At 67.0% G+C, this 115,343-nt stretch carries 105 protein-coding genes (2 of these 105 cut by a window edge); 74 read left to right on the top strand and 31 right to left on the bottom strand.

Annotated features, from left to right (window positions below; genetic code table 11):
- Positions 1-273, bottom strand: the start of a protein-coding gene (locus IFT58_RS00515; protein ID WP_188324048.1) for a zinc-dependent alcohol dehydrogenase. The gene continues 891 nt to the left of window position 1, outside the view; only the first 273 of its 1,164 coding nucleotides appear in the window; it begins with the start codon at positions 271-273; the stop codon falls past the left edge of the window.
- A 182-nt stretch (positions 274-455) separates the two neighbouring features.
- Positions 456-941 (bottom strand): hypothetical protein, encoded by a 486-nt coding sequence (locus IFT58_RS00520; RefSeq protein WP_192093640.1) that lies wholly within the window; start codon positions 939-941, stop codon positions 456-458.
- A gap of 265 nt (positions 942-1,206) precedes the next feature.
- Between IFT58_RS00520 and IFT58_RS00525 the strand changes: the two genes are divergently transcribed.
- Genes IFT58_RS00525 through IFT58_RS00535 form a run of 3 tightly spaced genes read left to right on the top strand, consistent with a single transcriptional unit; the run spans position 1,207 to position 5,449 of the window.
- Positions 1,207-2,931, top strand: a complete 1,725-nt coding sequence (locus IFT58_RS00525; RefSeq protein WP_192093641.1) for a phosphoethanolamine--lipid A transferase — start codon at positions 1,207-1,209, stop codon at positions 2,929-2,931.
- Between the two features lie 12 nt (positions 2,932-2,943).
- Positions 2,944-4,692 (top strand): glycosyltransferase family 39 protein, encoded by a 1,749-nt coding sequence (locus IFT58_RS00530; protein ID WP_342029515.1) that lies wholly within the window; start codon positions 2,944-2,946, stop codon positions 4,690-4,692.
- Positions 4,685-5,449 (top strand): phosphatase PAP2 family protein, encoded by a 765-nt coding sequence (locus IFT58_RS00535; protein WP_192093642.1) that lies wholly within the window; start codon positions 4,685-4,687, stop codon positions 5,447-5,449. The genes IFT58_RS00530 and IFT58_RS00535 overlap by 8 nt, the downstream gene beginning before the upstream one ends.
- On the opposite strand, the gene IFT58_RS00540 is transcribed toward IFT58_RS00535, so the two are convergent.
- The 7 genes from IFT58_RS00540 to IFT58_RS00570 all read right to left on the bottom strand — a co-directional run bounded on the left by IFT58_RS00540 (position 5,391) and on the right by IFT58_RS00570 (position 13,819).
- On the bottom strand, positions 5,391-6,020 hold the full coding sequence (locus IFT58_RS00540) for a pentapeptide repeat-containing protein (protein ID WP_197974518.1): 630 nt from the start codon (positions 6,018-6,020) through the stop codon (positions 5,391-5,393). The genes IFT58_RS00535 and IFT58_RS00540 overlap by 59 nt on opposite strands.
- A gap of 119 nt (positions 6,021-6,139) precedes the next feature.
- On the bottom strand, positions 6,140-8,185 hold the full coding sequence (locus IFT58_RS00545) for a TonB-dependent receptor (RefSeq protein ID WP_192093643.1): 2,046 nt from the start codon (positions 8,183-8,185) through the stop codon (positions 6,140-6,142).
- Between the two features lie 61 nt (positions 8,186-8,246).
- Positions 8,247-9,503 carry a DUF3526 domain-containing protein gene (locus IFT58_RS00550; RefSeq protein ID WP_192079417.1) on the bottom strand — a complete coding sequence of 419 codons (1,257 nt, stop codon included), beginning with the start codon at positions 9,501-9,503 and terminating at the stop codon, positions 8,247-8,249.
- Positions 9,500-10,939 carry a DUF3526 domain-containing protein gene (locus IFT58_RS00555; protein ID WP_192079415.1) on the bottom strand — a complete coding sequence of 480 codons (1,440 nt, stop codon included), beginning with the start codon at positions 10,937-10,939 and terminating at the stop codon, positions 9,500-9,502. The genes IFT58_RS00550 and IFT58_RS00555 overlap by 4 nt, the downstream gene beginning before the upstream one ends.
- Positions 10,936-11,658, bottom strand: coding sequence for an ATP-binding cassette domain-containing protein (locus IFT58_RS00560; RefSeq protein WP_192093644.1), 723 nt, complete (start codon positions 11,656-11,658; stop codon positions 10,936-10,938). Before IFT58_RS00560 ends, IFT58_RS00555 begins: the two co-directional genes overlap by 4 nt.
- A 102-nt stretch (positions 11,659-11,760) precedes the next feature.
- Complete coding sequence (locus IFT58_RS00565) at positions 11,761-12,312, bottom strand: TetR/AcrR family transcriptional regulator (protein ID WP_192079411.1); 552 nt, start codon at positions 12,310-12,312, stop codon at positions 11,761-11,763.
- 4 nt (positions 12,313-12,316) lie between these two features.
- Positions 12,317-13,819, bottom strand: a complete 1,503-nt coding sequence (locus tag IFT58_RS00570; RefSeq protein WP_192093645.1) for an MFS transporter — start codon at positions 13,817-13,819, stop codon at positions 12,317-12,319.
- Between the two features lie 155 nt (positions 13,820-13,974).
- On the opposite strand from IFT58_RS00570, the gene IFT58_RS00575 reads away from it, so the two are divergent.
- From IFT58_RS00575 to IFT58_RS00590, 4 genes are read left to right on the top strand one after another with little or no spacing between them, the layout of a single operon-like run.
- Positions 13,975-14,688 (top strand): DUF3348 family protein, encoded by a 714-nt coding sequence (locus IFT58_RS00575; protein ID WP_192093646.1) that lies wholly within the window; start codon positions 13,975-13,977, stop codon positions 14,686-14,688.
- Complete coding sequence (locus tag IFT58_RS00580) at positions 14,678-16,888, top strand: hypothetical protein (RefSeq protein ID WP_192093647.1); 2,211 nt, start codon at positions 14,678-14,680, stop codon at positions 16,886-16,888. The genes IFT58_RS00575 and IFT58_RS00580 overlap by 11 nt, the downstream gene beginning before the upstream one ends.
- A 2-nt stretch (positions 16,889-16,890) precedes the next feature.
- A complete protein-coding gene (locus IFT58_RS00585) occupies positions 16,891-17,523 on the top strand; it encodes an OmpA family protein (RefSeq protein WP_192093904.1) in 633 nt (210 codons plus the stop codon).
- Positions 17,513-17,875 carry a DUF2894 domain-containing protein gene (locus IFT58_RS00590; protein ID WP_192093648.1) on the top strand — a complete coding sequence of 121 codons (363 nt, stop codon included), beginning with the start codon at positions 17,513-17,515 and terminating at the stop codon, positions 17,873-17,875. The genes IFT58_RS00585 and IFT58_RS00590 overlap by 11 nt, the downstream gene beginning before the upstream one ends.
- Before the next feature lie 481 nt (positions 17,876-18,356).
- On the opposite strand, the gene IFT58_RS00595 is transcribed toward IFT58_RS00590, so the two are convergent.
- Both IFT58_RS00595 and IFT58_RS00600 read right to left on the bottom strand, forming a co-directional pair.
- Positions 18,357-19,103, bottom strand: a complete 747-nt coding sequence (locus IFT58_RS00595; RefSeq protein ID WP_188324061.1) for a SapC family protein — start codon at positions 19,101-19,103, stop codon at positions 18,357-18,359.
- Positions 19,104-19,218: 115 nt separating this feature from the next.
- On the bottom strand, positions 19,219-19,491 hold the full coding sequence (locus IFT58_RS00600) for a hypothetical protein (protein WP_188324062.1): 273 nt from the start codon (positions 19,489-19,491) through the stop codon (positions 19,219-19,221).
- A 275-nt stretch (positions 19,492-19,766) separates the two neighbouring features.
- Here IFT58_RS00600 and IFT58_RS00605 point away from each other — a divergent pair, with 275 nt between their 5' ends.
- On the top strand, positions 19,767-21,971 hold the full coding sequence (locus tag IFT58_RS00605; RefSeq protein WP_192093649.1) for a TonB-dependent siderophore receptor: 2,205 nt from the start codon (positions 19,767-19,769) through the stop codon (positions 21,969-21,971).
- Between the two features lie 298 nt (positions 21,972-22,269).
- On the opposite strand, the gene fusA is transcribed toward IFT58_RS00605, so the two are convergent.
- From fusA to IFT58_RS00660, 11 genes are all read right to left on the bottom strand, one after another.
- Positions 22,270-24,297 carry an elongation factor G gene (fusA, locus tag IFT58_RS00610; RefSeq protein ID WP_192093650.1) on the bottom strand — a complete coding sequence of 676 codons (2,028 nt, stop codon included), beginning with the start codon at positions 24,295-24,297 and terminating at the stop codon, positions 22,270-22,272.
- Between the two features lie 402 nt (positions 24,298-24,699).
- Positions 24,700-25,461 (bottom strand): heme ABC transporter ATP-binding protein, encoded by a 762-nt coding sequence (locus tag IFT58_RS00615; protein ID WP_192093651.1) that lies wholly within the window; start codon positions 25,459-25,461, stop codon positions 24,700-24,702.
- Positions 25,458-26,462 carry an iron ABC transporter permease gene (locus IFT58_RS00620; RefSeq protein ID WP_192093905.1) on the bottom strand — a complete coding sequence of 335 codons (1,005 nt, stop codon included), beginning with the start codon at positions 26,460-26,462 and terminating at the stop codon, positions 25,458-25,460. Before IFT58_RS00620 ends, IFT58_RS00615 begins: the two co-directional genes overlap by 4 nt.
- 53 nt (positions 26,463-26,515) lie before the next feature.
- Positions 26,516-27,589, bottom strand: coding sequence for an ABC transporter substrate-binding protein (locus IFT58_RS00625; RefSeq protein ID WP_192093652.1), 1,074 nt, complete (start codon positions 27,587-27,589; stop codon positions 26,516-26,518).
- 54 nt (positions 27,590-27,643) lie between these two features.
- Complete coding sequence (locus tag IFT58_RS00630) at positions 27,644-29,020, bottom strand: ATP-binding protein (protein WP_192093653.1); 1,377 nt, start codon at positions 29,018-29,020, stop codon at positions 27,644-27,646.
- 121 nt (positions 29,021-29,141) lie between these two features.
- Positions 29,142-30,137, bottom strand: coding sequence for an alpha/beta hydrolase-fold protein (locus IFT58_RS00635; RefSeq protein ID WP_192093654.1), 996 nt, complete (start codon positions 30,135-30,137; stop codon positions 29,142-29,144).
- Between the two features lie 288 nt (positions 30,138-30,425).
- The gene (crcB, locus tag IFT58_RS00640) at positions 30,426-30,827 is read right to left on the bottom strand and encodes a fluoride efflux transporter CrcB (RefSeq protein ID WP_192093655.1); all 402 of its coding nucleotides are present in this window, start codon (positions 30,825-30,827) and stop codon (positions 30,426-30,428) included.
- On the bottom strand, positions 30,827-32,122 hold the full coding sequence (locus IFT58_RS00645) for a replication-associated recombination protein A (protein ID WP_249405008.1): 1,296 nt from the start codon (positions 32,120-32,122) through the stop codon (positions 30,827-30,829). The genes crcB and IFT58_RS00645 overlap by 1 nt, the downstream gene beginning before the upstream one ends.
- 144 nt (positions 32,123-32,266) lie before the next feature.
- Entirely contained in the window at positions 32,267-32,905 is a 639-nt protein-coding gene (lolA, locus tag IFT58_RS00650; protein WP_192079384.1) for an outer membrane lipoprotein chaperone LolA, read from the bottom strand.
- 79 nt (positions 32,906-32,984) lie between these two features.
- Positions 32,985-34,928, bottom strand: coding sequence for a DUF3857 domain-containing protein (locus IFT58_RS00655; RefSeq protein WP_192093656.1), 1,944 nt, complete (start codon positions 34,926-34,928; stop codon positions 32,985-32,987).
- 70 nt (positions 34,929-34,998) lie between these two features.
- Positions 34,999-37,356: a DNA translocase FtsK gene (locus IFT58_RS00660; RefSeq protein WP_188324073.1), complete on the bottom strand. Its 2,358-nt coding sequence runs from the start codon at positions 37,354-37,356 to the stop codon at positions 34,999-35,001.
- A gap of 254 nt (positions 37,357-37,610) precedes the next feature.
- On the opposite strand from IFT58_RS00660, the gene trxB reads away from it, so the two are divergent.
- Positions 37,611-38,582: a thioredoxin-disulfide reductase gene (gene trxB / locus IFT58_RS00665; RefSeq protein ID WP_188324074.1), complete on the top strand. Its 972-nt coding sequence runs from the start codon at positions 37,611-37,613 to the stop codon at positions 38,580-38,582.
- Positions 38,583-38,627: 45 nt separating this feature from the next.
- On the opposite strand, the gene IFT58_RS00670 is transcribed toward trxB, so the two are convergent.
- Together IFT58_RS00670 and IFT58_RS00675 are read right to left on the bottom strand one after the other, a co-directional pair.
- Positions 38,628-39,020 carry a hypothetical protein gene (locus tag IFT58_RS00670; protein WP_192093657.1) on the bottom strand — a complete coding sequence of 131 codons (393 nt, stop codon included), beginning with the start codon at positions 39,018-39,020 and terminating at the stop codon, positions 38,628-38,630.
- 144 nt (positions 39,021-39,164) lie between these two features.
- On the bottom strand, positions 39,165-40,031 hold the full coding sequence (locus IFT58_RS00675; RefSeq protein ID WP_192093658.1) for a hypothetical protein: 867 nt from the start codon (positions 40,029-40,031) through the stop codon (positions 39,165-39,167).
- Between the two features lie 287 nt (positions 40,032-40,318).
- Here IFT58_RS00675 and IFT58_RS00680 point away from each other — a divergent pair, with 287 nt between their 5' ends.
- From IFT58_RS00680 to IFT58_RS00695, 4 genes are all read left to right on the top strand, one after another.
- On the top strand, positions 40,319-41,452 hold the full coding sequence (locus IFT58_RS00680) for a GNAT family N-acetyltransferase (protein WP_192093659.1): 1,134 nt from the start codon (positions 40,319-40,321) through the stop codon (positions 41,450-41,452).
- 168 nt (positions 41,453-41,620) lie between these two features.
- Complete coding sequence (aat, locus tag IFT58_RS00685) at positions 41,621-42,364, top strand: leucyl/phenylalanyl-tRNA--protein transferase (RefSeq protein ID WP_192093660.1); 744 nt, start codon at positions 41,621-41,623, stop codon at positions 42,362-42,364.
- 144 nt (positions 42,365-42,508) lie between these two features.
- A complete protein-coding gene (gene infA / locus IFT58_RS00690) occupies positions 42,509-42,727 on the top strand; it encodes a translation initiation factor IF-1 (RefSeq protein ID WP_005409596.1) in 219 nt (72 codons plus the stop codon).
- Between the two features lie 131 nt (positions 42,728-42,858).
- A complete protein-coding gene (locus IFT58_RS00695) occupies positions 42,859-43,767 on the top strand; it encodes a hypothetical protein (RefSeq protein WP_192093661.1) in 909 nt (302 codons plus the stop codon).
- 62 nt (positions 43,768-43,829) lie between these two features.
- Here IFT58_RS00695 and clpA read toward each other — a convergent pair whose 3' ends face one another.
- Together clpA and clpS are read right to left on the bottom strand one after the other, a co-directional pair.
- Positions 43,830-46,109: an ATP-dependent Clp protease ATP-binding subunit ClpA gene (clpA, locus tag IFT58_RS00700; protein ID WP_192093662.1), complete on the bottom strand. Its 2,280-nt coding sequence runs from the start codon at positions 46,107-46,109 to the stop codon at positions 43,830-43,832.
- A gap of 327 nt (positions 46,110-46,436) precedes the next feature.
- The gene (gene clpS, locus IFT58_RS00705; protein ID WP_188324080.1) at positions 46,437-46,763 is read right to left on the bottom strand and encodes an ATP-dependent Clp protease adapter ClpS; all 327 of its coding nucleotides are present in this window, start codon (positions 46,761-46,763) and stop codon (positions 46,437-46,439) included.
- 97 nt (positions 46,764-46,860) lie between these two features.
- Between clpS and IFT58_RS00710 the strand changes: the two genes are divergently transcribed.
- The 6 genes from IFT58_RS00710 to IFT58_RS00735 all read left to right on the top strand — a co-directional run bounded on the left by IFT58_RS00710 (position 46,861) and on the right by IFT58_RS00735 (position 51,229).
- Positions 46,861-47,331, top strand: a complete 471-nt coding sequence (locus IFT58_RS00710) for a hypothetical protein (RefSeq protein WP_192093663.1) — start codon at positions 46,861-46,863, stop codon at positions 47,329-47,331.
- Between the two features lies 1 nt (position 47,332).
- Positions 47,333-47,794, top strand: coding sequence for an NUDIX domain-containing protein (locus IFT58_RS00715; RefSeq protein ID WP_192079370.1), 462 nt, complete (start codon positions 47,333-47,335; stop codon positions 47,792-47,794).
- Positions 47,791-48,930, top strand: a complete 1,140-nt coding sequence (gene mnmA / locus IFT58_RS00720) for a tRNA 2-thiouridine(34) synthase MnmA (RefSeq protein WP_192079368.1) — start codon at positions 47,791-47,793, stop codon at positions 48,928-48,930. The genes IFT58_RS00715 and mnmA overlap by 4 nt, the downstream gene beginning before the upstream one ends.
- Positions 48,927-49,541: a high frequency lysogenization protein HflD gene (gene hflD / locus IFT58_RS00725; RefSeq protein ID WP_188324084.1), complete on the top strand. Its 615-nt coding sequence runs from the start codon at positions 48,927-48,929 to the stop codon at positions 49,539-49,541. The genes mnmA and hflD overlap by 4 nt, the downstream gene beginning before the upstream one ends.
- Positions 49,542-49,792: 251 nt before the next feature.
- Positions 49,793-50,983, top strand: coding sequence for a methyl-accepting chemotaxis protein (locus IFT58_RS00730; RefSeq protein WP_188324085.1), 1,191 nt, complete (start codon positions 49,793-49,795; stop codon positions 50,981-50,983).
- Between the two features lie 6 nt (positions 50,984-50,989).
- Positions 50,990-51,229, top strand: coding sequence for a hypothetical protein (locus IFT58_RS00735; protein ID WP_192093664.1), 240 nt, complete (start codon positions 50,990-50,992; stop codon positions 51,227-51,229).
- A 1,112-nt stretch (positions 51,230-52,341) separates the two neighbouring features.
- Here IFT58_RS00735 and IFT58_RS00740 read toward each other — a convergent pair.
- The gene (locus tag IFT58_RS00740; RefSeq protein WP_192093665.1) at positions 52,342-55,113 is read right to left on the bottom strand and encodes an EAL domain-containing protein; all 2,772 of its coding nucleotides are present in this window, start codon (positions 55,111-55,113) and stop codon (positions 52,342-52,344) included.
- A 160-nt stretch (positions 55,114-55,273) separates the two neighbouring features.
- On the opposite strand from IFT58_RS00740, the gene IFT58_RS00745 reads away from it, so the two are divergent.
- Together IFT58_RS00745 and IFT58_RS00750 are read left to right on the top strand one after the other, a co-directional pair.
- Positions 55,274-57,385, top strand: a complete 2,112-nt coding sequence (locus tag IFT58_RS00745; protein ID WP_192093666.1) for a PAS domain S-box protein — start codon at positions 55,274-55,276, stop codon at positions 57,383-57,385.
- Positions 57,385-59,160: an EAL domain-containing protein gene (locus IFT58_RS00750; protein ID WP_249404969.1), complete on the top strand. Its 1,776-nt coding sequence runs from the start codon at positions 57,385-57,387 to the stop codon at positions 59,158-59,160. Before IFT58_RS00745 ends, IFT58_RS00750 begins: the two co-directional genes overlap by 1 nt.
- Positions 59,161-60,022: 862 nt before the next feature.
- Here the strand turns inward: IFT58_RS00750 and IFT58_RS00755 are convergent.
- The 4 genes from IFT58_RS00755 to flgA form a co-directional block, all read right to left on the bottom strand.
- Complete coding sequence (locus tag IFT58_RS00755; RefSeq protein ID WP_192093667.1) at positions 60,023-61,243, bottom strand: ATP-binding protein; 1,221 nt, start codon at positions 61,241-61,243, stop codon at positions 60,023-60,025.
- Positions 61,244-61,343: 100 nt separating this feature from the next.
- A complete protein-coding gene (locus IFT58_RS00760; protein WP_188324088.1) occupies positions 61,344-61,682 on the bottom strand; it encodes a flagellar protein FlgN in 339 nt (112 codons plus the stop codon).
- The gene (flgM, locus tag IFT58_RS00765; protein WP_188324089.1) at positions 61,679-61,981 is read right to left on the bottom strand and encodes a flagellar biosynthesis anti-sigma factor FlgM; all 303 of its coding nucleotides are present in this window, start codon (positions 61,979-61,981) and stop codon (positions 61,679-61,681) included. Before flgM ends, IFT58_RS00760 begins: the two co-directional genes overlap by 4 nt.
- Positions 61,982-62,056: 75 nt before the next feature.
- Positions 62,057-62,713, bottom strand: a complete 657-nt coding sequence (gene flgA, locus IFT58_RS00770) for a flagellar basal body P-ring formation chaperone FlgA (protein WP_188324090.1) — start codon at positions 62,711-62,713, stop codon at positions 62,057-62,059.
- 102 nt (positions 62,714-62,815) lie between these two features.
- Here flgA and IFT58_RS00775 point away from each other — a divergent pair, with 102 nt between their 5' ends.
- The 53 genes from IFT58_RS00775 to IFT58_RS01035 form a co-directional block, all read left to right on the top strand.
- Entirely contained in the window at positions 62,816-63,754 is a 939-nt protein-coding gene (locus IFT58_RS00775; protein WP_192079358.1) for a chemotaxis protein, read from the top strand.
- A 259-nt stretch (positions 63,755-64,013) separates the two neighbouring features.
- Entirely contained in the window at positions 64,014-64,409 is a 396-nt protein-coding gene (flgB, locus tag IFT58_RS00780; RefSeq protein ID WP_192093668.1) for a flagellar basal body rod protein FlgB, read from the top strand.
- 3 nt (positions 64,410-64,412) lie between these two features.
- A complete protein-coding gene (gene flgC, locus IFT58_RS00785; protein ID WP_192093669.1) occupies positions 64,413-64,820 on the top strand; it encodes a flagellar basal body rod protein FlgC in 408 nt (135 codons plus the stop codon).
- A 23-nt stretch (positions 64,821-64,843) separates the two neighbouring features.
- A complete protein-coding gene (locus IFT58_RS00790; RefSeq protein ID WP_192093670.1) occupies positions 64,844-65,527 on the top strand; it encodes a flagellar hook capping FlgD N-terminal domain-containing protein in 684 nt (227 codons plus the stop codon).
- Between the two features lie 31 nt (positions 65,528-65,558).
- Positions 65,559-66,782 (top strand): flagellar hook protein FlgE, encoded by a 1,224-nt coding sequence (gene flgE / locus IFT58_RS00795; RefSeq protein WP_192079355.1) that lies wholly within the window; start codon positions 65,559-65,561, stop codon positions 66,780-66,782.
- A 35-nt stretch (positions 66,783-66,817) separates the two neighbouring features.
- Positions 66,818-67,567 (top strand): flagellar basal body rod protein FlgF, encoded by a 750-nt coding sequence (locus IFT58_RS00800; protein ID WP_192079354.1) that lies wholly within the window; start codon positions 66,818-66,820, stop codon positions 67,565-67,567.
- 135 nt (positions 67,568-67,702) lie between these two features.
- On the top strand, positions 67,703-68,488 hold the full coding sequence (flgG, locus tag IFT58_RS00805) for a flagellar basal-body rod protein FlgG (protein ID WP_188324097.1): 786 nt from the start codon (positions 67,703-67,705) through the stop codon (positions 68,486-68,488).
- A 10-nt stretch (positions 68,489-68,498) separates the two neighbouring features.
- Complete coding sequence (gene flgH / locus IFT58_RS00810) at positions 68,499-69,194, top strand: flagellar basal body L-ring protein FlgH (protein ID WP_192080066.1); 696 nt, start codon at positions 68,499-68,501, stop codon at positions 69,192-69,194.
- Positions 69,195-69,205: 11 nt separating this feature from the next.
- Positions 69,206-70,324, top strand: a complete 1,119-nt coding sequence (locus tag IFT58_RS00815; RefSeq protein WP_188324098.1) for a flagellar basal body P-ring protein FlgI — start codon at positions 69,206-69,208, stop codon at positions 70,322-70,324.
- Position 70,325: 1 nt separating this feature from the next.
- Positions 70,326-71,519 carry a flagellar assembly peptidoglycan hydrolase FlgJ gene (gene flgJ, locus IFT58_RS00820; RefSeq protein ID WP_192093671.1) on the top strand — a complete coding sequence of 398 codons (1,194 nt, stop codon included), beginning with the start codon at positions 70,326-70,328 and terminating at the stop codon, positions 71,517-71,519.
- Between the two features lie 8 nt (positions 71,520-71,527).
- Entirely contained in the window at positions 71,528-73,408 is a 1,881-nt protein-coding gene (gene flgK / locus IFT58_RS00825) for a flagellar hook-associated protein FlgK (RefSeq protein ID WP_192093672.1), read from the top strand.
- The gene (flgL, locus tag IFT58_RS00830) at positions 73,405-74,613 is read left to right on the top strand and encodes a flagellar hook-associated protein FlgL (protein ID WP_192093673.1); all 1,209 of its coding nucleotides are present in this window, start codon (positions 73,405-73,407) and stop codon (positions 74,611-74,613) included. Before flgK ends, flgL begins: the two co-directional genes overlap by 4 nt.
- Before the next feature lie 64 nt (positions 74,614-74,677).
- Positions 74,678-76,171: a flagellin gene (locus IFT58_RS18885; RefSeq protein ID WP_192093674.1), complete on the top strand. Its 1,494-nt coding sequence runs from the start codon at positions 74,678-74,680 to the stop codon at positions 76,169-76,171.
- A gap of 295 nt (positions 76,172-76,466) precedes the next feature.
- Positions 76,467-77,975, top strand: coding sequence for a flagellin (locus IFT58_RS18985; RefSeq protein ID WP_192093675.1), 1,509 nt, complete (start codon positions 76,467-76,469; stop codon positions 77,973-77,975).
- Between the two features lie 197 nt (positions 77,976-78,172).
- Positions 78,173-79,519, top strand: a complete 1,347-nt coding sequence (gene fliD, locus IFT58_RS00845) for a flagellar filament capping protein FliD (protein ID WP_192093676.1) — start codon at positions 78,173-78,175, stop codon at positions 79,517-79,519.
- A gap of 112 nt (positions 79,520-79,631) precedes the next feature.
- Positions 79,632-80,051, top strand: coding sequence for a flagellar export chaperone FliS (gene fliS, locus IFT58_RS00850; protein WP_188324105.1), 420 nt, complete (start codon positions 79,632-79,634; stop codon positions 80,049-80,051).
- Positions 80,048-80,347, top strand: coding sequence for a hypothetical protein (locus tag IFT58_RS00855; protein WP_188324106.1), 300 nt, complete (start codon positions 80,048-80,050; stop codon positions 80,345-80,347). The genes fliS and IFT58_RS00855 overlap by 4 nt, the downstream gene beginning before the upstream one ends.
- Positions 80,344-80,922, top strand: a complete 579-nt coding sequence (locus tag IFT58_RS00860) for a PilZ domain-containing protein (RefSeq protein WP_192093677.1) — start codon at positions 80,344-80,346, stop codon at positions 80,920-80,922. Before IFT58_RS00855 ends, IFT58_RS00860 begins: the two co-directional genes overlap by 4 nt.
- 505 nt (positions 80,923-81,427) lie before the next feature.
- On the top strand, positions 81,428-82,063 hold the full coding sequence (locus IFT58_RS00865; RefSeq protein ID WP_188324108.1) for a response regulator transcription factor: 636 nt from the start codon (positions 81,428-81,430) through the stop codon (positions 82,061-82,063).
- A 250-nt stretch (positions 82,064-82,313) separates the two neighbouring features.
- Positions 82,314-83,723: an RNA polymerase factor sigma-54 gene (gene rpoN, locus IFT58_RS00870; RefSeq protein ID WP_192093678.1), complete on the top strand. Its 1,410-nt coding sequence runs from the start codon at positions 82,314-82,316 to the stop codon at positions 83,721-83,723.
- A gap of 12 nt (positions 83,724-83,735) precedes the next feature.
- The gene (locus IFT58_RS00875) at positions 83,736-84,110 is read left to right on the top strand and encodes a response regulator transcription factor (RefSeq protein WP_188324109.1); all 375 of its coding nucleotides are present in this window, start codon (positions 83,736-83,738) and stop codon (positions 84,108-84,110) included.
- Position 84,111: 1 nt separating this feature from the next.
- On the top strand, positions 84,112-85,593 hold the full coding sequence (locus IFT58_RS00880; protein WP_192079335.1) for a sigma-54 dependent transcriptional regulator: 1,482 nt from the start codon (positions 84,112-84,114) through the stop codon (positions 85,591-85,593).
- A gap of 324 nt (positions 85,594-85,917) precedes the next feature.
- On the top strand, positions 85,918-86,355 hold the full coding sequence (locus IFT58_RS00885) for a hypothetical protein (protein WP_192079333.1): 438 nt from the start codon (positions 85,918-85,920) through the stop codon (positions 86,353-86,355).
- Between the two features lie 183 nt (positions 86,356-86,538).
- Complete coding sequence (gene fliE, locus IFT58_RS00890; protein ID WP_188324112.1) at positions 86,539-86,901, top strand: flagellar hook-basal body complex protein FliE; 363 nt, start codon at positions 86,539-86,541, stop codon at positions 86,899-86,901.
- Between the two features lie 12 nt (positions 86,902-86,913).
- Positions 86,914-88,554 (top strand): flagellar basal-body MS-ring/collar protein FliF, encoded by a 1,641-nt coding sequence (gene fliF / locus IFT58_RS00895; RefSeq protein ID WP_188324113.1) that lies wholly within the window; start codon positions 86,914-86,916, stop codon positions 88,552-88,554.
- A 7-nt stretch (positions 88,555-88,561) separates the two neighbouring features.
- On the top strand, positions 88,562-89,548 hold the full coding sequence (gene fliG, locus IFT58_RS00900) for a flagellar motor switch protein FliG (RefSeq protein WP_188327283.1): 987 nt from the start codon (positions 88,562-88,564) through the stop codon (positions 89,546-89,548).
- The gene (locus IFT58_RS00905; RefSeq protein WP_192079331.1) at positions 89,545-90,174 is read left to right on the top strand and encodes a FliH/SctL family protein; all 630 of its coding nucleotides are present in this window, start codon (positions 89,545-89,547) and stop codon (positions 90,172-90,174) included. The genes fliG and IFT58_RS00905 overlap by 4 nt, the downstream gene beginning before the upstream one ends.
- Positions 90,171-91,556 carry a FliI/YscN family ATPase gene (locus tag IFT58_RS00910; protein ID WP_188324114.1) on the top strand — a complete coding sequence of 462 codons (1,386 nt, stop codon included), beginning with the start codon at positions 90,171-90,173 and terminating at the stop codon, positions 91,554-91,556. The genes IFT58_RS00905 and IFT58_RS00910 overlap by 4 nt, the downstream gene beginning before the upstream one ends.
- Positions 91,553-92,011, top strand: a complete 459-nt coding sequence (fliJ, locus tag IFT58_RS00915; RefSeq protein ID WP_188324115.1) for a flagellar export protein FliJ — start codon at positions 91,553-91,555, stop codon at positions 92,009-92,011. Before IFT58_RS00910 ends, fliJ begins: the two co-directional genes overlap by 4 nt.
- A gap of 38 nt (positions 92,012-92,049) precedes the next feature.
- Positions 92,050-93,129, top strand: a complete 1,080-nt coding sequence (locus IFT58_RS00920; RefSeq protein WP_342029516.1) for a flagellar hook-length control protein FliK — start codon at positions 92,050-92,052, stop codon at positions 93,127-93,129.
- 612 nt (positions 93,130-93,741) lie between these two features.
- Positions 93,742-94,263, top strand: coding sequence for a flagellar basal body-associated FliL family protein (locus IFT58_RS00925; RefSeq protein ID WP_223202847.1), 522 nt, complete (start codon positions 93,742-93,744; stop codon positions 94,261-94,263).
- Between the two features lie 9 nt (positions 94,264-94,272).
- On the top strand, positions 94,273-95,280 hold the full coding sequence (fliM, locus tag IFT58_RS00930; RefSeq protein ID WP_188324117.1) for a flagellar motor switch protein FliM: 1,008 nt from the start codon (positions 94,273-94,275) through the stop codon (positions 95,278-95,280).
- Positions 95,277-95,612, top strand: a complete 336-nt coding sequence (gene fliN / locus IFT58_RS00935) for a flagellar motor switch protein FliN (RefSeq protein ID WP_188324118.1) — start codon at positions 95,277-95,279, stop codon at positions 95,610-95,612. The genes fliM and fliN overlap by 4 nt, the downstream gene beginning before the upstream one ends.
- A 2-nt stretch (positions 95,613-95,614) precedes the next feature.
- Complete coding sequence (gene fliO / locus IFT58_RS00940) at positions 95,615-96,025, top strand: flagellar biosynthetic protein FliO (RefSeq protein WP_192080064.1); 411 nt, start codon at positions 95,615-95,617, stop codon at positions 96,023-96,025.
- Positions 96,026-96,104: 79 nt separating this feature from the next.
- Positions 96,105-96,827, top strand: a complete 723-nt coding sequence (gene fliP, locus IFT58_RS00945) for a flagellar type III secretion system pore protein FliP (protein ID WP_188327286.1) — start codon at positions 96,105-96,107, stop codon at positions 96,825-96,827.
- A gap of 31 nt (positions 96,828-96,858) precedes the next feature.
- Positions 96,859-97,128: a flagellar biosynthetic protein FliQ gene (locus tag IFT58_RS00950; protein WP_188324119.1), complete on the top strand. Its 270-nt coding sequence runs from the start codon at positions 96,859-96,861 to the stop codon at positions 97,126-97,128.
- 107 nt (positions 97,129-97,235) lie between these two features.
- Positions 97,236-98,027 (top strand): flagellar biosynthetic protein FliR, encoded by a 792-nt coding sequence (gene fliR, locus IFT58_RS00955; protein WP_192093680.1) that lies wholly within the window; start codon positions 97,236-97,238, stop codon positions 98,025-98,027.
- Between the two features lie 135 nt (positions 98,028-98,162).
- On the top strand, positions 98,163-100,268 hold the full coding sequence (locus IFT58_RS00960; RefSeq protein ID WP_192093681.1) for an EAL domain-containing protein: 2,106 nt from the start codon (positions 98,163-98,165) through the stop codon (positions 100,266-100,268).
- Positions 100,269-100,401: 133 nt separating this feature from the next.
- The gene (gene flhB / locus IFT58_RS00965; RefSeq protein WP_188324122.1) at positions 100,402-101,547 is read left to right on the top strand and encodes a flagellar biosynthesis protein FlhB; all 1,146 of its coding nucleotides are present in this window, start codon (positions 100,402-100,404) and stop codon (positions 101,545-101,547) included.
- Entirely contained in the window at positions 101,544-103,646 is a 2,103-nt protein-coding gene (gene flhA / locus IFT58_RS00970; protein WP_192093682.1) for a flagellar biosynthesis protein FlhA, read from the top strand. The genes flhB and flhA overlap by 4 nt, the downstream gene beginning before the upstream one ends.
- Before the next feature lie 150 nt (positions 103,647-103,796).
- Positions 103,797-105,665, top strand: coding sequence for a flagellar biosynthesis protein FlhF (gene flhF, locus IFT58_RS00975; protein ID WP_192079319.1), 1,869 nt, complete (start codon positions 103,797-103,799; stop codon positions 105,663-105,665).
- Complete coding sequence (locus IFT58_RS00980) at positions 105,652-106,539, top strand: MinD/ParA family protein (RefSeq protein ID WP_192079317.1); 888 nt, start codon at positions 105,652-105,654, stop codon at positions 106,537-106,539. The genes flhF and IFT58_RS00980 overlap by 14 nt, the downstream gene beginning before the upstream one ends.
- The gene (locus tag IFT58_RS00985) at positions 106,536-107,279 is read left to right on the top strand and encodes an RNA polymerase sigma factor FliA (RefSeq protein WP_188324125.1); all 744 of its coding nucleotides are present in this window, start codon (positions 106,536-106,538) and stop codon (positions 107,277-107,279) included. Before IFT58_RS00980 ends, IFT58_RS00985 begins: the two co-directional genes overlap by 4 nt.
- 21 nt (positions 107,280-107,300) lie before the next feature.
- Complete coding sequence (gene cheY / locus IFT58_RS00990; protein WP_188324126.1) at positions 107,301-107,693, top strand: chemotaxis response regulator CheY; 393 nt, start codon at positions 107,301-107,303, stop codon at positions 107,691-107,693.
- Positions 107,693-108,325, top strand: a complete 633-nt coding sequence (locus IFT58_RS00995; protein WP_192079315.1) for a protein phosphatase CheZ — start codon at positions 107,693-107,695, stop codon at positions 108,323-108,325. Before cheY ends, IFT58_RS00995 begins: the two co-directional genes overlap by 1 nt.
- A 2-nt stretch (positions 108,326-108,327) precedes the next feature.
- Entirely contained in the window at positions 108,328-110,172 is a 1,845-nt protein-coding gene (locus tag IFT58_RS01000; protein ID WP_192093683.1) for a chemotaxis protein CheA, read from the top strand.
- Between the two features lie 72 nt (positions 110,173-110,244).
- A complete protein-coding gene (locus IFT58_RS01005) occupies positions 110,245-110,985 on the top strand; it encodes a flagellar motor protein (protein ID WP_188324129.1) in 741 nt (246 codons plus the stop codon).
- Between the two features lies 1 nt (position 110,986).
- Entirely contained in the window at positions 110,987-111,979 is a 993-nt protein-coding gene (motD, locus tag IFT58_RS01010) for a flagellar motor protein MotD (RefSeq protein ID WP_192093684.1), read from the top strand.
- Positions 111,980-111,983: 4 nt separating this feature from the next.
- Entirely contained in the window at positions 111,984-112,766 is a 783-nt protein-coding gene (locus IFT58_RS01015; RefSeq protein WP_188324131.1) for a ParA family protein, read from the top strand.
- On the top strand, positions 112,763-113,803 hold the full coding sequence (locus IFT58_RS01020) for a chemotaxis protein CheW (protein ID WP_192093685.1): 1,041 nt from the start codon (positions 112,763-112,765) through the stop codon (positions 113,801-113,803). The genes IFT58_RS01015 and IFT58_RS01020 overlap by 4 nt, the downstream gene beginning before the upstream one ends.
- Positions 113,804-114,057: 254 nt before the next feature.
- Positions 114,058-114,366 (top strand): STAS domain-containing protein, encoded by a 309-nt coding sequence (locus tag IFT58_RS01025; RefSeq protein WP_188324133.1) that lies wholly within the window; start codon positions 114,058-114,060, stop codon positions 114,364-114,366.
- Positions 114,363-114,728: a response regulator gene (locus IFT58_RS01030; RefSeq protein ID WP_192079307.1), complete on the top strand. Its 366-nt coding sequence runs from the start codon at positions 114,363-114,365 to the stop codon at positions 114,726-114,728. The genes IFT58_RS01025 and IFT58_RS01030 overlap by 4 nt, the downstream gene beginning before the upstream one ends.
- A 46-nt stretch (positions 114,729-114,774) precedes the next feature.
- Positions 114,775-115,343 carry the 5' end (the start) of a chemotaxis protein CheA gene (locus IFT58_RS01035; RefSeq protein WP_192093686.1) on the top strand. 1,417 nt of this gene lie beyond the right edge of the window, so only the first 569 of its 1,986 coding nucleotides appear in the window; it begins with the start codon at positions 114,775-114,777; its stop codon lies beyond the right edge, outside the window.

The raw sequence follows: 115,343 nt of genomic DNA on the forward strand, positions 1-115,343 counted from the left end.
CCCGCACGCAATCACGAAAGGCACCACCACGCGGTCACCCGGTCGCAGGTCGGTCACCTCGCTGCCCACCGCTTCGACAATGCCCATGAACTCATGGCCCAGGACGTCGCCGGCGTGCAGGTCAGGAATCTTGCCGCGGTACAGATGCAGGTCCGAGCCGCAGATCGCGGTCGCCGTCACCCGTAGGATGAGGTCATCGGGCGCTGCGATGGTCGGATCGGGTACGGTCTCTACCCGTACATCCTTGCTGCCGTGGTAGGTCAATGCACGCATGGTCCGGCTCCTTGAAGATCGTAGCACCCAGTGATACCTGCCAACCCATGGGTGAACGGTGACCAAGATGTGCGTGCGGCGTGCATGCGCGCGGTTCAGGCCCTCGCCCGTTGCGGGCCAAGGTCGCGGATGCCCCCCGGGAACGCCCGCCGCAGCTCGCAGCAGGCGTTTCAACTCTGGGATCAGGGCCAGCTGATCCCCACTTCCGGCGTTGTCTCAAGGATGCCGTCGATCCCGCAGGCCAGGCCCACATTGGACTCCAATGTCCCCGTCAGGCTGAGCCGCCCGCCGATCAACGTGCCGTCAAGCGTCCCGTAGCAGTGGACCCCAAACGGCCCGTTCACCCTGACATCGCGGATCTCGAGGGTTGTGGCTGAGGTTGGCCGCACAGCCCAGCTTCCGCTGCCCCTTATTGCCGCGCACCCCCGTGATGTGCCGGAGAACTCGGAGACATCTCCGTCGATCTTCCCGGCTCCTGCCGGATCGATGTCACCAAACAAGGTGACAGAACAGGTGCCGGAATACGGTCCTGCCGAGAGCTTGATGGCGCCCATTCCTTCAAAAACCGAATCAACCGGCGTCAGTCCGCTGGCGTGCGCGGTACCGCTGGCCAGCAGCCCAACGGCGATCAGCGACATGCCGAGGTGATGCATTCCCATGACTTTCATATGCGTGCGTCCTGCCCGGTGCGCCGGGCCTGCGTACAGACGGTGCGTCTGCAGCAGCGCCATCGCGTGGATGACGCTGCCAAAGACGTTTTCACACGCTTCGCCTCCGCTGCACTTTGATCCGCGTCGCATTGAGTCGACGGAGGGCGTAAGCCTCACCCTGCTTCGGGCAATTCCCGCAAGCGACCCGACCGGCTTAACGAAAAGATTGCCCGGCTCCGACCGAAATCCGACCTGTGCCCCCCCAAGATCGCCGCCATCCTTCATGCCGGCGTTCTACTTCGTGGCCCCTCCTTCCCCCTCGCCTGTCGCCGCAGGTCCTGCTGCCCTCCCCTACCGTGCCCTGGCCCGTGGTGCCGTGCTGGATCGCCTTGGAAGCTGGCATCCGGCGGTAAGCCAGGAGCGGCTGATCCTGCTGGCCAGCGTGTTCTTCGCGCTGGTCAGCAATGGGCCGTTCTGGCGCGCCTCCTACGCCCTGCATCCCGGCAATCTGCTGTTCGGCCTCGCACTGAGCGGCCTGCTGATCACTGCAAACGCGGTTGTGCTGTCGTTGCTGGTGTGGCGCTGGAGCGCAAAGCCGCTGCTTACCGTGCTGTTCTTCAGTACGGCGCTGGCCGTGCATTACATGTCGACCTATGGCGTGTACATGGACGCGGACATGGTCCGCAACGTGCTGCAGACCGATGCAAGGGAGTCGCGTGAGCTCATCACGCCGGGGCTGATCCTGCCGCTGCTGGTCCATGCCGTGCTGCCGACACTGGCGGTATGGCGCGTGCGCATCGTGCCGCGCCGGATGATCCGCACCGCGTGGGTACGCCCCCTCTTCATCGTCGGCCTGCTGGTCGTGGGTGCCGGCTCGGTCCTGCTGGCCTCTGCCGACGTAGCATCGATGCTGCGCAACCATCGCGAGATCAAGTATCTGGCGACGCCACTTAACTACCTTGTCGGCCTTGAGCAGAACCTGCGTTCGAACTCGCCGATCAAGAGAGCCCCCAAGACGCCCATCGCACAGGATGCCAAGGCGGCGCCACGCGCGCCAGGCGCCAGGCCGCGCCTGTTGGTGCTGGTAGTCGGCGAGACCGTTCGCGCGCAGAACTGGGGCCTCAATGGCTATCGCCGGCATACCACGCCGGAGCTCGCGCAGATCGGCGTGGTCAACTTCCCGGACATGCATTCCTGCGGCACCAGCACCGAAGTATCGGTGCCGTGCATGTTCTCCCGGCTGGGTCGGCGCCACTACGACGAGAAGGAGATCCGGTCGGAACAGTCGCTGCTCAACGTGCTGGATGGGGTGGGCATCAGGACGCTATGGCGCGACAACCAGTCCGGCTGCAAGGGCGTCTGCGAGGGCACGGCGTTCGAATCACTGGCAGATGCGAAGGACCCCGGCTTGTGCGCGGACGGCCGCTGCATGGATGAGGTGCTGCTGAAGGGACTTGCCGAGCAGGTGCGTCTCACCCCGGGCGATCGTGTCGTCGTGCTGCACCAGCTGGGCAACCATGGCCCAAGCTACTTCCAGCGCTACCCGGGCAACTTCCGCACCTTCACCCCGCCCTGCGAGAACCCCGAACTGGGCAACTGCCCGCGCGAGCAAATCGTCAATGCCTACGACAATGCCGTGCTTTACACCGATCATTTCCTGGCGCGTGCGGTCCATGAACTGCAGGCCATGGATGACTACGACACCGCCCTGATCTATGTGTCCGACCATGGCGAGTCGCTGGGTGAAAAGGGCCTCTACCTGCACGGGGTGCCGTATGCCATCGCACCGGCTGAGCAGACGTCGGTGCCGATGGTGATGTGGTTCTCACGCCACTTCGCCCTCGACCGCGGCCTGGATACGCGCTGTCTGGCAGAGCGGGCGCGGCAGCGCACCGACCACGACGTGCTGTTCTCTTCGGTACTGGGTCTGTTGCAGGTGGCCACGTCAGCGTACGACCCCGCACAGGATGTGTTCGCATCGTGCGTCACGCCGAAGGCCAGGGCCTGACGCATGCCGTCCGTGCACTCCCCCGCCGGGCCAACTAACCGCATCGCGACCGGCAGCGTGTCGACCCCGTTCCTGACGACGGTCATCGCGCGCTGCTGGCAGCCGCTCCTGATGCTGATGATCGCGCTGAGCCTGGCGGCCGGGCTTGGCCTGCGCGCCCCGTCGCCCCCCGACGAGCCCCGTTTCGTGCTGGCCGCCAAGGCGATGATCCGCACCGGCGAGTGGCTGATACCGCACCGGGGCACGGAGATCTACGCGGAGAAGCCACCGCTCTTCATGTGGCTGCAGGCCACGGCGTACCGGCTGATACACGACTGGGACATCGCCTTCCTGCTGCCGTCCCTGCTCTGCGCCTTGCTTACCCTGTGGATGACATCGCGCATCGGCCGCATGCTGTGGAACCGACGCGTGGGGCACCATGCCGCCCTGGCCGTGTTCGCCACCCTGCAGTTCGGGCTGATGGCCAAGCGCGGTCAGATCGACATGGTGCTGGTGGCCATGACCACTGCCTCGCTGTGGGGGCTGCTTGCGCATCTGCTGCGCGGCCCACACCGCGCGGCGCTGTTCTGGGGTGCCGCAGCGGCCGGGCTCGGCACGGTGACCAAAGGCGTCGGCTTCCTGCCTCTGCTGATCCTGCTCCCGTGGGTGATCCTGCGTCTCGGCCATCGGGTTCCCGCGCTGCCCGGCAGCGCGTGGCAGTGGCTGCTGGTCCCTGCGGGCTTCGCCACCGGGCTGGCAGTGTGGCTGGTGCCGCTGGGCATCGCAGTGCTGCAGCCCCACGCCGCCGAGGTCGATGCCTATGTGCGGGAGATCCTGTTCCGGCAGACGGCTACCCGCTATGTAGGTGCATGGCATCACCTCCAGCCGGCTTGGTACTACCTGCAGGTCATCGCCACCCTGTGGCTGCCCGGTTGCCTGCTGCTGCCCCGGCTGGTGCCGGCGTGGGCACGACGGGTCGCGCGCGGTGACACCCGGCAGATACTGCTGATCAGCTGGGTGGTACTCGTCCTGCTGTTCTTCAGCGCCAGCCCGGGCAAACGCGAGGTCTACCTTTTTCCTGCCCTGCCCCTGCTCTGCCTGGCCGCTGCGCCGTTGCTGCCTGGTTTGCTGCGCCAGCGCTTCGCGCGCATCGTGCTGCCCGGCTTCACCGCGCTGATCGGCGCAGCGTCGCTGGTGCTGGCAATGGCCACCCTGATGCAGGCCAGCTGGATTCAACCTGCGCTGACCGGGCGCGATCTGGACCCCGACGCCACCGCGGCGATCGGGTACTGGGCCGGTGCACTGGGTGCGGCAGTGTTGGCGCTGGCCGCCGTGTTGCGCGGACGCCGGCCGGGCCTGTTGGCAGTGCTTACGATGGCGTGTGTCTGGACGGCGTACGGGGTGGGTTTCATGCCCGCGCTGGACGAGGCCGCATCCGCCCGACAGCTGATGCAACGCGTACTGCAGACCATTGGCCCAACGGCCGAGCTGGGCTTGGTGGACTTTCGGGAACAGAACTACCTGCAGGCTGATGGCCGGGCAACCGACTTCGGCTACCGGCAGCCCTGGGATGTGCAATGGCGCCGCGCGCGCAGGTGGGTGGACGACGCACCGTCCCGGCGCTGGATCCTGGTCACCGACAAGGCGCTGGGACCCTGCGTGGACACTCGCCAGGTCCGCGCCATCGGCCAGTCCAACCGCAACGCGTGGCAGCTGGTCCCCGCTACGGCGCTCGTCCACGGATGCGAAAGCACGATCAACAGGGGTGATATCGATGAATGACAACGCAGGTGTCTGGCCGATCGCGGGTCGTGGGCGTTCGCTGCTCGGCGCGCTGGGTATCGCCAGGCATGTCGTGCTGCCGCTGTCTGGCCTGCTGCTCGGTTCACAGGCGCTGATGCAGTGGCACGGCGACCAGGCGGTGGCGTCGGCGCTGTATGCGATGCAGGGCCATCAGTGGGCCTGGAAAGACCAATGGCTGACCGAACAGATCATCCATACGGCGGGCCGCGACCTGTCCATCACCGCAGGCCTGCTGGTGCTGCTGCTGGCCATCATCGCGGAGTGGTGGACGCCACTTGCCGGGTGGCGCCGGCCGCTGCTGCGGCTGTTCGCCTCGGTGGTGCTGTCCACGGTGGTTGTCTCGTTGCTGAAGAAATCCACGGGGATGGATTGTCCGTGGGACCTCATCGACTACGGTGGCACCCGCCCTTTCCATGGACTCTTCGCGTCACGCTCGGCCGCTGCGGTGTCCAGCGGCTGCTTCCCGGCGGGCCATGCCAGTGCAGGTTACGCTTGGATGGCGCTGTACTTTCTTGCGCTGGAGGTTCGTCCTCGCCTACGCCACCTTGCACTGGGGCTGGGCGCGGGGCTGGGCCTGCTGTTCGGCCTCTCCCAACAGCTTCGCGGCGCGCATTTCATGTCGCATGATCTGTGGACTGCAGGCCTGTGCTGGTTCATTGCGCTGGGCCTCTATCTGCTCAGTCCACCACTTCGATATCCAACCCCTGCAGCAGTCGTACCGCTTCAAAGCGGCTGAACTTCGCGGGGCGCACGACATTGTTCAGCACATCGATGTCGTAGTTCGTGGCTTCGCTGAAGTCCGCTTCGCTGAGGTCGGTGCGGCCGAACAGTGCACTGCTGAAATCGCTGAAGGTGAGGTCCGCCGCACGCAGCCGGGCCTCACGGAAGTCCACCGCGTGCGCCTTGCAGCTCTGCAGCACCAGTGCGTCCAGGGCCAGCCCGAAGAAACTCGATTCGTTGAGCACGCAGTCACGGAAACCGACCTGGGCATCACGCGTGAGCCGCGACCAGTCCACGGCCGTCCAGTTGATGCCGACCAGACGGCACCGCTCGAACACCGTGCTGGTGAAGCGCGTCGAGGACAGCTGTGCGTGGTTGAGGGTGCTGCCCTGGAAGCTGCAGTCGATGAAGCGGCAGCGACGAAGCGTTGCGCTGGACAGATCGCAGTCGACGAACGTGCAGGATTCGAATTCGATGCCGTCGAGACGTGCATCGGCAAGCGCCAATGCCGTGAAGGTTTTCAGGTAGTACGCCGTTTCACCGTCCACCAGCGCGCTTGCTGCGCTGCCCTGCGTCTGCATGCTCATTCTCTCTTCCGTGCGGCGGCGCACAGCATACGTCAGCACGGCGGAAGGCGCGGCGCATCCTGCCCGCGCGCTTCCGATCCCCTTCAGCCGCGCTGTGTACAGCGCAGCCTGCCCCGCGCTCAGAGCTTCATGTTCAGGCCGACGAACACCGATCGCCCCGCGGCCGGCGAGAACATCGGCTGGGCCTGCTCCCAGAAGAAGCTGTCGTACCACGCGTAGGCATACGCGCGACCGGTGGCGTTCTTCACCTGCAGATCGACGCTCCATCGCGGATTGATGTCATAGCGCGCGCTGAGATCCAGCACGGCGAACCCACCGAACTTCCCGGCGACGTTGCGCTCTTCGAGGTAGTAGTCGCCCTGCGCCCTCCCCTGCATGCCCAGCTGCAAGGCCTCGGTCGCCTGATAATCGATGCCGATGGTGCTGATGTGACGCGGAACCGCTGCCACCTCGCGCCCCTGCAATGACAGCGCGGGGCCACGGCCATCCCGCTTGATCTTCGCTTCCTGGTACGCGTGCGAGGCCCACACGGTCCACGCATCCGCGATCTGCGCACTGATCTGCGCATCCACGCCCCGCCGCTGCGTCTTGCCGAGCGTGATGGTGGTGCCCGTGGCCGGCATGTTGGACGTTTCGTTTTCCGCATCCTGCTGCCACACCGCCACGCGGGCCTGCGAGCGGGCGAAGGGGCTGAACTTCAGACCCAGCTCCATCCCCGTATTGGTGGACGGCTCCACCGCGGCCTGTCCTGGCGTCAGGTAGGCCGGCGCGGTCGGCCCGGTCAGCACCTGGAAGGTACGGCCCCAGTTGGCATAGAGGTTGGTGTCCGCGCCGAGGGCGTAGACAACGCTCAGCTTGGGCTGGTTGATGATGCCGTAACGCTGCAGCTCACCGGTGATGCCGCCCGGCAGGCGTGTGTTTCCGTCGAAGCGGTCCACGCGGAAGGCCGGTACGATCTTCAGCGCGTCGGTCGGCTGGTAGATGGCCTGTACATAGGCGCCCCAGTTGTCCAGCGTATGCCGGTCGTCGCTCTGCACGCGTGCCGGCGGGGCGTCGAAATCGGTGGGCTCGCTGTAATTGAAACGCTGGCGCAGGTAAGCGTTGTCCTGGTGCTCGTAGTTGATGCCACCTTCCACGGTCAGGTTGCTGCGTGCCTGCCACGTCAGCGTGCTGAGCATGCCCACCTGTGTTTCGTTCCATACCCGTCGCTGGCGTGGCGCGTTGCCGGTGGGCAGGTCGCTGAAAGTCACCTTGCGGTCGTCTTCATACCGGTTGTAATACAGCTTCGTGCTGGCCAGCAGATCGTCCGCGAGTTTCAGGTCCACGTGCACACCGAGCGTCCGCATGTCACGGTCATCGCCGTCGTTGGCATTGCGGCGCTGCGAGGATCTGCGGTCTGCCCTGAGCTCTTCGGCCGTCATGAAGCCGGGCTCGTCCGCCTCGTGGTGGTAGGCCCTGGCCGTCAGCCCGATGCGCATGCCCTCATCCAGGCTTCCGTAGAACCACTTGCCGCCGAGCGAATACTTCTGCGAGGTATCGTGGTCGCGGTAGCCGTCCGAGGCCTGCGTGCCGATGAAATAGTTCTGCGCGAAGCCATTCGACTCACGCCCCACGGCCAGCTGGGCATCGCGGGTGTCGTAGCTGCCATAGGACAGCCGACCGTCCGTGTAGTTGCCGCCCTGGCGCGTGCCGAAATTGACGTTGCCGCCGATGTTGTGCAGGCCATAGCGCGGATCGTTGGTCCCCCTGACGACTTCGATGTAGCTGATCTCAAGGGGAAACAGCATGTCGATGAAGCGCTGGTTGCCGCTGTTGACGTTGCTCGGCATGCCGTCGATGAGCGTTTTGATGGCGTTGAGATAGCCCTCGCCGTTGAACGCACGGAAGCTGACCTTGCCTGATTCGGCGCCCTGGCGCGTCTCGGTGAGCTGTATCCCGGGCATCTGGCCCAGCAGCTCCCAGCTGTGCTGGACGTTCTTGTCTTCGATCTGGTCAGCGCCCAGCACGTCCACCGAGGTCAGCACCTGGTGCGCCGTCAGCTGCGCTTCGCCGTGTTGATGGACATCGACCTTGCCCAGGGTCAGGGCGGAGCCAGCAGATTGCGCGTGCGCGTCCGGCGTGCACACCACCGCGGTGATCGCGGCGGCCAGGACGTGGATCTTCATCAGGGAACTCATCGGGCAACTCATCGGTGAAGGGAAAGGGGGTGAACAGGCAAGAGAACGATCAGCGATCCGCGTCGAAGCGCGGCGCCTTGTCGTAGTCCGGTTCATGGAATGGGGTATCGGTGAACAGGAAACCGTAGAAATAGCGACGCAGCTGCGCGTGGTAGTCGCGCACGCGATCCTGGTAGGCCAGGTGCGCCTGCATGTCCGTGTCGGCCATGCGGGTCAAGGCCACCTGCAGCCCCACCGGCGGCAACAGCCACCCTAAAGTGGATGCCGCGGCGGTCCGCTGCTCGATGCCCTGCCGGTAACCGGCAACCAGGGGTGCCACCGCATCGTCGCCATTCTGGTGGAACGCCAGATACCACTTGTAATGAAAGTCGGTGCCCAATGGCGGCGAGTCGCGCCATTCGGGATACGCCGCGTAGAAGCGACGCATGGTGTCCTCGCGCGGAATATCCCACGCGCCATTGACCGCCTCGCGCTGCGCGCGGGCGATGCCGGCGCCCTGCTCCACCGGAATGGCCCGCTCAATGCCCACGTTCGCCAAGGCAGGCCCGACCAGCGCGACCACCACCCACAGCGAGGCCAAGGTGGCCGCATTGACCCCGGAGTTCCAGCCGCGCCACGCCACCAGCAGGCACAGTCCGGCCCAGAACAGCAGGTAGCCCGCCGCCAGCGCCAGCACGGCCAGTATCTGGCTGGCCGCCACCTGCTGCTGCAGTGCCACGACCAGGAAAGGCAACCCTGCGCAGATCCACAGCGCGGCCATCCGCACCGTCGCCCGGCGCGCGTAGAGCCGGCCCATCCGCAGTGGCAGGCTGCGCAGCATGCGTTCGCGACCGGTCTCGGTTTCGGCCGAGCGGATGTCGTGCATCAGGGCGATCACGAACAGCGGCAGCAGGAAGGTCAACAGGAAGGCGAAGTCGAAGCGACCGGCCAGTGCAAGCTCTGGATTGAACGTATCGCCATCGTGGATCTGCGCCTCCAGGCCGAGGGCCCGCACGCGCAGGATGTAGGGCGACACATCGCGCATACCTACCGCGGCGAAGGCCAGCGGCGACGGCGGATTCCACGTGGGATGGAAGCTGTAGTACGCCGCACGCCCGGCATCGGTGGAATCGCCGTGCCCGGCGGACACCGCGGCCAGATCCTCCGCGTGCAGGGCGCTGATGCGTGCGATCGCCTCGCGTTGGCTGTCCATGCGTTGCACGCCCGCCACCAGGCTGGCCAGCGCAAGCAGGCTGAGCAGCACCAGCGCGGCAGCAGCCACCCGCGAGCGCAGCATCATGCGCAGCTCATACCGCCAGAGGCTCATCGCACACCTCCCAGCCGCCGGATGGACCCACCCATCAGCAGCGCACCGGCCAGCGCCCAGCCAAGCAGGCTGAGCAGCGGCCACAGCAGGGATCGCAGCACGCCGTCGGGCGGCTGCGGCGTGTAATGGAACGTAGGGATTTCCTGCCACTGTGCGCGATCAACGCGCTTGCGCTGGTCCGCTCCGGCATCGCTGGCGGTGTCGTCCGCATAGGACACCGCATCCGCCTGCATCTGGTTGAGCTGCTGCACTAGTCCATAGCGATGCTGCTCGGCCTGGTCCATGAAGCGCAGATGGGCGCGCAGATCGGTGGCCGCTGCGGCCATCGACAGCTGTCGGATGGCGATGACCGGGCTCAACAGCGCGAAGCGGCTGACCAGCGCATTCTGCGCATGCTGGAGGTGGGCGCTGTGCTCGGCGTACCGATTGAACAGCGTCGAGGTCAGCCGCTCCCCTTCCACGGCCAGCAACCCTTTGTAGTTGACGGGCAGATCCTCTATCCGCGCCACGCCATACTGGTCCAGCACACGCTGGCGGAAGCCGGCAAAGTACGGATCGGCTGGATCATGGCTGTCGCCCATGGCGCGCAGGTCGCGCGCGATGCCGACCTCAGTCTGCAGCCGGTCCGGCAGCGCGAAGGCCGTATAGGCCACGTCCGGTGCGATGCGCGGCACCAGCAGTGCTACCACGGCCCAGCCCCCGATCATGCCCAGCAAGGCATCGCGTCGTCGCGGCAGCAGGGCCGAAACGGCGGTGATCACGAGGCACCATGCCGCCAGATAGAGCGCGTATCCCGCCAGCACGCCCAGCGCCACGAGCGCCGACGCCGGCGCACCCACGGCCAGCCACCCCAAGCCCAGCGCAGCGGGCAACAAGAACGCCGCCGCGATGATCAGCAAAGCCAACAACTTGCCGCCGACAATCGCGCGGCGGCTTGCCCCCTGCAGCATCAACTGGCGCAGTGTCCCGCTCTCGCGCTCCTGCGCCAGAAGGCCGTGGCCGAGGAAGATGAGCACCAGCGGCGCCAGGATCTGCAGCACGAAGGCCGGGGTGAGCTGTCCGAAGCGGGTCAGGATCGAGCTCTGCATGACATCACCGAAGTTGGCCGTGTTCTGCCGATGGCCTTCGAGGAACATGCTGCTGCCGGTGAAGGGGTCGACGCCGGGATCAAAGGCGGCCAGCGCCGACGGCAGCCGGTAGACGAAGTGACCGTAGTGAACGACACGATGCGGATGCCGGTCCGGCTGCGCATCGAACGCGGCCTGCGCCTCCGCCTGCTGGCGAGTGCGATGCTCGGCCGCTGCCGCCATATGGTGGAGCGACACGACCGTCGCGGTGACGGTCAACGCGACCATCAGCACAATGCCGGCCAGCGCCGTGCGCTGCCTGACCAAGGCGCGCAGTTCGTTGCGCATCACCGAGAGCAGTGCACTCATGCGGCGCGTTCCCGGCCCGCGAAGTGCGCATGCAGCGTCCGCAGGTCGAAATCCCTGCGTTCGGCTTCATACACGATGCGGCCATGGTCCAGCACGCCGATGCGATCGGCGATCTCCACCGCCCCCAGCAGATCGTGGGTCACCATCAGCACCGCGGTGCCACGTGCCCGGACCGGTTGCAGCAGCGCGTGGAAATCCGCACTCGCGCCGGGATCCAGGCCGGACGTCGGCTCGTCCAGCAGCAACAGAGGCACCTCGCGCATCAGCGCCAGCGCGATGGCCACTTTCTGCCGCATGCCTTTCGAGAATCCGGAAAGACGTTGCGACCACGCGGCTTCCTGCAGGCCCGCCGCACGCAGTGCGTCGGCGATTGCGCTTGCAGGCTGGCGGCGGCCACTGAGCGATAGCAGGTAGTCGACGTTCTCCACCGCCGTGAGGTGGTCATACAACGCCACGTTCTCCGGCAGATAAGCCAGCTGTGCACGGGCGCGCTCCGGATCGGCCCATGGCGTCAGGCCTGCCACCCGCACGTCCCCTGCGGTGGGCCGCACGAAACCGAGCAGCGCCGACAGCGTGGTGGATTTTCCGGCGCCGTTGCCCCCCAGCAATGCATAGATATGCCCGCGATCAACCGTCAGGTCGAGGCCGGACAGCACCGACTTGCCGGCAAAGGAAATGGAAAGGTCGCGGATCTCGACAACAGGCGTATGGGCAGGCACAGGCAGTCCCTTTGAAAGCAGGCCGCGCAGCCTATCACGATATGATATTACATAACATTATCGGGATGAGACGTAGGCCGCTGGGCTTCTCCTCGCGCCGGGTCAGCTCGCCGGTTCCGATTTCAGCAGTTGCGCCAGCCTCGCCACGATGATCGCGCGCTCGGCTGCATCCAGGGTGCCGTTGTACATGGCCTCGTAGATCCACAGGCCATCGGCAGCGAGGCGTGCGATGAAGGGATCCCATGCCGAAGGCGCGTCAGTGCCCGCTGCGGGCGGCGACGGCGCCCATCGCAGCATGGCCTCGTTCCACGGCGCGCTGCCGGTCTCCGGATCCATCGATTCCAGCATGAACAACAGCTCGGCCCGGGTAGCGCTCTGTGCCGACACCCGCATGTAGGCCTCGTAGCGCTCCACGGCAGTGGTCTGCGCTGTGGGCTTGCCTGCGAGCGCCTCCATGGAAGCTTCCCAGGCCTGCACCAGATGCGCATCGATGCCGCGCAGCAATGCCTCGCGCGAGGGGAAGTGATACAACAGTCCACCGCGGGTAAGCCCCGCCTCGCTGGATACCGATTCGAAGGTCACCGCGCGCACGCCCTCGCGGTTGATCACGCGGACAGCGGCGTCGAGGATGCGGGTTTTGTTGCTGGCTCTCATCGGCTCAATGTACGGGATGGCTGCGCGCTTCGGCTACCGTCGGCGCGTGGCGCAGCAGCACGCCGGTGAGGATCGCGCCCGCCGCCAGCACCAGTGCGATCACGCTCAGCACCATCTGGTAGCCGCGGTCGTAGGCCACGCGCACATTGTCCAGCCACCCCGGTGCGGTGTTGCCTGCCGCCTGCAGGGCGTGGCTGATGCCATCGCGCGCCGCAGCCGGCAACGCCGCATCCACCGGCAGGAACGCCGCATACAGTGCGGCACCCAGGCTGCCGAGTATCGCCACGGCAAGCAGGCCGCCGAACTCGTACGCCACCTCTTCCACCGAGGACGCCATGCCGGCGCGGTGAGACGGCGCATTGCTGATGATGGCGGTGGAGGCAACCGAAATCGTGGCGCCCATTCCGATCCCGGTGAGCGCCATCCCGCCGATCACCCAGCCCAGTCCGTGCGGGAACCCGAATACGATCACCGCCACGCCCACGGCACCACAGGCGAGGCCGCCGCTGATCAACGGTCGCAGGCCCACCCGATGCAGAATGCTGCCGCCCAGCAGGGCGCTGGGCAGGCTGCCCAATGCCGCGACCGATACCAACAGGCCCGCCTGCAGGGGACTGAATCCAGCGATGAGCTGGAAGCGCTGCGTGGTCACCAACTGCAGGCCGGCCAACGCGAACAGCGTAAACACGGCCGCCAGCGTGCCCGACAGGAAGGCGCGGTTACGGAAGATCGCAAAATCGAGCAACGGATACGGCAAGGTCTGTTGACGGCGCACGAAGGCAGCACCTGCGATCACCGCCACCAGCAGCGCGATCGCGCCGGTGACCCAGGCGGGCGGCACCGCGATCCAGGACTTGATGGCCAGCACGAGCCCGGACAGCGCGACCAGCGCGAGCAACGACGAGGCGACGTCCCACGTGCGACTGGCATCGGGCACGCCCTTTGGCGCGAGCACCAGGGTGGCGATGATCGCCAGCACCACCACCGGCACGTTGATGAGAAACACCGAACCCCACCAGAAGTGCTGCAGCAGCAGACCGCCGATGATCGGCCCAAGGGCTGCGCCGATGATCGCGACCGAGCCCCAGATCGCGATGGCGATGTTGCGCTCGCGCTCTTCGTGGAAGGTGAGGCCGATCAACGCAAGCGTCGCCGGCATCATCGCCGCAGCCCCCACCGCCAACGCGGCGCGCGCACCGATCAGCTGGCCGGCGGTCTGCGAGAACGCCGCCCCCAGCGAGGCCACGCCGAAGGCGACCAGCCCGGCCAGGAACATGCGGCGATGTCCGATACGGTCACCCAGCGTGCCGGCACCGAGCAACAGGCCGGCCATCACCAGCGGATAGGCGTTGATGATCCAGAGTTGCTGGCTGTCGCTGGCATCCAGTTCGCTGGCCAGCGTGGGCAGCGCCGTATAGAGCACGGAGTTGTCCAAGGTGACCAGCAACAGGCCGGCCGCCACGGTGAACAGCAGACTCCAACGACGGGCAGGAGAAAGGAGGGTCATGAGGGCGACACGAAACGAGGAATGATCAAACTATACCGGACGTCCGGTATAGTTTTTGAACGCCACCCGCTGCTGCCGCTATCAGCGCCCCGCCGCGCCGGTCAGGCGACAAGGAACGCAAGCGTGTAAAATCGCGTCTTTTGGCCCTTCCGAACATGGCGAAACCGTCACACCGGCCGCCCGTCGCAGGGCCTCCCCTGATCCGCACCCTGGCCCGTTTGGGCCACCCGCTGCTCTCCTCCGACAGCCCCGCCCTGCCCGCCGCGCTGGGCAACTGGGTCGACTGGAACCGCGCGGTCGCTTTGGCGCGCGCGCTGGACGGCGCACTGCCGCCGGCTCCCGACGTCGCCGCGACGCTGACGCGTGAAGCCGTCGAGGAGGAGTGCGCGCGGGCGCACAGCGCCCACCGCGATGCGGTCCACGCGCTGGTTGAAGCGCTCGACGATTCACTCGACGCGGCGGAACTGCAACGCCGGCACGCCACCCTGCAGCGCGGGCAGCTCACGAGCACGGGCCGCCTGCGCGGCCGACTGCGCGACCTGCTGGCCCAAGGGGACGCCCAGTGCGCGCGCCTGGCCGAGATCGATGCGGTGATGGAACAGGCACTGGCGCCGCGCGAGTTCCGCTTGCTGGACGCGCTCGGTGCGCGCCTGGCCGCCCATGCCAAGGCCACCCTGGCACCCGCCGATCCGGAAACCGTTGACGACACGGCACCCGGCACGGCTTCCTCTCCTTCCGCGCCCTGGCCGGCGGCACTACGCGACGATGTGCGCGAACTGCTGCTGGCCGAGCTCGACCTCCGCTTCCACCCGATCGAGGGGCTGCTTGCGGCCCTTCATCCGCACCGAGCAGGACCCCATGCTGCGTAACGCCTTGCACCTGATCATCTTCGTCCTCGGCCTGAGCGCCACCCTGTGGATCGGCGTCGGCTATATCGGCCACCACGCCGTGGGCGCGGCAGTCGCCTTCCTCATTGCAGGCTGCTACTGCGTGGGCGGGATGGAGCTGCTGCAGTTCCATCGTGCCACCCGAGCGCTTGCCACCGCCGTGGCCGACGCAGGCAGTGCCCGCGATGACCTCGGCAGCTGGCTGCTGCGCTTGCCGGAGGGGCTTCGCACCGGTGCCCGCCTGCGTATCGAAGGAAGCCGCGCCGCCCTGCCCGGCCCGGCGCTGACGCCCTACCTGGTCGGCCTGCTGGTGCTGCTGGGCATGCTCGGCACGCTGCTCGGCATGATGGCGACCCTGCGCGGCACCGGTGTGGCACTGCAGAGCGCGACCGACCTTGCGGCCATCCGCGGCTCGCTGGCCTCGCCGGTCGAAGGACTTGCGGTGGCGTTCGGCACCTCGATTGCCGGCGTCGCGGCATCGGCCATGCTCGGCCTGCTGTCGGCGCTGCTGCGCCGCGAACGCCACGTAGCCGTGCAGGCGCTGGACCTGCGCATCGGCAGCGACCTGCAGGCCCACGGACAGGCATGGCAGCGCAATGAAAGCCTGCGCCTGCTGCAGGGCCAATCCGACCTGCTGCCCACTCTGGTGAAGCAGATGCACGCACTGGTTGAGAGCGTGCAGCAGGCGAACCAAGCCAGTCACGCGCAGTTGGATGCGCGGCAGGACGCGTTCCTTATCCGCCACGAACAGGCACAGGAGCAGCTGACCCAGCAGATCCAGTCCGTCGTGGACGGCATGCAGCAGGCAAGCGCGGCCAGCCACGATCAGCTTGCCGCGCGCCAGGAGGCGTTCCTGACCCGCAACACCGAGGCGCAGGTGCAACTGGCCGACGCGCTGAGTATGTCGCTCGAGCGTGCCGTGACCCGCGGCAGTGAAGCCATCGGCAGTGCCCTGCAGCCCCTGCTGCAGGAAACGCTGGGCAGCCTGGAAGATACCGCCACGCGCACACAGACAAGCGTGACCTCCGCCGTACAGCAGCAACTGGACGGCGTGCAGGCCGCCATCGACCGCGTATCCACCGAGGCGGATCGTCGCGTGGACAGCGCGCTGCAGGGCCAGCAGCAGTCCAGCCGGGCGCTGCTTGATGCGCTGCGTGGGTCGCATGACGAAGTGATCGAGCGGCAGCAGCAGCGCAACGAGGAGCTGCTGCAGCAGATCGATGCGCGCCAGCGCGAGCAGCAGCAACGGCTGGGCAGCGAATGGTCGGCGCTGGCAGAGCGCCAGCAACACGCGCTCGCGGCCGTGACAGAACACGCGAGCCAATCCGCACAGGCGTCCCTGCTTGCCCAGCAGCACCTGGTCCGCGACACGCTGGCCGACCTGCAGCAGCGCCAGGAAGCACTGATCGAGCGCGCTGGCGAAGGCGACGCCGCCCGGCTGGCACAGTGGTCGGAGGCCTTCGCCACGATCACCGAACAGACTGCCCTGCGGTGGGAACACAGCAGCGAACAGGCGCGCCAGCAGCAACAGCAGATCATCGCCACCCTTGAAGCGGCCGCGCGCGGGATCAGCGAAGAAGCGCGCGCACAATCCAGCGCGACCATCACGGAGATTGCGCGCCTGCTGGAAACGGCAAGCGAGGCGCCGCGTGCCGCCGCCGACGTGGTTGCCGAGCTGCGCCAGCGCCTGTCCGACAGCTTGGTGCGCGACACCGCCCTGCTGGAAGAGCGCGCGCAGTTGCTGGGCACGCTGGGTACGTTGATGGAGTCGATCCAGTCTGCCTCGCTGGCCCAGCGCGGCGCCGTCGATGACCTGATCACCAACGCACAGGGACTGATGCAACGCACCGGCGAGCACTTCGCCGAACAGGTCGACGCACAAGCACAGACCCTGCAAGCCGTGATCACCGGCGTAAACGATGCCGCCACCGGCACCCGCGCGCTGGCCAGCGGGCTGGAAGGCGCGGTGACCACGTTTGCCGACAGCAGCACATCACTGTCCGCCCACCTGCAGCAGCTCGCCGGTGCGCTGGATGCCTCGCTGGCGCGCAGCGATGAGCAACTGGCTTACTACGTGGCGCAGGCACGTGAAGTCGTTGACCTCAGCCTGTTGTCGCAGAAGCAGATCACCGAGGAACTTCGCCAGCTGGGCGATGCACGTGGCGCAGCAGGTTCGGCATGAGCCTGCATGACGAACTGGAAGACGAAAGCAGCACCCCCATCTGGGCGGCGTTCGGCGACCTGATGTCGGTGCTGCTGGGCGCGTTCGTCCTGATCCTGGTCGGCGTGGTCGCGATGCAACTGGAACTCACCAGCCGGTTGGACGCAGAGGTAAAGCAGCGCGAAGCCGCCGAGCAGACGCTGGAGCAGGCGCTGGCCGGCCCCTTGGCGGGCGGCCGCGTGACGCTGGTGGATGGGCGCATCGGCATCAGCGGGAATGTCCTGTTCGCACTGAACTCCGATCAGCTGCAGCCCGAAGGGCGCGAGGTACTGCGCAGCCTCGCCGGACCGCTGAAAGGCTGGCTGGCGCAGCGCCAGGACATCCTGATGGTCAGCGGGTTCACCGATGACCAGCCGGTCCACGCCCACAACCGCCAGTTCGCCGACAACTGGGAGCTGTCGGCGCAGCGCTCGCTTACGGTTACCCGGACGCTGATCGCCGAAGGCCTGCCCGCATCTGCGGTGTTCGCCGCGGCCTTCGGCGCCGAGCAGCCGGTCAGCTCCAATGCGGACGAAGCCGGCCGCGCACGCAATCGCCGGGTGGAAATCGCACCAATGCCGCGACCCGGCGCGAAGGCGCCCACCGATGGCCGCTGAGCAGGACGTGCAGGGATTGGCGGGCCTGGTCAGGCGGCTGGACGAAGCGTCAGCGTCCGCCGCGCACTATCCGCACCTCCCTGCCTTGCAGCCGCTGCGCGATGCCTGGCAACAACTGCACGCCGACAGCCGCCTGCGCATCGCCTTGCAGCAGACCCCCGCCGAAGGCGGCCCGCTCAATTCGGCCGTCCTGGTGCACCGGATGCTGGACACGATGCACGCGCTGTCGCCAGAGTACCTCCGTCACTTCATCGCCCACGCCGACACGCTGGCCTGGCTGGAACGCTTGCCACCGGCCAACGCAGCAGCCACCAAGCGCCCGCCCCGCAAGCGCGGCAAAGCCGAGCGGTAGAGCCGAGCGGTAGAGCCGACTTCAGTCGGCTTACGGACAGCAGCCGACTGAAGTCGGCTCTACCAAGAGCAGAGCAGCGCCGCGCGTGCGCGGCACCCACGTATCAGCAGCACCGCGGACGCCCCAGCGCAGCCGAGATCGTCGGTATCGCGGTAGAGCAGACTTCAGTCGGCTGCGGGCAGCATTGCGGTAGAGCCGACTTCAGTCGGCTTACGGACACCAGCCGACTGAAGTCGGCTCTACCCCAAGAGCACAGCAGAGCAGCGCGTGCCCAGCACCCGCGTATCAGCAGCATCGCGGTAGAGCCGACTTTAGTCGGCTTACGGACACCAGCCGACTGAAGTCGGCTCTACCAAGAGCAGAGCAGCGCCGCGCCGCACCGCGCCGCATGTATCCCACCCACGTATCCGCAGCCCGTGGAAGCCGAGGAGCAGCGCGATCCGGGCGTCCCGTCAATCGGGACGCCCGTGCCGTACCGCGATCACGCGTCGCGCTGGGCCTGCAAACGCGTCAGGTCAGCAAAACGGGACAGCGACATCAGGTGCTGGTGCACCAGGCCCAGCCAGCCATTGCGGTGCCATTCCAGCACGACTGCATCGGGCAGCGCCTGCAGCTTTTCCACGTCCACCACACTGAAGCCCTGCAGGGTCAGCTCGCGACCGTTCGGCAGGCGCACATTCGCATTGCGCACGGCCAGCAGGTCGTGTTCGATCAGCGCCTTGGAAAACGCCTGGGTGCGGTCATGCTCGCCCGTGAAACGGCCGCAGAATTCCATCGCCTGCTGCAACAGTTCGCTCGGCTTTCCGTCCACGAACAGCGCTTCGCCTTCCGTGCCGCCCTTGACCAGGCGATCACTGTCTTCGTCCACACCCAGCACGAAGTTCTGGCTGCCATCAGTGTCAATGAAGATGAAGGGATGACGGCGCACGTAAGCGGGCACGTAGGTGTCCGGCTCCCACTTGCCATCGGTGATGAAGAGGTTGGTTTCCGTGACACCCGTGGCGGCCATCGGCACCGCGCCGGGGCCAGCGAACAGGATCGGGAAGTGATGCAGCGCCAGCGAGAACTCGCCGACGATCAGCGGGATCGCATTGCTTTTCGCCGCAAAATCCAGCTTGCCCGGCAGGATGCGCAGGTCACCGTGGATATCGGACTGCAGCGGCACCGGGCGGCTGTAGAACAGGATGTTGCTGCCTTCTGCGGGCGGGGTGTCGTTGCCGGTCGTCATCGTGGAATGCCATCTCTACTCGTCGCGCCAGCCGTCCCGGGCGCGCATGCGGGTGGAACTTCAATCCCGCATTATCAACAAGCCGTGTTGCAATCACCACCCCGTCACGAATGACTCACTTCAGTTGCAGCGGATAACGCTGCCACAGCACGTGCACGAGGAAGCCGGTGAGCTCGGCATCCTTGCCGCGGATGGACGAGCGGATCTTGTCCAGCAGCACCATGTCGCTGCACTTGCGCACGTCAGCATGATTGGCCTGGCCCGCCCGACGTGCACGGTAGCGCGCCGCGCGCTGCGCATCGCTCATCGCATACCCGAATTTCGGCGGCCTGCCCCGCTTGCGCGGCAGGGACAGTTCAAAGGTGCCGGGGTCTTTATCGTCGCGCATGCGGAGGGACAGATGAAACGGCCGCGCACTTTATCGTGAGGCATCACTTTAATCCAGCTTTTTCGTCACGAATCCGCTTGATTTCAGGCGTCTCGCCACTGTGTTCCAACCGCCTGCACACACGTGGCGCACCGCTAGCTGCTATTGATGCGAATGCTTCTTGATTGCATCATTGGCTCGGTGGCGTTACGCTGGCTGTCACCTTCATCAACCGCAGGGCCCCGCGCACCTGGATCTGCCTGATCCGTGCTGCGCCGGCCGGCACACGCACGCCCATGACCCAGACCGCACGCGCCCCGCTCTTCTCTCTTTCATGCCACCCGCTCGCCCTCGCCTGCGCGCTCGCCGCCTTCGCACCCGCTGTCCACGCGCAGCACGGCAGCGCTACCGAGCTGGATGCAGTCCGTGTCAACGCGTACCGCGCAGCGAACAGTGTCAGCAGTGCCACGAAAACCAGCACGTCGGTTGCCGAAACACCGCAGTCCGTGTCGGTGATCGAACGCGCCGAGCTGGACGCGCGCGGGGTGCAGTCGCTCAACGATGCCATGCGCTACGTGGCCGGCGTCAGCCTTGAGAGCTCGGGCATCGACAACCGCGTCGACGATTTCCGCATCCGTGGCTTCGATGCGGGTAGCTGGGCGAACAACGTGACCCTGGACGGGATGCGTGCACCGCAGGGCAGCCAGTGGAACCGCAGCATGTTCGACAGCTGGAACCTGGAGCGCGTGGAAGTGCTGAAGGGACCGTCTGCGGTGATGTACGGCCAGGTCGCACCCGGCGGCATGGTCAACCAGGTCAGCAAGACGCCGCAGCCGGACCAACGTCAGCAACTGCGACTGGGGCTGGATGCGCACGGTCAGTACAGTGCAGCGTTCGATGTGGGCACCGGCACCGACGATGATGCGCACCTGGTGCGCCTGGTCGGCCTGTATCGCGACGGCGACACGCAGATCAAGTACACCGAGCAGCAGCATTGGTTCCTGGCGCCGAGCTACACCTGGCAGATGGCCGAGCGCACGCGCATCACCCTGCTGGGCATGTACCAGAAGGACGACGGCGGATCGACCTATCAGTTCCTGCCGATGGATGGCACGCTGCGCGCCACGTCGCAGGGGCACATGAAGAACACGACCTTCATCGGCGAACCGGACTGGAACACCTTCAACCGCACCCTGTGGACGGCAGGCTGGATGTTCGAGCACGCCTTCAATGACCAGCTGACCTTCAGCCAGAGCGCGCGCCGCACGCACGTGGAGTCCCTTTATCGCGGCGTAGTAACCAACGGCGCACTCAACGCCGACGGCCGCACGCAGGCACGACGCGCGACCTACGGCACCGGCGATTCCGATGGGGACACCTTCGATACGCGCCTGCAGGCGCGCTTCACGACGGGCAACGTCGACCATGTCGCGCTGCTGGGCTGGGACTGGCAGCGTGCGGACTGGGAGGGCGTACGCGGCGCGATGAGCAGTCCGCGCCCGATCGACATCTTCAACCCGGTCTACACCGGCTACGTGCCGCAGGTCACTTCACTCAGTCCCACCGAGGGCAGCAATCGGCAGAGTGGTATCTACCTGCAGGACCAGCTTGCGCTGGGCAACTGGCGGTTGACGCTGGGAGGGCGCTACGACTGGACCAAGGACGACGCATCGAGCGCGACACGCAATCCGGTCACCGGCGCAACGGTCACGCAACCGCGCAGCGTGATCAAGAATGAGGCATTCACCGGCCGCGCGGGCCTGCTGTACGTGTTCGACAACGGTCTGACGCCGTATGTCAGCTATGCCGAATCGTTCCAGCCCTCCTCCACCAGCCCGCTGAACAACTTCGCCGGGACTGCATTCGATCCGGTGACGGGCAAACAGTGGGAGGCGGGCATCAAGTACCAGCCCGCTGCGATCGATGGCCTGGTCACGCTGTCTGCGTTCGACCTGCGCCAGCAGAACCTGCTCACCCAGGATCCGGACCCGAGCCACAACACCTGTGGCGCCACCGCCAATGCGCGCTGTTCGATCCAAGACGGTGAGGGGCGAGTGCGTGGCGTGGAGCTGGAGGGACGCGTGACACCCTTCGAAGGCTTCAGCCTGATCGGCGCCGCTACGTGGATGGATTCGGAGATGACCCGCTCCGACCAGTACCAAGGCAAACAGCTGATCATGGTGCCGGACTACACCGCCTCGTTCTGGGCGGACTACACGTTCCGTGGCGGCGCGCTGGATGGCCTCAGCCTTGCCGCAGGCACACGCTACAACGGGCGCAGCTACGGTGACAGCGCGAACCTGTACCGCATTCCCGGTTACACCCTGTTCGACGCGGCCATCCGCTACGACGTGGGCCGCATCGGCACCAGTGATCTGCAGCTGGCGTTGAACCTGAGCAACCTGGCGGATCGCCGCTACGTTTCTACCTGCACCACGGTGTCATCGTGTTATTACGGCAGCGGCCGCACGGTGATGGCGACCGCACGTCTGGGTTGGTAACAGCAGAAGCCGGTTGTTCGTTCCGGCCCCGCGATGTCGGACACAGGCCGCGCTGCGCGCTCGCCGACCATGGGTCGGCGCTACCGATGCAGCACCGCGCTGTAGCTACCCGGTAGCGCCGAGCCGTGCTCGGCGGCTTTTCGTTCCGGCGCCGCGATGCCGGACACAGGCCGCGCTGCGCGCTCGCCGACCATGGGTCGGCGCTACCTCTGCAGCACCCCGGCAAGGGCAAATGCGTGCCGCGTTACCCGCCGGGCACAAAGAAGGGGCGGCCGTGGCCGCCCCTCGTTTCCTTTCCTCATGCTGCAGGCGCGTAGCCATGCAGCTGCATCGTGCTGCTGGCACGCCCCTGACTGAGCGAGCGCAACGCGTTGCTGTAGCCCGCCAACCGGGCCAGTGGGGCCAATCCGCTGACCTGCGATCGACCGTCCTGCTCGTCGATCGCCTGCACCCGGCCGTGGCGCCGCTGCAGGTCACCGACCACGTCGCCGACCGTCGCGGCAGGTGCCAGCACCTCAAGCGCCATCACCGGCTCCAGCAGTTGCGTGCCGGCCTGCAACAGGGCGGACTTCACCGCCTCTGCGCCAGCACGATGGAACGCCTGCTCGGACGAGTCCTTTGCATGGGTCTGGCCGTCAAGCAAGACGACGTCCACCCCCACCACCGGGTGACCCTGTGGCCCGCTTTCCAGCGCCATGCGCACGCCCTGCTCCACTGCCCGGATGAAGCCGCGCGGTATCGCGCCGCCGACCACGCGGTCGATGAACACCACGGCATCGTCGTCGCGGGGACGCAGGTCCAGCACCACGTGGGCAAACTGGCCCTGCCCCCCACTCTGCTTGACCACGCGGCCCACCACGCCCAGCACCTCGGCGGCCGGCTTTTCCAGATAGGCCACCCGTGGCTGGCCCACCCGCACGTCCACCTTCCACTCGCTGCGCAGGCGTTCGATCATCACCTCCAGGTGCAACTCGCCCATGCCCCATACCCGCGTTTCACCGCTGTCCTGATCGGTTTCCACGCGGAACGACGGATCTTCCTGGGCCAAGCTGGCCAGCCCTTGGCTGATGCGCAGCAAGTCACTGGCCAGCACCGCTTCCAGCCGCCATGCCAGCACCGCCGGCTGTGTCTGGATGGCTTCCAGCACCAGCGGCCGCTCCACCGCCGACAACGTCTCGCCGCTGCTGGCGTCCTTCCAGCCCATCACCGCGACGATATCGCCGGCCTGCGCATGGTCGATGTCGTGCAGCTGGTCAGCCTGCACCCGCACCAGCCGCCCTACACGTCGCGAGCCGACGCGGGAGCTGGCGACGCGGTCGCCCACCCGAAGCGTGCCGGCGTACACGCGCACGAACGCCAGCGCGCCCTGCTGCGGATGCGTGACCTTGAACAGCAGCGCGGCCAGCGGCGCCTGCGCGTCGGGTAGCACGTCCACCACCAGATCGCCCTGGCGGGCAGTCACCGCCGGTCGGTCCAACGGTGAAGGCAGGTAATCCACTACCGCATCCAGCAGCGACTCGATGCCCTTGCCCTTGAACGCAGCACCGGCGAGCACCGGCACCCCAGCGCCGCGTACCGTGATCCGTCGCAGCGCCGCACGCAGCGCTGCATCGTCCACCGCTGCGCCCTCCAGCCACGCATCGGCCACGCCGTCATCGAGCTCCGCGACGGCCTCGACCAACGCATCGCGCGCTACCTGCCACGCCACGGCCTCCACGTCGGTCCAGGGTCGCCGCTGCAAGGTTCCTGCAGCGTCCCAGCGCAGCAGTTGGCGATCCACCAGATCAACCCAGCCAGCGAAGTCGCCTTCAGTGCCGACGGGGATGCCCAAGGGCAACGGACGTGCGTGCAGGCGCTCGGCGAGCTGCTGCACCACGCGATCAAAGGACGCGCCTACTCGGTCCATCTTGTTGACGAACGCGAGCAGCGGCACGCCATGCCGACGCGCCTGCCGCCATACGGTTTCAGACTGCGGCTGCACACCGTCGACGGCCGAGAACACGGCGACCGCGCCGTCGAGCACGCGCAATGAGCGCTCCACTTCGAGGGCGAAATCGATGTGTCCGGGGGTGTCGATCAAGGTCAGGCGATGTGCCGGCAGATCGCGCGGCGCCCAGTGCGCCTGCACGGCGGCCGCGCCGATGGTGATGCCGCGCTCGCGCTCGATCGCCGAAAAATCGGTGGTGGCCGCCCCGTCGTGGACTTCGCCGACGCGATGGATCTGCCCGGTTTTCCACAACAGGCGTTCTGTGAGCGTGGTCTTGCCCGCGTCGATGTGCGCGATGATGCCCAGGTTGCGGCGCAGCGAAAGGGTGTGGGTGTTCATGGTGGAGCTCCTGCTGATGCCAACCACAAGGGACCGCGTGTCCCGGTTGGCGGCAGGACACGCGGCTAGCGTTCGGTCTCGGCGATCTGGTGCATGGCACGTTCTCCTTCGTGGGTGCGGCGGTTGAAAACAAAAAAAGCGCCCGGTTGGGCGCTCTGCTGGGGGTCCAAGGGCGACCGGTATGCGGTCAGCGGCCTTGCAGTCCACCGGGCAGACGCCCCCGTTCCGCGCAGGCGCGGAGCAGCAGGTGAAACGTCAGCAGCGGAACAGCGTTCATTGGACGTGCCAGCGAATGAAATGTAAGGAAGGCGCTAGTGTGCGCTTGTTCGCGCTGGAAACAAGCGCTGATTGAATGCACCAGCAGAACACTGCAACGGATTACAGGGCATTCGATCGACCTGGCTACACCACCACGACCAGCGGCACCGGGCGCCGCGGGTGCTGCAGCACCAGCACGTCCTGCTGGTACACGCGGCGCAACGTGGATTCGGTCAGCACATCGGCAGGCGGCCCATCCGCCGCCACGCGCCCCTGCTCCAGCAGCACGATGCGATCGGCATAGCCTGCGGCCAGATTGAGGTCATGCAACACCACGATCACGCACGCCCCGGCATCGGCCAGGCCGCGGACGGTTCGCAGCGTGCGCTCCTGATGGCGAAGGTCGAGCGCGGCCGTCGGCTCATCGAGGAACAGCACCGGCGTGGCCTGAGCCAGCACGCGCGCGAACGTCGCGCGTGCGGACTCCCCGCCGGACAGCTGCTGCACCTCGCGCTGGCGGAGCGGCTGCAGTTCGGCTGCATCCAGGGCAGCCTCTACCTGGCGTGCATCGTGAGCAGGCTCGGGCGGATGCGGCAGGCGCCCCATCGCCACGACCTCTTCCACGCTGAAGGCAAAACGCACGGCATGCTCCTGTGGCATCACCGCACGCTCGCGCGCCAGCGCGCCGGCCTGTATCGCCTGCAGCGGCTTGCCATGCAGCAATACCTCGCCCGAATCGGCCTGCAGGTCGCCGCATGCCACGCCGAGCAGGGTGGACTTCCCTGCCCCGTTCGGCCCGACCAACGCCGTGACGGTGCCGGCCATGAACCCCAGGTCGACAGCCGCGAGGATGGCCCGCTGCTGGCGCACGACGCCCACGTTGCGAAGGGTCAACAGCACGCTCATACGCCTCCCTTGCTGCGCCGCTGCATCACCAGCCACAGGAAAAACGGCGCCCCCAATGCAGCGGAAAACAGGCCAAGTGGAATTTCAGATGGCGGATCCAGCGTACGCGCGATGGTGTCGGCCACCACGATCAGCAGCGCACCCAGCACGCCGGACAGCGGCAGCATCCAGCGGTGTCCCGGCCCCACCAGCAGCCGCGCCACGTGCGGAACGATCAGGCCGACGAAGCCGACCGAGCCGGCGAACGCGACGGCGGCACCGACCAGCAGCGCGCTGAATGCCACCAACCGGCGACGCGTCCGCGCCACATCCAGACCCAGATGCTGCGCCTGTCGCTCACCCAGCGCCAGCATGTCCAGCGGCGTGGCAAGCCGCAGCAGGCACACCACCCCGATGGCGAACAGCGGCACCACCGCTGCTACATCGGCCCAGTCCGCGCTGGCCAGCGAACCCAGCTGCCAGAACACCAGCGACTGCAGTTGCGCCTCGCTGGCGATATACGTGAAGAAGCCGATCAGCGCCGAGCAGAACGCTGCCATCGCGATACCGACCAACAGCAGGGTCGCATTGCCATCACCCCGGCCGGGCCGGGCAAGCAGGTACGTGATGCTGATCGCCACCGCGCCCCCCGTGAACGCAGCCAGTGGGATCACCCATCCGCCCACGGTGGCCGCGCCGAGCACGATGGCCGCGACCGCGCCCAGGGCCGCGCCCTGGCTGACACCGACGATCCCCGGATCGGCCAGCGGATTGCCGAACAAGCCCTGCAGGCTGGCACCGGCCATCGCCAGCGACGCCCCCACGATGGCACCCAGCAGCACGCGCGGAATCCGCAACTGCCACACCACGGCCACATCGCGCGCGCTTACCTGCGCGGCATCCACCAGACCCAGCTTCACCCCCAGCGCTTGCAGGACCTCCATCGGCGGCAGGCGCAACGGCCCGACAGCGAAGGACGCCAGCACCGCCGCCAGCAGGGCGATGAACACCACCACAAGCATCAGCTGGCCACGTCGGCGTCGCCGGTCCGGCGGCAGCTGGAACGACATCACGGTCATGCCGGGGGAAGCGCCGCCAGTGCCCGCGCCAGCGCCAGCGCGCCCGCCCCCGAGCCCACGCTGGTGTACTTCAACTGCAGGTCCGGCATCACCCACACGCGTCCAGCCTGCCCGGCCGGCGTCTGCTTGAGCGTGGGATAGGCCTTCCACAGACCGTCGGCACCGCCGAACAACTGCAGGTCATGCGCAGTGACCAGAATCACCTCCGGCGCAGACGCCAGGACACCTTCGTTACTCAGCGCGGAAAAATTGGCCACACCCGCTTCGGTCCCGATGTTCAGACCGCCCGCCAACGCGATGAGCGTGCCGGAGGCACTGTCTGCACCGGCCACGGTCGGATTGCCGCCAGCTCCCGTGGCCGATACGTGGATGACCCGGGGCCGACGCGTGCTGGCCGCGGCGATCGCGGCGGCTTCTTTCAGCTGTTCTTCCACCGCACGCGCCAGCACTGCACCGGCCTCGGCGCGCCCCACCGCGGCGGCCACCTTGCGCACCTTGTCAGGCGCCGGCTGCAGATCGTCGATGATCACCGCATCCTGTCCCACCGCACGCAGCTTGTCCGCCAGATCGCCATGACGGCGCAGGCTGTTGCCCAGGAACAGTGACCCGCCGAGGCTGAGCACGCCTTCCACGCCCGTAGTGCGATTGAACAGGAAGCGATGGGGCGCAGACCGGCCCGCATCGGTTGTCGCGTTGGTCGGTGCGGCGAAGATCTGCGCGCCCTGCCCCAATGCCTCGATCACCGCGATGATGTCATCGCCGCCCGCGATGATGCGGCTGGCATCGTCGACCTCCACCTCCACGCCATCGTCGGACCGGACCCGGGCCGGCAACGTCGCCTCGCCCGCCGCCACCGACGGCACGCGCTCGCCACCGATCCGTTGCCAGCCGGGCGGCAGCACGGCGGAAGGGTCCGCCTGCTTTTCCGGCGCGGCGGAAGGCGTTGCAGCAGCCTGTGCGGCGACGTCGGCCTTCGCCGGCTCGCCACTTCCGCTGCAGCCACTCACGGCGAGGGCGAGTACCATCGCCATGGCCAGCGTAGAAGCGGTTCGGGTGATCGGATGGTTCATGCAGGGGCTCCTGGAGGGGGCGACACATGGCCGCCCCGTCGATACGGGTGCAGGTTACGGTTGGCGCAGCGCGATACGGGTGATCCGGTCACCGTTCGGATCGTCGGCGCCCTTGGATTTGTTCACGGCGAAGACATTGCCCTTCCCGTCGGCACGCACGTGGTTGGGGAAGGTGCCGCCATCGAGATTGCCGACCACCTTTCCATCGACATCCACCACCGTCACCGTGCCCGCACCGCGATTGCTGACGTAGGCCAGCGCGGACACCGGATCGAAGGCGACGTTGAGGGCGCCGGCACCCGCGGCGACATCGTGCAGCACCTTGCCTGCCGCCACGTCGACGATCAGCAGGTTGTCACTGCCCTGCGAAGCGACGAACAGGCGCCCTGTCTTCGCATCGTAGGCCACGCCGGACGCACTGGCCGCATTGCCCAGTGCGATCACCTTGTCGACCTTGCCGCTGGCCACGTCGATCACCGCTGCTTCGGCGGTACCGATGCTGACGGTGAACAACTTGCCGGCTTGTTCGTCGAGCACCAGGCTCATCGGCACGAACTTGCCCTCGTCTTCGCCGGAGGCCAGCGTGATGGGGGGCAGCGGCGCGAGCGTTCTGGCATCGAAGACCGACAGATGGTCCTCGCCGGTTGCCGACGCGAAGACCTTGCCGTGCACACTATCGACCACAACATCGCGCGCGTGCGGCACCGCGCCGACATCGAGCTGGCGGACCAGCGACAGATCGGCCTGCCGATACACGGCGACCGTATCCTGCCGCGTGTTGGTCACCCACACGGTGCCGTTGGCATCATCCACGCCGACGCCGTACACCGCGTAGACACTGTCCCCTTTGCCGCCGGGCACCTTCGCCGGGGTGATGGTGTTGAGTACCTTCAGTGAAGCCGGATCCACCTTCAACAACTGCGACTGGGTCACCGGCGGGCGGCCCACGGCCGAGGTCACGAAGATCGCGTTGCTGGCCGCGCTGTACGCGCTCTGGTACAGGCCCTGCACCAACTTGTTGGACACCGAGCTGAAACGATCCTGCCCGCTCAGTGCCAGCTGCGGTGACACCCGCAGCGTGGCGACCGCCGCGGCCGCCGGACCCGTTGCGCGCGCGACCAGGGGGTGCTGGCCCGGCACGGCGTCGGCTGGAATGGGCAGCTCGGTCTTGAACTGGCCGTTGCCATCCACCGTCAACGGCACCGGGGTCAGCACCGTGTCGCCACGCAGCAGATCCACCCGCTGGCCTGGGACGAAATCGCTGCCGATGATCTCTGCCTTGCCACCCGCTACGGGGTTTTCACTGCGTGCGGTGAGCTTGCCCTTGAAGCCATTGGCCGGTGCATCGAACACGGGCTGTGCCGATACGGCGATGGCGAACAGGACGCCAGCGGCGAGGATGCTGGTGCGAAGCGGAGTACGGAGGGTCATGACAGGCTCCTTGCAGGGGTGCGCCGTCTGGGCGCAGGGTGTCATTGCCTGGGCGGTTCGCCTGCCATGCGCAGGATGCCTGGGTAGGGTGGCCGGCGACGGGGTCGCCGCAGGCCGGAAATCAGGGTCGTGCGGCATCCCCGCTGTGATCAGCGATGCCGTACAGCGCGGACAGTGCGGCCTTGAACGAGGCCGGCAACATCGGCCCGTGGCCCAGGCCCGGAAACTCGCGATAGCGCACTTCCAGACCCGGTTGCGTGGCAAGCCGACCGGCCAGTGCATGCGCGGCATCCGGCGGTGCGCCACCGATACGGCGCAGGTGCGCGACCACGCGCGGGTTGCCCATGTCGCGCACCCCGCGGTTGCCGGTGCGCTCATCCCCACCCAGCATCACCCACAGCTGGGCGGACTGACCGGCGCGGTTTTCGCTGAACTGCGTTTCCATGTCGCCCAGCGGTGCACCTTGGCTCCACCACAACGACGGACTGGCCGCGATGTACTGCTGGAACGCCGCGGGCCGGGTGTACAGGCTGCTGAGCACGAACAGCCCGCCCAGCGAATGTCCCCACAGGGCTTGCTGCTGCGCATCCACGTTGGCGCGCCGCGCGACCTCGGGTTTGATCTGGCGTTCGATGACTTCCTGGAACGCGAACGCGCCGCCACCGACGACCTGCGCCGTGCCGTTTTCATCGTCGGCGCGATCGATCCAGGCGGTGTAGTCGCGGGTGCGCTGCAGCGAATCGATGCGGCGCTCGTTGTCATAGCCGACCAGCACCAGAACCGGCGGCGCCTTGCTGGCGGCGAGCTCGGTCAGCAGCGGCGGGTCGAGCACCATCGCAACGGCATTGCCATCCAGGGCATAGAGCACCGGAGCGGGAGTCGCACTGGCCTTCAACGGGATCGCGAGATTGACACGCCAGTGGCGCTCCCCGTCCGGACTGTGGACCACGAAGCGTTCGAAGCGGTAGCTGGAGGAGGGAGCATCGAGCACGGTCCGGCCCATCATCTGATCGGGATTGCGCTGCTGCGCCTGCACGCACATTGCGGCAACGAGACCGGACAGGCAGCACGCGGTGAGCAGCGCAGCGCGTTTGAGGAAGGACGTGCGGTGGAACATGGGGACAAGGCTCGCAACAGGTGCACCGGCACCGGCCGGTGTCCGACAAGGCATCGAACGCCTCGTACGCCAGTCTATCAAATGCGAATGGTTCTCGCTTTCGCTTACGCAACGCCCGAGCACGTCTGACGGCCAGCGGCCGTAACTACCGGTGAAACGGCCTGCACCCGGTAGCGCCGAGCCACGCTCGGCGAGCGCGCAGCGCGGCGCCTTTGTTTCTCCGCCGAGCACGGCTCGGCGCTACCAGGGCGGCATGCTGACGGCCAGCGGCCGTCACTACCGGCGCCCTCACAGCGCCCGGGCGGACTCCGCCAGGCGTGCACCCAGCCACACCAGGAACATGCCGCCGACCACGCTGACGCCCAGGTACAGCGGCACCAACGCAGCCCGATCATTTCGCGCGAACACCAGGGTTTCCAGCATCAGCGACGAAAACGTGGTCAAGCCACCCAGCAGCCCGATCACCAGGAATGCGCGCAACAACACCACGTTGCCCCCACGCTGCTGCAGCCACACCAACAGGTAACCGGCAACGAACGCGCCGATGAAGTTCGCCGTCAATGTGCCCCACGGAAAGCCCTGCCCCACACTGCGCAGCAGGGCATCACCGATCAGGAACCGCAGCGCCGACCCCAGTGCGCCACCGGCCATCACCAGCCCCAGTTGCTGCCACCACAGGCCACTGCCCATCAGCTGTCGCCCTGCCCCACGTCCTGCTTGCCCGCCCGCGCCTGCTCGCGCTGCGCGCGCAGCCGGTCCAGCTTTTCCTTCAGCTTGATCTCCAGCCCGCGCGCGACCGGCTGGTAATAGACGCGCTCGCCCATCGCATCCGGGAAACCCGTCTGGTCCAGCGCGATGCCGCCCTCCACATCGTGGTCGTACTGGTACGTCGCGCCATAGCCCAGGTCCTTCATCAGCTTGGTCGGCGCATTGCGCAGGTGCAGGGGCACCTCCAGCGTGCCCGATGCACGCACGTCGGCGCGCACCTGGTTGAAGGCGGCATAGCCGGCGTTGGATTTGGCGGTGCTGGCCAGATACAGCACCAGCTGCGCAAAGGCGAGCTCGCCCTCCGGGCTGCCCAGACGCTCGTAGATATCCCACGCTTCCAGCGCCATCGACTGCGCACGCGGGTCGGCCAGGCCGATGTCTTCGATCGCCATGCGGGTCAGGCGACGCGCCAGATACGCAGGATCGCACCCGCCATCCAGCATCCGCGTCAGCCAATACAGCGCCGCGTCCGGATTGGATGAGCGCACCGATTTATGCAATGCCGAGATCTGGTCGTAGAACTGTTCGCCACCCTTGTCGAAGCGCCGGGTGCGGTCGGCCAGCACCTGCACGAGGGTCTGCGGGGTGATCCGGCCGCCCTCGTCCACGGCCAGTTCGGCAGCGATTTCCAACAAGGTAAGCGCACGCCGCACATCACCGTCAGCCGCCGTGGCGATCTGCAGCAGCAGCGCGTCATCTACTTGGATGCCCTCGGTGCCCAGGCCACGCTCGCTGTCGGCCAGCGCACGTTGCAGTGTCTCCACGATGTCCTGCGGCGACACGCCTTCCAGCACGTGTACGCGACACCGCGACAACAACGCCGAGTTCAGTTCGAACGACGGATTTTCCGTGGTCGCGCCCACGAACAGGATCGTGCCGCGCTCGATGTGCGGCAGGAAGGCGTCCTGCTGGGTCTTGTTGAAGCGATGCACTTCGTCGACGAACAGAACGGTGCGGCGCCCTTCGGCGAACCGCTGCGCCGCTTCGGCCAGTACCTGGCGCACCTCGGGCAGGCCGGACAGCACCGCCGAGATGGCACGGAACTCCGCGTCGGAATACTGCGCCAGCAACAAGGCCAAGGTGGTCTTGCCGCAGCCCGGCGGGCCCCACAGGATCATCGAGTGCACGCGTCCGGACTCGACCGCACGACGCAACGCGCTGTCCGGCGCCAGCAGGCGCTTCTGCCCGACCATTTCATCCAGCGTGCGTGGGCGCATCCGCTCGGCGAGCGGGCGCAGGTGATCCCGATCCACGCTCAGTAGATCAGGGCCGGGAAATGAAGAGGTACGTTGTCTGGCCACACGCCTATTGTAAGGCCACGACCCTGCACGCGCCGAGCAGGGCCCGGCGCGCGGGCGCCATCATTCGCCGATGACGTCGGTGCCAGCGGGCGGCGTAAAGGTGAACGTGCCGCGGGCGAACGTCGGGTTGCGCTTCCAACCGCTGAAGCTGATCTGCGTGCGTTGGCCGACGGCGTCGGTGATTTCCATCCGCGCCAGCCCCTGTGCGTTGAAGCCCAGGGCGGCGAACTGGAAGCTGGCCTCGGTCTCACGCTTCGGCGTCAACGACAGCCACTGCAGCCCATCGCGCGGCGCCGCTTCTTCGCTGACATCGTATTGCTGCTCCAGCAGGGCCGGATTGATCAGCGCGGTCAGCGGGCTGTTCTGTTCTTCCTTGCCCTGCGCGCGCACGGTGGCCTGCTCCAGATCGGGCTCATACATCCACACCTTGCTGCCATCGGCCACGATCTGCTGCACGTGCGGGCGCTGGTACTCCCAGCGGAACAGGCGCGGCGCGGACAATGCGACGCGGCCACTGGTGGTTTCCTTCACCTTGCCACGCGTGTCGAATACCTGCTGGCTGAACTGCCCATCCAGACCCTTCAGGCCGGTGGTGAAGGTTTTCAGCTCATCGCGCGCACCCGCCCAGGCACTGGTCGAGACCAGGCACGCAGCGGCAAGCACGGAGGTGGCAAGGGAGCGTCGGATCTTGGCGTGCATGTCGAGTTCCAGGAGAACGTGGAAGGATGGAGTGGAGTGTGCCCGGCATATGCTGAATGGGCGATCCATGATGTCGTGGTCAGCCCGCGGCCGGCACCCGACCGTAGACGATCTGCCCGCGGAAGCCGCGACGTACCTGCTGGAACAGTTCGCGGAACGCGGCGTAGTCTGCGGGCTGGCACAGCGCCTCGTCGCCACGGACGGCATGCTGCTGCAGCCGGTGGCGGGCCACCACCTGCTGGCCATCGCGCTGCCACTGCACCGAATAGCGTCCGGCGGCGTTGCTGAAGTCCTGCGCGGCAGGCAGTGCGATGAGGGGCACGCCGTCCGGCAGCCGCACGCGGTAGGTCTCTTCGCGCAGGCTGGCGTCGCACTGGAACGGCGTGGCGTTGTCCGGCGCCGACGTCGCGGTGTAGGCGTCACGGAAGGATTCGGCCCCCGGCGGGTCGGGCAAGGTCATGCCGCCGACCAGATTGAAATCCACGTAGTCGCTGGCGCTGAAATCGAAGACGTAGTTGAACCGCTGCTGCAGGTCCTGTGGGTCACCCTGCAACTGAAGACGGCCCTGCCCGTCGAAGCCAGAGGCAGCCATCATCGTAGCCTCAGCGCGCGCGCGGTTCTGTGCGTTCAAGCGCACGAACGAGGCACGCATGCCGATTTCCGCACTGTCGCCGGGTTGCAGCCGGGTCTGGCCACGCAGGTTCCCGGCTCGGTCGAACACGAAATCCGCCTCGAACGCCATGCCGTTGCGCACGTCGTCGTTGGCCGGCGTACGCGCAAGCGTGGCCGGGCGGGTCAACAGCACGGGCGCACCGAGGTCGCCATCGGGCAGCTGCCCGGAGCGGGCCCACGCACTGGTGGAATCGAGATAGAGATCGAGCGAGGGCACATAGGTGATGGCGTGATTGAAACGCCCCAAGGTAGGCACCGCCGGCAGGGTCGGGCCGCCGGACGCGCCGATCAGCACCGCCGTGCTGTCGATGCCCTTCGCGGCCAACAGCGCTTCCAGGATCACCACGTGGTCCTTGCAGTCACCGTAGTGATTGTCCAACACGCTCTGCGCACTGTTGGGCTCCAGCCCCCCGTTGCCGAGGTAGACGGCAACGTAGCGGATGTTCTGCGCCACCCAGCGGTACAGCGCATCCACCTGCACGCGGCGGTCATCGATGCCGGTCGTCAGCTCGTCGGCCAGCGCCTGCAGGGCCGGGGTCACCGTCGCTGCACTGCCCGCTTTCAGCTGGTAAGCCCGCGCCATCTGCGGCCAGTCCGCGTACGTGCTGGCCATGATGGTGGGACTGAACTCCCATGGCGATGCCGTCCAGTTCTGTGCCGGCAGTGAGTCGCTGCGCGCGTAGCTCCACTCCCAGCGCGCGAGCCCGGCGCGCACCGTCGGCCGGTCGCTGCCCCGCACCCCGTCGCTGCGCACCTTCATCGCCAGGCCGGCCGGAACGCTCAGGGTGACCCGCGCGTCGTCGTACTGGTTGAAGACGCTGAAGGTTTCCCACAGCCCGAAGTAACCGGGGAAATACGGCTTCTGCTGCGTGCGGCGGGTGGCGTAGACCACGCGTGAGCCGGGTGCCAGGTTGGGGAACACGATCACCCGCACCTTGCGGTCGGCGTACATCGCGGCCGACGCACTGGAGTAGCTTTCCTGGGTATAGATGCGGTCAGCCGGCACATCGCGCCGCTGCCCGTCCGCGGTCAAGGTGTAAGCCTCCAGCACCTCCAGGCTTTCCATCTTTTCGCTGTAGCTCAACCGCACCTGGCTGAACTGATCGACCGCGCTGCGCGTCTTCAGCAGGATGTCGTAGTGCTCGGTCTGCGTGTTGCTGGCGTCGGCGCTCACCACGTAATCGGCGCGGTAGCGGGCGAAGCTGAAATTGTTGCTGGCCTCGGCCGGCGCGGCACCCGGTACGTCAGCCGCAGGCGAAGCGGGCGCTGGCACGTCCGGCGCGTCTGCCGCGAAGGCGCAGCAGGCAGGCAGCAGCAAGGTTGCCAGCAGTCCGTTGCGGAGCAGTGCCATCGAAAGTACCCGTCTACAGAAGGATGAAGGAGGGACGGGGTGACCACCCTGGGTCGTCACCCCGTCGGGATCATTTCGGCGGCGGCGGCGCCAGCACGGTGCGGTCGCCGTTGTGCTCGGGTGAACTGACCACGCCGGCCGCTTCCATCGCCTCGATCAGGCGCGCGGCGCGGTTGTAGCCGATTTTCAGGCGACGCTGCACACCGGAAATCGAGGCGCGGCGCGTCTCGGTCACCACGCGCAAGGCCTCGTCGTACAGCGGATCGGACTCATCGCCGGACGACGCGGTTTCCGGCAGGCCACCGGCACCGACAACCACGCCATCGCCCATCGTCTGCACTTCGTCCAGCACCCCGTCGATGTAGTCGGCCGGGCCCATCGCCTTCAGGTGCTCCACCACGCGGTGCACTTCTTCGTCGGACACGAACGCACCGTGCACGCGGTCCGGCAGTGCGGTACCCGGCGGCAGGTACAGCATGTCGCCGTGCCCGAGCAGCGTCTCCGCACCAGACTGGTCGAGGATGGTACGCGAGTCGATCTTCGAGCTGACCTGGAAGGCGATGCGGGTCGGGATGTTGGCCTTGATCAGACCGGTGATGACGTCCACCGACGGGCGCTGGGTTGCCAGGATCAGGTGGATGCCGGCGGCACGCGCTTTCTGTGCCAGCCGGGCGATCAGTTCTTCGACCTTCTTGCCGACGATCATCATCATGTCGGCGAATTCGTCGATGAAGATGACCACGAACGGCAGGGTCTCCAGCGGACGCGGCGCCTCGCCCAGCTCCGGGTTCGGCTTGAACAACGGATCCATCAACGGCTGTCCCGCGTCCTGTGCGTCCTTGACCTTCTTGTTGAAGCCGGCCAGGTTGCGCACGCCCACTGCGCTCATCAGCTTGTAGCGGCGCTCCATCTCGGCCACGCACCAGCGCAGGCCGTTGGCGGCCTCCTTCATGTCGGTGACCACCGGCGCCAACAGATGCGGAATGCCCTGGTAGACGCTCAGCTCCAGCATCTTCGGGTCGATCATCAGCATGCGCAGGTCTTTCGGGCTGGCCTTGAACAGCAGGCTGAGCACCATGGCGTTGACCGCCACCGACTTGCCCGAACCGGTGGTACCGGCGACCAGCAGATGCGGCATGCGCGCCAGGTCGGCCACCGTCGGGCGACCGGCGATGTCCTTGCCCAGGGCCAGGGTCAGCGGACTGGGCGATTTGTCGTATTCCTTCGAACGCAGCAGTTCGGACAGGAAAATCATTTCACGGGTGACATTCGGGATTTCCAGGCCGATCACCGACTTGCCCGGAATCACATCGACCACGCGCACGGACTTCACCGACAGGCCGCGGGCGATGTCCTTGTCCAGCGTACTGATCTGGCTGACCTTGATGCCCGGCGCCGGTTCAATCTCGAAACGGGTGATCACCGGGCCCGGATAGGCCCCCACCACCACCGCATCGATGCGGAAATCCTTGAGCTTGAACTCGATCTGCCGCGACAGCGTTTCCAGCGTCTCTTCGTCGTAGCCCTTCGGCTGCGGCTTGGGATCATCCAGCAGCGCCAGCGGCGGAAGATCCGAACCGTCGCCATTGACCCCCTGGAACATCGGAATCTGGTTGTCGCGCTTGGCGCGATCACTCTTCTCGATCACCGGCTCCGGACGCGGCTCGATCTTCACCGGCTCGCGCTTGGCGCGCACCTCGGCGTCGACCTTGCGCACTTCCTGGCGCTCCTCACGCAGATCGCGGGTCTGCTTCCACTCGGTGGCCTGCTCTTTCTTCTTTTCCAGCAGCGGTGCCAGCGACATCACGCCCTTGCCGATCTTCTCCATCACCGACAGCCAGGACAGCCCGGTCGCCAGGGTGATCGAGGCCAGCAGCAGCACCAGCACGAACAGGTTGGCGCCCAATGCCCCAAACCCCACGCTGAGCGAGCTGGCGACCAGCTTGCCGAGGATGCCGCCGGCCGAGGCTACTTCCGCACTGAACAGACGCATGTGCAGGAAACCGGTGCCGGCGATCAGGAACCCGACCAGACCGACCAGCCGCAGGGCAGGATCCAGGTCGTTCTCGCCCTTGGCCTCGCGCTTGAGCCCGAACATCGCGAACCAAGCCAGCGCGCCGAGCAGCAACGGCAGCAGGAACGCCATGTAGCCGAACAACTGCAGCAGCACATCGGCGATCCACGCCCCGGCGCGGCCGCCCATGTTGTGCACCGGCGCCACGATGCTGCCCGTATGCGACCAGCCCGGATCGGTTGCCGAGTAGGTGAACAGACTGGCAACCAGATACAGCAACGCCGGCGCCACGGCGATCAGCCCCAGGTCGCGCCACAGGCGCTGACGGGTGGGATTGCTTTCAGACGGAGACGGATCGCGGCGACGGGGCTTGCCTTCGGCCGATCGGCTGCGTTCGGGGACCTGCTTCGCCACCTTGGACACTACCTTTGGAATACGCTGTTAGTGGTTGATAATAAACGAAGCGCGTCGATTTTCCGTCACCCTCGGCTGACGGACGCGCGGCCAGGGTCGCGGTGGGCCGCCTGCAAGGCGGCGGACATCAGGCGCATCGCCGCGTTCCAGCCAGCGGGTTGAATCCCCCTGCCCCTGCCATCACTCTATGACCTGCCCCCAGCGCGCGCAAACCCCCGCCGCGCCTTGATCCCCTTACCTTTTCGCGAGTCTACATGAGCACCACGCTGCCTTCCCGCCATCAGAAGCTTGTCATCCTCGGTTCCGGCCCGGCCGGCTGGACCGCCGCCGTCTATGCCGCGCGCGCCAACCTGAAGCCGGTGGTGATCACCGGCCTGCAGCAGGGCGGCCAGTTGATGACGACCACCGAGGTGGACAACTGGCCGGGCGACGCCCACGGCCTGATGGGCCCGGACCTGATGACCCGCATGCAGGCACACGCCGAGCGCTTCGAGACCGAGGTCATCTTCGACCACATCCATACCGCCGACCTGTCGCAGCGCCCGTTCAAGCTGATCGGTGACAGTGCCGAATACACGTGTGATGCGCTGATCATCGCCACCGGCGCAACGGCGAAGTACCTCGGCATCCCGTCCGAAGAGACCTTCAAGGGCCGCGGCGTATCGGCCTGCGCCACCTGTGACGGCTTCTTCTACCGCGACCAGGATGTGGTGGTGGTCGGCGGCGGCAATACCGCGGTCGAAGAGGCGCTGTACCTGTCCAACATCGCCCGCAAGGTCTACCTGGTCCACCGCCGCGACACGCTGAAGGCGGAAAAGATCATGCAGGACAAGCTGTTCGCCAAGGTTGCTGCAGGCAAGATCGAGACCGTCTGGCACCACCAGATCGACGAAGTGCTGGGCAACGACGCCGGGGTCACCGGCGTCCGGGTGAAGTCCGTGCAGGACGGCAGCACCCGCGACATCGAGGCCCACGGCTTCTTCGTCGCCATCGGCCACCACCCGAACACCACCCTGTTCGATGGCCAGCTGGCGATGAACCACGGCTATCTGGAGATCCGCTCGGGACTGGGCGGCAACGCGACGCAGACCTCGGTCGAAGGCGTGTTCGCCGCCGGCGACGTGGCCGACCAGCACTACCGTCAGGCGATCACCTCGGCCGGCTTCGGCTGCATGGCCGCGCTGGATGCCGAGCGTTATCTGGACGCGCAGGGCAAGGCGAGCTGAGGCGCGCCGGCGATGGGGTCGACCGCAAGTCGACTCCACCGCTGATCAAGGAAAGTAAAAGTTATAAGGCCGTCCCTGATACAGCGCGCGTATCTGCGTGTGCGGCGGCATGCCTGCGAGATAGGCGTAATGGAGCAACAGGCTCCCAAGCTCCTGCTCGAGCTGTTCATTGGAGCCGTCATCCTGCTCTGGAAGAGCTCCGGCCCCCAGGTCCATGTATATCAGGCTGTCCTCCAGATCCGCCCAGCTCCGGATAGTGACGTCGGTTGAGTTCCCTCGCCTCCTGCGGAAGGTGTCCATGTACTGCTGGGCCTCTCTTTGCAGAACTGCATCCAGCGCCGCATCCAGCGCCCGGGGGTTGACCGCCCCACTGGGTGAACTCCCAGCCGCAACGGCCAGCCCAAGCAAGAGGCCCAACACACACTTGTTCTTGCTCATGCACATCCCCTCTTCCTGCCGGCCACCGCGGCGAGCGCTCTGAAGTCAATCTGCGCGCATCCGCCGACCCGTATCGTGCGCAGGCACTCGCTACTTGCCAAATCGATAGCGTCATTCCAATCGCCACCCGCAGACGATCAAGGGTTACTTCTCGGGTAAGGAGGCCGCTCGTTGCGCCCGCATTTTCGCTTCAGGGCGACGGTCAGCAAGTTGCCACACGGCTCGCTGGCGGCGACTGCCCAGTCTGGCAGCTTCGTCTTCCCGCTGGAGTCTCGGAAAATAAGCGTAGAGGTGCCTTCCCCCATAGCGATACTGCATGCCTGTAGCGTCAACGAAGGGAGCGCTGACGTGTATCAATGCGTGGCGGAAATTATCCAGCTGATCTTCAAATCCTCCCTCTGGGTCCGCCGGAAGAAAATCGCGGGGGAAATACACGGTGATGGCTCCCGTATCAACGTCCATTGAGGCACGCACAGGACCGCCGATACGCTGCCCTTCCAGTGGCTGAAGTCGTCGCAGGACCCGCAACGCTTCCCTCGTCAGCAAAGCGTCCAGCTCACTATCAGTCGCCGGGGCGTGGGGTGACTTCCCGCGCCCGGCGTCGCCGCCGGAGACCGTCGGTACCGCAGGCCCCGGCCCGCCACGCCGCAGGCTGTGGTGTCTGACAGCGTCCATTCTCCGCGCCTGGAGCGGGAACAGCGCCTCGAACGACTTGCCTCCGTACAGGAACAGGATCTCCGGAGGAGGGCTGAATTTTTCGGTAAGCACCCGCACGCTATTGCCTACCCACTGCTCAAAATCCTCCATCTCAGCGCCAGGGTAATCCGGCCTGTAGCCTCGCAAGACGTCAATGACCACTTGCCGACCCGCTGTGTCGTGATGGACGTTGATCAGCACCTCGGCGAATGAGCGCTCCTCGCTGCGAAAGCTGGCCACGCCGTTCCGCGCTGCCTCGGTCAGCAGCGCGTCAATGTCCACCGGCAACCCTGACATCCGACTGCTGCGGGCCATGGAGTGGCCACTGTCAGGCGGCGGCTGCGGCGGCATTGAAGCCCCCGTCACCATCAGTGCACTCAGCAGCGTCCCAAATACCTCAACATTTCTTTTCATCGCGTTACCCCTCTGCCCGGCGGACCCGTGGCATCTGCAGTCTCTGGCTCGCCACGCGATGGCGAAACTTCAGAAATCCGAGTGACCGGTAGGTATCGAGCAGGGGAACGCATCAACGGGCAGCCACATCACCTGACCCACCACTGCCAAGGCATCCCAGGCCCAGTCCCGTGCTCTATCCTGTGCGCATGCCGCAGATCCGTTTCCTCGAAGACCTCCAGACGCTCCCCGCCACGCAGTGGGATGCCCTGCACGACGGCAGCAACCCCTTCGTCAGCCATGCCTTTCTGTCCGGCATGGAGCAGCACGGCTGCCTGCGAGAGGACTGGGGCTGGCGGCCGCAGCACCTCACGCTGTGGGAAGGCGAAACACTGGTCGGCGCCATCCCGGGCTACCTGAAAGAGAACTCGCACGGCGAGTTCGTGTTCGACCATGCCTGGGCGAATGCGTATGCGCGCCATGGTCGCGACTACTACCCGAAGTGGCTGGGCGCAGTGCCCTACTCGCCGGTGACCGGTCCTCGGCTGCTTGCCGCAGACCCTGCCAAGCGCGCAACCCTGCTGGCCGCCCTGGTCGAAGCGCTGCCCGCGCTCGGCGTGTCTTCGGCGCACATCAACTTCCACCGCGCCGACGAAGAGGCCGCGTTCGGCACGGCGTGGCTGCTGCGCGAAGACATCCAGTTCCAGTGGCAGAACAGCAGCGGCTGGCAGGATTTCGAGCAGTTCCTCGCCGCGATGAACCACAAGCATCGCAAAAACATCCGCCAGGAGCGCAACAAGGTCGCCCGCCAGGGCATCTGCTTCCGCGTGGTGCACGGCGATGAGGCCAGCCGCGCCGACCTGCAGGCGATGTATCGCTTCTACCTGCAGACCTTCCTGGAATACGGCAATGCCCCTGCACTGACCGAGCCGTTCCTGCGTCACTTGGCCAGCACGCTGAGGCGTGGGCTGGTGATGTTCCTGGCCGAGCAGGACGGCGAGCCCATTGCCGGGGCGCTCTGCCTGCGCGGCCGCGACACGTTGTATGGCCGTTACTGGGGCGGGGCCACCCTGCCCGGCCTGCATTTCGAGGCCTGCTATTACCAGGGCATCGAGTACTGCCTGCGAGAGGGCCTCACCCGCTTCGAGCCCGGCGCGCAGGGCGAACACAAGTTGGCGCGCGGCTTCCTGCCCACCGTGGTGCGCAGTCGTCACTGGATGGCCGATGCCGATTTTGCCGATGCGCTGCGGCCGTGGTGCGCACAGGAGCGTACCGAGGTCAGCCGCTACCGCCGCGAACTCGCCCAGCATGCGCCGTTCCGTCACGAAGAGCCGGCGGATTGAGCGATGGCCGTGGCCCGGTTGCAGCAGCCCGCTCAGGCGGTCCGCGCGCTCGACGGTCAACAGGTCGACGGCTATCCTGACCGCTGGTTGCAGAGAAAGGTGCGTCGACCCCATGTGCACGATGGTTAAGCAAGGCCGGTCGACAGATCCCAGGGTGCGCGGGATCCAATGAGTCGCCAGCTCCCTTGGCGTCTGGCCGATGCAGCCGACAGCCCGTTCCCCCCTGCCGAGACGGCGCTCGAACAGCCCGCTGGCCTGCTGGCCATCGGCGGAGACCTGCAGCCGGTCCGCCTGCTCAATGCCTATGCCGGCGGCATCTTTCCGTGGTTCAGCGGCGACGAGCCGCTGCTGTGGTGGTCGCCCGATCCGCGCATGGTCTTCCAGACGGATCGGGTCCATCTGTCGCGCCGGTTTGTCCGCCAACTGCGGCACCTGGAATGGAGGGTCACCGCCGACACCGCCTTCGAACAGGTGATGCGGGCTTGTGCCCAAGCGCCCCGCCCCGGCCAGGAGGGCACCTGGATCAGCGAGCCGATGGTCAAGGCGTACGTCGACCTGCACCGGCTCGGTTTCGCGCATTCGGTAGAGGTGTGGCAAGGCGACACGCTCGTTGGCGGAATCTACGGGATCGGCATCGGACAGATGTTCTTTGGCGAAAGCATGTTCAGCGCCGTCAGTGGCGGCTCGAAGGTGGCGTTGTCGGCGCTGGCGACGCTGCTGCGCCGTCAAGGCGTGGCCGTCCTTGATGCACAGGTGGAGAATCCCCACCTGCTGCGCATGGGCGCCGAACGCTGGCCACGCGACCGGTTCCTCGCCCATGTGCGTGACGCCGTGCAGCGGCCCGGGCAGCACGAAAGCTGGGCCCACACCGTGGGCTCAGTGCCCGTCTCCGATATGCTCGGCCGCGACTGAGCGACAGCGGTGGTTCCCGCGTCAGCACCTGGCTCGATACCCACGCTGCTGTCGGTTAACGCAATCTTTGCAAAACCGCCGACATGTGCGTAAAATGCTGCGGCTTAGGCCCCCGTGGCCGCTCTCTGAACCGCACAGGATTACATGTCGAAAGACGACTCCATCGAGTTCGAAGGCACCGTCAGCGAGACGCTGCCGAACACGACGTTCCGTGTCCGCCTGGAAAATGGTCATGAAATCATTGCCCATATCTCCGGCCGCATGCGCAAGAACTACATCCGCATTCTGACTGGTGACCGGGTCAAGGTTGAAATGACTCCGTACGACCTGACCAAGGGCCGTATCACCTACCGCATGAAGTAAGCGGTCCGGCGCATCTGCGTCGACAAGAAAGGCCAGCCACCGAGCTGGCCTTTTGGCGTGCATGGAATATGCAAGCCGTGGCCGCTGGTGCGGGGGCACAGTAGCCTTCCCTTTCGAAGGATGCCGCCCGCATGCCCTCCATCACCCCTGTCGACGCATCCCGCGCGCCGCCAACGCCGGGCAACACGCCCACGCCTGAACCCGCAAAGCCGGGGTGGTTGGCCACCCTGCAATGGATCGGCAATGGCCTGCTGGATGGTGTTGTATCTGCGGCGGGAACTGCGGATACCCTGCGTCGCGCGCTGCTGCGCAAACCGGCGCTGGCATTGCTGGGCCTGTCGGCAGTGGGCAATGCCGTCAACGCGGCCCCCACGGCGCGGACAGCCCCAGCGGTGAGGCGCACCGATGGCCGGTATATCGGCGACCAGGTGGCCGCCTGCATCGACGCGAGGCAGCGCAAAGGGATCGATCCCGCACTGGTCGCCCCCGCCTGCCTGGGCGACGTGACGTACGCGCTGGCCCTCGATCGTCCCTTTCATCCGGAACGGTTCCCCAGCATAGGCGGAAAGCCGCCCGCCGCGGGCACCCCGGGAGCTGCCTACGTGGCACTCGCACAGCGCGGCATGCGCATGGACGTCAGCATGCCGGGGCACCACAGCAACGCGGACATCATCTATTACGCCGGAAGCATTTTACTGGACACGGATGCAATGGCCAGGCGCATCGCCGCTGCTGCGGAGCGTGTCATCGATGCGTGCGACCTGCGTAACCAGGTAGACCGCGATCTCTTCATCAGCTCGGACGTAGAGAGTGTCGTGGATACGATGCCCTGCGCGACGGACAACATCGGCGGGCCAATGGTTCGGGAACTGAGCCGCGCTGTGGATGCCGTCCACTTCCAGACGACGATGGTTGCCAACGGGACACAGTATCTCCATGCCAAGCATGATGTGTCGAACCTGTCCCCCGATGCTCGAAATGTGGGCACGCGCTTCCGCCAGCGCGTCACTGATCGGATTGTGTCCTTGATCGGAATCTGAAACAGGAACGGCGCAGGGTGGCCAAGCCACTCCTGCGCCGTGATTCCCCGCCATCGCACCCGTCACACCGTAGCAGGCAACAACCGCTCCGGCTCGGCAAACGCCTCCACCACCAGCTCGTTGTCGCGCACATCGATGGTGACCCTGCCCCCGTTGACCAGCTTGCCGAACAGCAGCTCGTCGGCCAGTGGACGCTTCACCTTGTCCTGGATGACGCGCGCCATCGGACGCGCACCCATCAACGGATCGAAGCCATGCTGGGCAAGCCAGTCGCGCGCGGTCGGTGTGGCCGACAGGCTGACGTGCTTTTCCTGCAGCAGCATCTCCAGCTCGATCAGGAACTTGTCCACCACACGCAGGATGTGCTCGAAGCCCAGCGCCTGGAACTGCACCACCGCATCGATCCGGTTGCGGAACTCCGGCGTGAAGCTGCGGCGAATGGCCTCCATCGCATCGGTGGCATGGTCCTGCTTGGTGAAGCCGATCGAGCGTCGCGACGCCTGGGTGGCACCGGCGTTGGTGGTCATCACCAGCACCACGTTCTTGAAGTTGGCCTCGCGCCCGTTCGTATCGGTCAACACACCCCGGTCCATGACCTGCAGCAGGATGTTGAAGATGTCCGGATGCGCTTTCTCGATTTCGTCCAGCAGCAGCACACAGTGCGGCGTCTTGACGATCTTCTCGGTCAGCAGGCCGCCCTGGTCGAAGCCGACATAGCCCGGAGGCGCACCGATCAGGCGACTGATCGAATGACCTTCCATGTACTCGGACATGTCGAAACGGACCAGCTCGATGCCCAGCTGCAGCGCCAGCTGCTTGGTCACCTCGGTCTTGCCGACACCGGTCGGACCGGCGAACAGGAAGTTGCCGATCGGCTTTTCGGGATTGGCCAGGCCGGAGCGCGCCAGCTTGATCGCCGACGACAGGGTCTCGATGGCCGGGTCCTGGCCGAAGATCACCATCTTCAGGTTGCGCTCCAGGTGCCTCAACACGTCCTTGTCCGTGGCGCTGACCTGCTTGGCCGGAATGCGCGCCATCTTGGCGACGATCGCTTCGATTTCCTCGATGTCGATCAGTTCCTTGCGCTGCCCTTCCGGCAACAGGCGCTGGCGGGCTCCGGCCTCGTCGATCACGTCGATCGCCTTGTCCGGCAGCAGACGATCACCGATGTGCTTCACCGACAGGTCGACGGCGGCCTGCAGCGCATCGTCAGCGTAGGTCACGCCGTGGTGCTCTTCATACTTCGGCTTCAAGCCCTGCAGGATCTCGTAGGTCTCGCCTACGGTCGGCTCGACGATGTCGATCTTCTGGAAACGACGCGCCAGCGCACGATCCTTCTCGAAGATGCCGCGGTATTCCTGGAACGTGGTGGAGCCGATGCAGCGCAGCTCACCCGACGACAGCGCCGGCTTGATCAGGTTGGAGGCATCCATCGTGCCACCGGACGCCGAACCGGCACCGATGATGGTGTGGATCTCGTCGATGAACAGGACGGCATTGGGCACCTTCTTCAGGGCACTGAGCACGCCCTTGAGGCGCTTTTCGAAGTCGCCGCGGTACTTGGTGCCCGCCACCAGCGCGCCGAGGTCCAGGGAGTAGATGACCGCATCGGCCAGCACCTCCGGCACCGAGCCTTCGACGATGCGGCGCGCCAGGCCTTCCGCGATGGCCGTCTTGCCCACGCCGGCCTCACCCACATAGAGCGGGTTGTTCTTGCGTCGACGGCACAGCACTTGGATCGTGCGCTCGATTTCATCGGCACGGCCCACCAGCGGATCGATGCGGCCGTTGCGGGCCTGCTCGTTGAGGTTGCTGGCGAACTCGGCAAGCGCATCGCCCTTGCCCTCCCCTTCGCCCGCCTCGGGGCGACCCTCGGGATCGGCCGGCGAGGACGACTCGCCCTCTTCGCCCAGCTTGGCGATGCCGTGGGACAGGTAGTTCACCACGTCCAGACGGGTCACATCCTGCTGGTTGAGGTAGTAGACCGCGTGCGAATCCTTTTCGCCGAAGATGGCGACCAGCACGTTGGCGCCGGTCACTTCCTTCTTGCCCGAGGACTGCACATGGTAGACGGCGCGCTGCAGCACCCGCTGGAAGCCCAGCGTGGGCTGGGTGTCGCGCCCATCGTCTTCGGCCAGGCGCGAGACCGAGGCCTCGATGGCCTGCTCCAGCTCCTGGCGCAAGCGCTCTGCATCCGCACCGCAGGCCTTCAATACGGCCTGGGCGGATGGATTGTCGAGCAGCGCCAGAAGCAGGTGCTCGACGGTCATGAATTCATGCCGCGCTTCCCGTGCTCGCTTGTAGCACTGGCCAATGGTGTGTTCGAGGTCTTTGCTGAACATGCTCTACTCCGGCGGCAGTTGAAGACAATATGCGGCCTGACCACACGTTTTCCATCACCCTAGCGGAACCCCACGTTCATACGGCGTTAGCGTGGGCGCATGCGCTCCGTCAGCACGACTTGACCATACGCTACAACGAACCCGCCCTGCGTGCGCCCCGTCATGCGCAAACGCGCGCAGGAACAGGCGCGGCGCGGCCCGGACAGGCGGAAACGAGCGATGGACGCAAGGGGCCGGTCTGGACCGGGGAGGCCGGCTGCGGCGCTGCGAATGGAACGCAGCAACCCATCCGGGGCGCTGCGGAGGCGGCCGATGACCCGCTGGGCGTCAGGCCTTTTCCATCGTGCACAGCAGCGGATGCTGGTTCATCCGTGCGTACTCGTTGACCTGGGCGACCTTGGTTTCAGCCACTTCGCGGGTAAATACACCGCAGATGCCGCGGCCACGGGTGTGCACATGGAGCATCACCTGCGTGGCCCGGTCCAGGTCCAGGCTGAAGAACTGCTGCAGGACGTCCACCACGAAGTCCATCGGGGTGTAGTCATCGTTCAACAGCATCACCTGGTAGAACGGCGGCGGCACGACCTCCGGCCGCGCTGGTTCAAGCAGCACGCCGTGGTCGGAATGGGATTCGTGGGAAGTCTCGCGAGGCATCCGCTTATTATAGTGGCTGACCCCGGCGGATTGGACGACAAACACAGTCGGCTTCACAATCTGCCGCATTCCGCCGCACCCCCTTCACAGGATTCCCATGAAACGGACACTTCCCCTCACTGCCCTGCTGGCCCTGTTCACGTGTGCCTCGGCCACTGCCCAGGAAGCCGACAAGGCGGTGGCCCGCCACTTGGAGAAGCTGGGTTACACCTATGAGATCGACGACGACGGCGATTACCGTATGGTCTTCGACGTGGAAGGCGATCGCACCCAGCTGGTCTATGTCCGCTCCACGGTGGAGGAGTTCGGCAGCCAGCAGGTGCGGGAAGTGTGGTCGCCGGGCTACCACTCCAGCACCGACGCGTTCCCGGCGGCGGTGGCGAACCGACTGCTGGAAGATTCCCAGGACGCCAAAATGGGCGGCTGGGTGAAGCAGCAGAAGGTGGCGATGTTCGTGGTGAAGCTCGATGCCGCCGCCTCGGCCGAGGCACTCAGTGATGCCATCGACGCGGCCAGCCGCACCGCCGATGCCATTGAACTGGAACTGACCCAGCAGGACGAACTCTGAAGTGAACGGTATCGCGCAGCGCTGGGCACCCCGGGTCACCGTGGCCACGGTCGTCGTCGACCAGGGTCGCGTGCTGCTGGTGGAGGAACGCATCGAAGGACGCCTGGTACTGAACCAGCCCGCCGGCCACCTCGAACCTGAGGAGTCGCTGGCCAGCGCCGCCCTGCGCGAAACACGCGAAGAAACCGGCTGGGACGTGGAGCTGACCGGGTTCGTCGGCTGCTACCAGTGGACGGCACCCGACGGCACCGCCTTCCTGCGCTTCTGCTATGCCGCACGGCCCCTGCAGCACCACGCGAACCAGCCGCTGGACGAGGGGATCGAGCGTGCGCTGTGGCTCAGCCCGGCGGAGCTGCAGGGCGAGCAGGCCCGGTGGCGCAGCCCGCTGGTCTGGCAGGTGCTGGCTGACTATCTGAGCGGCCAGTGCTACCCGTTGCAGTCGGTGAAGGAGCTGGGCGCATGAGCACGCCGAGGGTCATGGTGGGCGTGTCCGGCGGCGTCGATTCATCGGTCGCGGCCTGGCGTCTGGTCCAGCAGGGCGAACCGGTGGCCGGGCTGTTCATGCAGAACTGGGCCGAGGATGGCAGCGGCGAATGCCGCGCCGAGGACGACCGCCGCGATGCGGTGGCGGTCTGCGGCCTGTTGGGGATCCCGTTTCACTTCCGCGACTTCTCTGCCGCTTACTGGAAGGAGGTGTTCGCACACTTCCTGGCCGAGTACGCTGCCGGGCGCACCCCCAATCCCGACGTGCTGTGCAACCGCGAGGTCAAGTTCAAGCACTTCCTGGATGCCGCGCGGGAACTGGGCGCCGAGCGCATCGCCACCGGCCATTACGCGCGCATCGCCCAGCAGGGCAGCCAATGGCAGCTGCTGCGCGGGGCGGACCGGTCCAAGGACCAGAGTTACTTCCTGCATCAGCTGGGACAGGCGCAACTGTCGGCCACGGTGTTCCCGATCGGCGACCTCAACAAGAGCGATCTGCGCCGCATGGCGCGCGATGCCGGGCTGCCCACGCACGCGAAGAAAGATTCCACCGGCATCTGCTTCATCGGCGAGCGCGACTTCCGTGACTTCCTTGGCCAGTACCTGCCGGCGCGTACGGGCCGCATCGTCGACCCCGACGGCGTGGAGATCGCCGAGCATCCCGGCGTCTTCTATTTCACCCTGGGCCAGCGCGAAGGCCTGAACATCGGCGGCGTACGCGGCCGACCTGCGGCACCGTGGTACGTGGTGGGCAAGGATGTGGACACCAATACCCTGTATGTCGACCAGGACCGGGAAAGCCCGTGGCTGATGTCCACCGCGCTGATCAGCGAGACGGCGCACTGGATAGCCGGCGCACCGCCGGCGCGCTGCTTCACCTGCACCGCGCAGACGCGCTATCGGCAGCCCGATGAAGACTGCACCGTCAACGTGCGCGATGATGGCACCCTGCTGGTCACGTTCCCGCGACCCCAGCGTGCGGTGACGCCCGGCCAGTCGCTGGTGCTGTACGACGGCGAGGTCTGCCTGGGTGGCGCTGTGATCGCAGCCACCGACGCACCGCTGGAACAGCGCCTGCGCCCTACTTCTTCTCCTTTCAAGGTAATTGCTGAATGAGTTTTACTGTCGACGACCGCGTCCTCGCCCTGGCTGGCATCGCCCAGGCCCTGCAGCAGGTCCGCCGCATCGCCGATACCGGCCATTCCGATGCCGCCGCCGTGCGCACGGCCATGGACAGCGTGTTCCGCATCGATGCGGGCTCGCCGCAGGACGTCTACGGTGACCGCGAGGCACTCAAGCCCGGCCTGCGCCTGCTGCACAACTATTTCCGCAACCAGGGCCAGGACCCGATCCTGCCCAAGCTGGCACTGGCCGTGCTGCAGCTGGAGCGCCGCTTCGTCAGCGAGTCGGACACCATCGACAAGGTGACCGCCGGCATCGAACGCGCCAGCCGCCAAGGCCGTGAATTGGGCGACAGCGGCCACCCGGACGTGCTGGCCACGCTGGGCGGCGTCTATGCAGACACCATCAGCCACCTGAAGCCCCGGGTGATGGTGCAGGGCAATCCGCATTACCTCGGCCAGGCCGGCGTGGTAGCGGAGATCCGCGCACTGCTGCTGGCCGCCGTGCGCTCGGCGGTACTGTGGCGCCAGCTGGGCGGCAGCTACTGGGATTTCCTGTTCGCCCGCAAGGCGATGCTCGAAGCGGTGGATCGCGCCCTCCGCTGACGCCGACGGGTAGAGCCGACCGGTAGAGCCGACCGGTAGAGCCGACTTCAGTCGGCTGTTCCTCACCCAGCCGGCTGAAGCCGGCTCTACCCATCTCTGCACCAGCCGGCTGAAGCCGGCTCTACCGCGACGCCTGTGCCACCCCAGCCGTGATCAGCTGGTGCGAAAAAAGGCATGCGACGGTGCACATCGGCGTTAAAGAGAACCGGGGTACGGCCGATACTGCATTCGTGACTCTCCCGGGAACGTCCATGTCCTCTCGCACCATCATTCGCCTGGCTGCTCCGCTGGCGCTGACCCTGCTGCTCCCCCTCGCCTTCGCACTGGAGTGGCCTGCGGCCCTGCGCTGGGCGATCCTTTCCACGATGACCCTCAGCTGGCTCGGGTTTGCCTGGTGGAGCAGCCGCAGCACGCTGCACCGCTCGCCGGAGCAGGATCGCGTCCTGCGTGAGCAGGACCAGCTGCTGACCGAACTGCGCAGCTTCGTCGGCAACGAAATCGAAGGTTCGCGCAGCGAAGTCGAGCGTGCCCGCGACCTGATCCGCCAAGCGGTATCCGGCCTGGGCGGCAGCTTCGAAGCGATGAACCGCAAGTCGCGCCAGCAGAACCAGGCCCTCGCCCGCATCGTCGACCGCACCGGTGAAGACGGTTCGGCCGGGCTGGACGTGGCGCGCTTTGCACAGCACGCCAGCCACCAGATGGAACAACTGGTGGAGGCGCTGGAACAGGTCAGCGGCCAGAGCAGCACCACCGTGCAGCACATCGATCAGATGGCGCAGCACCTGGATGGCATCTTCGCGCTGCTGGAAGACGTCAAGTCCATCGCCGACCAGACCAACCTGCTCGCCTTGAATGCAGCCATCGAAGCGGCCCGTGCGGGCGAAGCCGGACGTGGCTTTGCCGTGGTAGCCGACGAGGTCCGCAACCTGTCCGAGCGCTCCACCACCTTCAACGAGCAGATCCGCAAGCTGGCGCACAGCTCGAAGGATGCCATCGCCAAGGTGCGCGAAACCGTGTCTCACATGGCCTCGCGCGACATGGACCGCTCCCGCGATGCACGCATCGAAGCCGCGTCCATGGTCGACAACGTGGCGCAGATCAATGCCTCGCTGGGCGACGGCATGCGCGAGGTGTCTGACTGTGCGCGCGCCATCGACGGCAGCGTCGCGGAAGCGGTGCGTGCCCTGCAGTTCGAAGACATCGCGACCCAGGCCCTGGGCGGCGTGCACGTCCACCTGGACCGACTGACCGCGATCAACCGCGAAGCACTGGCGCTGCAGGAACTGCTGCACCGTCACGGTGGCGCGGCGGACGAAGAAGTGGCGACCGCGCTGCAGCGCACCGGCAACCGGCTGCGCGACATGCGCAACGAGTGGGAGCGACCGCCGCACAAGCCGGTCACCCAGCAGAGCATGGGTGCTGGAACCGTCGAACTGTTCTGACCCGGCATGCAGGCTGTCGCAGAAGCGCGTGAAGAAGGCCCCGGCACTGCCGGGGCCTTTGCATGCCCGCCTCCCCCTGCGGCACGCACGTCGGCACGTGAGCAGCTGCAACAGCTGGAGCAGCTGGCACGGGCCGAGCTTGCCCTGCTGGGCCTGCGCGCCGCAGCCCAGCCGGCAGCGCCACTGCCGTGCCCGGAGCATGCGAGCGTAGCGTGGGATCTGGGGCTGGACGCCGCGGATCTGTAGCGCCGAGCCATGCTCGGCGAGCGCACCGCGCGGTGCCCTGGCTATCCGCCGAGCGTGGCTCGGCGCTACAACGGCATCAGGGCGCCCCCGCCTCCGCAGGGGTTTCGACGTGGCCGCCGCGGATCTGTAGCGCCGAGCCGTGCTCGGCGAGCGCACCGCGCGGTGCCTTGGCTTTCCGCCGAGCGTGGCTCGGCGCTACAACGCCATCAGGCGCCCCCGCCTCCGCGGGGATCTCGATGTGGTCGCTGCGTACCTGTAGCGCCGAGCCGTGCTCGGCGAGCGCACCGCGCGGTGCCTTGATCCTCCGCCGAGCGTGGCTCGGCGCTACAACGGCATCAGGGCGCCCCCGCCTTCGCGGGGGTTTCGACGTGGCCGCCGCGGATCTGTAGCGCCGAGCCGTGCTCGGCGAGCGCACCGCGCGGCGCCTTGGCCTCCGCCGAGCGTGGCTCGGCGCTACAACGGCATCAGGGCGCCCCCGCCTTCGCGGGGGTTTCGACGGGGTCACTGCGGATCTGTAGCGCCGAGCCATGCTCGGCGAGCGCACCGCGCGGCGCCCTGGCTTTCCGCCGAGCGTGGCTCGGCGCTACAACGGCGTCAGGGCGCCCCCGCCTCCGCAGGGGTTTCGACGCGGTCGCTGCGGATCTGTAGCGCCGAGCCGTGCTCGGCGAGCGCACCGCGCGGTGCCTTGGCTTTCCGCCGAGCGTGGCTCGGCGCTACAACGCCATCAGGCGCCCCCCCCTCCGCGGGGATCTCGATGTGGTCGCTGCGTACCTGTAGCGCCGAGCCGTGCTCGGCGAGCGCACCGCGCGGTGCCTTGATCCTCCGCCGAGCGTGGCTCGGCGCTACAACGGCATCAGGGCGCCCCCGCCTTCGCGGGGGTTTCGACGTGGCCGCCGCGGATCTGTAGCGCCGAGCCGTGCTCGGCGAGCGCACCGCGCGGCGCCCTGGCCTCCGCCGAGCGTGGCTCGGCGCTACAACGGCATCAGGGCGCCCCCGCCTCCGCGGGGGTTTCGACGTGGCCGCCGCGGATCTGTAGCGCCGAGCCGTGCTCGGCGAGCGCACCGCGCGGCGCCCTGGCTTTCCGCCGAGCGTGGCTCGGCGCTACCAGATGATCAGACGACAACCGCCGCCACGCCTCGATGGGCGGCATCGCGCGGCTGCCTCAACCATTGCGCCAGCTCGCGCGGCACCAACGGGCGCGAGTACAGGTAACCCTGTATCTCGTCGCAGCCTTGGCGACGCAGCATGGCGTCTTCCTGCGCAGTCTCCACCCCTTCGGCCACCACTTTCATCCCCAGCGCGTGGCCGAGATGGACGATGGCCTGGGTGACCTCGGCCGTGCCGGCATCGGCCAGCATTCCCTGCACGAAGCTGCGGTCGATCTTCAGCCGCCCCACCGGGAACCGGTTGAGGTAATGCAGGTTGGAAAAACCGGTACCGAAATCATCGACGGCCAACGGCACGCTGTGGCGCTCGAAGACATCGAAGCAGTGGCGCAGGATCTCCGTGTCACGGATCAAGGCGGACTCGGTCAGCTCCAGCTCAAGCCGTGTGGGTGACAGGCCCTGCGCGTGGCAGACCTCGATGACCCGCTCAGCGAAGCCGCGTTCGCGCAGCTGGACCGCCGACACATTGACCGCGATGCGATCAAAGACCAGACCGGCGCGGTCCCAGGCCGAAGCCTGCCGACAGGCCTCGTTGAGCACCCAATCACCTATCCGGACGATCTCACCGCACTTTTCGGCGATGGGAATGAACTCGGCCGGGCTGCAGTAGCCCAGGCCCGGCAGGTGCCAGCGCAGCAACGCCTCGATCGCGGGCGGCTGCTCGGCATCGGCATGCATCAGCGGCTGGTAGACCAGGCTGAACTCTTCGCGCTCGATGGCACCGTGCAGGGCGTGCTCGATGTCCAAGCGGCGCTGGATGCGTGCCAGTGCGTCCTGGCTGTAGTACTGGTAGGTATTGCGTCCCGCTTCCTTCGCCGCATGCATGGCCGCATCGGCCGCGCGCAGCAGGGATTCAAAGTCGTCTCGACCGCTTTCCAGCATCGCGATGCCAATGCTCGCGCCCACCTTCAACAGGTCCTGCCCGCGATGCAGCGGCTCGGCCAGCGAGGCAATCAGCTTGCGTGCAACGTGTCCGGCATCTTCCGCCTCGGCCAGGTCGCGCAGTACGACAATGAACTCATCGCCGCTGAAACGCCCGAACAGGTCACTGTTGCGCAGCCCCTGGTGGAGACGGCTCGCCGCGGCTTTCAGCAGGGTATCGCCGGTCGCATGGCCGAAGCTGTCGTTGATCGTCTTGAAGCCGTCGAGGTCGATGAACAGCATCGCCAGCGGCGTGCCGCGATCGCGCGCTTCTTCGATGGCATCGGCGGTCTGCTCGCGTAGCAGCATCCTGTTCGGCAGGCCGGTCAGCAGGTCGTAGTGCGCCAGCAGCTCGATGCGCTCGTTGGCTTCGCGTTCGCGGGTGATGTCCCGGAACAGCACGACAAATCGCGCCGGCAAACCGTCACGCCGGTCCATCTCGACCAGCACCTGCACCCAGACGCGCATCCCGGACTGGCGATAGAAGCACAGGTCCAGCTGCTCAGGCAGGCCGCCGGCACCAATGCGGTCGAGCACCGCCGCGAAGGCAGCGCGGGAGTCATCGGTATACAGCGCCATCGCCTGTTCCAGGCTGATCGGCTCCTTGCGCAGCCCATGGATGCGGTAACACTCCTCGGTCCACTGCATCTGGCGGGTTTCAACTTCGATCTCGCAACCGCCGATCCGGCCCAGGGCGGAAACGCGGTTCAGCAGCTCGGTGCGCCAGCGGATAAGGGCATCGGTCTGGTGCTGTTCGCTGATGTTCTGCACTTGGCCCAGCACGCGCTGGACCAGGCCGTCGGCGGCCTGCAGGGGCTGCATCCACAGCCGCAGTTGCATTGCCGCCGATGTCTGATGGGCCGCCAGCTCGAGCTCCACGCTGGCCGGATGGCCGTCGCGCCACAGGCGCCGCCATGCCATGCGCAGCGCGCCGCGGGAGCGCGGCTGCAACCGACGCAGCCAGCCGCGCAGGCTGGCGGGCTGGTCGGCACTCACACCCAGCAGCGCCTGCAGCTCCGCCGACCACCAGAACCGCCGGCTGACCGGATCCCAGGACCAGCTGCCCATGCTGGCGATGCGCTGCGCTTCCCGCAGGTGGACCTGCTGGTCCTGCAGAACCGTTTCCAACTGTTTCTGCGGCTCGATGTCGGTGTGCGTGCCCACCATCCGCAGCGCCTGGCCGTCCGCCGTCCGGCTGACCACCCGGCCCCGGTCCAGCACCCAGCGCCACGGGCGGCCCGGCTGGCGGAAGCGGAACTCGGCGCTGTATTGCGCATCTTCGCCGCGCAGGTGCCGCTGGATGGCGGCGCGGACGTGGTCGCAGTCTTCAGGGTGGACACGGTCCATCAGCGCGCTGGCGCCTTCCTGCAGCTCGCCCGCGCCCGACGCCTCGCCGTAAGGCGAGCGCAGCATCCGGTCGCTGGCGACGTCCCAGTCCCACAGCCCGTGTCCGGCACTCTCCAGCGCAAGCTCCCAGCGATCGCCGGCCTGGCTGCCGGAGGGCCGGGGAATGCTGAGGGTAAAGGCGAGCAGGTGCCCATCACCGTCATGCACGGCGCGCATCCAGCCGTCATGGCGGCCACCGGGCCCGCCGGGCAGGCTGCAGGGGATGATGCCCCCATCGGCTGCCAGCAAGCGGATGTCTTCGAGCATGGGCTGGTAGGCGGTGACCGCCGCAGGCAAGCCGTGTTCGCGCGCCACCGGATTGGCCGCGAGCGGATGGCCCTGCCGATCCAGGATGACCAGCGCCGAGGCCAGCGGGTGCTGCAACAGGCTGGCAATGATCCCTTGATCCACGCACTTGCTCCGATCACCCTCCCGATATCCGGGCACGAAATCGTTAGCGGCCGACTGCCGCGATAATTGAGGCAGCGGTGGCCGGTACCGATGTCCGGGCCGCGTTAAGATGGGGTCCGTCGTCGCCCACGCGTGCCCCGCGCCCAGGTCCCGAGCTGCCATGCCCCTGCAACCCAACGGCGACATCCCCATAGCCACCCCGTCCAGCGGCTTGGGCGACGCCCTGCGACGTGAACGTCGACGCGTGGTGCTGGTCTACCTGCTGCTGGCGATCGCCTGGGTGGCCAGCAGCGACGCGGCGGTCTACGCCATCGTCGCCGACCCGCGCCAAGCCGCATGGCTGCAGACCGCGAAAGGCCTGTTCTTCATCTTCGCCAGCGCCACCCTGCTCTACCTGCTGCTGCGCCCGTTCGGCGCGAACCTGCTGCAGGTCACCACCCGGCTGGCCGCATCGGACAAGCGACACCGCCAGGCCTTCGTCGGCAACCCCGGCCCGGTGCTCATCTATGACCTGCAGACGGCACGGATCCTGGACGCCAATCCTTCCGCCTGCACGCTGTTCGGCTGGGAACGCGAGCAGCTGCTCGGCCAGCCGATCGGCTGCCTGTGGCCGCCCGGCGCCGAAGCGCAGCTGGATGCGAAGCTGGAGCAGTTGCGCGAGCACCCCGAGCAGACCTGCGTGCTGCGATCGGCGCTGCAGTTGCGGGACGGCACGGTGCGGCAGATGGAGCTGCGCAGCAATGCCATCGATGTCGACGAGCGCCCTGCCCGCCTGCTGATCGTCATCGACCGTACCGCTGAAGATGAAGCCCTGGCGCGACGGGACCAGGCGCTGGCGCGGGTCGAAGAAGCACACGAGCTGGCGCGCATCGGCGCGTGGCAGCTCGATCCGGCCACCGGGCTGGCCAGCTTTTCGCGGCAGGTCTACCTGCTGCTGGGGCGGCGCCCGCCACAGGCCCGCACGTGGCACCGCTTCGATGAACTGCTGGTGCCGGCCGACGCCGCTACCGCGGCGATGACCGAACAGCTGCTGGCGGGGATGAGCTCGGGCGAGCCGGTGCACGTCGATGTGCTGCTGCCGCTGCTCGGCATGGATGGCCGGCCATTGATGACCCACCTGCGTGCCGAGAGCGGCCTGGACGATGCGGGCCGCCCCCGGGTGCTTGGCACGCTGCAGGATGTGACCGAACGCGAGCAGTCCCGGCGCCTGCTGCGCGAGCGCGAAGAACAGTTCCGCGAGCTGGTGCGGGTGCTGCCCGATGGCGTGGTGATCCTGTCCGATGAGCATGTGCTGTACGCCAATGCGTTTGCGGTGCGGCTGTTCGGCTATGACGGCCATACGCTGCTGGGCGAACCGCTGCAGGCACTGGTGGCCGAATCGGGACTGTCCTCGGTGCGCGCGCTGCTGCGGGACCGGGTGCCCGAGGACACCGCCGGCCATGCCATCGTCAGCAGCATGCAGCGCGTGGACGGGTCTGGTTTCCAGGCCGGGCTGTCCGTTGGCGAAGTGCGCTACGGCGGGCGCGACTGCCGCTTGCTGATCGTGCGCGACCTGAGCGACACCGAGCGCACGCGCATCGCCCTGGAAAACAGCAACCGCGAGCTGCACGCGATGGCCGGGCGCCTGTTCTCGCTGCAGGAGGACGAGCGCCGGGCCATATCGCGCGACCTGCACGATGACATCGGCCAGGCCATCACCGCGATCAAGCTGTCGGCCTGGGCTGCACTGGACGAAGAAGATGGCGCACGGCGCCGGGAAGACCTGCAGCAGATCGTCGGACTGGCCGACAGCACGGTGGGCAAGCTGCGCGACCTGTCCATGCTGCTACGCCCGCCGCAGCTGGATGCGCTGGGGCTGGAGGCCGCGCTGCGCTGGCAGGCGGGGGTGTTGTTCCGCGCGTCGCAGACCGAACTGCTGGCGCACATCGATACCCTGCCCGAGCGGCCGGACAACGCCATCGAGCAGGCCTGCTTCCGCATTGCCCAGGAAAGCCTGACCAATGCGCTGCGCCATGCGCGCGCCAGCCAGGTGCTGCTGCACCTGCGTGACATCGGCCAGGGCCGCCTGCACCTGCAGGTCCGCGACGATGGCGAAGGATTTGATCCCCACGGCCCGCGCGGGCTCGGGCTGATCGTCATGCGCGAACGGGCGCAGAGCGTCGGCGGCCAGTTGCGCATTCAATCCGCGCCCGGCGAAGGTACCCTGATCGAACTGCATCTTCCCTATCGCGTCGACACCCGCTCGACGCACGCCTTGGAACACCTTCCGTAATGTGGAACAACTCCCTGCCCCAGGTCAGCATCGACGACGCACCGGATCGCCTGGGTGCCGGTAATCCGGAGCTGCAGGCGATGGTCACCGAGGCGGCCGGCGGCGGCGTGCCGCTTATGTTGATGCACGTGGACATCGACCACTTCGCGTCGGTCAACGAGAACATGAGCGCAGAGGTCGGCGACCAGGCTTTGGTGCTGGTGGCCCAGCGCCTGAAGCTGTGGCTGCGTGGCCGTGGAAAGCTGTGGCGGCATGGCAGCGACGAGTTCCTGGTGGCGGTGCCGCGCACTCCTGACGTGCCGCTGGCCGAAGACCTGGCCGAGGAGCTGCGCCAGCAGCTCGAGCTTCCGCTGTCGGTGCTGCCGTACACCTTGTTCATGACCGGCAAGGTCGGCGTGAGCCTGTGTCCGGAGCACGCAAGCAATGCATCGCGTCTGCTCGACCACGCCGAGGATGCGCTGTACCAGGCCGCCCGCGAAGGCGGTAATGCCGTGCGCATCCATGCCCTCGATACGCCGCCGAGCGCGCACAGCGAGAGCATCATCGCGCGGCAGATCATCGACGCCATTCCCAATGGCGAGTTGAAGTTGCGGTACCAGCCGCTGGTCAGCTCGCGCGATGGCCATGTGGTGGGCATGGAGGCGCTGCTTCGCTGGCAGTCGCCGACATTGGGCATGCTGGTGCCCGAGAGGTTCATGCGCACGGCCGAGCGGCTGGGCATCATCGTGCAGATCGGCACCTGGGTGCTGGAGGGCGCCCTGAAGCAGGCCAAGCTGTGGCGCGACCAGGGCTTCGATGATTTCACCATCGCCGTCAATGTCTCCACCCTGCAGCTGTTGCGTCCCAATTTCTTCACCGAGGTGATGGGACTGATGCAGGCCGCCGGCGTTCCCGCGCCGATGCTGACGCTGGAGATCAACGAAAGCGCGCTGACCAACAACGTGAATTTCGTCCACGAAACGCTGGTCAACCTGCGCAACGAAGGCATCAGCCTGAGCCTGGACAATTTCGGCACCGGTGATTCCAGCCTGAGTGCGCTGGTGCGCTATCCGGTGGACAAGCTGAAGATCGACCGCAGCTTCATCAAGAGTGCGCCGGCCGGCAACCGCGAGGCCGCCATCGCCCGCGCCATCATCGCCATGGGCCACCAACTGGGCATGACGGTGATCGCCAATGGCGTCGAGTCGCAGGCACAGTTGGGTTTCCTGCGCCGCAACGACTGCGACGTGTTCCAGGGGTATCTGTTCGGTGAGCCCATGTCAGCCGATGCGGCGGGCATGACCCTGCGCCGTCGCTACCTGCGTCCGGAAGCCTTCGCCGAGACCCGCCCGGACCGCACGCTGCTGCTGCTGGACGATGAAGAGAACGTACTGCGCTCCCTGGTGCGATTGTTCCGCCGCGACGGCTATCGGATCCTGGCAGCCGGCAACGTCCGTGATGCATTCGACCTGCTGGCGATCAACGATGTGCAGGTGATCCTGTCCGACCAGCGCATGAGTGACATGAGCGGGACCGAGTTCCTGGGTCGGGTGAAGATGCTCTACCCGGACACGATCCGCCTGGTGCTGTCCGGCTACACCGATCTCAACACGGTGACCGACGCCATCAACCGCGGCGCGATCTACCGTTTCCTGACCAAGCCCTGGAATGACGACGAACTGCGCAAGCACATCCACCAGGCATTCCGCACCTACGAGGAGCAGCGGCGCGGCAACGGCGGCGGTGCACCGGCGGCGGATGTGCTGGACACGGCGGAAGATCGCCTGCTGCGGTAGGTGGTCGAACGGGTGAGACCCCCTCGCGGCGGGCTCTGACAACAGGCTGCTTGCTTGGGGCCGGGCGGTGGGGCTGGGCGGGGGACGGCAAGAGCCGCATCCATGCGTGCCTCGTTTCGCGCCATCCATGGCGCTCAACGCCCCCGCCCAGCCCCACCGCCCGGCCCTCGACAGGTTCCGTGGCTGCCCGCCGCGTATGAAAAGAAAGAAGAGCGGTAGCGCCGACCCATGGTCGGCGAGCGCAGCGGGCCGCTGGCGGGGACATTCCGCCGACCATGGGTCGGCGCTACCGATGACGGCAAGCCGTCTGGTGGAGGGAGCCCCTGAGTCAGGGGCGGCCGCGAAGCGGCGGGGTGTGGGTGCTGGTGAGACGGGGCCCGCGGTTTGCGAAGCAAAGCGTGGGAGCGGCAGCGCGAATGCGATGACGTGGACCCGCCATCCATGGCACTCAACGCCCCCGCCCAGCCCCACCGCCCGGCCCCCTGACAGGTTCCGTGGCCGCCCGCCGCGTAAAAAAAAAGAGAAAGGCGGTAGCGCCGACCCATGGTCGGCGGAAACCATCAGACCCCATTTCCCCACCCTCCGCCGACCATGGGTCGGCGCTACCGGTCGGCATGCCAACGGTTCCATGGCCCCCATGGACCTGTCGAAGGCGGGGCGGGGTGGGTTGGCGGGGGCGTTGAGTGCCATGGATGGCACGAAACGAGGCCCGCATGGATGCGGCCCTTGCCGTCCCCCGCCAACCCACCCCGCCCCGCCAGCCCACAGTCCTGCAGCCTTTGATGTTGCTTCGGCAGTTGCAGTTGCTTCGGCTGTTGCTGTCGCCTCTGCAGGTGCCGGGCGCAGCCCGGCATACACCCCGCTATCGCGGCTGCTTGATCGGCAGTACCACGCGGAACGTCGACCCCACGCCGGGCGTGCTGTCCAGGTCGATGCGGCCGTTGTGCTTGTTGATGATGCTGTAGGAAATCGACAAGCCCAGGCCCGTGCCACTGCCCACCGGTTTGGTGGTGAAGAACGGATCGAAGATCCGCTGGCGCAGCTCGGGCGAAATGCCGCCACCGCTGTCTTCGAACTCCACCCACGCATGCTCGCCGTCCACGCCGGTGCGCACGGTAATGACGCCGCGGTCGGCGATTGCGTGACCGGCGTTGAGCAGCAGGTTCATGTACACCTGGTTGAGCTCGGAGGGCAGGCACTCCACCAGCGGCAACTGGCCGAACTCGCGGTGCAGTTCCACCTTGTATTTCAGCTCGTTCCAGATGATGTTGATCGTCGATTCAAGACCGGAATGCAGATCCACCAGCTTCCACGACTCATCGCGGCCGGAATACGAAAAATCCTTCAGGTCGCGGACGATGCGGGTGACCCGCTCGATGCCCTCGCGCGACTCGGCCATCAGCTGCGGCAGGTCGCGGCTGATGAAATCGATGTCCAGGCGGTGACGGATGTCGTCGATCTCCGGGATCAGGGTCTTCGGATCCGGTGCGCGCAACGCGCGCTCGTATGCCTCGATCACCGTGAACAGGCTGCGCAGGTATTCCTGCAGGCTGCCCAGGTTGGAGTGGACATAGCCGATCGGATTGTTGATCTCGTGCGCCACGCCCGCCGCCAGCTGCCCGATCGAGGCCATCTTCTCCGACTGGAGCAGTTTTTCCTGCGCCCCGTTCAATCGCAGGTAGGCCTGGCGGAGTTCCGCATGCCGTTGCTGCAGTTCGCGCTCGTAGTCCTCCTGCCCTTCAATGCGACGGAACAGGCCAAGGTAATAGCCGATGGCCTGATCGCGGTGGTGATACAGCTGGGCCGTAACCACGCCCTCGCCCATCACCAGGCTGCCGCTCCACTGGCCTTCCTTGCGGGCCACGGCCATGGCATCGGGGGGCAGCAGGGCACGCAGGCGCTGCGGCGCGCCGTCCTCGCCGGTTTCGCTGCCGGCCAGCAGTGCATCGACGGCTGGATTGGCAAGCACCACCGCATCGTCATCGGTGAACAGCAGCAGTCCCTCGCGCACCGGCGCAAGCAGGGCCTGCAGCAGCTGTGGCGAAGGGAAAGGGACGGGGGCGTTCGAGGCGGCTGCAGGCACAGGGGCGTCCGGCGTTACGGAAAACGGCCCCCACTATACGACGAGCGCGCACCTGCCGGCCGCGCTGCGCGCAGCGCCAGCACGCACGGGACGCATCAGATCAGGCGACGGCCAACGGCCTGCGCGCGGTCAACTGCTGTGACTGGCCCTTGCTGTCATATGCCGGTGCATCTTCGCTGCGGCCCAGCTGGCGCAGGGCCCAGTTGACCTCGCGACGGCGCCGCGACAGCAGCACGCCGTTGGCGCGATTGCGCTCAGCCAGGACTTCCAGCTGCGCGGATTCGCCCATCGGCGGCGCACGGTCCAGCGTCCGCAACGCATCCAGCTTGGCGCTGGTGGCACGGATCAGGGCCTGCACGTCATGTGCGACCAAGGCCAGACGCTCTGCATCCAGCGCGTCACTGAGGCGTTGCATCGGCTCGCTCATCAGCGTGCTCATCCCTGCAGCTGCTGGTCCAGATCAAGCATGCGCGAGGCGATCGCTTCCGGGTTGATCCGGTAGCTGCCGTTCTGCAATGACTCGCGCACGGCCTGCACCCGCTCGGCGTCAATGGCCGGGGCACTGCTCAGGCTGCGCTCGAGCGCCTGCAGGTTGGTCGCTTCACCGGTCAGCTTGAGGCTGTCCGCTGCTTCAATCGGGCGCGCAGGCGTATCGGCGCTGACGCCGGCGCGACTGGTCGGGCCCACCGCACGCAGCGTCTGCGCTGCCTGCATCGTGCCGTCGATTTTTTGGCTCATGGGAGCTCCTCGGGTTGCCGTTCAATATCGATAACGGCCGCCCGACCGTGATCTTTAGGGGATTTCTGCACTTTCTCAGCGCGTCACTAAAACGTCGCCGTTGGCGGCCACGGTCCCTTGTACCACCTTGCGGGAGGCCAGGTTCTCCACCGACAGCCGCTCGTTCTCACCGGCATCACCGAGTGCCTTGCCGACCACCCGTACCTCGACCGAGCCCCGGCGTGACACCAGCGCCACGTTGTCGCCACGCCGGACCAGCCGCTGCGCGACCAGGTCCGACGCGGACAGCAGGCTGCCGGCCGACAGCGTACGCCGCGCCACGCGCCCCACGGCCGCGGCAGGATCGGCCAGCACGGCACCGGCAATCCGCGCGGCGTCACGCTGCGCCGTCCCGATATCGGCCGCAGACAGGGTTTCTCCAGCCGCGATGCCGCGCGACAGCACCAGTACGGTCTGCTCCCGGCGCACCTTCACCGGCACGAACAGGCGCCAGCCGCCGGCATCCGGGCAGCTGACTTCCACGGTGGTGTTGGCGGTGGGCTGGGCAGTGAGCCCTTGGCCACAGGCAGGCAAACGCAGCGCATCGGCCACCACGGCCTCGCCTTGTGCCCCCTCGCCCAGCAGAGACAGCGCTGCAGTGCGGATGGTGTCCACCGGCTGCCACGAGGGCGCGGCCGCGACCGGCGCGCTGGCAAGGGCCAGCAGCCAGCACAGTGATTTAAAGGTAGGCATGCAACCCCCACGGCAAAGTTCGACAGGCCCGCTGCAAGTGCTGTGCCAGATCACGCACGCACGACGACTCAAGTAAGGACCGCCAGCGCCGATACCTCTCCCATGTCACATGACCTGCTCAACCGCATCGATCAACGTACCCGCCTGGCTGGCCACAACCGCCTGGCGCTGCTGCTGTTCCGGCTTGGCGGACGCCAGCTTTTTGGCGTCAATGTGTTCAAGGTGCAGGAAGTACTGCGCCGACCGGAGCTGTTCCAGGTGCCCGGCTTGCCCAGCGAGTTCTCCGGGGTGGCCGATGTGCGGGGCCGCTCGGTGCCCGTGCTGGACCTGGGCGTGGCCATCGGTCACCCCGAGCGCGACAATGCCGATGGCCCCGGCTATCTGGTGGTCACCGAGTTCAACCGCTCGATCCAGGGCTTCCTGGTCAGCGGGGTGGAGCGCATCGTCAACATCGCCGTGCAGGACATCCACCCGCCGCCGGAACTGGGCGCCGAATCCAGCTACCTGACGGCTGTCACCCGCTTCCAGGGCGAGCTCATCCAGGTCATCGACGTGGAAAGCGTGCTGGCCGACATCGCCGGCACCCGCAGCGAAGCGGTGCTGGACCCGGCCCTGGCCATGCCGGCCGACGGTCCGCAGATGCAGGTGCTGGTGGTGGATGACTCGCGCGTCGCCCGGCAGCAGATCCGCAGCGTGCTGGACCAGCTCGGCGTGGGCGCGACCCTGCTGTCCGATGGCAAGCAGGCACTGGACCACCTGCTGCAGATCCACGCGGCGGGTGAAGACCCCGCCCAGCGGTACGCGATGGTGATCTCCGACATCGAGATGCCCGCGATGGACGGCTACACCCTGACGACGGAAATCCGGCGCCACCCGGGACTGGCCGGCCTGTACGTGCTGCTGCACACCTCCCTGTCGGGCGTGTTCAACAACGCGATGGTCGAACGCGTGGGCGCAAACGCCTTCGTCGCCAAGTACTCACCGCACGAACTCGCCGATTTCGTCCTGGACCGCCTGCGCAAGGTCGCCCAGGCCGCCTGACGCCCCTCTCCAGTCCGCCGAGCATGGCGCGGCGCCACCTGCCCTGCCTGACCGCGCACGTGGGCCGTCCGGAGGCGTGGGGCGGGCCCGTGCGGGACCGTTGGAGCCCCGGACGGGCGGAAACGAGCCCCCATGGATGGGTTCACGGCGTGTCCCGCACGGGCCCGCCCCACGCCTCAAGCGTGCAACCACGCTCACCGCAGCTCCGCTTTGGCACGGCGCTTGCAGCTTTGCCGGCACTGTTCCGTGGGAGCGCGCCATGTCCAACCTGATTTCCGACTACCTGGGTGTCCACGCCCAGGCCATGCCGTTGCGCGAGCAGCGCATGAAGCTGATCGCCAGCAACCTCGGCAATGCTGACACCCCGGGCTACAAGGCCCAGGACATGGACTTCGATGCCGCCCTGCGCAGCGCCCAGGGGCAGGCCGGCAACGGCCTGATGAGCACCACCAACGAACAGCACCTGGCCATCGGCAACGGACTGAACCCGTTCCAGATCAGCCGCGAAGGGGTGCAGCCCAACGTCGACGGCAACACCGTCGACCCCGATGCCGAGCGCGCCGCCTACGGCCGCGCCGCGCTGGAATACCGCGCCTCGCTGAGTTTCGTCGAATCCAAGGTGCGCTCCATGCTCACCGCGATCACAGGGCAATAAGCCATGAGCAACCTCCCCATCTTCGACATCGCCGGGTCTGCCCTGCAGGCGCAGTCGGTGCGCATGAGCACCATCGCCTCCAACCTGGCCAACGCCGATTCGGTCGCCGGCTCGCCCGAGGCGGTGTACAAGCCGCTGGAGCCGATCTTCCAGGCAGTCACCAGCCGCACCGACCCGAATGTCACCTCGGTGCAGATCAAGGAGATCCAGCAGAGCGACGCCGCCCCGATCAAGCGCTACGAACCCGGCCATCCGCTGGCCGACGGCGACGGCTACATCTACCAGGCCGACGTGGATCCGGTGGCGCAGATGGTCAACCTGATCTCTACCTCACGCAATTACCAGGCCGGCGTGGAAATGCTCGGTACCGCCAAGGAACTGGCCCTCGCCACGCTGACCATGGGCCGCTGACGCGCGCCCCGGAGACGAACCCAATGAGCACCGCCATCACCACCCAGTCCAGCCAGGATGTCTACTCCGCGCTGGGCCTGAACTCGCCCAACAGCAGCGCCAGCAAGAAGAAAGACACGTTGGAGCAGGCCGATTTCCTGCGCCTGATGACCGAGCAGCTGCAGCATCAGGATCCATTGAAGCCGATGGACAACACGCAGATGGTCGCGCAGATGGCACAGATGTCGACCGTGCAGGGCATCACCGACCTCAACACCACGGTCAAGGGTTTCCAGACCTCGATGGCCAGCGACCAGGTATTGCGCGGCGCCGCGCTGGTCGGTCACGACGTGCTGGTGCCTTCGGAGAAGATGGTGCTGGAAAGCGAGGGCACCGTCGGTGGCCTGGTGGCTGCACCGAGCGCCGGCATGATCAACGTGGACATCACCGATGCCAACGGCCTGAAAGTGGCCCAGATCACCGTGGAGGCCGCCGCAGCCGGTGAGACCAACTTCGTGTGGGACGGCAAGGACAGCAGCGGCGACCGCCTGCCGCCGGGCAACTACTCGCTGGTGGCCAACCACACCGACACCGCCGGGGCGAAGACCAAGCTCGGCACGTACGTGGAAGCGCCGGTGGAAAGCGTGACCGTCGGTTCCGACGGGCTGTACCTGAATCTCAAGGGATTGGGCGCCGCCCCGATCGATTACGTGCTCCGCATCAGCTGAGCCCCCAGACCGCTTCAACGAGGAGTCCACCATGGCTTTCAACGTCTCGCTGTCCGGCATCAACGCCGCCAACACCGACCTCAGTGTCACCGCCAACAACGTCGCCAATGTCAACACCACCGGCTTCAAGCAGTCGCGCGCTGAATTCGCCGACCTGTTCTCGGCCACCAGCTACGGCCTGTCGCGCAATGCGGTGGGTTCGGGCGCGCGCGTGTCCAACGTCGCCCAGCAGTTCAGCCAGGGCAACAATTCGCAGACCGGTCGCAGCCTGGATCTGGCCGTGTCGGGCGAAGGCTTCTTCACCATGAGCGTCAACGGCCAGCGCGCCTATTCGCGCGCCGGCAACTTCCAGACCGACGCGCAGGGCTTCGTGGTCAACCCGGCCGGTGCGCGCCTGCAGGTGTTCACCCCCAATGCCGATGGCACGACCTTCGATTCCGGACGCTTGACCGACCTGCAGCTGCTGACCACCGACAGCCCGCCCAAGCAGACCGGCAACGTGCAGCTCGCCTTCACCCTGCCCGCCAACAGCACCCAGCCGACCGTGACGCCGTTCGATCCCACCGACTCGAACAGCTACAGCCAGTCCAGCGGCGGCGTGACCGTGTACGACTCGCTGGGTGTCAGCCATACGCAGACCTCCTACTTCGTCAAGGGCGCCACCGCCAACGAATGGCAGGTGTACAACTACGTGGACGGCCAGGCCGCCGGCGCACCGAGCACGCTGCAGTTCAGCGAAAGCGGCGCCCTGGTCGCCCCGGCGAACGGCCGCATCACGCTGGATGGCTTCACCCCCGCCACCGGTGCCGGCCAGCTCAACCTGACCCTGGACGTGGCCGGCTCCACCCAGTACGGCGAAAAGTTCGCTCTGCGCAACTTCCAGCAGGACGGCTACGCGGCCGGCAAGCTCAACGAGATCAGCGTGTCCGAGCAGGGCGTGGTGTTCGCGCGTTACTCGAACGGTGATGACAAGGCACTGGGCCAGGTCGCCCTGACCAACTTCAACAACGCACAGGGCCTGCAGTCCACCGGCGACAACATGTGGGTGGAGACCTTCGCCTCCGGTTCGCCGCGCACCTCGGCGCCGGATTCGTCGGACCTGGGCAAGATCCAGGCCGGCGCACTGGAATCGTCCACCGTCGACCTCACCGAGCAGCTGGTGAACATGATCGTGGCCCAGCGTAATTTCCAGGCCAACTCGCAGATGCTCAGCACCCAGGACCAGGTCACCCAGACCATCATCAACATCCGTTGATGATGGCCGACTGACCGCAGCACGGAGCTTCCACGATGGACAAGGCCCTCTACGTCGCGATGACCGGTGCGCGCGCTTCCCTGCAGGCGCAGGGCACGCTGTCACACAACATCGCCAATACCGATACGCCTGGCTTCAAGGAAGCACTGGCCAACACCGAAGCGTTCCCGATCCGCGGACCGGGCTTCGCCTCGCGGGTGGACGCCGTGCACGTGGATGCAGGGTTCAACCGCCGCATGGGCGCCCAGCACATCACCGGCAACCCGCTGGACCTGTCACTGCAGGCCGGCAGCTGGCTGACCGTGCAGGCACCCGGCGGCGGCGAGGCCTATACGCGTGGCGCCGCCCTGTCACTGACGCCGAATGGCCAGCTGGTCACCGCCGGCGGCCATGCGGTGCTGGATGAGAACGAAAACCCGATCGCCATCCCGCCCCACCAGGCGATGGAGATCGGCAACGACGGCACGATCTCGATCATTCCGCTGGGGGAAGGCCCGCAGACGATGGCAGTGGTCGGCCGGATCAAGGTCGTGGCCGCCGACGATGCGCGGCTGGAGCGTGGCCTGGACGGCCTGTTCCGCAATACCGATCCGCAGCAGCCGTTCGTGCAGACCCAGGGCAAGGCCCTTGAAAGCGGCCAGCTGGAAGGCAGCAACGTGGATGCCGCCGGCGCGCTGGTGCAGATGATCCAGCTGCAGCGCCAGTACGAAATGCAGGTCAAAGTGATCAAGCACGGCGACGAGAACGCACGCAGCGCCAACAGCCTGCTGCGCCTGAACGGCTGACCCGCCGACAGATGACGGAAATCCGGCGCGCCGCAATGGCACGCCGCTTGCAGTACCCCCTGTGAAGCACCTGCGCCTGTCGCAGGTCATCCGCCCCGACCACGTCGGCGCGGGCAACCAGCAGAGGAACTGACCATGAACCAGGCACTGTGGATCGCCAAGACCGGACTGGACGCGCAGCAGACGCGCATGTCGGTGGTGTCCAACAACCTCGCCAATACGAACACGACCGGCTTCAAGCAGGACCGTGCCAGTTTCGAGGATCTGTTGTACCAGCAGGTGCGTCAGCCCGGTGGCGCCTCGTCGGCGCAGACCCAGCTGCCGACCGGCCTGCAGCTGGGCACGGGCGTGCGCGTGGTCGCCACGGCGAAGAACTTCGAGCAGGGCAGCCAGCAGCAGACCGGTCGCGCGCTGGACGTGATGGTCAACGGACGCGGCTTCTTCGAAGTGTCGATGCCCGACGGCAGCTCCGCGTTCACCCGCGATGGTTCGTTCAAGGTCAACCAGGACGGTGAGCTGGTCACCAACAGCGGTTACCCCGTGCAGCCCGGCATCCAGATTCCGGAAGGCGCGCAGACGCTGACCATCGGCACCGACGGCACCGTCAGCGTGAAGATGGCCGACGACGCGGCCACCGTGGAGATCGGCGCGCTCACGCTGACCGACTTCATCAATCCGGCAGGCCTGCAGGCCCGCGGCGAAAACCTGTACCTGGAAACGACCGCGTCAGGCCCCGCGCAGAACGGCAACCCCGGTCTCAACGGCCTGGGCAACGTCGTCCAGGGTGCGCTGGAAGGCAGCAACGTCAACGTGGTCGAAGAGCTGGTGTCGATGATCGAAACCCAGCGCGCCTATGAAATGAACGCCAAGGCGATCTCGACCACCGACTCGATGCTCGGCTACCTCAACAACAACGTCTGACCGGACTGCCATCATGCTGCTTCCCGCCTCCCTCGCCCGCCTGTCCCTTGCTGCCGCCGCCATCGCGCTGCTGGGCGGCTGCGTGATCGCCGGCGACGTGCGTCCCTACCCGGCGATGCTGCCGGTGCAGCCGGTGATGCCGCCGCAGTCGCAGGCTACCGCCGGCGCGATCTACGCCGCCGGCCCGTCACTGCAGCTGTATTCGGACCGTCGTGCGCGCGACGTGGGCGACCTGTTGACCATCACCCTGCTGGAAAACACCCAGGCGCAGATGAGCGCCAACACCGCCACCAGCAAGGAGTCCGAGCTGGCCATCGGGACGCCGACGATCTTCGGCGCGCCGGTCACCCTGGGCGGCAAGGACATTCTGTCGGCCACCGCGAACGGTTCGCGTGACTTCACCGGCCGTGGCAACAGCGCGCAGAGCAACCGCCTGCAGGGCAACGTGACCGTCACGGTGATGCAGCGACTGCCGAACGGCAACCTGGTCGTGCAGGGGCAGAAGAACCTGCGTCTGAACCAGGGCGACGAACTGGTGCAGGTACAGGGCATCGTGCGCGCCGCCGACATCGGCCCGGACAACACCATTCCTTCCAGCCGCGTTGCCGATGCCCGCATCGTCTACGGCGGTCGTGGCGCGGTCGCCCAGTCCAATGCCATGGGCTGGCTGAGCCGCTTCTTCAACTCCGGCCTGGCGCCGTTCTGAGCATGCCTGCCATGACCCTTACCTCTTTTCCCGCCCGCCTGCTGATCGCCGCGCTGGCCGTTGCCGCCGCCGCGCTGCCCGCGCACGCTGAGCGCATCAAGGACATCGCCCAGGTCGGCGGCGTGCGCGGCAATGCGCTGGTCGGCTACGGCCTGGTGGTCGGCCTGGACGGCAGCGGCGACCGCACCAGCCAAGCCCCGTTCACCGTGCAGAGCCTGAAGAACCTGCTGGGCGAGCTGGGCGTCAATGTTCCGTCGAACGTCAATCCGCAGTTGAAGAACGTGGCAGCCGTGGCCATCCACGCCGAGCTGCCGCCCTTCGCCAAACCCGGCCAGCCGATCGACATCACCGTGTCGTCGATCGGCAATGCGGTGTCGCTGCGCGGTGGCTCGCTGCTGATGGCCCCACTGAAGGGAGCCGACGGCCAGGTCTATGCGATCGCCCAGGGCAACCTGGTGGTCGGCGGCTTCGGCGCGCAGGGGCGCGATGGTTCCCGCGTTTCGGTCAACGTGCCGAGCGTCGGCCGCATTCCCAACGGCGCCACCGTCGAACGCGCGGTGCCGGATGTGTTCGGCGCCTCCGGCGAGATCACCCTCAACCTGCACCAGAACGACTTCACCACCGTGTCGCGCATGGTCGCGGCATTGAACAACGCCTTCGGTGACAACGTCGCCCGCGCCGTTGATGGCGGCACGGTCGCGGTGCAGTCGCCGACCGACCCCGGTGCCCGCATCGGCTTGTTGGCCCGCATCGAGAGTCTTGAACTCACCCCGGGCAGCGCGCCGGCCAAGGTCGTGGTGAACGCGCGTACCGGCACCGTGGTGATCGGCCAGCAGGTGCGCGTGGGCGCAGCGGCCATTTCGCACGGCTCGCTGACGGTGACCATCCAGGAAGGCAGCAACGTGAGCCAGCCCAATGCGCTGGCCGGCGGCCAGACCGTGGTGACCCCGCAGTCCACCATCACCGCCACCAACGAGGGCAGCCGCATGTTCAAGTTCAACGGCGGCACCTCATTGGATGAAATCGTGCACGCGGTCAATGCCGTGGGCGCCGCACCGGGTGATCTGATCGCGATCCTGGAAGCCCTCAAGCAGGCCGGTGCGCTGAGCGCCGAGCTCGAGGTCATCTGACATGCGCATCCAGCCGGCCTTCGAACTCAATCCAGCACAGCGAACCGACCCGGCCCAGGTCGACAAGGTCGCGCGCCAGCTTGAAGGTCAGTTCGCGCAGATGATGGTCAAGAGCATGCGCGAGGCCAGCTTTGGCGATTCGCTGTTTCCCGGCGAAAACACCATGTTCCGCGAGATGTACGACCAGAAGATCGCCGAAGCGATGACGCGCGGCAAGGGACTGGGCCTGTCTGCGGTGATCACGCGCCAGCTTTCCGGCACGGACGGCGCCGGCCCGGCGCTGGACCCGCAGATCAAGCCGGCCGACGCCACCCGCGCGTACCAGCTCAATGCGCCTGCCACCAGCGCACCGCCCATGCCGCTCGATGATGCCGACCAGGCCGTGCGCATGCTGCAGCAGATGGCCGCCGGCACCTCGCCGCGGATGCTGCAGCCGATGGAGCAGACGCTGGACCTGATCGCCGGCCGTGACAGCAGCAGCCTGCATCAGGCCCTGGGCAGCAGTGATCCGTACGCATCGCAGGCGCTGGCGGCGACTGCACCGGTCGCGGCTGAAGACCAGTGGTCGGCCACCGCGACCAACCGCGGCACCGGACCGTCGGCCATCGACACGTTGGCCAGCAGTTCGGCCGTGGCGCGGCTGGGCTCGCACACACCGGAAGGCTTCGTCGCCGGCATCTGGCAGCACGCACAGACCGCGGCCAAGGAACTCGGCGTGGACGCGCGTGCGCTGGTTGCACAGGCGGCGCTGGAAACCGGCTGGGGCAAGCGCCAGATCACCCATGGCGATGGCCGCAGCGCGCACAACCTGTTCGGCATCAAGGCCACCGGCTGGAGCGGTGACCGCGCCACGGTAGGCACCCACGAATACGTCGACGGCGCGCGCCGCAACGAAACGGCCAGCTTCCGCAGCTACAGTTCGCCAGCGGAAAGCTTCGCCGACTACGTGCGCCTGCTGAAGACCAACCCGCGTTACCAGAAGGCCCTGCAGGCCGGTACCGACGTACGCGGCTTCGCGCGCGGGCTGCAGCAGGCCGGCTATGCGACCGACCCGTCGTATGCCAACAAGATCGCCAGCATTGCTGGTGGCCCGACCATCGAACGCGCGGTAGCCGCCATCGGCGATGCCGGCGCGCAGTTGGGTCGCACCTTCGCCAGCACTGCCCAGGCAGCGCTGGGCATCGCCCGTCGCTGAGGACCCCTATGACCAGCGTGCTCTCCACCGGTACCAGCGCCCTGCTCGCCTTCCAGCGTGCCCTGGCGACCACCAGCCACAACGTAGCCAACATCAATACGGTGGGCTACAGCCGGCAGCGCGTGGACTTCGCCACCGCCGATCCGCAACAGATGGGGTATGGCACCGTAGGCAGCGGCACGCGCATCGCCGACATCCGCCGCGTCGCCGATCAGCTGGCCATTTCGCGCCTGCTGGACGGCAGTGGTGAGCTGGCGCGGTTGAAGCAGCTGTCGACCATGGCGGACCGCGTGGACTCGCTGTTTTCCGAAGCCTCGACGAACGTCGCCGGGGTGTGGTCGAACTTCTTCGACTCGGTCAGTGGGCTGTCGTCCAATGCGTCGGCTACCGCCGACCGGCAGAACGTACTGGACAGCGCCAATACGCTGGCCAACCGCTTCCGCCAGCTCAATACCAGCCTGGACAGCCTGAACAGCGAGGTCAACAACGGCATCAGTGCCGCGGCGACCGAGATCAACCGATTGGCGGCCGAAGTCGCACAGATCAACGGGGCGATCGGCAGCAATGCCGCCAACGCCGCACCGGACCTGCTCGACCGTCGCGACCAGCTGATCGCCAGCCTGGTGGGGTACACCGGCGGCAACGCGGTGATCCAGGACGGCGGCTTCATGAACGTCTACACCGCCGGCGGCCAGGCGCTGGTGGTCGGTGCGACCGCCAGCAAGATCACCACCGTCACCGATGCCTACCAACCCGAGCGCCTGCAGCTGGCGCTGGAAACCCAGGGCGCGAAGGTGGTGCTGGATTCCAAGGCGCTGGGCGGCCAGGTCGGTGGCCTGATGGAGTTCCGCGAGACCGTGCTGACGCCGGCGCAGGCCGAGCTCGGCAAGCTGGCGATCGGCCTGGCCAGCACTTTCAACGAGACCCATCGCAACGGTGTGGACCTGTACGGCCAGATGGGTACGGACCTGTTCAACATCGGCTCGCCGCGGGTGACCAACAACACCAGCAACACCGGCAGCGCCACGATCCAGGCCAGCTTCGGTGACCTGTCCAAGCTGGACGCACAGAACATCGTGCTGCGCTTCGATGGCACCCAGTGGCAGGCCAACCGGGCCGACACCGGCGCCAGCCTGCCGTTGACCGGCAGCGGCAGCGCCGCCGATCCGCTGGTGATCAACGGCGTTGCGCTGGTGGTCGGTGGCACGCCTGCGGCCAATGACCGCTTCCTGCTGCAGCCCACCGCCAACGTGGCCGGCAGCATGAGCGTGGCGATCACCGATCCGTCGCGACTCGCCGCCGCCGCGCCGATCAAGGGTGCCGCCGCGACCGCCAATACCGGCAGCGGCAAGCTGACCGACGTCAAGGTCGCCGATGCGGCCAACGGCGCGCTGCGCAATCCGGCAGCCATCGTCTTCACCGCCAACAACCAGTACACCATCGACGGTGCCGGCCCCTTCGCCTACACCGCCGGCCAGACCATCAGCGCCAACGGCTGGAGCTTCGTGCTGGATGGTGCGCCCAAGCCGGGCGACACCTTCAACATCACCCCGGTCGGGGCCGGTTCGTCGGACAACAGCAACGCGCTGGCACTGGCCAAGGTCGAGAACGCAAAGACCTTCAACAGCGGCACGGTGACCTTGAACGGTGCCCTTGGCGGCCTGACCACCCAGGTCGGCGCGGCCGCCCGCTCGGCGCAGTACTCGCTGGATGCGCAGCAGGTCATCACCGACCAGGCGCAGGCCGCGCGTGATTCGGTGTCCGGGGTGAACCTCGACGAAGAAGCGGCCGACATGCTCCGCCTGCAGCAGGCCTACCAGGCTGCCTCGCAGCTGATCTCCACCGCCGACACCATGTTCCAGACCATCCTCGGAGCCGTCTCGCGATGAATGACCGTATTTCCACCGGGATGATGTTCAGCCAGTCGGTTTCGCTGATGCTGGGCAAGCAGTCCAAGATCAACCACCTGGAACAGCAGATCGCCACCGGCAGCAAGATCGTGTCGGCCAAGGACGATCCGGTCGCTGCCGGCACCGCCGTCGGTCTGGATCGCGTGGTGGCCGGGCTGGAACAGCTCGGCAAGAACGCGAACAACGCGCAGAACCGCTTGGGCCTGCAGGAAAACGCGCTGGCCCAGGCCAACGAACTGATGACCCGCGCGGTGGAGCTGACCATCCAGGCGAATACGCCGGTACCCGGCAACACCGATCTGAAGGCCATCGTCAGCGAGCTCAAGACCATCCAGGACAGCCTGCTGTCGCTGGCCAACAGCAAGGACGGCAGCGGACGCTACCTGTTCGGCGGCAGCAACGATTCGGATGCGCCCTTCCTCAAGGCCGGCGGCGTGGTCAGCTACAACGGTGACCAGACCCAGCGTCAGGTGGAAGTGGCACCGGGCCAACTGGTCAACGACGCCCTGCCCGGCAGCGAGATCTTCATGCGCATCCGCACCGGCGACGGCACCGTCGACGCGGGCGCCGCCGTCGGCAACACCGGCAGTGGCCTGCTGACCTCGGTCAGTCGTGACGGCAGTGACGCCTGGACCGGTGGCGCGCTCAACGTGCACTTCACCGCGGCAGGCGCCGGTGCCTATGAAGTGCTGGATGACGCCGGCGCCGTGGTGGCTACCGGCACCCACGCATCGGGCGAAGACATCGTGGTGGGCGGCGTGCGCCTGCGCATCGAGGGCGTGCCCGCTGCGGGCGACAGCTTCGGTGTGGTGGCCTCCAGTTCGCGCGACATCTTCGCCACGCTGGACACCCTGGTGGCCGCGCTGGAATCCGATCCACAGACCGCCGCCGACCGCACCGGCATGCAGAACCTGCTGCAGTCGAGCATGCGCGACATCACCCGCGCGTCGGAAACCATGATCGATGCACGTGCCAAGGGCGGTGCCCAGCTGGCCGCCATCGACGACGCCGCCAGTGCACGCGAAGCCACCGCTGTAACCGTCAAATCCACCCTTTCCACCCTGCGTGATCTGGACTACGCCGATGCCATCGGCCAGTACAAGCTCGAAAACGCGGCCCTGCAGGCCGCGCAGACGATCTTCAGCCAGATGCAGGCGATGTCCCTGTTCAACAGTATCCGCTGACCTTCAACCGGGCGCCCTGAGCGCGCCTCTATCACCTGACCCGAGCAACCCACGGAGACGCCCCATGGCACAGATCATCAATACCAACACGATGTCGCTGAACGCCCAGCGCAATCTTTCCACCAGCGGCAACTCGCTGGCCACCTCGATCCAGCGCCTGTCCTCGGGCCTGCGCATCAACAGTGCGAAGGATGACGCGGCGGGCCTGGCGATCTCCGAGCGCTTCACTACCCAGATCCGCGGCATCAACCAGGCCGCGCGCAATGCCAACGATGGCATTTCGCTGGCACAGACCGCAGAAGGCGCGCTGGGCGAGATCGGCAACAACCTGCAGCGCATCCGTGAGCTGGCCGTGCAGGCCCGCAACGCCACCAACTCCGATTCGGACCGCCAGGCGCTGAACGCCGAAGTGCAGCTGCTGAAGGCTGAAATCCAGCGCGTCGCCGAGCAGACCAACTTCAACGGCACCAACCTGCTGGACGGCAGCTTCACCAACCAGGCGTTCCAGATCGGTGCCGACCAGGGGCAGACGATCAACATCTCGCAGATCGCCAATGCCAACATCAAGGCGCTCGGCAATTGGAACCAGGTGGATACCTCCGCCACGTTCACTGCCATCACGCCGATCGGCACCGGCGGCGGTGGCGCGGCCACCCCGGGCGTGGCCACGCTCAGCCTGGCGGCCGCCACCGATCCGGATGCCACGTTCACCTTCCAGGTGGACGGCACCCAGGTCACCGTCCCCGCTGGCACCGGCCGTGATGCGGAAGGTCTGGCGACAGCAGTCGCTGCGCAGATCAACACCATTCGCCCCGGCCTGGCCGTCACCGATGGAAACGACGTCGCGCTGAGCAACACCACGGCTGCGCCGGTGGTGCTCAACAACTTCTCCAACGGCGTTGGCACGCAGACGGTGGGCGCCCAGGCCGCTGCCGGCGCTGCCACGTTCTCCGCGGGCAGCTTCACCCTGACCGGCGCCAAGGGCGAGGCCACGATCAACTTCGCCGCTGCCGGCGGCAGTGGCCAGCGCGCAAGCGATCTGGTGAAGGCGGTCAACGACCAGAGCTACAACACCGGCGTCACCGCCTCGCTGGACAGCAATGGCATGCTGCTGCTCGCTTCGCAGAGTGGCGACTTCACCGTTGCCGGCGGTGCCACCCTGGGCGACCAGACGGGCCTGACCGCAGGCACCACCGCCGCAGGCGCGATCGGCAGCGCATGGGCCGCCGGTGGTCCGAAGTCAGGCTTTGCCGACCTGGATATCACTTCCACGCTGGGCGCTGACAATGCGCTCAACGCAATGGATGCCGCGCTGACCTCGATCAACTCTTCGCGTGCCGACCTGGGCGCCGTGCAGAATCGTTTCAGCTCGACGATCGCCAACCTGACCACCTCCTCGGAGAACATGTCGGCCGCACGCAGCCGCATCCGTGACACCGACTACGCGACCGAAACCGCTGAACTGACCCGCGCGCAGATCCTGCAGCAGGCCGGTACCGCGATGCTCGCGCAGGCCAACCAGGTGCCGCAGAACGTACTGAGCCTGCTGCAGTCGTAATACCGCCCTGCCCCGGTAGCGCCGAGCCATGCTCGGCGGATTGCCGCAGCAAACGCAGCACCCAAAGGCCCCGCCACGCAACTGGCGGGGCCTTTTACGTGCTGGATGCACCCTCAAGGCATGCCGCGCCACGGCCATCACGAAAAAAATGTTGACGTTTGGCTAAAGGCTGGGCAGGGAGTGCCGTTATTGATTTCAGCAGCGGCAGCACACCCCCACGGGGGCGCCCATCCACTGCCCCCGTTACCGGCCAGGCTGATCTGCCGGACCCACTGCCAAAAAGGAAAACCGCACCATGGCACAAGTCATCAACACCAACACCATGTCGCTCAATGCACAGCGCAACCTGAGCACCAGCGGCAACAGCCTCGCCACCTCGATCCAGCGCCTGTCCTCGGGCCTGCGCATCAACAGTGCCAAGGACGACGCGGCAGGCCTGGCGATCTCCGAGCGTTTCACCACGCAGGTCCGCGGCATGAACCAGGCTGCCCGCAATGCCAACGACGGCATCTCGCTGGCGCAGACCGCTGAAGGCGCCCTGGGCGAAATCGGCAACAACCTGCAGCGTATCCGCGAACTGGCCGTCCAGTCGCGCAACGCCACCAACTCCGATTCCGACCGTCAGGCGCTGAACTCGGAAGTGCAGCTGCTGAAGGCTGAAATCCAGCGCGTCGCCGAGCAGACCAACTTCAACGGCACCAAGCTGCTCGACGGCAGCTTCCAGAGCCAGGCCTTCCAGATCGGCGCCGACCAGGGCCAGACGATCGACATCGCCCAGATCGCGAATGCGAACATCGCCTCGCTGGGCAACTGGAACAAGGTCGACACCGCTGCCAAGGTCACCGGCACAGCGCCGGCCGGCGCAGCAGGTGCAGGCGGCGCTGCTACCCCAGGTACCGGTGCACTCGATCTGTCCGGCGTTACTGATGCCGCAGTGGCCTTCACCTTCGACGTGAATGGCACCGAAGTCGAAGTCGCCGCCGAAGTCGGTCGTGACGCAGCAGGTCTGGCAACCGCCGTGGCGGCTGCGATCAACGGTGAAGCGACCGGCCTGGCGACGGTCAATGGCAACAACATTGCCCTGTCCAACACCGGTGCCGCTGCCGTTGTCATCGACAACTTCAGCAACGCGGTTACCGACGTCACCGTTGCCGCACAGACCCCGGCCGGCGCTGCTGGCGCCAACACCTTCTCCGCTGGCAGCTTCACGCTGACCGGTTCGAAGGGTTCGGCGACCATCAACTTCACCGCTGCCGGCAGCTCCGCACAGCGCGCTGACGAGCTGGTCAAGTCGATCAACAGCCAGAGCTACAACACCGGCGTGTCCGCTTCGCTGGATGCCGGCAAGCTGGTACTGACCGGCGCGGACGGCGACGTGACCGTGGCCACCGCCACCGGCACCGATGCCACCGCACTGACCGCACAGACCGGCCTGACCGCGGGTTCCTCCGCCGGCGCAGCGGGTGCCTGGGCTGCAGGCACGGCCGACACCGGCTTCGCCAACCTGGACATCTCCGACGTATCCGGTGCGGACAACGCCATCAAGGCAATGGACGCTGCGCTGAACTCGGTGAACTCCTCGCGTGCCGACCTCGGCGCCGTGCAGAACCGCTTCACCTCGGTGGTGGCCAACCTGAGCACCTCCTCGGAGAACATGTCCGCTGCCCGCAGCCGCATCCGCGATACCGACTACGCTTCGGAAACCGCTGAGCTGACCCGCAACCAGATCCTGCAGCAGGCCGGTACGGCCATGCTGGCCCAGGCCAACCAGTCCAGCCAGAACGTGCTGAGCCTGCTGCGCTGATCCCGGCGGCACGCAACACGGTGTAAGGAAGAAGGGGGCGAAAGCCCCCTTCTTCGTTTGTGTGATCCGCCAAGGGCGGTCGCTGGCACAGGGCTTGCATCGCACCGGGCAGCGCAGCAGCGCTCAAGCTCGCCCCGTGGCGGCCGATAGCAGATGCATGGCATCGGCGCGGGCCACCCCAGCACAAGGATCTTCCCATGTCCCTCGGCACCATCGGCTCCGGCCTCGATATCGCCAGCCTGGTCTCCCGGCTCGTCGCCAGCGAACGCGCCCCCAGGGAGAACCAGATCAACACCGCGGGCACGGCTGCAACGGCGAAAGTGTCCGCGCTGGGTACGATCAAGAGCGGCATGACCAGCCTGCAGAGCGCGCTGAGTACGCTGGTACGCAACGTCGCCACGCCCGGCTTGAAGACCAGCACCCCGACCGAATCCAACTTCAGTGCCACCATCGATACCAGCGCCACCGCCGGCAAACCGGCAGCCGGCACGCATGAGATCGAAGTCAAATCGCTGGCGCAGAACCAGAAGCTGAGTACCAAGGCGTATGAGAAGGACGCCGTCGTCGGTGACGGTGCGTTGAGCATCGGCTACGGCGACAAGACCATCGATGTCACCATTCCGGCCGGCTCGAAACTGACGGACATCGCCGCGGCGATCAACTCTGCGGCAGGTGGCAAGGGCGTGACCGCTGCGGTGATCACCGCCGATGACGGCCAGCACCTGGTGCTGAGCGCGGTGGATGCCGGCAGCAAGGGCGCCCTGACGATCAGCACGACAGGCGGCAACGGCGGCCTGGCCGACCTGGCGCACGATCCCGCCGGCACGTCGAAGATGACCGAGATGGTCGCCGCCAAGGATGCCGTGGTGGTGGTGGACGGTTTTACCCGCACGTCCAGCTCGAACACCATCACCGATCTGGTCCCGGGCGTCAGCCTGACCCTGACCAAAGCCGAGGAAGGCAAAAAGCAGACGCTGACGCTGACACCGGACAACAGCACGCTGAAGACGAACCTCACCTCGTTCATCACGGCGTACAACTCGGTGCAGAGCACGCTGAAAAGTTCCAGCGCGTACAACGCCGAAACCGGCACCGCCGCGACCCTCACCGGCGATGCGATGGTGCGCGGCCTGCAGCAGCAGCTGCGCAACCAGCTCAGCGGCAACGTCAACGACCTGAAAGCACTGGGTGTGACCATCGCCGCCGACGGCAGCCTGAGCCTGGATGCCGCGAAGCTGGACACGGCCATCGCCAAGGACCCCGAAGCGGCCAAGTCACTGTTCGGCGCCGAAGGCAGCATCGGCAAGTCGATGACCGCCCTGCTGAAGAGCAACCTGGATGCCACCACCGGCAGCATCACCCAGCGCACCAATTCGCTGAACAAGGAAATCAAGGCGCTGGAGAAGCAGCTGGATGACCTGGATGCCCGCATGGAAAAAGTGTCAGACCGCTACACCAAGCAATTCACCGCGATGGAAGGCCTGGTGACGCAGATGCAGAGCGCCAGCAACTCGCTGTCCCAGCAGTTCGCCAGCAACAGCTGATCCGCGCCCCTCAAGTTCACCGGCCCCACCGCCGATACCATTGAAACACCGGTGCTGTCCCCCGCTCACCTGTTGGGAGCGCAGGCACGATGGCACCCCAGGAGACTGATACATGTACGCCACAAACCGGCAGTTCGCCGAGCAGTACCGCAAGGTCGGCGTCAGCACGTCCGTTGTCGATGCCGACCCGCACAAGCTGGTGGCGCTGTTGCTGTCCGGTGCCTGCGAACGCATCCGCACCGCCGAGGCCGCGCTGCAGCGGAACGACCAGGCACGCAAGGGCAAAGCGATCGGCGAGGCCTGCTCGATCGTGGGTCACCTGGACGGCTCGCTGGACCATGAAGCCGGCGGCGAGATCGCAGGCAACCTCTCGGCCCTGTACGAGTTCGTGATCGTGCGGCTCACCGAGGCCAACCTCAACAACGATCCCGTCGCCTTGCAGGACGCGCTGGGACTGATGGTTGAAATCGATTCGGCATGGAGCGCCATTCCTGCCGATCAGCGCCAGATCCGCGGCGCTGGCGCGCCATGAACATCGCCTCGCTGCAGCCACTGCACGCCGCGCTGGACACGCTGGAAGCAGCGCTGCCGGTGGGTGACCATGCCTACAGCGAGCGGCTGATGAGCGAACATCTGCAAGCGGTCGCCGGTCTGTCGATGGCCGTGGAGCGGCCTACCGACGAGGCCATCCACGCCCTGCTGGCCCACCAGGCCAAAGTGATGGGCCGCATGGTGCAGCTGCGCGACGAAGCGGCAGCGCACATCAACCAGGGCAAGCGCTCCCTTCGCGCCGCCCATGCCTACCTGAAGGCAGAATCGCTGGCATGAACGATCCCGCCGCGCCCCTGATCCACCATCCGGCCGAAAGCGAGCTGTTCGACGAGACGCTCAGCTGCGACGTCGACCTGCCCGCCGACTTCCTGCGTGGCAGCGGCGTGGTGCGTGCATCGGTTGCCGAACAGCTGCTGCGCAGCGTGGCACTGGTGGAAGACAGCCGGGCCGAAGACAAGGACGACCGCGGCGAGACCAACCTGGCCCAGCAGCGCATTGAGGCGAAGCTGGACCTGGTGCTGGTGCTGGTGGGCCGTCTGGTGCGCCAGCAGGGTGATGCCCTGCCCCTACGCCCCCTGCGCTGGTCACGGCGCGGCATCCGCCTGCAGCTGGGTCCGCGCAGCGGGGCGGCCATCGGCAGCCAAGGCGTGGTCCGTCTGCAGCCCAGCGACTGGCTCCCTGATCATGTTGATCTGCCGGTCCAGGTGGTAGCCGAGGCGGCCAACGGCGCTGGCGGGCATTACCTGTGGCTGCGTTTCAGCGAACTTGGCGAAGGCCTGGAAATGGCGTTGGAACGTCACTTGTTCCGGATGCACCGGCGACAGATCGCCGACGCCCGCCGTCACCGCTGAGCGCACGCGGCCGACGCCACAACAGCACCCCGCACGAGACCGACCCGGTAGCGCCGAGCCACGCTCGGCGAGCGCAGCGGCGCCTTTCGTCACCCGCACGCGGTCAGCATTCCGCCGAGCACGGCTCGGCGCCACAACCGCACCCCGCACGAGACCAACCCGGTAGCGCCGAGCCACGCTCGGCGAGCGCAGCGGCGCCTTTCGTCACCCCGCACGCGGCCAGCATTCCGCCGAGCACGGCTCGGCGCCACAACAGCACCCCTCACGAGACCAACCCGGTAGCGCCGAGCCACGCTCGGCGAGCGCAGCGGCGCCTTTCGTCACCTCGCACGCGGCCAGCATTCCGCCGAGCACGGCTCGGCGCTACAACCGCACCCCGCTCGCGGCCAGCATGACAACGGCTCCATACCGTTCCGCGACGGCCGTCGCTATCCCGGCCTGTCGCTATTGGCTGCCCGGCCCCGGTCCGTTAAGGTGGGCGCTCTCCTGCCCTTAGTTGCTGCCCTTGCGCGTTCTGATCGTCGACGACCACACCCTAGTTCGTGCTGGCTTGGGCCGGCTGCTGCAGGGATTCGCTGACGTGCATGTGGTGGCCGAGGCCAGCAACGCCGAGCAGGCCCTCCAGCAGGCCCTGCAGCATGCCCCCGACGTCGTACTGATGGATCTGTCCCTGCCCGGTCGCAGCGGGTTGGAAGCACTCAGCGATATTCTGCTGCGGGCCCCTGGCTCACGCGTGGTGATGATGACCATGCACGACGACGCTGCCCACGTGCGCGATGCCCTCGACCGCGGCGCGGTAGGCTTCGTGGTCAAGGATGCGGCGCCGGCCGAACTGGAGCTGGCATTGCGTGCCGCCCATGCCGGACAGGTCTTCCTCAGCCCGCAGATCTCCGCGAAGATGCTCGCCCCGCTGCTCGGAGGCCGGGAAAAGCCGGTCGGCGTCGCTGCCCTCTCGCCGCGCCAGCGCGAGATCCTGCGTCGTATCGGCGCCGGCCAGAGCAACAAGGAAATGGCGGCCGACCTCGGCATCAGCGTGAAAACCGTCGAGACCCATCGCGCCCGGATGATGGAATCGCTGGGCTGCCGCCGCGCGAACGATCTGGTGCTGATGGCGGCCCGCCATCAGACCGACCTGGGCTGATCGCCGGCGTCGCTTTCCCGTCACCCCGACAGGATGAGCGTGCCCGTAGGCCCGACGCTGCGGTCGCCCGCAACGCACATTCAGGCACTTAGCCTCGACACGCGACGGGATTCGGTTGCGATGTAGGGGTTTTCCTGACGCAGCGTCAGGAGATGCACCAAGGCCCTAAGGAACGCCCCGATTACACCCCGTCGTGCCTACAAGCAAGATGTGTTCCATAACGCGCCGGGGATGGCGACGGGGAATGCAGATGAAAGCCGCACTCAATGTCCAGCTGGGCCAGAACCTCCACCTGACGCCGCAATTGCTGCAGTCGATCCGCCTGTTGCAGCTCAACGGCCTGCAGTTGGAGCAGGAAATCCAGCGCGCCCTGGAAAACAACCCGTTGCTGGAAATCGAAGAGGCCAGCGAATCGGCAGCGGATGGCCCGGCCGGACCGGAGTCCTCGCTGGAGACGGCGGCCTTCGACGAACTGCCCGACAGCGGCATGTGGGATGTGCCCGGCGCGAGCTGGCAGGACGGCGACGATGACCGCATGGCGCGCATCGCTGCCGGACATTCCAGCGATCCCCAGCTGCGCGTGCTGCAATCATTGGCGCTGGAACTGGACGAGCGCGACTTGGCCGTTGCCGCCTTCTGGCTGGAGCATTGCGACGACGCCGGCTATCTGGACGCGCCGCTGGCGCAGCTGCACCTGCTGGCCAGCGCCCATCTCGACATCCCGGCCACGGAAGTGGAAGCGGTCCGCCAGCGCCTGCTGCACGGTGACCCGGCCGGCATGGCCGCGCAGGACCTGGCCGAGTGCCTGTTGGCACAGCTGGATGCGCTGCCGGGCACGGTCGCTGCCCGCCATCTGGCACGCCGCATCCTGCACGGGCCGCTGGATCTGCTCGCCGGCCACGACTACGCCGCATTGGCCAACGCATGCGATGCCGACGTAGCGGACATCTGCGAGGCGGTACGGCTGATCCTTTCCCTGCAGCCGCGCCCGGGCGACAGTCTGCTGCCGGAAAGCAATGCCACCGTGGTGCCGGATGTCAGTGCCTGGCACGCTGACGGACAGTGGCGGGTCGCCCTGAACACCCGTGGCAGCCGCCGCGTGAGCATCAACCGTGATTATGAACAGGCCTTGGCAGACTGCCCCGACGCCAGCCCGGCGATGCGCGAAATGCTGGCTGAAGCGCGCTGGCTGACCCGCGGGCTGTCGATGCGCCATGACACCCTGCTGCGCACGGCGCGGGTGATCGTGGAGCGCCAGGCCGCCTTCCTGACCCGTGGCGACGAGGCCATGGCACCGCTGACGCTGAAGGAAGTGGCCGATGCGATCGGCATGCACGAATCGACGATTTCGCGCATTACCACCGGAAAATACCTGCAGACCCCGCGCGGCACCTTCGAGTTGAAGCACTTCTTCGCGGTGCGCCTGGAAGGAGCCAGCGTGTCCGGCGCGGCCGTGAAAGCCATGGTGCGCCGCCTGATCGAGTCCGAACCGGCCGGCCGGCCGCTGGCCGATGAGGCGATCGCCGGGCTGCTGGCGCGACAAGGGGTGAACATCGCACGCCGGACCGTTGCAAAATACCGGGAACAACTGGACATCGCTCCGGCCCGCGAACGCCGCCGGCAGACCGTCCGGCAACCGCTGATGGCCCGGACGGGCTGAGGACGAACTGGAATGGACAACAAGCTGACCGTGTTGCTGGTGGATGACCACGAGGGTTTCATCAATGCCGCCATGCGCCACTTCCGCAAGGTGGAATGGCTGGCCGTGGTCGGCAGCGCCGGTAACGGTCTGGAAGCCATAGAACGTTCGGAAAGCCTGCGCCCGAAGGTCGTGCTGATGGACCTGGCCATGCCCGAGATGGGCGGACTGCAGGCCACGCGGCTGATCAAATCGCAGGATGACGCGCCGTACATCGTCATCGCCAGCCACTTCGACGATGCCGAACACCGCGAGCACGCCCTGCGCGCCGGTGCCGACAATTTCGTCAGCAAGCTGTCCTATATCCAGGAAGTCATGCCGATTCTGGAAGGGCTGAAGGAAAACTGAGATGAGCGAGTCACGGATCCTGCTGCTGGACAATGATGCCGTCCGCGCCGAGCACACCGTCGCCCTGCTGGAGTTCATGGATTTCAATCCGCGCTGGGTCGCCGACGCGGCGGATTTTTCCACGGGCCGTTACCGCCAGAACGACTGGATGGCGGTGATCGTCGGCGAGTTGGACGACAGTGATTCCAGTGCCTCGCTGTACCAGTGGCTGGGCCAGAGCAGCCTGCCGCCGCCGGTGCTGCTTATCGACGGGGATGCGCCCGCCTTCGCGCGACGCCATGGCCTGCACGAGGCCAATGTGTGGCCGCTGGAAGCGCCGCTGCGCCATGCCCAGATGGAAGCGCTGCTGCGTCGCGCGAGCCTGAAGCGACTGGATGCCGAACACCAGGCCGGCACCGTGCAGGAACAGGGACCCACCGGCACCGGGCCGGCGGTCATCGCGCTGCGGCAGATGATCGAGCAGGTCGCCGCGTTCGATACCACGGTGCTGGTGCTGGGTGAATCCGGCACCGGCAAGGAAGTGGTGTCGCGTGCGATCCACCAGCGTTCGCCGCGCCGCGACGGCCCATTCGTCGCGATCAACTGCGGCGCGATTCCGCCGGACCTGCTGGAAAGCGAACTGTTCGGTCACGAAAAAGGGGCGTTCACGGGCGCACTGAGCACCCGCAAAGGCCGCTTCGAAATGGCCGAGGGCGGCACGCTGCTGCTGGACGAAATCGGCGACATGAGCCTGCCGATGCAGGTCAAGCTGCTGCGCGTGCTGCAGGAACGCAGCTTCGAGCGCGTGGGTGGGAACGAAACGATCCGCTGCAACGTGCGCGTGATCGCGGCGACCCACCGCGACCTGGAAAGCCGCATTGCCGATGGCAAGTTCCGCGAGGACCTGTTCTATCGGCTCAATGTGTTCCCCATCGACGTACCGGCCCTGCGCGAGCGCCTGGAGGATCTGCCGACGCTGGCAGAAACCATCGCCGGCCAGCTGGCGCGGACCGGGCGCGGCGAAGTGCGTTTCGCCCCCGAAGCCCTGCAGGCGCTGACCGCCTATGCATGGCCGGGCAATGTGCGTGAGCTGACCAACCTGGTGGAGCGCCTGGCCGTGCTGCATCCGGGCGGCACCGTCCGCGTGCAGGACCTGCCGGTGCGCTACCGCGCCGACATCCCCACCGTGGCCACGCCGCCAGCGCCCGTCGCGGCGAATGCGCCGGAAGGTGAAGAGCGCCTTGACCTGCGCAGCTTCTCCTTCCATGCGCCTGGCCAGCACGCCCACGCGGCGCCGGCCGCCCCGGCCGCGTTGCCCGATGATGGCCTGGACCTGCGCAACCACATGGCCAACATCGAGCTGGCACTGATCCATGAAGCACTGGAACGGACCCAGGGCGTCGTCGCCCACGCCGCCCAGTTGCTCGGCCTGCGCCGTACCACGCTGGTGGAAAAGCTGCGCAAGTACGGCATCGAACGCGATCAGCCGGAAATGACCGGCTGACCCATCCGCCGAGCACGGCTCGGCGCTACAACAGCATCGCGCACGAACCGACCCGGTAGCGCCGAGCCACGCTCGGCGAGCGCAGCGGCGCCGCGACCTGACCCATCCGCCGAGCACGGCTCTGCGCTACAACAGCATCACGCACGAACCGACCCGGTAGCGCCGAGCCACGCTCGGCGAGCGCAGCGGCGCCTTCCCTCACCCGCTCGCGGCGGGCATCCGCCGAGCACGGCTCGGCGCTACAGCGCGCACTTTGCACATTTCCTGAGAGCCACGGCGACCACTCCGCCACACGCTGGGTACTCCGCTTCCTGGAGTCGCTCCATGCGCATCCTGCCTTCTGTCCTCGCCTCCTGCCTGCTGGTCCACGCTGCGGTCGCCGCCCCGCCCCAGCCGCCCGGCTGCAGCATGCCCAGCAGCATCGACAGCCGCCGCCTGACCAACCTCACCGATCCGCTGTGGCGACCGGACAACCCGAATGCGGGCCGCATGGTGCGGGTCGACTTCAGCGGTGGCCATTACCTGCTCACCGTACTCGGCACGCGCCTGCGCTATCAGGGCACGTACCACTACCAACGGATCGCCGCCAACATCGCCGCGATCGACATGCACGAAGCGTTTGAAGCGGGCGACAGCCATTACCAGTTGCTGCTGACCTGCCAGACCGACCTGCAGGGCCGCTTCGTGTTCACCCAGTTCGACGGTCCCCTCCCACCGAAGCGTCGCCAGAATGGCGGCACGTGGACGCTGCAGCCGCATTGACGGACGGAGGCGGAAACCCGACGCCGGATTTCCGACGTCTCCCGGGGACAGCGCCTTCAGCGCCCACAGAAAGGCGCTGTCCTCCCCGCCCGGCAGACGTTCGGCAAACATTAACGGTTCCGGCACGGCGCTTGCATCGGCACCAGGGCAACTCCCTGTTCCCGTTCCATGGAATCGCGCCACATGAGCCACTCCGTCACCTCGATCCTTTCGCAGATCCGCAGCTTCCAGACGCAGGCCACCCAGCCACTGTCCAGTCCGCTGTCGGAGATGCCGCGTACCAATGCGATCCCGGGCGGAACCGCCATCGGCGGCCCTGCGCCGACCAGCTTCAGCGATACCCTGCGTGGCGCATTGTCATCGGTGAACGAGGCACAGGCGAAGTCGGGTGGGCTGGCGCGTGATTTCGAACTGGGCGTGCCCGGTGCCGACCTGGCCAAGGTCATGATCGCCTCGCAGCAATCGCAGATCGCCTTCCGTGCCACCGTGGAAGTCCGCAACCGTCTCGTCCAGGCTTACCAGGACGTGATGAACATGCCGCTGTAAGGACCGCATCCCATGGCACTCACCCTTTCCAAGGAAGCACTGAACGGCGAGAAGGCCGGCCAGTGGTTTGATCGCCTGCAGAGCCTGCAGATCGCACGCCGCCTCGGCCTGATGGCCATGATCGCCGTCGCCGTCGCCGCCGGCCTGGCGGTGTTCTTCTGGTCGCAGAAGCCCGGCATGGTGCCGCTGTACACCGGCCTGGACCAGAAGGCCACCGCCGAAGCCACCGACCTGCTGCGCGCGGCGCAGATTCCCTTCGAGCTGGATGCGGCTACCGGCGGCATCACCGTGCCGGAGAAGAACCTGCACGATGCGCGGCTGAAGCTGGCCAGCTCCGGCCTGACCGACAACGGACGCCTCGGTTTCGAGCTGATGGAGCGCGATCCCGGCTTCGGCGTCAGCCAGTTCGTGGAAAGCGCCCGCTATCAGCATTCACTGGAAACCGAGTTGTCGCGCACCATCAACACGCTGCGTCCGGTGCGAGATTCGCGCGTGCACCTGGCCATCCCCAAGCCCAGCGCCTTCACCCGCCAGCGCGATGTCGCCAGCGCGTCGGTGGTGCTGGAACTGCGCGGTGGCCAGCAGCTGGAGCGCGGTCAGGTCGACGCGATCGTGCACATGGTCGCCGCCAGCATCCCCGACCTCACCCCGGAACGCGTGACCGTGGTCGACCAGAGCGGACGCATGCTGAGCGTGTCCGATCCGAACAGCGAAGCGGCCTTGAATGCAGCACAGTTCGAGCAGGTGCGCCGCCAGGAAACCTCGTTCAACCAGCGCATCCGTGAGCTGCTGGAGCCGATGACCGGCCCGGGACGGGTCAAGCCGGAAGTCAGCGTGGCGATGGACTTTTCCACCACCGAAGAAGCCCGCGAGCTCTACAACGGCGAGCCGGCCAAGGTGCGCAGCGAGCAGACCAGCGAAAATTCCACCGCCGCAACCGGTCCGCAAGGCGTGCCTGGGGCTGCCAGCAATGCACCGCCGGGACAGCCCGCGCCTGCGGCGGCGACCGCAGCGCCGACCGAAACCTCGCGCAACGCCACCCGCAACTACGAACTGGACCGCACCCTGCAGCACACCCGCCAACCCGCCGGACGCATCGAGCGCGTGTCGGTGGCGGTATTGCTGGACAACGTCCCGCGTCCCGGTGCCAACGGCAAGGTGACCGAGCAGGCACTGTCGGCCGCCGAACTCACCCGCATCGAGGGCCTGGTGAAGCAGGCGGTCGGATTCAATGCCGAGCGCGGCGACACCGTATCGGTGATGAACGCGCCCTTCGTGCGTGAAGTCATTCCGGTGGAAGGTCCCAAGTGGTGGGAGCTGCCGTGGGTACAGGATGGCCTGCGCCTGCTGTTGGGTGCGGTGGTCGTGCTGGCCCTGCTGTTCGGCGTGCTGCGTCCGGCACTGCGCGCGATCAGCGGCAACGGCCCGCGCCCGGCGCAGCTCGGACAGGATCCGCTGACCGCCGACGTGCAGTTGGTGGACGATGACATGGACCTGCCCGCGCTGGAGCGTGACCGCAGCAGCCTGGGCAGCGTACCGCTGGCCCTGCCGGTGGATTCCTATGAAGAGCGCCTGCGCATGGCACGCGAAGCAGTGAAAACCGATTCCAAGCGCGTCGCGCAGGTCGTCAAGGGGTGGGTGGCGCATGAATGAGGTGCCGATCAGCGGCGTACAGCGCGCGGCCATCCTGCTGCTTTCCCTGGGTGAGCAGGAAGCCGCCGACGTACTACGGCACATGGAGCCCAAGGAGGTGCAGAAGATCGGCATCGCCATGGCGACCATGAGCAATGTCACCCGCGAGCAGGTAGAAGGAGTGATGGACAGCTTCAACAACGAGCTGACCTCCAAGACCTCCCTCGGTGTCGGCTCGGACGACTACATCCGCAACATGCTGGTGCAGGCACTGGGCAGCGAGAAAGCCAGCAGCCTGATCGACCGCATCCTGCTCGGACGCAACACGACGGGCCTGGATGCGCTGAAGTGGATGGATCCGCGTGCGGTCGCCGACCTGGTGCGCAACGAACACCCGCAGATCATCGCCATCGTCATGGCCCACCTGGAAACCGACCAGGCCGCCGATGCGCTGAAGCTGCTGCCGGAGCGCACCCGCGTGGACGTACTGCTGCGCATCGCCACGCTGGACGGCATCCCGCCCAACGCGCTCAACGAGCTCAACGAAATCATGGAACGCCAGTTCTCCGGCAACCAGAACCTGAAGTCGTCGAACATCGGCGGCGTGCAGGTGGCGGCCAACATCCTGAACTTCATGGACAGCGGACAGGACCAGGTGATCCTGGGCGAGATCGCACGCGTGGATGCCTCGCTCAGCGGGCGCATCCAGGAAATGATGTTCGTCTTCGACGACCTGGTCGACCTGGATGATCGCGAGATGCAGCTGGTGCTGCGCGAAGTGAGTGGCGAACGGCTGGGCCTGGCCCTGCGCGGTGCCGACATCAAGGTGCGCGACAAGATCACCCGCAACATGTCCCAGCGCGCGGCGGAGATCCTGCTGGAAGACATGGAAGCGCGCGGTCCGGTACGCCTGTCCGACGTGGAAGGGGCGCAGCGCGAGATCCTTGCCATCGTCAAGCGCATGGCCGATGAAGGCACGGTCGCCCTCGGTGGCAGCGCGGAGGCCATGCTGTGAACACGGCCATCCGCTGGAATGCACCGGACCTGCTGGCCGATGCGCAGCCGCTGCTCGACGAGCACCTGCTGCAGGGCGAGCCGGAGCACGAACCGGAGCCGCTGCTGCAGCCCCCGACCCTGGAAGAAATCCAGGCCATCCAGGACAGCGCCGAGAAAGAAGGTTTCAGCCATGGGCATGCCGAAGGCTTTGCCCAAGGCCAGGCCGAGGTGCGCCGCGTTGTCGCACAGATGGAGGGTATCCTGGACAACTTCAGCCGCCCCTTGGTGCGCTTGGAAAACGAAGCCGTCGCCGCGCTCGGCGAGCTGGCCGTGCGCATTGCCGGCAGCCTGGTCGGACGCGCGTACGAAGTGGATCCGGAGCTGCTGGCGCAACTGGTCGCAGAAGGCGTTGACGCCGTCGGTGGCAGCAGCCGCGAGGTGGAAGTGCGCCTGCATCCGGATGACATCGCCGCCCTCGCCCCCCTGCTCACCCTGTCACCGCAGCAGCGTCTGGTGCCCGACCCCGCGCTGGGCCGTGGCGACCTGCGCGTCCACGCGGAGAGCGTGCGCATCGACGGCACGCTGGAGGCGCGCCTGCGCGGTGCGCTGGACAAGGTGATGCGACAAGTAGGAGCCGGCGCATGAGCACGATCGATCTGCCGCTGCCGCCGGAATGGACCGGTGCACGCAACCTGCGCCTCGGTGCCCGCTTGGACGCTCTGAAATTCGACACGCTGCACGGGCGCGGACTCATCCGCGAGGGCGTACTGCGTCGCGCCGTGGGCCTGACCCTGGAAGCGGTCGGCTGCGAAGCGCCGCTGGGCGCCAGCTGCAAGGTGGAAGTGGACGGCGGCTGGGTGGACTCGGAAGTGGTCGGGTTCGCCGGCGACCGCACCTACCTGATGCCCAGCGCCGAACTGCACGGCCTGCTGCCCAACGCGCGGGTGGTGCCTTCGCTGCGCCGTGGCGGCGGCGTGGACGTGGGCGAAGGCCTGCTGGGGCGTGTCATCGACAGTGATGGCGTGCCGCTGGACGGAAAGGGCCCCATCCGCGCGGAGGGCTCGGTGGGCATGGCCGGCGTGTCGATGAACCCACTCGCCCGTGAACCGATCACCCAGCCGCTGGATGTCGGCGTGCGCGCGATCAACGCATTGCTGCCGATCGGCCGCGGCCAGCGCGTGGGCCTGTTCGCCGGCTCCGGTGTGGGTAAATCAACGCTGCTGGGCATGATGACCCGCTTCACCTCGGCGGACGTGATCGTAGTCGGCCTGATCGGTGAACGTGGCCGCGAAGTCCGTGATTTCGTCGAATCCACCTTGGGCGAAGAGGGCCTGCGCCGCGCGGTGGTCGTGGCTGCACCCGCCGACCGTCCGCCGCTCGCACGCTTGCATGGCGCCTACCGTGCTACGGCCATCGCCGAGTGGTACCGCGACCAGGGCCTGAACGTTCTGCTGCTGATGGATTCCCTGACCCGCTTCGCCCAGGCCCAGCGTGAGATCGGTCTGTCCGTTGGCGAACCGCCGACCACCCGCGGCTATCCGCCCTCGGTATTCGCCAAGCTGCCGGCACTGGTCGAACGGGCCGGCAACGGGGCCAAGGGCCGCGGCTCCATCACCGCGTTCTACACCGTACTGACCGAAGGCGATGATCCGCAGGATCCGATCGCCGATGCCGCACGCGCCATCCTCGACGGTCATATCCTGCTATCGCGGCGGGTGGCCGACAGCGGCCTGTACCCGGCAATCGACGTGGAATCATCGGTCAGCCGCGTGGTCACGGAAATCGCCGATGAAGCCTGGCGCCTGCGCATCCGCAAGTTGAAGCGGCTGGTCTCGGCGTATTCGTCCAATCGCGACCTGATCGCGATCGGCGCCTACCAGCGCGGCAATGATGCGGCGACGGACGAAGCGCTGGAGCGCTGGCCCGAGATCGTCGAGTTCCTCGGCCAGGACGTCGCCAAGGCGGCCGACCTTCCCCACAGCCAGGCCGCCCTCAAGCGCCTGGTGGAACCGGAGCACGCGGCATGATGCAATCAAAGCGTATCGATCCGCTGCTCAAGCGCGCGCAGGAAAAAGAAGACACCGTGGCGCGCGAGCTGGCAGACCGCCAGCGCACCCTGGACACGCATCTTTCGCGACTGGACGAACTGCGGCGCTATGCCGATGAGTACGCCAATGCGCAGATGGCCGCGACCAGCCCGGCCCAACTGTTGAATCGTCGCGCCTTCCTGGACCGGCTGGACAGTGCGGTCACCCAGCAGACCCAGAACGTGGACAGCAACCGCGAGAAGGTGGAAGCCGAACGCGCGCGCCTGCTGCTTGCCAGCCGTGACAAGAAGGTACTTGAGCAGCTGGCGGCCAGTTACCGCGCACAGGAACAGCAGGTCGCCGAAAAGCGTACCCAGCGCGAGATGGACGATCTCGGCGCCCGGCGGTCCCGCCTTCAGCAGGTCGCAGACCCCGATTCCGGGGTGCAGTCGTGATGGCGCCGGCGTTGGGGGGCAGCACCGCTGGAACAGCAGTGGCCGCTGCGGGCACGTCGGCGCGCGGCAACGCACCCCGCGGCAAGGATGGCGCCGACGGATTCGACCGCATGCTGCAGCAGGCGGACAGCCCCTCGCGTCCACCACGTTCCCGGCAGAACGCGAACGCGGACACGCCGTCCGACACCACCGCGACCCGCAAGGACCGCCCCTCCGCAGCACAGGACGGCGGCACCCGCGAGCCCAGCCCCGATGAGGTGGCAGACACCGAAGCCGCCGTCAGCCCGGCGGCCCAACCTGACGGTGTCGAGCACCGTGATGACGTGCCTGAGTGGCCACCTGCCGGCCTGGCCGGCCTGCTGCTGTCGATACCGCCGCCCGCCACGGATGCGTCCGCAGCACTCACCAGCCCGTCGACCTCCACTGCCGCGCTGACATCCCCGGCCATGGCATCGCCGGCACTGCCGCTGGCCGCCGCAGCCCCCTCCGCAGGATTTGCCGTCGCCGTGGACGCGGAAGCCGGCGATACCGAACTGCCTGCCGACCTGATGGAGGCCCTGATGGCCGCGGGCGGCACGGACGAGGCCGCGGCCAGCGACGACACCGCTACCGCACCCGGCCTGCTGTTCGGCCTGTTCTCACTGCAGGCGATGCGCACCGGCAGCGAACCCGCCGTGGCGCGCATGAGCGATCCGAACCCGACGCCGGTGCTGGGCCAGGACGGCTTCGACGACGCCGTCAGTGCCAAGGTGGGTTGGCTGGCCGAACAGAAGATCGGCCACGCCCATATCCGTATCAGTCCCGATGACATGGGGGCGATCGACGTGCGCCTGCAGATGGACGGCGACAAGGTCCACGCCAGTTTCAGCAGTCCGCATGTAGAAGTCCGCCACGCGCTCGAAAGCAGCCTGCCGCGGCTGCGCGGACTGCTGGGTGAGCAGGGCTTCCAGCTGGCCCATGCCGATGTCGGCCATCAGCCGCAAGGTGAGCCGGGCCAGGGTGATCAGCGGAGCAGCTTCACCGGCGAAGGAGGCAATGCCGAGCGCGGCGCCGCAGAGGTCACGCTTTCCAGCGCCCAGTTGATCCGCCAGCGGGGCCTGCTCGACGTCCACGCGTGACGGATTACCGCCGCCAGTAATCCGTCGCGGCGAACGGCGAACGGCTGAGCCCCTCGTGGTGGGTCGGGAAAGCTGTTTCCTGGGATTGGGCCGGGGGGGAGGGGTTGGTGGGGGACGGGTACACGTCATCGCATTCGCGCTGCCGCTCCCACGATTTGCTGCGCAAACCATGGGCCCCCTTCACCAGCACCCACACCCCGCCGCTGTCGCGGCCGCCCCTGACTCAGGGGCTCCCTCCACCCGATGGGTCAACGGGGCCTGCGGTAGCGCCGAGCCGTGCTCGGCGGAATGTTCCCGCCAACGGCCCGCTGCGCTCGCCGACCATGGGTCGGCGCTACCGCTCTTCATTTTCTCTTTTACGTGGCGGGACGCGCGCGCGGACTGTCAGGGCCGGGCGGGAGGGATTGGTGGGGGCGTTGAGCGCCAAGGATGGCGCGAAACGAGGCCCGCATGGATGCAGTTTTTGCCGTCCCCCACCAACCCCTCCCGCCCGGCCCCCTCCCAGGACACCGCTTCCAGCGACCCACCACGAGACCCCCAGCCGCTCGCTACCAACCACCTCCCGGCACAGGCCTTGCATGTCACCGCAGGCAACCTCCAGGAGCTTCACACGTGGCCGCAGCTGCAGACAAAACCAAGAAATCCGCTGACAAGGACAAGGCCGCCCCGTCGCGTCGTCCCATGCTGGTCATCGCCCTGATCGCCGTCGTTGCCGCCGCGGCCGCGGGCGGTGGCGTGTGGTATTTCACCCAGTCCGCGCACGGCGATGCCGGTGCACCGGCCGCCAAGGCCAAGCCCAAGGCGCCGCCGGCACCCGCCCAGTACTTCGGCCTTGAGCCGCCCTTCGTGGTCAACCTCAACGGCCCGGTCGATGGCCCCCGCTACCTGCAGGTGGAAGTACAGCTGATGACCCGCGACGCCACCTCGCTGGACGCCATCCGCACCCATTCCCCGGCGCTCCGCGCCCGCCTGCTGATGCTGTTCTCGCAGGTCACCCCGGACCAGATCGCCGATCGGGCCGGCAAAGAGAAGCTGCAGGCCGACTCGTTGGCTGAGGTGCAGAAAGTGCTGATGGCGGAAACCGGCAAGAAGTGCGCCGATGACCTGCTGTTCACCAGTTTCGTCACCCAGTAAGGGCCGGCCATGAATGACCTGCTGTCCCAGGACGAGATCGATGCCCTGCTGCATGGCGTCGACAGCGGCGCGGTGGAAACCGATGTCGATGCCTCCGTGCCCGGCGAAGCGCGCTCGTACGATTTCGCCAGCCAGGACCGCATCATCCGCGGGCGCATGCCCACGCTGGAGATGGTCCATGAGCGCTTCGCCCGCCTGTGGCGCATCGGCCTGTTCAACCTGATCCGCCGTTCGGCCGAGCTGTCGGTGCGCGGCATCGAGCTGATCAAGTTCAACGACTACATGCATTCGCTGTACGTGCCCACCAACCTCAACCTGATCCGCTTCAAGCCGCTGCGCGGCACCGGCCTGATCGTGTTCGAGCCGACCCTGGTGTTCGCCATCGTCGACAATTTCTTCGGCGGGGATGGGCGCTACCCCACCCGCATCGAGGGCCGCGAGTTCACCGCCACGGAAATGCGGGTCATCCACCTGCTGCTGAAGCAGACCTTCGCCGATCTGCGCGAGGCGTGGGCGCCGGTGATGGACGTGGAGTTCGAGTACCTCAATTCCGAGATCAACCCGCACTTCGCCAACATCGTCACCCCGCGCGAATACGTCGTGGTGTGCCGCCTGCACGTCGAACTCGACGGAGGCGGCGGCGACATCCACGTTACCCTGCCCTACTCGATGCTGGAACCCATCCGCGAACTGCTCGATGCCGGTATCCAGAGCGACCGCAACGACCGCGACGAGAGCTGGGGCAAGACCCTGCGCGAGCAGCTCAACGTGGCCGAGGTCAACCTGTCCAGCGTGCTCGCGACCAAACGCATGAGCCTGCGCGAGCTGACCCGCTTGAAGGTCGGCGACATCCTGCCGATCGACCTGCCCAACGAGGTGCCGGTCTGCGTGGAAGGCATCCCGGTGTTCACCGGCCAGTTCGGCGTGGCCAATGGCATGAACGCTGTAAAGATCACCGCAACCCATCCGCCGGGCACCCGCCAGCGTGCGCCAGCTACCCAGGAAGACCCGCAATGAACGAAACCGAGCGCCAAGAAGCCATCGCTGCCCAGTTCGAGGCCCTGCAGGCCGAGGACACCGGCGGTGCCGATCTCAACCTGGACGTGATCCTGGACGTGCCGGTGACGCTGTCACTGGAAGTCGGGCGTGCGCGCCTGCCGATCCGCAACCTGCTGCAGCTCAACCAGGGCTCGGTGGTGGAACTGGAACGCGGTGCCGGCGAGTCACTGGACGTGCTGGTCAACGGCACGCTGATCGCACATGGCGAAGTGGTCGTCATCAATGACCGCTTCGGCGTGCGCCTGACCGACGTGGTCAGCCCCAGCGAACGGATCCGGAGACTGCGTTGAGCCTGCACCTGCTCATCGCCACCGGTCAGGCGGCAGCAAAGGTCGCCGCGCCCGCGGTAGGCCAGCATGCGCCCTCCACGCCCGGTCTGTTCGGTGCCGTGCTGGCGCTGCTGCTGGTGCTGGCGCTGGTGGTCGGCCTGGGCTGGCTGCTCAAGCGCATGCCGGGCAGCAGCTTCCGCCAGGCCGAGGGCCTGAAGATGGTGGCCAGCATCGCCGTGGGCGCCAAGGAGCGCGTGGTGGTGCTGGAGATCAACGGTGAGCAGATGCTGCTGGGCGTGACCGCTGGCGGCATCAGCAAGCTGCACACGCTGAGCGAACCGCTCCCGCCGCCGACGCCGATGCGCGTGCCGGACCTGAAGAACCTCCCCAATTTCGCCCAGTTGCTGCAGCAGCGGCTGCGCAAGGATTCCTGAAATGCGTTCGATCTCTCTGCCGCGCGCAGGCCATCGGCCCGCAGCCACCCGCTGGCTCCCTTGGCTGGCGTTGCTGGTGATGTTGCTGCTGCCCGCGCTGGCCTTCGCGGTGCCGGGTGCGCCGGCCACGCCGCTGCCCGACGTGAATGTCGGCCGCATCGGTGGGCAACCGGTCAGCCTGCCGCTGCAGACCCTGCTGCTGATGACCGCGATCACCCTGATCCCGTCGATGCTGCTGGTGCTCACCGCGTTCACCCGCATCATCGTCGTGCTGGCCCTGCTGCGGCAGGCGCTGGGCACCGGCCAGACGCCCTCCAACCAGGTCATGCTCGGCCTTGCCCTGTTCCTGACCGCGATGATCATGTTGCCGACCTGGGACAAGGCCTGGAGCACCGGCATGGCGCCTTACCTGGACGGGCAGATTGATTTCCAGTCCGCCTGGACGCTGACCACGCAGCCACTGCGCGCCTTCATGCTGGCGCAGATCCGCGAAACCGACCTGATGACCTTTGCCGGCATCGCCGGCCATGGCACCTATGCCAGTCCAGACGCGGTGCCCTTCCCGGTGCTGGTGGCGTCCTTCGTCACCAGCGAGCTGAAGACCGCCTTCGAAATCGGCTTCCTGATCTTCATCCCCTTCGTGATCATCGATCTGGTCGTGGCCAGCGTACTGATGTCGATGGGCATGATGATGCTGTCGCCCATGCTGGTGTCGGCGCCCTTCAAGATCCTGTTGTTCGTGCTGGTCGATGGCTGGGTGCTGACCGTCGGCACACTGGCCGCCAGCTTCAATCCTTCCTGAGTCGCCCGGCCCCTCTTCCACTGGAATTCCGATGTCTCCCGAACTTGCCCTGACCGAACTGCGCGGCGGCCTGATCGCTACCCTATGGGTGGCCGGCCCCCTGTTGCTTACCGTGCTGGTGGTGGGCGTGGTGGTGGGCATCGTGCAAGCCGCCACCCAGCTCAACGAGCCGACCATCGCGTTCGTCGCCAAGGCGGCGGCGCTGACGGCCGTCCTGTTCGCGCTGGGCAGCCTGCTGCTGGGACATATGGTGGAGTTCACCATCCTGCTGTTCCAGCGCATTCCCCATCTGATCGGCTAGGTCGTGCGCTTCGTCCCACCCTGCATCGGTACCCGATGGGCGCACGCACCCTTCGTCGTCCGCCTGGACGGCTGCAACAGGGGCCGGATCCCGCTGGAGGGCGGCTGATGGATCCTGCGACCCAGATGGCGACCGACGGCCTGCAGGCCTTCGGCATGATCGGCGATACGCTGTGGACCCTGCTGCGGCTGGGCGCCATGATCATGGCAATGCCGCTGATCGGTACCCGCGCGGTGCCGTCCCGCATCAAACTGCTGCTGTCGGCGACGCTGTCGATCGCACTGGCGCCGATCCTTCCGCCCGTCCCCAGCTGGGTGGGATTCGATGCGGCTACCGTACTGACCATCTTCCGCGAACTGGTGATCGGGATAACGATCGGCTTCATGCTGCGGCTGGTATTCGAGGCCGGCGCGTTGGCCGGCGAGCTGATCGCCCAAGGCACCGGCCTGTCCTTCGCGCAGATGGCCGACCCGATGCGCGGGGGCAGCTCGGGCGTCATCGGGCAATGGTTCTACCTGATGTTCGGCCTGCTGTTCTTCACCGCCAACGGCCATCTGGCGTTGATCTCGCTGCTGGTGGACAGCTATCGCGCATTGCCGATCGGCACCACCCTGCCCGATCCGCAGGCACTGACCACCTTGGCTCCCAGCTTCCTGCTGACCGTGCTGCGTGGCGGCGTCGGACTGGCGTTGCCGCTGATCGTGGCGATGCTGGCGGTCAACCTGGCCTTCGGCGCACTCGCCCGTGCAGCCCCGGCGCTCAATCCGATCCAGCTCGGCCTGCCGGTATCGCTGCTGTTGGGGCTGGCCCTGCTGGCCGTGCTGGCGGGCGAGATGGGCCCACCCGTGCAGCGCCTGTTCGATGCCGCCTTTGATGCGGCCGGTGCCGTGGTCCGCTGATCGCAGCATGCAAGGCAGCTCACTGACAGCAGGCAGGGATACCACCGCGTATGTATCCACGCCATTTAGCGGTAGATTCATCGGGAAGATGCGCTGACCTGCACGAGCCAGCGCAAGTCGAACAGGAGATCGACGATGCTGCAGGGCCGCTACGAGATTTCGTTGGTCATGTTGTCCCTGCTGGTCGCTGCGCTGGCATCGTTCACCGCACTGGCCATGGCATCACGCGCTGCGCGCAGCGACGGCGCGTCGGCGATGTGGGCCTGGCGGCTCGGCGGCGGCTGCGCCATGGGCCTTGGCATCTGGTCGATGCACTTCATCGGCATGCTGTCCTTCGCGCTGCCCATTGCGGTGGCCTATGACCGGACCCTGACCTCCGCGTCGCTGGCGATCGCCATCGGATCATCCGTGTTCGCCCTCTGGCTGGTCACCCGGCCCACCCTGCCGCACGGACGGTTGGCCGGTGGCGCAGTGCTGATGGGCACCGGCATTGCCAGCATGCACTACGTCGGCATGCTGGCCATGCGTATGCAGCCGCCCATCCAGTGGCACTTCGGCTGGGTCGTCGCCTCGCTGCTGGTGGCTGTCGCGGCAAGCTGGAGCGCCCTGTTCATCGTGTTCCGTCTGCACCGCTCACAAGCGCGCCTGTCGGCACGCCTGGCCGCATCGGTCATGCTCGGCGCCGGCATTGGCGGCATGCACTACACCGGCATGGCCGCAGCGCGGTTTCCGCAGGACAGCGTCTGCGGCGCACTGGCTGGCGGCAGCTTGCCCAGCGACATCCTGGCGCTGCTGGTCGTGCTGGTTACCGGGCTGATACTGGGAGGGGCGTTGTTGTTGGCCTGGATGGAGCAACGCCTGCAGACCCACCTGCTGCGCGTACGCAACGCTTCACTCAGCCACAGCCTGGATGATGCACACGCCGAACTGACACGGGCTGCGTTGCACGACCCCCTCACCCGCCTGCCCAATCGCAGGCTGTTGCAGCAGCACATCGAGCAATCGCTCAGCGAGGTGGCCACATCGGGCCAGCGCTTCGCTGTGGTGTTCATCGATCTGGACGGGTTCAAGCACGTCAACGACGTCTACGGGCACCAGACCGGCGATGCGCTGCTGATTGCAGTCAGCGAGCGGCTTGGCCGCCTGCTGCGTCCGCGTGACCTGCTTGCACGCCTGGGCGGGGATGAGTTCGTGCTGGTGGCCGACCTGGACGCAGGGCAGGACATGACCCTGCTTGCGCAGCACATGCTGCAGGCGCTGGATGTCCACGATCTGGTCGTCGGCCACGAGTTGCGGGTTAGCGCGAGCATCGGCATCGCCCTGTGCCCCGACCACGCGATGTCCGAGCGACAGCTGATGGCCTGCGCCGACGCTGCGATGTACCAGGCCAAGCAGCGGGGTCGCAACCGCTATGTGGTCTACATCGAGGGGATGGAGTCCGATGCCGCTGCGCAAGCGGCGCTGCAGGCCGAGCTTCGCGCCGCCATCGACGGCCACCAGCTGCTGCTGCATTACCAACCGAAGCTGCGGGTAGAAGACGGGGACGTCTGCGGTGCCGAAGCCCTGGTCCGCTGGCAGCATCCGCAGCGCGGCCTGATCGCCCCCGACCAGTTCATCGGCCTGGCCGAACGCAGCGGCCTGATCGGCGCGCTGGGGCGCTGGGCGCTGGATGAAGCGTGCAGGCAGCTGCGCCAGTGGCATTGCCTTGGCCAGGACGACTGGACGATATCAGTGAACCTGTCGCCGCTGCAGTTCACCGCGCCCGGCCTGCTGCAGGATGTGGCCAGTGCGTTGGCACGTCATCAGCTGCCCGCGCGCCAGCTCATCCTTGAAATCACCGAGAGCACGGTGATGCGCGACACGACGACCAGCACCGACCTGTTGCAGGGATTGTCGGCGCTGGGAGTGGGCATCTCCATCGACGACTTCGGCACCGGCTATTCCAGCCTGTTCTACCTCAAGCGCTTGCCCGCCACGGAACTGAAGATCGACCACGCCTTCGTGCGCGACCTGGCCAACAGCCGCGAGGACGTGGTCATCGTGTCGTCCATCATCGCGTTGGGCCGCGCCCTGCACATGGACGTGGTGGCCGAAGGCGTGGAAACCATCGCCCAGCGGCGCTGCCTGGAGCAGCTGGGATGCACCTCCCTGCAGGGCTATCTGCTGGGGCGTCCGGTCGAGGCCGCACGTTTCCTGCAGTTGCACGGTGAGCGAAGGCCGCAGGTGAAGCCGACCCCGTAGCGCCGAGCCACGCTCGGCGGATACCCGCATCGTCCGGGCCCGCTTCGCTCGCCGACCCCGGGTCGGCGCTACCGGTGAGCTGCAACGGCACGGATCTTGCAGCCTGCCGGGCACCCCCCTGGATCTGCGCGCGATGTCCGAGAACGAAGACGGCGGCGAAAAAACCGAACAGCCAACTGAAAAACGACTGCGCGAGGCCCGCGAACAGGGCAATACGCCGCGCTCGCGCGAGTTGGCCACCGCTGCGGTATTCGGCGGGGGCGTGCTGGCGGTGATGGCCACCGGCGGGCAGCTGGCCAGCGGCGGCATCGACTGGATGAAACAGGCGCTGACCCCCGACCTCTCGCTGCGCCAGCACCCGATGGAGCTGTTCGGGCATGTCGGTGACCTGTTCCTGCGCCTGCTGCTGGTCACCGCACCGCTGTTGATCGTCTGCCTGCTGGCCAGCTTCCTGGCCCCGGTGGTGATGGGTGGCCTGCGCTGGTCCGGCAAGGCGATGATGCCCGACTTCACCCGGATGAATCCCGCCTCCGGCCTCAAGCGCCTGTATGGCCCCGAAGCGGTCGCCGAGTTCGTCAAATCCCTGCTGCGCGTGCTGTTCGTCGGCACCGCCGCCACCATCGTGATGATGGGCGGCATGGACCTGCTGCGTGGCCTGCTGCACCAGCCGTTGGAGACGGCCATCGTGCGCGGCCTCGGCTTCACCCTGAAGCTGCTGCTGGCCACGGCGGTGGCGATGCTGCTGCTGGCTTTCATCGATGCGCCGTACCAGCGCTGGAACTGGCTGCGCAAGCTGAAGATGACCCGTGAAGAACTGCGCCGCGAGATGAAGGAAAGCGAAGGCAGCCCGGAAGTGAAGGGGCGCATCCGCCAGCTGCAGCACGAAATGTCCAACCGCCGGATGATGGAAGCGGTACCCACCGCCGACGTGGTGCTGGTCAATCCGACCCATTACGCCGTCGCGCTGAAGTACGAAGGCGGCAAGATGGGCGCGCCCAAGGTGGTCGCGCTGGGGGTGGATGAAACCGCCCAGCACATCCGCAAGATCGCCGAGGGCAACAAGGTGGCCATCGTCTCGGCGCCGCCTTTGGCACGGGCCTTGTATCGGGAAGGGGAACTCGGAAAGGAAATCCCCGTGAGACTGTATTCGGCCGTTGCCCAGGTGCTCTCCTACGTCTACCAGCTGCGCAGCTGGCGCACCGGCCCCATGCCCAGCCAGCCGTACGTGGACGTGGCCGAATACGCACCGGGCACCGCGCCTGACGGGGCGCCGCGATGAGCGCCCAGCCCGGCACCTTCAATACCCGCAGCATCCTGGCCATGATCCGCCAGGGGCTCGGCGCGCCGCTGATCGTCATGGCCCTGCTGGCCATGGTGGTCGTACCGCTGGCCGCCCCCGTACTGGATGCGCTGTTCACCTTCAACATCGCCATCTCGATGATGGTGCTGCTGGCGGTGGTGTATGTGAAGCGTCCGCTGGACTTCACCATCTTCCCGATCGTGCTGCTGGTCACCACGATGCTGCGGTTGGCACTGAATGTCGCCTCCACCCGCGTGATCCTGCTCAACGGCCAGAACGGTCACGAGGCCGCCGGCAAGGTGATCGCCGCCTTCGGCGAGTTCGTCATCGGCGGCAACTACGCCGTCGGCATCGTGGTCTTCGCGATCCTGACCATCATCAATTTCGTGGTGATCACCAAAGGTGCAGGCCGCGTCTCCGAAGTGACCGCGCGCTTCATCCTCGACTCGATGCCCGGCAAGCAGATGGCCATCGATGCCGACCTCAATGCCGGATTGTTGACGCGTGAAGAGGCCAAGGCCCGGCGCGAGGAGGTCCGCGAGGAAGCAGACTTCTACGGTGCGATGGACGGTGCCAGCAAGTTCATCCGCGGCGACGCCATCGCCGGCATCCTGATCCTCTTCATCAACATGATCGGCGGCCTGGCCGTCGGCATGCTCCAGCACAACATGGCCTTCGGCGACGCAGCGGCTACCTACACCCTGCTGTCCATCGGTGACGGCCTGGTGGCGCAGCTGCCGGCGCTGCTGGTGTCCAGTGCGGTGGCGATGCTGGTCACCCGCGCCTCGCGCTCGCAGGACATGAGCCAGGCCATGATGGGCCAGGTGTTCGGCCAGTACCGTGCGCTGGCCATCACCGCCGGCATCATCGGCGTGGTCGGCCTGGTCCCGGGCATGCCGAACGTCGCCTTCCTGACGCTGGCGGGGATCCTGGGCTTCATGGCCTGGAAGATATGGAAAAAGAGCCAGCTGGCCGAGACGCAGGCCAACGCCGCGCCGACCGCCCAGCCGATGGACGCGCTGGGTCGCCCCGCCGCCCCCGCACCCAGCGCCGAACTGACCTGGGACGAACTGCGTCCGGTCGACCCGCTGGGCCTGGAAGTGGGCTACCGGCTGATCCCGCTGGTCGATGCCGCACAGGGCGGCGAACTGATGGCCCGCATCAAGGGCGTGCGTCGCAAGCTGACGCAGGACATCGGCTTCCTGATTCCCTCGGTGCACATCCGCGACAACCTGGAACTGCCCGCCACCGCCTACCGCCTGCTGATCCACGGCGTGCCGGTCGCGACGGCGGAAATCCATCCTGACCGCGAACTGGCGCTGGACCCGGGCAGTGCCTTGGGCCAGCTGGACGGCATCGCCGGCAAGGACCCGGCCTTCGGCCTGGATGCCACGTGGATCCAGCCGCATCAGCGCGCCCATGCGGAATCGATGGGCTACACCGTGGTGGACCCGGCCACCGTGGTCGCCACCCACCTGTCCCACCTGATCCGCGAGCATGCGCCGGAGCTGCTGGGTCATGAGGAAGTGCAACAGCTGCTGGCCAACCTGGCCAAGAGCGCCCCGAAGCTGGTCGAAGACCTGACCCCGAAGGCCGTGCCGCTGTCGGTGGTGGTACGCGTGCTGCAGAACCTGTTGATCGAGCGCATCCCGGTACGCCAGCTGCGCAAGATCGCCGAGTCGCTGGTGGAAACCGCACCGTCCAGCCAGGACCCGACCGTGCTCACCGCGGCAGTGCGCAACACGCTGGGCCGTTTCATCGTGCAGGAGATCGCCGGCATGTCCGCCGAGCTGCCGGTGTTCACCCTCAACCCGCAATTGGAACGCGTCTTGCAGGAGTCCACGCAGGGTAACGGCGCTGCGCTGGAACCCGGACTCGCCGAACGGCTGCACCAGAGTCTTGCCGACTGTGTCAGCAAGCAGGAAGCCCGCAACGAGCCCGCCGTGGTGCTGGTACCGGGCCCGGTCCGTGCCGCGCTGGCACGCCTGGTCCGTCACAGCGTTCCATCGCTGTCGGTGCTGGCGTACAGCGAGGTGCCGGAAGACAAGCGGTTGAAGCTGGTCGGCACGATCAGCTGACCGCGGGCCTCCACCGGCGCCGGGAAACCGGCAGCAGCGCCGCCGCCACCGTAGTGATCCAACCATTTTCCAAGGGGACCCCGCACCGTGCAGACCACCGAACAATCGCGATCCCCTGCCACCGAACCGACTCCGTCCCGGTACCCCAGCATGAAAATCAAACGCTTCGTCGCCGCCGACATGCGATCGGCCATGAACCTGGTCCGCAAGGAACATGGACCGGATGCGGTCATCCTGTCCAACCGGCGGATCGAGGAAGGCGTCGAAATCGTGGCGGCCGCACATTACGACGAGAGCGTGGTGCAGCGTGCACTGGAAACCGCCCGCAAGGACAGTGCGCCCGTGCAGGCAGCCGCACCGGCGCCGCGTCCGCGCACCGCCGCCGACGCGATGATCGCCGCGATGACCCGTCGCCGCGAGCCGGTCGCCGAGATCGAACCGGTGGCGGCGACCACGTCGGCCGTTGCGGCCCTGGCACGCGCAGCGGTGGGCGCGACGGGTCGCACGTTGAACAGCAGCGATGAAATCGTCATGCAGCGCGGCAGCGAAGGATTCGCGGCGACCCTGGCCCGTGCCGCCGGCGGTGCACTGCATCGCGAAGCGCCGCAGCGTGTCAACGAACCGGCGCTGCCGGAGCAGATCTTTGCCCCGTTCGAACACGCACAGCCCGAACCGCGCCAGCAGGCCAGCGCACCGCGCCCACTGCCGCCGCTGCCGCGCGCGTGGGTGGAAGATGAAGCCTTCGCCATCGAGCCGCCGGTCGTTACCGCGCCGGTCATCCGCCCCCCGACCGTGCTGCCGCCGCCGCTGCCGATGGCCTTCGCTGCGCAGATGCCGATGATCGGTAGCGCCGAGCCACGCTCTGCGGACACCCTCCCGGTGCCGCAGACCCACGCCGCCCCGGACACCCTCTCGACGCCGCAGCCCCCGGCCGCCCCGGACATCTCCGCGGCCCCGCAGCCGCCTGCCGCCCTGGACACCTTCCCGGCGCCGACCTCCGGTAGCGCCGAGCCACGCTCGGCGGAAACCTTGCCGGCCCTGCAGGTCGCCGAGGCCGTACAACCGGCGCGCCCGATCGTCGCCCCGCCGACCCTCACCGTCATCGCCCGCGACGACGAAGAGATGCGCCACCTGCGCAACGAAGTGGCCGGCATGCGCCAGGTGATCGAGCGCGAAATGCACCGCTTCACCGATGAGCGCCTGCGCGGCAATCCAGTGCGCGCCGCCGCGCTGGACCTGATGGACGAATATGGCTTCGATGCCGGTATCGCCCGCGACGTGGTGCTGCAGATCCCGCTGGAGACCGAGGCCCACCGCGGTCGCGGCCTGATGCTGGGCCTGCTCTCGCGCAAGCTGCCGATCTCGCCGGTCGACCCGCTGGAGGCAGGCGGTGTGATCGCGCTGGTCGGCCCCACCGGTGCCGGCAAGACCACCACCATCGCCAAGCTTGCCTCGCGCTTTGCCGAAAGCCACGCCCCGCGCGATGTCGCCCTGGTCACCACTGATACCACCCGCATCGGCGCCCGCGAGCAGCTGTACGGCTTCGGCCGCCAGCTCGGCATCGCCGTGCACGAGGCCAGCAGCGGCACCGACCTGGATCAGTTGCTGGAACGCCTGAAGGACTACAAGCTGGTGCTGATCGACACCGCAGGCGTCGGCCCGCGCGACCGCACCCTGGCCTCGCAGCTGCAGTGGCTGCGCGCCGCGCCGAAGGTCAGCACCCTGCTGGTGCTGCCGGCCAACACCAGCTTCGGCGACATGGACGAAGTGGTGCGCCGCTTCAGCGCCGCCAACCTGCAGGGCGTCGTGCTGAGCAAGCTGGACGAGACCGGTCGCTTCGGTACGGCCCTGTCGGTCGCCGTCGACCACCGCCTGCCGATCACCTGGGTGACCGATGGCCAGGACGTTCCTGAAGACCTGCACCGGGCCAGTGCGGCCAATCTTGTACTTCGCCTTGAAGATTTGCGCCGCGCGGCCGATATGCCCTGCAACCCGGAGTTGAACCATGCCGTCGCGTGAATACGCCAAGCTGACCACGACCTTCCCGTTGTCGGCCACCCGCAGCCAGCCGCTGGGCCCGGTCCGCACCATCGCCGTCACCGGCGGCAAGGGCGGCGTGGGCAAGACGAACGTTTCGGCCAACATGGCCGTGGCGCTCGCTGGCATGGGCAAACGCACGCTGCTGCTGGATGCCGACCTCGGCCTGGCCAACATCGACGTGATCCTCGGCCTGAAGCCGGAGTTCACCCTGGCCGACCTGATCGCCGGGCGCTGCACGCTGGAAGAAGTGATCATCGAGGGACCCAACGGCGTGCTGGTGGTTCCGGCTGCATCCGGTCGGCGACACATGGCCGAGCTGGCACCGGCCGAGCACATCGGCCTGGTCAACGTGTTCTCCGAGCTGGAGCGCGATCTGGACGTGATGGTGGTCGACACGGCCGCCGGCATCACCGACGGCGTGCTGACCTTCTGCCAGGCCGCGCAGGACACCGTGGTGGTGGTCTGCGATGAGCCGGCCTCGATCACCGATGCCTACGCGCTGATCAAGGTGTTGTCGCGCGAACGCGGCGTGGATCGCATCCAGGTGGTGGCCAACATGGTGCGCGACCCCAACGAAGGGCGCGTGCTGTATGAAAAGCTCAGCCGGGTCTGCGAGAAATTCCTCGCCGATGTCTCGCTGAACTACCTCGGCTGCGTGCCGCAGGATGACTGGCTGCGCATGTCCGTGCAGCGCCAGCAGCCGGTGGTGAAAGCCTACCCGTCCAGCCCGTCGGCGCTGGCGATCAACGAAATCGCCCGCCGCACCGCCCGCTGGCAGGCACCGACCGAGCCGCGCGGTGGCGTGGAGTTCTTCCTCGAACGCATCCTCAAGCAGCGGGGGGTGGTGGCATGAAAGGCGCCGCTCAATACCGCGAGGTGCAGCGCACCGCCGCCACCGAGTGCATCGCGCAGCATTCGGACCTGGTGCGGCGCATCGCCCACCACCTGGCCGCGCGACTGCCCGCCAGCGTCGAGATCGATGACCTGATCCAGGCCGGCATGATGGGCCTGATGGAAGCGTCGCGCAGCTACGACGCCGACCAGGGGGCCTCGTTTGAAACCTATGCCTCGATCCGCATCCGCGGTTCGATGATCGATGAGATCCGGCGCGGCGACTGGGTGCCGCGCTCGGTGCACCGCCGCGCCCGCGATGCCGCCTCGACCATCCGTCGCCTGGAGCAGACCACGGGTCGCGCCGCATCGGCCACCGAAGTGGCCGCGGCGATGGACATCCCGCTGCCGGAATACCTACGGCTGATGGAAGATGCCTCGCGTGGCCAGGTGCTGAGCCTGGAATCGCGCATCGAAGACCAGGGCGAGCTGGATACCGTCGCCCAAGGCGGACCCACCCCGCAGCAGGTGCTGGAGCGCAGCCAGTTCGGCAGCGAGCTGGGCAAGGCCATCGGCCACCTGCCCGAGCGCGAACAGCTGGTGCTGTCGCTGTACTACGAACAGGAATTGAACCTTAAAGAGATCGGCGCAGTGCTCGGTGTGAGCGAGTCGCGGGTCTGCCAGATCCATGGCCAGGCGGTATTGCGCCTGCGTGGCCGACTGAAAGCCTTCGAGGCCGTTGACGCGGGCCTGGAAGCATAAGTACCCAAGAGGAATGAAGCTTTGAACAAGAACATGCGCATCCTGATCGTCGACGATTTCTCGACCATGCGTCGCATCGTCAAGAACCTGCTGGGCGACCTGGGCTTCAGCAACACCGCCGAGGCCGAGGATGGGCATGCCGCGCTGGCGTTGCTGCAGAGCCAGTCCTTCGACTTCGTGGTGACCGACTGGAACATGCCGGTCATGACCGGCATCGAGCTGCTGAAGGCCATCCGTGCCGACGCCAAGCTGAAGACCCTGCCGGTACTGATGGTGACCGCCGAAGCCAAGCGCGAGCAGATCATCGAAGCGGCACAGGCCGGCGTGAACGGCTACATCATCAAGCCCTTCACCGCACAGACGCTGCAGGAAAAACTGGGCAAGATCTTCGAACGCCTGGCGGCGAGCGCTTGATGGACGTCGCCATGGACAAGGCGTGGCTGGTCCAACGCCTGCAGGAAGCATTGGCCGCACTGGAAGCCGGAGATGAAGCCGGCTGGCGTGTGCAGATCGACGCGCTGGCGGCGGCACGCACCCAGCCGATGATGGCCGGCCTGTCACGATTGGCCCGCGAGCTGGGCCAGGCGCTGGGAGAACTGCCCACCGTCGGTCATGACGCCGATGCTGAAGAGCTCGACGATGCGTGCGCGCGGCTGGACCACGTGGTCACGATGACCGAACAGGCCACCCACCGCACCTTGGACCTGACCGAGGAATGCCGTGCCCTGACCGCCCGCCTGGGCGAGGAGGCGCTGCCCGCACTGGAGCAGCAGCAGGCACTCGAGCGTATCCGCCACAACCTGACCGAGATCGCGCTGACCCAGAGTTACCAGGACCTGACCGGCCAGATCATCCGCCGTGTGGTGGGCATCGTGCGCCGCGTACATGAAGGCTTCGGTGCCCTGGGCCTGCCGCCGGAGCTGCAGGCATCGCGCCAACAGGGCCGCACTGAGCCGGCGCTGGCCGGACCGGCCGTGGCCGGTGTGGATCGCCACGCGGTGTCCCAGCTGGACGCCGACGACCTGCTGTCCGACCTGGGGCTCTGAGCATGAGTGGAATCGCCGACGACATCGCTGCGGACTTCATCATCGAGGCGCAGGAAATCCTGGATCGTCTCGGCGAGCAGCTGGTCACCCTGGAGCAGGACCCGCAGGACAGCCCCCAGCTCAATGCGGTGTTCCGGGGATACCACACGCTGAAAGGCGGTGCCGGCTTCCTCGGCATCCACGCCATGGTGGAGCTGTGCCACGCCGCCGAGGAAACCCTCGGCCTGGCGCGCTCCGGACAGGCCACGCTGCAGCCGCATCACTTCGATGCCGGCCAACAATCGCTGGACTATCTGCAGGCGATGCTGGATGCGGTGTCGGCCGGCGAAGAACCGGGCCATGCCCCGCCGGACCTGATCGCCCAGTTCGATGTCGGCGCGGCCCCCTCGCCTGCCGCGTCGGCCGCGCTGGCCGGCAACGACGCCGGTTCGGAAATGATCAGCGACGATGAGTTCGAGGCCCTGCTCGACCAGTTGCATGGCGGCGCCGCGCCCACGGCGGTCGCGCCCAAGGCCGACGATGGCATGATCAGCGAGGACGAGTTCGAGGCCTTGCTGGATCAGCTGCATGGCGGCGCTGTGCCGGGCAGTACACTCGCGCAGCAGGCGCCCGTTGCACAGGCGGCCCCGCCGCCGAAGCGCCCTGCCGCCGCGCCCACGCCCGCGCCCAAGCCCGCCAAGCCGCTGGCCGAGGCCGAACACACCGTGCGCGTGGACACCAAGCGCCTGGATGCCATCGTCAACCTGATCGGCGAACTGGTGCTGTCGCGCAACCGCCTGAAGACCCTGCGCGTGCGTTTGCGCGACGAAGAGCTTGATCGCGCCGTGTCCACGCTGGACATCGCGACCGCGCGTCTGCAGTCGGCGGTCATGCGCACCCGCATGCAGCCGGTGGGCAAGGTCTTCTCGCGTTTCCCGAAAGTGGCGCGCGATGTCGCGCGCTCGCTGAACAAGGAAGTGGAACTGGAACTGTTCGGCGCCGAAACCGAACTGGACCGCAACCTGGTCGAGGCACTGGCCGATCCGCTCGTGCATCTGGTGCGCAATGCCATCGACCACGGCGTGGAGATGCCCGACCTGCGTGAAGCGCAGGGCAAGCCCCGCAGCGGCCACGTGCGCTTGTCCGCGCAGCAGGAAGGCGACTACGTCAGCATCGAAGTGCAGGATGACGGCGCCGGCATCGACCCGGAGAAACTGCGTGCCAAGGCGCGCGAGAAGGGCCTGATCGATCCGGAGGCCGCTGCCCGCCTGAGCAGCGAAGAGTGCCTGCACCTGGTGTTCCTGCCGGGCTTCTCGACCAAGGCCGAGGTCACCGACATCTCCGGCCGCGGCGTGGGCATGGACGTGGTGCAGTCGCGCATCCGCGAACTCAGCGGACAGATCCAGATCCAGTCCGAACTGGGCCGCGGCAGCCGCTTCATGATCCGCGTGCCGCTTACCCTGGCCATTCTGCCGACCCTGCTGGTGCAGGCCGGCGAGGATGTGTACGCCCTGCCGCTGGCACGCGTGCTGGAGGTGCTGCATGCACCGGCCACGTCCCTCGGCTGGTTCGATGGACGCGCCGTGCTTGATCGCCTGTCGCACACCCTGGCCCTGGTGGACCTGCGCCACTGGCTGGACGTGGAACCGGCACCGTCGCACCTGCTGACCATCGTCGTGCTGCAGGCGGGCGAGACCCGCTTCGGCCTGGTCGTGGACCAGGTGCGGGGCCGCGAAGAGGTCGTCATCAAACCGCTGCCCAAGGCCCTGCGCGGGCTGCGTGGTTATGCCGGGGCGACCCTGATCGGCGATGGACGCATGGCCCTGATCCTGGATGTGGACGGCCTTCGCAGCCCGCACGACGGATGAAAACTGTGACGCCGGTCGGCCACTGCCTGGCCACCACCTCAAGTCACCCCGCTACAGGCCGATAACCGATCCATGGACAGACTCAGCCTCATCGGACTCTTCCTCGCCTTGGCATCTCTGGTGGGGGGCAGCATCCTCAAGGGCGCCGGCCTGGCGTCGTTGTGGTCGCCTGCCGCGTTCGTCATCGTCATCGTCGGCACCCTTGCCTCGATCCTGCTGCATACCGCGCCGGCAGTGTTCAAGCACGCCTTCAAGATCGTGCGTTGGGTCATCCGCCCGCCGCAGAGCGACCGCCGCCAGCTGATCACGCAGATCGTGGAATGGAGCAACATCGCGCGCCGCCAGGGCTTGCTGGGCCTGGAGGCGCAGGTCGACGCGCAGAGCGATCCGTTCCTGCGCAAGGGGCTGCAGTTGCTGGTGGATGGCGTGGAGCCGGAAACCATCCGGCACATGCTGGAGATCGAACTGAGCAGCCAGGAACACAAAGACCTGGCCGCGTCGAAGGTATTCGAAGCCATGGGCATCTATGCCCCGACGCTGGGCATCATCGGCGCGGTGCTGGGCTTGATCGCCGTGATGAAGAACCTTGCCGACCCCAGCAAGCTGGGACACGGCATCGCGGCGGCCTTCACCGCCACCATCTACGGCATCGCCTCGGCCAACCTGCTGTTCCTGCCGGTGTCCGCCAAGCTGAAGAGCGTGATCGCCCACACTACGCGCGATCGCGAGATGGCCATCGAAGGCATCATCTCGATCGCCCACGGCGAGAACCCGCGCAACATCGAAACCAACCTGAGCGGATTCCTGCACTGACATGGCCCGCCGCCGTCACCACGAAGAGCATGCCAACCATGAGGCCTGGGCGATTCCGTACGCCGACCTGATGACGCTGCTGCTTGCCTTCTTCGTGGTGATGTATGCCATCTCCACGGTCAACGAAGGCAAGTACCGGGTGGTCGCCAGTGCCTTGAGCAGCGCCTTCGGGTCTGCGCCACGCACCATCAACCCGGTGCAGGTAGGCAGTCACCAGGTAAAGGGCGGCGGCTGGGACACCCCGTCGGTGATCAACGCCGGCAGCCGCGTCGGTCCCTCGGCACCGGCCCCGGCCAACGACCCTACCCTGCTGCCCTCGATGGCATCGCAGATGCGCTCGCCCATCTCGTTCCGCGACCAGGAGCAGCTGAAGCAGGCCGAAAAACAGCTGGATGGCATCGCCGACCGACTCACCGCCGCGCTCACACCGCTGATCGACCGCGGCATGATCACCGTGCGCCGTACCGAGCTGTGGATCGAAGTAGAGATCAACAGCGACATCCTGTTCCCCACCGGCGCATCGATGCTCGATGTGCACGCACGCGACACGCTCGCCAAGCTGGCCGAGGTGCTGCGTGACGTGCCCAACAGCGTGCGCGTGGAAGGCCACACCGACAACATCCCGATCGCCACGGCCCAGTTCCCGTCGAACTGGGAACTGTCGGCGGCCCGTGCGGCGAGCGTGGTGCATCTGTTCGCCGATCAGGGGCTGCAGCCCGCCCGGTTGGCGATGGTCGGCTACGGCGAGTTCCGCCCCCGCGAAGACAACACCAGTGCGGACGGCCGCAACCGCAACCGCCGCGTGATGGTGATCATCCTGGCCGATACCAGCCACGGCGTGGATCCCATCAGCCAGCGCCTCAACGCCTCCAGCGACACCGACGCGCCGGTGATCGCCCCTATTGCCTTACCCCCCCTCCCGCAGGCGCCCCGCGCGCCCGCCCCGGCCGGCAGCCCCATCGGCGCCGCCGTCACCCCCGCCATGAAGGAGTAGACCGATGCGCATCTGGGCAATCGCCAACCAGAAGGGCGGAGTCGGCAAGACCACCACCACCCTCGCACTGGGGCGCCAACTGGCCGGCCTGGGCCATCGCGTGCTGCTGATCGATCTCGATCCGCATGCATCGCTGACCCGCTCGTTCGGCATTCCGCTGGATCCACCGCCGGCGGGCGTACTGGATCTGTTCGCCACCCCGCCGGTGGAGCTGTCCGTGCTCAGCCACCCCAGCGCCATCCCCGGCCTGGACCACGTCTGCGCGCAGGCCGCACTGGCCACGCTGGAACGGCGCAGCGCCAACCAGCCGGGCCTGGGCCTGTCGCTGCAGAACGCGTTGGCCCGCCACAAAGGCCGTCACGATTACATCCTGCTGGACTGCGCACCCACGCTGGGCTTGCTGATGATCAACGCACTGGCAGCCGCTGATCGCCTGATCATTCCCACCCAGGCCGAGCCGTTGGCCCTGCACGGTCTGGATGGCATGGTCCGCACCGGCGAGATGGTGGAGCGCTCGCGCCGCCGTCCGCTGCCGATGTCGATCCTGCCTACCCTGTTCGATCGACGCACCCGCGCCGGCAACGAGACGCTGCGGCAGATGCAGGACCGCCACCTCACGCGGGTCTGGGATGACGCGATTCCGGTCGACACCCGCATGAGCAGCGCTGCCACCCTGATGACGCCGGTGGAAGGCGATGACTACCCCGGGCGCGGGCTCGCGGCCTATCGACGTGCGCTGGAGTGGATCCTGACCGACGATGCGCGCGCGCTGGAGCAGGCCGCATGAACAACGAACAGGTGCTGGACGACTATCTGGAACAGTTGCTGGGTGACGCGGTGGCATCGGCCGACGCGCCTGCGGCCGACGCTGCGCAGGTGCTCGCCCCTGCAGTGCCGGATGACGCTGACGACGCGCGCGAGCCCACTTGGGATGACCTGCCGCATGAGGTCGTCTACGAAACCGGCGCCCCCGCCGTCGTGGACGATGAAGAAGCAGCGCTGCAGGCTGCCTTCGATGCCACCCTGGACGCGATGAACCACGCCAGCGCCGCGACGCCGCCCGAACGCCCACCGACCTGGGATGACCTGCCCGACGAGGTGATCTACGAAACCGGCGAGGACATCGCGGCCGTGCTGGCCAATGCGGACAGCCCGTCGCTGGAAGCCGCCTTTGCCGCCGCTGCCGACCCGACCGCGGCAGACACGGCGATCCTGGCAGCGCCCGCCGCGCCGATCGCCGCCGCCGCGGTTGCCCGCGCCCCCGCGCCCCCGCGCATTCCGAACCGCCCGTCCAACCTGCTGCCGCCGGCGAGCGCGGCCGGCGCGCCCAGCACGTGGCAGGAACTGCAGGAACAGGCCCGTGAGAACGGACATGCGTCCTCACCCCAGCGCCGCGCCGCCGAGCGCAGCTCGCGCTGGCTGCGCCTGCGCTGTGGCAGCCAGGCCTACGCGCTGGAGCTGCTGAAGGTGCAGGAGGTAGTGCTGCCGGTGCCGTTGCTGTCGCTGCGCGGCACCGCCCCGGCCATGCTGGGCATCATGAACCTGCGTGGGCAGGTGGTACCGGTGATGGACCTGGGCATCCACTTGGGTGGCGCACCCGCGGGCGAAGATGCGCTGACCCGCATCGTGGTGCTGGAGGAGAACGGCGACATCATGGGCCTGCGGGTCACCGCGGTCGAGGATGTGACCAACCTCAGCGACTCGCAGATCGAGCCCCCGGACACCGCGCGTATCTGCCGGATCAGCAACGACATCTTCCGTGGCGTGGCCCGGGTAAGCGCCCAGCCGATGATCCTGCTCGACGCCACGCGCCTGCTGAACTGATCGCAGCCAGCCGGCCTCTGACGCGGCCGGTGATCCGGGTGCTGCGGCCGCTGGAGCGCGTGGCGGTGGGGATGGCGGTGCGCTTGGTGGTGCGCCTGATGGTGCGCTCGGCGGTGCGCTTGGTGGGTGCGCCTGGTAGAGCTGACTTCAGTCGGCTGCTTTTCCCGCCCTTGCCCATAAACAAAAAAACCCATCCCTAAAGCTTTCCCGGAAATTGCCGCTATGAAGTCTGGAACCGTTTGTCCGGAGCAACAATGAGCACAGTGGACCTGGGTGAAGATCTCGGCATCGAGAGCAGCACCGAGCTGAAGAACCGCCTGGCCCCGCTGCTGGCCGAGGCCGCGCCCGTGGTGCTTGACGCCAGTCGGGTCAGCCGCATCCACACCGCAGCGGTGCAGGTGCTGTGCGCGTTCGTGCACGACCGCCGCAGTGCAGGCCGGCCGACACAGTTCAGCGGATGCACCGCAACCTTTTCCGACGCCGCGCGACTGCTCGGCGTCAGCCAGGCCCTCGGCCTGGATGTACCCCATGACAACCTGAATTCTGTGGAGAACGCGGCATGAGCGCACGTATCTTGGTGGTGGATGACTCGGCGTCGATGCGCCAGATGGTCTCCTTCGCCCTCACCTCGGCCGGCTTTGCCGTCGAAGAAGCCGAGGATGGCGCCGTCGCACTCAACCGCGCCAAGGGACAGCGCTTCAACGCCGTGGTGACCGACGTCAACATGCCCAACATGGATGGCATCTCGCTGATCCGCGAGCTGCGCCAGTTGGCTGAGTACAAGTTCACCCCGATGCTGATGCTGACCACCGAGTCAGCGGCAGACAAGAAATCCGAAGGCAAGGCGGCCGGTGCGACCGGCTGGCTGGTGAAGCCGTTCAATCCCGAACAGCTGATCGCCACCGTGCAGAAAGTCCTGGGCTGATCGCCCTCGCCGCCCCCGTCCCCCGCGCCCCTGGAACACACCTGACATGAGCATGGACCTGCAACGATTCCACGCCACCTTCTTCGAGGAAAGCCGCGAAGGGCTGGATGCGATGGAAGCTGGACTGCTGACCCTGGAATCCGGCCAGCACGATGCAGAGATCATCAATTCGGTGTTCCGGGCCGCGCACTCGATCAAGGGCGGCGCCGGCACCTTCGGCTTCGATGCCATCGCCGCGCTGACCCATGTGCTGGAAACGCTGCTGGACGAGCTGCGTGCCGGCAAGCGCGCGCTGGAAGCCAACGCTGTCGACGCCATGCTGGCATCGGTGGACGTGCTGCGCGCCCTGCAGCGCGAAGCCGAACACGGCGTGCAGGCCGACCCGGCCGTGGTCGCCGCGATGAAGGCGCGCCTGGAAGGCATTCTGTCCGGGCAGGCGCCCGCCGCCGCCGCGAGTGCGCCCGCTGCCGCCGTTGAAGCCGAGCCGGAAGCCTGGCAGATCGGCTTTACGCCGGCGCCGTCGATGTTCATGAGCGGCAACGATCCGCTGCGGATCATCCGCGAGCTGGAGCACCTCGGCCCGCTGCAGGTGCAGGCCCGCATGGAACGCCTGCC

The organism is Stenotrophomonas sp. CFBP 13718 (assembly GCF_014842145.1).
Lineage (GTDB): Bacteria > Pseudomonadota > Gammaproteobacteria > Xanthomonadales > Xanthomonadaceae > Stenotrophomonas.

Coding starts and splice junctions, on each gene's coding strand:
- IFT58_RS01020 (WP_192093685.1), top strand. CDS start 112,763: ATGAACAACGAACAGGTGCTGGACGACTATCTGGAACAGTTGCTGGGT.
- IFT58_RS00655 (WP_192093656.1), bottom strand. CDS start 34,928: ATGGCACTGCTCCGCAACGGACTGCTGGCAACCTTGCTGCTGCCTGCC.
- IFT58_RS00980 (WP_192079317.1), top strand. CDS start 105,652: ATGCCGTCGCGTGAATACGCCAAGCTGACCACGACCTTCCCGTTGTCG.
- motD (WP_192093684.1), top strand. CDS start 110,987: ATGGCCCGCCGCCGTCACCACGAAGAGCATGCCAACCATGAGGCCTGG.
- IFT58_RS00875 (WP_188324109.1), top strand. CDS start 83,736: ATGGACAACAAGCTGACCGTGTTGCTGGTGGATGACCACGAGGGTTTC.
- IFT58_RS00710 (WP_192093663.1), top strand. CDS start 46,861: ATGAAACGGACACTTCCCCTCACTGCCCTGCTGGCCCTGTTCACGTGT.
- IFT58_RS00730 (WP_188324085.1), top strand. CDS start 49,793: ATGTCCTCTCGCACCATCATTCGCCTGGCTGCTCCGCTGGCGCTGACC.
- IFT58_RS00790 (WP_192093670.1), top strand. CDS start 64,844: ATGAGCACCGCCATCACCACCCAGTCCAGCCAGGATGTCTACTCCGCG.
- fliD (WP_192093676.1), top strand. CDS start 78,173: ATGTCCCTCGGCACCATCGGCTCCGGCCTCGATATCGCCAGCCTGGTC.
- IFT58_RS00880 (WP_192079335.1), top strand. CDS start 84,112: ATGAGCGAGTCACGGATCCTGCTGCTGGACAATGATGCCGTCCGCGCC.
- IFT58_RS00565 (WP_192079411.1), bottom strand. CDS start 12,312: ATGAGAGCCAGCAACAAAACCCGCATCCTCGACGCCGCTGTCCGCGTG.
- IFT58_RS00885 (WP_192079333.1), top strand. CDS start 85,918: ATGCGCATCCTGCCTTCTGTCCTCGCCTCCTGCCTGCTGGTCCACGCT.
- IFT58_RS00675 (WP_192093658.1), bottom strand. CDS start 40,031: ATGGCCCGCAGCAGTCGGATGTCAGGGTTGCCGGTGGACATTGACGCG.
- IFT58_RS00615 (WP_192093651.1), bottom strand. CDS start 25,461: ATGAGCGTGCTGTTGACCCTTCGCAACGTGGGCGTCGTGCGCCAGCAG.
- flgM (WP_188324089.1), bottom strand. CDS start 61,981: ATGAGCCAAAAAATCGACGGCACGATGCAGGCAGCGCAGACGCTGCGT.
- IFT58_RS00580 (WP_192093647.1), top strand. CDS start 14,678: ATGCTGCGTAACGCCTTGCACCTGATCATCTTCGTCCTCGGCCTGAGC.
- IFT58_RS00750 (WP_249404969.1), top strand. CDS start 57,385: ATGTGGAACAACTCCCTGCCCCAGGTCAGCATCGACGACGCACCGGAT.
- IFT58_RS00960 (WP_192093681.1), top strand. CDS start 98,163: ATGCTGCAGGGCCGCTACGAGATTTCGTTGGTCATGTTGTCCCTGCTG.
- IFT58_RS00635 (WP_192093654.1), bottom strand. CDS start 30,137: ATGTTCCACCGCACGTCCTTCCTCAAACGCGCTGCGCTGCTCACCGCG.
- IFT58_RS18985 (WP_192093675.1), top strand. CDS start 76,467: ATGGCACAAGTCATCAACACCAACACCATGTCGCTCAATGCACAGCGC.
- flgG (WP_188324097.1), top strand. CDS start 67,703: ATGAACCAGGCACTGTGGATCGCCAAGACCGGACTGGACGCGCAGCAG.
- IFT58_RS00670 (WP_192093657.1), bottom strand. CDS start 39,020: ATGAGCAAGAACAAGTGTGTGTTGGGCCTCTTGCTTGGGCTGGCCGTT.
- aat (WP_192093660.1), top strand. CDS start 41,621: ATGAGTCGCCAGCTCCCTTGGCGTCTGGCCGATGCAGCCGACAGCCCG.
- IFT58_RS00540 (WP_197974518.1), bottom strand. CDS start 6,020: ATGAGCATGCAGACGCAGGGCAGCGCAGCAAGCGCGCTGGTGGACGGT.
- IFT58_RS00520 (WP_192093640.1), bottom strand. CDS start 941: ATGAAAGTCATGGGAATGCATCACCTCGGCATGTCGCTGATCGCCGTT.
- clpS (WP_188324080.1), bottom strand. CDS start 46,763: ATGCCTCGCGAGACTTCCCACGAATCCCATTCCGACCACGGCGTGCTG.
- fliR (WP_192093680.1), top strand. CDS start 97,236: ATGGATCCTGCGACCCAGATGGCGACCGACGGCCTGCAGGCCTTCGGC.
- flgA (WP_188324090.1), bottom strand. CDS start 62,713: ATGCCTACCTTTAAATCACTGTGCTGGCTGCTGGCCCTTGCCAGCGCG.
- IFT58_RS01030 (WP_192079307.1), top strand. CDS start 114,363: ATGAGCGCACGTATCTTGGTGGTGGATGACTCGGCGTCGATGCGCCAG.
- IFT58_RS00695 (WP_192093661.1), top strand. CDS start 42,859: ATGCCCTCCATCACCCCTGTCGACGCATCCCGCGCGCCGCCAACGCCG.
- IFT58_RS00575 (WP_192093646.1), top strand. CDS start 13,975: ATGGCGAAACCGTCACACCGGCCGCCCGTCGCAGGGCCTCCCCTGATC.
- IFT58_RS00815 (WP_188324098.1), top strand. CDS start 69,206: ATGACCCTTACCTCTTTTCCCGCCCGCCTGCTGATCGCCGCGCTGGCC.
- crcB (WP_192093655.1), bottom strand. CDS start 30,827: ATGGGCAGTGGCCTGTGGTGGCAGCAACTGGGGCTGGTGATGGCCGGT.
- fliS (WP_188324105.1), top strand. CDS start 79,632: ATGTACGCCACAAACCGGCAGTTCGCCGAGCAGTACCGCAAGGTCGGC.
- fliF (WP_188324113.1), top strand. CDS start 86,914: ATGGCACTCACCCTTTCCAAGGAAGCACTGAACGGCGAGAAGGCCGGC.
- fliN (WP_188324118.1), top strand. CDS start 95,277: ATGAACGAAACCGAGCGCCAAGAAGCCATCGCTGCCCAGTTCGAGGCC.
- IFT58_RS00525 (WP_192093641.1), top strand. CDS start 1,207: ATGCCGGCGTTCTACTTCGTGGCCCCTCCTTCCCCCTCGCCTGTCGCC.
- lolA (WP_192079384.1), bottom strand. CDS start 32,905: ATGCACGCCAAGATCCGACGCTCCCTTGCCACCTCCGTGCTTGCCGCT.
- mnmA (WP_192079368.1), top strand. CDS start 47,791: ATGAGCACGCCGAGGGTCATGGTGGGCGTGTCCGGCGGCGTCGATTCA.
- IFT58_RS00625 (WP_192093652.1), bottom strand. CDS start 27,589: ATGAACCATCCGATCACCCGAACCGCTTCTACGCTGGCCATGGCGATG.
- fliP (WP_188327286.1), top strand. CDS start 96,105: ATGTTGCTGCTGCCCGCGCTGGCCTTCGCGGTGCCGGGTGCGCCGGCC.
- IFT58_RS00775 (WP_192079358.1), top strand. CDS start 62,816: ATGTCACATGACCTGCTCAACCGCATCGATCAACGTACCCGCCTGGCT.
- IFT58_RS00995 (WP_192079315.1), top strand. CDS start 107,693: ATGGACGTCGCCATGGACAAGGCGTGGCTGGTCCAACGCCTGCAGGAA.
- IFT58_RS00860 (WP_192093677.1), top strand. CDS start 80,344: ATGAACGATCCCGCCGCGCCCCTGATCCACCATCCGGCCGAAAGCGAG.
- IFT58_RS00545 (WP_192093643.1), bottom strand. CDS start 8,185: ATGAAGATCCACGTCCTGGCCGCCGCGATCACCGCGGTGGTGTGCACG.
- flgL (WP_192093673.1), top strand. CDS start 73,405: ATGAATGACCGTATTTCCACCGGGATGATGTTCAGCCAGTCGGTTTCG.
- IFT58_RS00630 (WP_192093653.1), bottom strand. CDS start 29,020: ATGACCCTCCGTACTCCGCTTCGCACCAGCATCCTCGCCGCTGGCGTC.
- flgJ (WP_192093671.1), top strand. CDS start 70,326: ATGCGCATCCAGCCGGCCTTCGAACTCAATCCAGCACAGCGAACCGAC.
- flhA (WP_192093682.1), top strand. CDS start 101,544: ATGAGCGCCCAGCCCGGCACCTTCAATACCCGCAGCATCCTGGCCATG.
- IFT58_RS00855 (WP_188324106.1), top strand. CDS start 80,048: ATGAACATCGCCTCGCTGCAGCCACTGCACGCCGCGCTGGACACGCTG.
- IFT58_RS18885 (WP_192093674.1), top strand. CDS start 74,678: ATGGCACAGATCATCAATACCAACACGATGTCGCTGAACGCCCAGCGC.
- IFT58_RS00550 (WP_192079417.1), bottom strand. CDS start 9,503: ATGAGCCTCTGGCGGTATGAGCTGCGCATGATGCTGCGCTCGCGGGTG.
- IFT58_RS00570 (WP_192093645.1), bottom strand. CDS start 13,819: ATGACCCTCCTTTCTCCTGCCCGTCGTTGGAGTCTGCTGTTCACCGTG.
- IFT58_RS00950 (WP_188324119.1), top strand. CDS start 96,859: ATGTCTCCCGAACTTGCCCTGACCGAACTGCGCGGCGGCCTGATCGCT.
- IFT58_RS00735 (WP_192093664.1), top strand. CDS start 50,990: ATGCAGGCTGTCGCAGAAGCGCGTGAAGAAGGCCCCGGCACTGCCGGG.
- IFT58_RS01005 (WP_188324129.1), top strand. CDS start 110,245: ATGGACAGACTCAGCCTCATCGGACTCTTCCTCGCCTTGGCATCTCTG.
- IFT58_RS00600 (WP_188324062.1), bottom strand. CDS start 19,491: ATGCGCGACGATAAAGACCCCGGCACCTTTGAACTGTCCCTGCCGCGC.
- infA (WP_005409596.1), top strand. CDS start 42,509: ATGTCGAAAGACGACTCCATCGAGTTCGAAGGCACCGTCAGCGAGACG.
- IFT58_RS00680 (WP_192093659.1), top strand. CDS start 40,319: ATGCCGCAGATCCGTTTCCTCGAAGACCTCCAGACGCTCCCCGCCACG.
- IFT58_RS00590 (WP_192093648.1), top strand. CDS start 17,513: ATGGCCGCTGAGCAGGACGTGCAGGGATTGGCGGGCCTGGTCAGGCGG.
- flgB (WP_192093668.1), top strand. CDS start 64,014: ATGTCCAACCTGATTTCCGACTACCTGGGTGTCCACGCCCAGGCCATG.
- IFT58_RS00645 (WP_249405008.1), bottom strand. CDS start 32,122: ATGCGCCCACGCACGCTGGATGAAATGGTCGGGCAGAAGCGCCTGCTG.
- IFT58_RS00745 (WP_192093666.1), top strand. CDS start 55,274: ATGCCCCTGCAACCCAACGGCGACATCCCCATAGCCACCCCGTCCAGC.
- fusA (WP_192093650.1), bottom strand. CDS start 24,297: ATGAACACCCACACCCTTTCGCTGCGCCGCAACCTGGGCATCATCGCG.
- flgK (WP_192093672.1), top strand. CDS start 71,528: ATGACCAGCGTGCTCTCCACCGGTACCAGCGCCCTGCTCGCCTTCCAG.
- IFT58_RS00985 (WP_188324125.1), top strand. CDS start 106,536: ATGAAAGGCGCCGCTCAATACCGCGAGGTGCAGCGCACCGCCGCCACC.
- flgC (WP_192093669.1), top strand. CDS start 64,413: ATGAGCAACCTCCCCATCTTCGACATCGCCGGGTCTGCCCTGCAGGCG.
- trxB (WP_188324074.1), top strand. CDS start 37,611: ATGAGCACCACGCTGCCTTCCCGCCATCAGAAGCTTGTCATCCTCGGT.
- flhB (WP_188324122.1), top strand. CDS start 100,402: ATGTCCGAGAACGAAGACGGCGGCGAAAAAACCGAACAGCCAACTGAA.
- IFT58_RS00535 (WP_192093642.1), top strand. CDS start 4,685: ATGAATGACAACGCAGGTGTCTGGCCGATCGCGGGTCGTGGGCGTTCG.
- flhF (WP_192079319.1), top strand. CDS start 103,797: ATGAAAATCAAACGCTTCGTCGCCGCCGACATGCGATCGGCCATGAAC.
- IFT58_RS01015 (WP_188324131.1), top strand. CDS start 111,984: ATGCGCATCTGGGCAATCGCCAACCAGAAGGGCGGAGTCGGCAAGACC.
- rpoN (WP_192093678.1), top strand. CDS start 82,314: ATGAAAGCCGCACTCAATGTCCAGCTGGGCCAGAACCTCCACCTGACG.
- IFT58_RS00760 (WP_188324088.1), bottom strand. CDS start 61,682: ATGAGCACGCTGATGAGCGAGCCGATGCAACGCCTCAGTGACGCGCTG.
- IFT58_RS01025 (WP_188324133.1), top strand. CDS start 114,058: ATGAGCACAGTGGACCTGGGTGAAGATCTCGGCATCGAGAGCAGCACC.
- flgE (WP_192079355.1), top strand. CDS start 65,559: ATGGCTTTCAACGTCTCGCTGTCCGGCATCAACGCCGCCAACACCGAC.
- fliE (WP_188324112.1), top strand. CDS start 86,539: ATGAGCCACTCCGTCACCTCGATCCTTTCGCAGATCCGCAGCTTCCAG.
- IFT58_RS00910 (WP_188324114.1), top strand. CDS start 90,171: ATGAGCACGATCGATCTGCCGCTGCCGCCGGAATGGACCGGTGCACGC.
- IFT58_RS01000 (WP_192093683.1), top strand. CDS start 108,328: ATGAGTGGAATCGCCGACGACATCGCTGCGGACTTCATCATCGAGGCG.
- hflD (WP_188324084.1), top strand. CDS start 48,927: ATGAGTTTTACTGTCGACGACCGCGTCCTCGCCCTGGCTGGCATCGCC.
- IFT58_RS00620 (WP_192093905.1), bottom strand. CDS start 26,462: ATGCTTGTGGTGGTGTTCATCGCCCTGCTGGCGGCGGTGCTGGCGTCC.
- clpA (WP_192093662.1), bottom strand. CDS start 46,109: ATGTTCAGCAAAGACCTCGAACACACCATTGGCCAGTGCTACAAGCGA.
- IFT58_RS00800 (WP_192079354.1), top strand. CDS start 66,818: ATGGACAAGGCCCTCTACGTCGCGATGACCGGTGCGCGCGCTTCCCTG.
- fliJ (WP_188324115.1), top strand. CDS start 91,553: ATGATGCAATCAAAGCGTATCGATCCGCTGCTCAAGCGCGCGCAGGAA.
- IFT58_RS00605 (WP_192093649.1), top strand. CDS start 19,767: ATGACCCAGACCGCACGCGCCCCGCTCTTCTCTCTTTCATGCCACCCG.
- IFT58_RS00595 (WP_188324061.1), bottom strand. CDS start 19,103: ATGACGACCGGCAACGACACCCCGCCCGCAGAAGGCAGCAACATCCTG.
- IFT58_RS00555 (WP_192079415.1), bottom strand. CDS start 10,939: ATGAGTGCACTGCTCTCGGTGATGCGCAACGAACTGCGCGCCTTGGTC.
- fliM (WP_188324117.1), top strand. CDS start 94,273: ATGAATGACCTGCTGTCCCAGGACGAGATCGATGCCCTGCTGCATGGC.